This window comes from Longimycelium tulufanense, from assembly GCF_014645795.1.
Taxonomy (GTDB): Bacteria; Actinomycetota; Actinomycetes; order Mycobacteriales; family Pseudonocardiaceae; genus Longimycelium; species Longimycelium tulufanense.
Genome location: NZ_BMMK01000002.1, coordinates 144,627 through 259,969, shown reverse-complemented (window position 1 = coordinate 259,969; position 115,343 = coordinate 144,627). Strand labels below are relative to the sequence as shown.

Here is a 115,343-nt window from a genome sequence, read left to right as displayed (position 1 = left end):
TCGATCTTCGCGCGTGACTTTGCGCCCTACCTGATCAATTCGCTGACCGCCTCGGTGATGTCCACGATCTTCGTGATCATGCTGGCAACGCCGGCGGCCTACGCGCTCTCGGTCGCGAAGGTGGGGCGGTGGCGCGATGCGCTGTTCTTCTTCCTCTCCACGCGGATGATGCCGGCGGTTGCGTCGATCCTGCCGCTCTACATCCTCGCGACGAACATCGGGATGCTGGACAACATCACGATGCTTTCCCTGGTCTACACCGCGATGAACCTCCCCATCGCGGTGTGGATGATCCGCTCGTTCCTCGCCGAGTTGCCCAGGGAGGTGCTCGAGGCGGCTCGGATCGACGGTGCGTCACTGGGCACCGAGATGCGCCGCATCATCCTGCCGATGATCGCACCCGGGCTGGCCGCGACCGCGTTGATCTGCATGATCTTCGCCTGGAACGAGTTCTTCTTCGCGGTCAGCCTGACCTCGACCAGGGCCGCCACCGTACCGGTCTTCCTCGTCGGGTTCATCACCAGCGAGGGACTGTTCTGGGCCCGGCTGTCCGCCGCCTCCACGATGGCGGCGCTCCCGGTGATCCTGGCCGGCTGGGTCGCGCAGAAGTGGTTGGTCCGTGGTCTCTCCCTCGGGGCGGTGAAGTGACATGCGCGCAGTACTCATCGAGAAGCCGGGTCAGCTCTCGCTGGCCACGGTCGACGACCCGACTCCCGGTCCCCGCCAGGTAGTGGTCGCGCCCGCCGCGGTCGGCATCTGCGGAACCGACATCCACATCGTCGACGGCGAGTTCGCACCCACGCCGTACCCGATCATCCCGGGGCACGAGTTCGCCGGCACCGTGGTCGCGGTGGGAACCGGGGTGACGGATCTGGCCGAGGGGGACCGGGTCGCCGTCGACCCGTCGCTGTTCTGCGGCGAGTGCCACTTCTGCTTGATCGGGCGTGGCAACCTCTGCGAGCGGTGGAACGCGATCGGCGTGACCGGGCCAGGCGCGTCCGCCGACTACGTCGCCGCACCTGCCGCCAACTGCTACCGCGTTCCGAACGATCTCCCGCTCGAATACGCGGCGCTGATAGAGCCCCTTTCCTGTGCGGTGCACGGGTTCGACCTGCTCCCGCGGCGTCTGGGCGAGCACTACCTGATCTACGGCGCCGGAACTATGGGCCTGCTGATGGCGCAACTCGCCCGCCACGCGGGTGCGGCGAGCGTGTCCGTGGTTGACCTGAACCGATCCCGGCTCGGCACGGCCGTCAGGATCGGAGTCGATGCCGTGGCCCGCGACGCCGACGAGTTCGACCGGCCGGAGGGCTGGGAAACGGTGATCGATTGCACCGGTGCGGTCCCCGCCATCGAGGACGGTCTGCGTCGGGTACGGCGTGGCGGCACGTTCCAGGTGTTCGGTGTCGCCGCAGCCGACGCGGTCGCAGCGTTCTCGCCGTTCCGCGTCTACAACGACGAGATCACCATCGTGGGCAGCATGGCCGTACTGCACAGCTTCGGCCGGGCCGTCGACCTCATGGCCAAGGGCGTCATCGCGCCCGGCGAGATGATCAGCCACAGCTTCCCACTGGACCAGTACCTGCCAGCGGTCGACGCCTTCCGCAAGGGCACCGGACGCAAGCTGCAGGTCCGTCCCACCCACCGAGACTCGCTGACCGCCGCACGATAGGGAAAACCCGACATGGCTACCGTCACCTTCGACCAGGCATCGCGCTTCTACCCTGGTTCGGACGTTCCTGCCGTTGACCGGCTGGACCTCGATATCGGCGATGGGGAGTTCCTCGTTCTCGTTGGTCCATCCGGTTGTGGCAAGTCGACCACGCTGCGGATGCTCGCCGGTCTCGAGGACGTTGACGAGGGCGCGATCCACATCGGCGACCGAGACGTCACCAACCTTCCGCCACGCGAGCGGGACATTGCCATGGTCTTCCAGTCCTATGCGTTGTACCCGCACATGACCGTGGCCCAGAACATGGGTTTTGCGCTGGAGATGGCGAAGGTACCCAAGGAGGAGCGGTCCGCGCGGGTGCTCGAGGCCGCCCGGATACTCGACCTGGAGCCGTATCTCGACCGCAGGCCCAAAGCGCTTTCCGGTGGCCAACGGCAGCGCGTCGCCATGGGACGGGCGATCGTGCGTCAGCCAAAGGTGTTCCTGATGGACGAACCACTGTCCAATCTGGACGCCAAGCTGCGCGTGTCCACGCGCTCGCAGATCGCCGCACTGCAGAAGCGCCTTGGCGTCACCACCGTGTACGTCACCCACGACCAGGTCGAGGCCATGACCATGGGGGACCGTGTCGCGGTGCTCAAGGACGGTGTCCTACAACAGTGCGACACCCCGCTAGCCCTTTACAAGAAGCCCGCCAACAACTTCGTCGCCGGGTTCATCGGCTCTCCCTCGATGAACATCCGCGAGTTCAAGGTCGCCAACGGGCATGCGCGCATCGGGGAGCTCGACGTCCCGCTGAGTCGTGACGAGCTCGGGGTGCTCGCCCGTGAGGGCTCCGACAGCGTGCTGCTCGGGTTCCGCCCGGAGTCGGTTGACCTCGTGGGGGCCGGTGAGGGTTTCCCCGTCGTCGTCCGGCTTGTCGAGGAACTCGGCGCCGACGCCTATCTCTACGGCAGCATCGTCGGGACGGAGGATGCCGAGGCGGCCGACATCGTCACCCGCGTCGACCCGGCCCGGACGCCACGCATCGGTGAGACCGTTTACCTGCGGGTTCGTCCGGGGCAGGAGCACGCGTTCTCCCCGCAGACCGGTGAACGGCTCGGGTAGACGAGGGGACCTGCGACAGCCCCCGCTGGGGAGAGTTTCCCTCGCTCGCCGCGTACGGGAACTGACGGGAACGCTGTGGCGGACAGCAACTGGATCTCCGCAACAGTAAGGGAGTGGGGGCGGAGCCGATGCCGTGCTGTGTCCCGTCTTGTCACCAGCAGCGTGACGATGCCGCCGAACACGAGGAGAGCCCCGAGCAAGGTGTGGAAGATCGCGGGATGGAGGTCGGCGAGGAGCATGTCGAGCCCCCAGGGAGGTGAGGACGGTCAACGGCTCTCGGCGGCAAGGGATGCGGCCTGCGTGGGCTGCGGTGTGGCCCCACGAAGCTCGACTGTGCAGAGCTGCTGAATGGTTTCGCCGCCTTCGCTGGGCGGCGTGATGCGCGAGACCCGCACGAGCCACCGGCCGGGCATGTCCCGCACGAAGTCCTCGCCGATCTCGCGGGCGTACCGCTCGGCGGTGGCCTGCACGGAGGTCACACCGGCCCGCCGGCCCACGTAGAAGCCGTGATCGCAGATCGCGGCGGAGTACAAGAGCTTCCGAACACCCCGCCTGATCTCGAAGAACTCTAGTTTGTGCCAGTAGTCCCTATCTGGATCCATGGTTCTCCCCCGGAGACCTGCCGACATCTGTGATGTGCTCAAAGTGAGACAGGATCACTGTGGGTAAGATCTCATGCACCTGGGACGTCTGCAACATTCTCTAAGTGAGACAGTCTCAAGATCATGCGGTTGGGTGACGATCAGTACTGTGTCCGCATGCCACAGGGCGAACGACCATCACTGCTCCGCCGACGTCTCGCGCTTGGCTTGGCGAAGCTGCGTAGGCAAGCAGGCATGGAGATCGAGGATGTGCGCGCTGCGCTTGGCATGAGCCGGGCGAAGCTGTATCGCATCGAGAGCCCCGACAGTGCCATCACGGTCTCGATCCCGGATGTGATCGCGCTATGTCATGTCTATGGCGCATCCGCGCATGTGCAGGCCCAGCTTGTCGAGATGGCTCGACACAGGGACGGGTGGTGGACGGCCTATCAAAGTGGGCTGACGGGGTGGTTCGTTGACTACGTCATGCTTGAGGCCGAAGCATCGGAGTTCTTCGAGTTCGCAATCGATGCGGTTCCTGGGTTGCTGCAGACCGAGGACTACGCCCGAGAGGTGATCGCGGCATGGACGCCGGAAGCTGACGCCTCTGCGATCGACGCGAGGGTGGCTGCGCGCATGGAGCGTCAGCGTCGTTTGACGGACGGGCTTGCTGTGACGGCGGTCGTCGATGAGTACGCCCTGGTTCGGCCAACTGGCAGCTCGAAGCAGATGCGAGGACAACTCGAACGCCTGCTTGATCTGGCCAAACAGCCTAATGTGAAGCTGCACGTCTTGCCGACAACATCTGGTGCGCATGCGGCATTGACCAGTCCGTTCAACATGCTGCACTTTCGGAACATGCCGCCGATCGTCTATGTCGACACGCTCAGCGGCGGGTTGTACGTCGACGACGAACGAGATGTTGAGAGGTATGAGGCAGTGGCAGATCAGCTCCTGACTCGCTCGTTGAGTGCTGCGAAGTCCCGCAAGTTGATCGAGCGTTGTTTAGAGGACCTGCGCGCATGAAGACGGTCGAGTGGAGGACGTCGTCCTACACGAGTGGCGGCGGTGCCTGTGTCGAGGTGGCTTCGTTATCCGGCCTGGAGGTTGGGGTCCGCGACTCCAAAGCCCCTGCCGGCCCGGTCCTGACCTTCGGCTCGCCCGCCTGGTCCGCGTTCGTCGCCTGCGTGCAGCGCGGGGCGTTCGATCGTTGACCTTCCCCGAACAGACGAAGGCCCGGAGGAGACATCCTCCGGGCCTTCACGTCGTTACTCCTCGCTCGGTCAGTCGCGGGTGGCGCGACGAGGCTGGTAGTCGCGTCCGCGGGTGTGGTCCCGGCGGCCGGTGTGGTTGCCGTGGTCACGGCGAGGGCCGTGGCCACGTTCTCCACCCTGGCCGCGGCGACCACGGTCGCCGCGCCAGTCGCCGCGGTCGCCGTTCTCGCCGCGCCGGCCGCGGTCCCGCCAGTGACCGTGCTCGCTCTGCTCACCGCGCGGCCCGCGGTCCCGCCGCTCACCGCGGAACCCGCGGCGCGGCCCGCCGCCCTTACCGAACCGCGGCTTACCGCCGCGCCGCGGCGCCGGCTCCTCGACCACCGGCACCCCGCTGGGCTCGCGCGCACCGGTGATCCGGGTGAGCCTGTCGTCCCCGGCCGCGACACGCGTGCTGATCGCCGAGACCCCCGCCTGCCGCGTCAGCCACAGCACCTTCCGGCGCTGGTTGGGCTGCACGATCGTGACCACCGTGCCGGACTCCCCGGCCCGCGCGGTGCGGCCCGCCCGGTGCAGATAGTCCTTGGGGTCGTTCGGCGGGTCGACGTGCACGACCAGGTCGATCCCGTCGACGTGGATCCCCCGGGCCGCCACGTCGGTGGCGACCAGCACGTGGGTCCGGCCCTCCCGGAACTCGGTCAGCGTCCGGGTCCGCACCGCCTGCGTCTTCCCGCCGTGCAGCCCCCGGGCCCGTACGCCGGCCCCGCGCAGCTCCTGCGTCAACCGGTCGACCGCCACCTGGGTGCGGGCGAACAGGATCGTCCGCCCCTCACGGGCGGCGATGTGCGACACCACGACCGACTTCTCGCCCCGCCCCACCAGCAGCAGGTGGTGCTCCATGGTCTTCACGCTGGCCACGGCGGGGGACACCGAGTGCGTCACCGGGTCGGTCATGTACTGCTTCACCAGTACGTCGACGTCACCGTCGAGCGTCGCCGAGAACAGCAGCCGCTGCCCGTCCGGCGCCACCAGGTCCAGGGCCGCCCGCACGTCCGGCAGGAAGCCCAGGTCCGCCATGTGGTCGGCCTCGTCCAGCGCGGTGATCGTCACCTCGGAGAGCACGCAGGTGCCCTGCCGGGCGTGGTCGTTGAGCCGGCCCGGGGTGGCCACCAGCAGGTCGACCCCGCGCCTGAGCGCCGCCACCTGCTTGGGGAACGAGGTCCCACCCACCACCGCGCTCACGGTCAGGCCGAGCGACCGCGCCAGCGGCGCCAACGAGTCGCACACCTGCATCGCCAGCTCGCGGGTGGGCACCAGGACCAGCCCGCGCGGCCGCAACGGGCGGCTGCGTTCACCGGCCAGCCGGGTCAGCATGGGCAGGCCGAAGGCCAGGGTCTTGCCCGAGCCGGTCTGGCCCCGGCCGAGCACGTCCCGGCCGGCCAGCGCGTCCGGCAGCGTGGCCGCCTGGATGGGGAACGGGCTTTCGATACCGCGCCGCCGCAGCGCGGCGACCAGCTCCTCGGGCAACCCGAGCTCGTCGAAACCGGCGACGGGGGCCTCGGTACCCGGCTCACTCACCGCATCGGTGATCGGGGCGGCACCGTCGGCGTCGGCCTCCGGGGCCTGGGTGGCCTGCTCCGGCCGGGCGTTGCGAACCCATCGATGCCGCGGCCGGCGCGGCGCACGCTGGGACTTCGGCTGAAATGCTGTGGTCAAGTCTTCCCTCTCCGGGACGTGGCACGTCGCGGGGAGGCCCCGCGGAAAACCACGGTGCTGATCACAAGGACGAGCCCGGCGCACTCTGCGCCACGAATAGGACATGGCGGGCGCGCGGGGCGCCACCACTGTCACGGAACCCGCACACGAAGATTCCCTCCGCCGCCGGTTCCCGCTTAGCGTACACGATCGTCACTCACCGTCCGTGCGGTGGCCGGGTGTCGGCCACCACACGCCGCGAGTTGAGTGGTCGACGCCTCCGCCGATGCCCGGCACTGTCCCCACTGCGCCGCACATTCCGAAACGCCTCGTGTGCGCGGTTCTTCAGTTCAGCCCGAGCTCCGCCCGGAGCCGCCCGACGCAGGCGACGGGATCACAATCCGTCGCGGGCACGCCATGCCCGGCGAACCAGCGGCAGAGGTTGGCGACGTCCCGCGCCAGGAACTCGGGACCGCGCGGGTTGGCCACCACGTCAACCACCTGGGGCAGGTCGATCAACACCAGCTGACCGTCATGGACCAGCACGTTGTAGGGACTCAGGTCGCCGTGCGCGTAACCGTGCCTGGCGAGCACGGTCATCGCGTCCAGTGCCTGACGCCACAGCTCCCGCGCCTCGGCAGCGCTCGGCCGGAGCTGGGCCAGCCGGGGCGCCGCCGTTCCGTCCGGGCTCCCGACGAACTCCAGCAGGACCTCGGTGCCCACCCGTTGCACCGGAAAGGGAACCGGGGCACCGACCTGCCACAACCGGCTGAGCGCGGTGAACTCCGCCACCGCCCACTGCTCGGCGATGAGGTTGCGCCCGAAGCCGGTGCGGCCGGCGATCGCCCGCGCCTCCCGGGACTTCCGCATCCGCCGGCCCTCCAGGTATCCGGCGTCCCGGTGGAACAGGCGGTGGTCGCTGCCGCGGTAGCGCTTCGCCGCGAGCAGACACGACCGGCCACCGTCCGGAAGCGTTCGTTCCAGCAGGTGAACGTCAGCCTCCTTGCCGCTCTTGAGCACACCCAGCTCGATGTCCACCGCGCCCAGGTCGGTCACCAGCCACTCCGGGTAGGGGGTTGGCCCGCGTTCCCCCTCGTCCCAGGTCGACCAGCGGTCCCCGGTCGGCGGCAGCGGGCCGGCCTCGCTGACCGCGTCGGCACGGCGCAGCGCGAGCAGGTCGCGCTCCTCCTCGGTCAGCCTCCCCCTGTTTCGTGGCGCGGGCTCGTCCTCGGCGCGCCGGAGTCTGGTCCGGTGTTCCCGCGGAGCGTCCTCGTCCTCGACGAGGTGCGCGTAGCGCTCGTAGATGTCGAAAGACACGTCGGTCGTGTCGTTCTCGTGCGCGTGCACGGTGGGTTCCTCCTGGAGAGAAGCCCCACCGGCGCTGACTCAACCGGACACCGGGAAACGGCCGGTGGGGCTGGCGAACGGGACGCGGCCACGCGCCGCGACAACGTCGGACATGGCTCACCTCCGCTCTCCGCCCAGCGACCGCCGGGAACAGTGCGACAACAGTGACGATCAGGTTGCCCGCCGGCCACGCCGGCACGCAATCGATTTTCTCCCCCGAGACCTGGTGGATGAACCTTCCCGGTGGCGGCGCCCGAAGGGACTTCGGCAATCGCGGTCCGGGCTCAGCCTGTCACGACGAGGTCGAGGGCGCGGTCACCGGTTTGCTCCAACACAATTCCGGCCTTTTCGGCGATCCGCCGGATTCCATCCACAGTGGACACTTGGCCGCGGGCCGTGCCCAACACCCGGGCCAGCTTCCCCTTGTATGCCTTGTTGTGGTGGCTCACGGTCTTCCGCCGCCCAGCCCCGTCCTCGCTCACGACGCGCACCGTCACCGCGTGCGGCACCCGGGCGAGCGCGGCGTAAGCACCGGAACGCAAGTCCACCACCAGATCGTCCACCGTGGACAGCATCGGCTCCAGAACCGGGCGCCACAACTCCCGCAGCGGACCCACCGCCGGCAACACACTGGCCGCCGACAGTCGGTACGCCGGGATCTCGTCCCCGCCCCGCACCAGCCCGAACAGGGCAGATCCCACCGACAGCCGCTGCTCGGCGCGGCCCAACTCCGCCACGCTCATGCTCGGGACGTCCAGCGCGTCGTAGAGCACCCCGGTGTAGCGGCGCAGTGCCGGCATGGTCGGCGCCGTGCGGAGGGCAGCGTTGCGCCGCACCTCGGCCTCCTGTCGGGCGGACAGCCCCAGGGCGGCGAGGCTGGCCGGGACGTCGGCGGCCAGTTCCACCAGCACGTCGACCAGCTTCCGGCGGACCGGCGTCAGCTCGGGCGTCGACAGGCTGTCCAGGTCGAGCGGGTCGCCGTGGCCACCGGCGGCCTTGGTCTCGGAGGGAGGGAGCAGCACGAGCACGGCGCCCAGCCTAGGACGCGCCCGGTGGCGACCCGGCGAGGCAGGTCGGACGTCGCCGGGAACACCAGGCACGCCCGACCAACCCACGCCCGCCGGATTGTGACGCAGCACACAAGCGACATATTCACATAAAGTGTGTTAATAATATGGACATCTTCTGATAGGAATTGAGCACTTGGTGGCGGGGTCGGGGCCGCCGGGTCGATGCGCGCCCGATCAATGGTGAGCGGGAGGGCCGGAGATGACCGTCTCGAGCACGTCCGTGCCGGGCAGCGCCATGACGCCCCGCTCCGGGAAGGACGTGCGGTGACGCGAAAGGCGCGGCCCTCCGAAGCGGCTGTCGAACAACGCCGGCAGGACATCCTCGGGCTCGTCCTCGACCGCGGCGAGCTGCGCATCGCCGAGCTGGCCGAGCGGTTCGACGTCAGCCTGATGACGATGCACCGTGACCTCGACGACCTCGCCGCGCGCCACCTGCTCCGCAAGCTCCGCGGGCGGGTCGCCTCCTTCCCGCCGCTCACCGTCGAGACCGCGACACGGTTCCGGGAGGGCCTACGGCTCGCCGAGAAGTCCGCCCTCGCCGCGGCGGCGATCGGCGAGGTCGTCCCCGGCAGCACCGTTCTGGTGGACGACTCCACCACCAACTTCCCGCTGGCCGGCCAGCTCACCCGCATCGAGCGGCTCACGGTGATCACCAACTCGGTCCGCGTCGCCCAGACCGTCGCGAGCGCGCCCGAGGCGTCGGTGGTCTTCATCGGCGGGCGCTACCACGGCGAATTCGAGTCGACGTCCGGGCCGGACACCCTGCGCGCCCTCGCCAGCATCCGCCCGGACCTCGCGTTCGTGTCGGCCACGGCGATCACCCACGGCCACCTCTACCACCCGGTCCAGGACTACGCCCTGATCAAGCAGGAGATCTGCCGGTCGGCAGCCCGGAGCGTGCTGCTGGTCGACCACTCCAAGTTCGGCCGGACGGCCACCTACCCCCACGGCGACGTGGGCTCGTTCGACCTCGTCGTCACCGACGACCGCATTCCCGCCGAGGAGCTGCAGGCCATCAGGGACTTCGGCGTCGAGGTTCGCGTGGCGCCGGTGCGTCGGGAGGAAACGAACCCCTGACCCCCGGGGGTTGGCAAAGCTGCAAAGGAGCAACGATGCGGGCAGTGCTCATCGAGGAGCCTGGCAAGGTCGCGGTCACCACGGTGCCCGATCCCACCCCCGGTCCCGGCGAGGTCGTCGTCGCGGTCGCCGCGTGCGGGATCTGTGGCACCGACATCCACATCGTGGACGGGGAGTTCGCGCCGACGCCTTACCCCATCGTGCCCGGCCACGAGTTCGCCGGCGAGGTGGTCGCCGTAGGGACGGGCGTCGCCAACGTGCGCGAGAAAGACCTGGTGGCGGTCGACCCGTCCCTGTTCTGCGGCGCCTGCGAGTACTGCGCCATCGGTCGTGGCAACCTCTGCGAGAACTGGGGCGCCATCGGCGACACGCGAGACGGTGCCTGCGCGGAGTACGTGGTGGTGCCAGCCGCCAACTGCCACCGGCTCCCCGAGGGACTCGACGGGGCGCACGCAGCGCTGATCGAGCCGCTCTCCTGCGCCGTCCACGGGTTCGACCTCCTCCCACGACGCCTCGGCGAGCACTACCTGATCTACGGCGCCGGAACGATGGGCCTGCTCATGCTCCAACTCGCCCGGAACGCCGGAGCAGCCTCCGTCTCCGTGGTCGACCTCAACGAGGACCGACTGGCCGTGGCCCGCCAGCTCGGTGCCGACGCAACCGCGACCTCGGCAGGCGTGTTCGACAGGACACGGGGCTGGGAAGTGGTCATCGACTGCACCGGCGCCATCCCCGCCATCGAGGACGGTCTTTCCCGCGTCCGCCGTGGTGGCACCTTCCAACAGTTCGGGGTCGCGCCGAGCGGCGCCACGGCCCGGTTCTCGCCCGCCCGGGTCTACCAGGACGAGATCACCATCGTGGGAAGCATGGCCATCCTGGCGAGTTACGGCCGAGCCGTGGAGCTGATGGGCGGCGGAGTCGTCGACGCCGACGTCATGATCACCCACAACTACCCGCTGGAGGACTACGCTCTCGCCCTCGACGCCTTCCGGGAAGGAAGCGGCCGCAAGATCCTGGTGCGACCCGGAACGGGCCGCTGACACGGGGAGTACTGGAGTGATGCATCAGGGCGTGGGTCGGAGCGGAGAGCCGCTGGTCGCCGGTGTGGACCTGTCCACCCAGGCGACGAAGGTCGTGGTGTGCGAGGCGCGGACGGGCAAGGTGGTGCGCGACGGGCGGGCCCCGCACCCCGAGGGCACCGAGGTGCATCCCACGGCGTGGTGGCAGGCGTTCACCGAAGCCTCGGCGGGAATCGTCGACGATGTCGTCGCCATCGGGGTGGCGGGCCAGCAGCACGGCCTAGTGCCGCTGGATGAGCGGTGCGAGATCGTGCGGCCCGCCCTGCTGTGGAACGACACCCGCTCGGCTCGTGCCGCCGAGGACCTGGTTGCCGAACTCGGTGCCCAGACCTGGGCGGCCGCGGTCGGCACCGTGCCCGTCGCCAGTCTCACCGTGACGAAACTGCGGTGGATGGCCGAGCACGAACCAGCGCTGGCCGACCGCGTGTCGAGCGTGCTCCTTCCACATGACTGGCTGACCGGCATGCTCACGAGCGCGCTTGACCAGCCGGTCACCGACCGGGGCGACGCCTCGGGGACCGGCTACTGGTCGCCCGGGGACGGCAGCTACCGGAAGGACCTGCTCGCACACGCCTTCGGCCGGCGCAGCCCCCGAGTACCCGAGGTGTTGGGACCCGGCGACCCCGCCGGCGAGACCCGAACCGGGGCAGTGGTCTCGGCAGGCACCGGCGACAACATGGGCGCTGCGCTCGGACTCGATCTCGCCCCCGGCGACGTCGTCGTTTCGCTGGGTACGAGCGGCACGGTCTTCGCGCTCTCACCCACTCCGACGACCGATCCGAGCGGTACGGTCGCCGGATTCGCCGACGCGTCCGGCCGGTTCCTGCCACTGGTCTGCACGCTGAACGCGGCCCGCGTCCTCACCGCCGCCGCCACCATGCTCGGCGTCGACCTCGCCGAGTTCGACCGGCTCGCCTGCGCGGCCCCACCCGGCGCGGGCGGGCTGGTGCTCCTGCCCTACCTCGACGGCGAACGCACCCCGAACCTCCCCGACGCCGCCGGCACCCTCTCGGGCCTGCGCCGCGACACCATGACCCCGGAGAACGTCGCCCGCGCCGCGGTGGAAGGCATGTTGTGCGGCCTGGCCGCAGGGCTCGACGCCCTCCGGGACGTCGGTGTCACCGTGCGGCGCGTGCACCTCATCGGCGGGGCGGCACAGTCGAAGGCCGTCCGCACCGCCGCTCCGATCGTGTTCGGCCTGCCGGTCACGGTCCCGGCACCGGCCGAGTACGTGGCGATCGGCGCCGCACGGCAGGCTGCCTGGGCGCTTGCCGGCACGCCGGAGCCACCCGCCTGGCAGCGCGAGGACGAGGCGCGACTGGCCGAGCCGAAGGACACCGATCGCTCCGCGGGGGAGCGGATCCGGCACGAGCACCGGGCCCTCCGGCGGGCGGTGCACCGAACCTGACCAGCACCGAATGTCGGGGGACGCGGGCGTGGCCCATGGCTGCCTGATTCGCCCTATAATGATCAAGTGCGGCCGCCGGCCGTGCTTCCGCCCGCATCGCCCGTCTCCGGCCGCCGGCCGGGACAGCAGTGGGGAGTTGGATGTTGGTTGACCAGGCGCGTCGTGCGCGATCCCGGTGGTGATGGTGCCCGCCCTCACCGAGCTCGATCGCGCTGTCCGACCGCCTTGGGCCGAGGTTCCCCTCGCCGTCCGTTCCGCCGTGGAGGTGGAGCTGGCTGCGCCCGTCGCCAAGGCGTGGGGCCAGGTTGGCGGGTACACACCCGGCCTGGCGTCCCGGCTGGCCCTGGCCGACGGCCGCAAGGTGTTCGTCAAGGGGTTGCCCGCCTCGCATCCCACGGCCGGCAGCTACCGGCTGGAGGGCCAGGTCGCGCGGCGGTTACCGGAGGACGTGCCGAGCCCGCGGCTGCTGTTCACCGTCGATGACGAGTGGATCGTCCTGGTTTTCGCCGACGCCGACGGGCGCGAGCCCAACCTCCGCCCCGGCTCGCCCGACCTGGCCGCCGTGCTCGCCGCCCTGAACCGGCTGGGCCGCACGCTCACCCCGTGCCCGCTGCCGGACGTGCCGAGCGTGCTGGACGACCTCGGCCCGCTGATGCAGGGCTGGTCCCAGCTCGCCCTCGCCCCGCACGCGGACCTGGACCCGTGGGCGCTGCGGCACCTGGACTCGCTGATCGCGATCGAGACCGCGTGGCAGCCCTGGGCGGACGGCGACACCCTGCTGCACAACGACCTCCGGCCGGACAACATGATCCGCCGCGTCTCCGACGGCCGGGTCGTGGTGGTCGACTGGTCGTACCCGTGCCGGGGCCCGGCGTGGATGGACGTCGTGTCGCTGGTGCCGCAACTGGTGCTGGCCGGGCACCCGCCGGCCGACGCCGAGCGGCTGGTGTTGTCCCGGCCCGCGCTGAACCAGGTGCCGGCATGGGCGGTCACCGGTCTCGCCGCCGCGTGGGCGGGCTACTGGCAGCTGAACAGCCGGCTCCCGGAGCCACCCGGCTCCATCGGGCTGCGCGACTACCAGCGCAAGATTGCCCGGGCTACCCGGCGCTGGCTGGTCCACCGCACCCACTGGAGTTGAGGCGACAACGCGGCCTTGCCCCGGCCGGCCGGGGCGGGTGGTGGTCAAACCAGTGGGTGAGCGGCGGTACGCTGCGGGAACGGAAACGGCCCCGGAACGGGGCGCGGTCCGGAAGGTTCGCCGAATCTCGACTGTGGGAGCGCTCCACCGTGATCACGAGGATGTCGACGCTGTTCCTCCGCACCCTGCGCGAGGACCCGGCCGACGCCGAGGTCCCCAGCCACAAGCTGCTGGTCCGCGCCGGCTACGTGCGTCGGGTCGCGCCGGGCCTCTACTCGTGGCTGCCGCTGGGGTACCGGGTGCTGCGCAACGTCGAGCGCGTCGTCCGCGAGGAGATGGACGCCATCGGCGCCCAGGAGGTCCACTTCCCGGCGTTGCTGCCCAAGGAGCCCTACGAGGCCACCGGACGCTGGACCGAATACGGTGACAGCCTGTTCCGGCTCAAGGACCGCAAGCAGGCCGACTACCTGCTCGGGCCGACGCACGAGGAACTGCTCACCCTCATGGTCAAGGGGGAGTACAGCTCCTACCGGGACTACCCGGTCATCCTCTACCAGATCCAGAACAAGTACCGGGACGAGGAGCGCCCGCGCGCCGGCATCCTGCGCGGCCGCGAGTTCGTGATGAAGGACGCCTACTCCTTCGACCTCGACGACGAGGGCCTCAAGCACTCCTACGAGCTGCACCGCGACGCCTACATCCGGATCTTCGATCGGCTCGGCCTGGAGTACCACATCGTCTCGGCCATGTCCGGCGCCATGGGCGGCTCGGCGAGCGAGGAGTTCCTGGCCCCCTCGCCGGCCGGTGAGGACACCTACGTGCGGTGCCTGGAGTCGGGCTACGCCGCCAACGTCGAGGCGGTCACCACCCCGGCCCCGCCGGCCCGCGCCCGCGAGGGGCTGCCCGAGGCCCGCGTACACCACACCCCGGACACCCCCACGATCGAGACCCTGGTCGACTTCCTCAACGCCGCCGGCCTCGGCCGTACGTTCACCGCGGCGGACACGTTGAAGAACGTCATGGTCAAGACCAGGCAGCCCGGCAGCGACGAGTGGCAGTTGCTCGCCGTGGGCGTCCCCGGCGACCGCGAGGTCGACCCCAAGCGCCTCGAGGCGGCACTGGCGCCGCTGGAGGTCGCGTTGCTGGAGGAGGCGGACTTCGCCGCAAACCCCTGGCTGGTCAAGGGCTACATCGGGCCGAAGGCGCTGGCCGAGAACGGCGTGAAGTACCTGGTCGACCCCAGGATCGTGTCGGGTACCGCCTGGGTCACCGGTGCCGACAGGCTCGACCACCATGTCGTCGACCTGGTGTGCGGCCGGGACTTCACCCCCGACGGCACCGTGGAGGCGGCCGAGGTGCGCGAGGGCGACCCCTCGCCGGACGGTGCCGGCCCGCTGGTGATGGCGCGCGGCATCGAGATCGGCCACATCTTCCAGCTCGGCCGCAAGTACGCCGACGCCGCCCAGCTCGACGCCCTCGGCCCGGACGGCAAGCCGGTGCGCATCACCATGGGCTCCTACGGCATCGGCGTCTCCCGTGCGGTGGCGGCCGTCGCCGAGCAGCGCCACGACGAGTACGGCCTGGTCTGGCCCCGCGAGATCGCACCGGCCGACGTGCACGTGGTGATCGCCGGCAAGGACGAGGCGGTGCGCGAGGGTGCCGAGCGGATCTCAACCGAGCTGGACGCGGCCGGCGTCCGGGTCATCCTGGACGACCGCAACGCCTCACCCGGCGTCAAGTTCGCCGATGCCGAGCTGATCGGCGTACCCACGATCCTCGTGGTGGGACGCGGCCTAGCCAAGGGCGTCGTCGAGGTCAAGGACCGCGCCAGCGGCGAACGCACCGAGATCGCCGTCGACGCCGTGGTCAACCACCTCGCCGAACTCTGCCGTAGCTGAACGAAAGGACGCCGGGACCGCTTCGCGTAGGAGTGGTCCCGGCGCCCTTCTTGAGCAGGAACAAGAACTCCGCCGGGCCGGCGGATCCCGTCGTAAGGAATCTCCGCGGGATCTACGCCAGCACGGCGCGGACTACCGCGTTGGTGTCGGCGAGGTCGGGCAACACCGCGTGCGCACCGGCAGCACGGAGTTCCTCCACACTGCTGTGACCGCTCGCGACACCGATCGCCGTTGCCCCATGGGCGAGCGCCGCGTCCACGTCGTGCGGGGTGTCGCCGAGAACGACGACCGACTCCGGCGGGTAACCGTTGCCGTGCTTGCGCTGGGCACTGGCCACAGCGGCCGCGACCAGATCCGGCCGATGCACCGACAACGACCCATAGCCGCCGATCTCGAAGTCGATGTGCTGGTTCAGCTCGAATGCCGTGAGCTTGTAGTAGGCGAGCGCAGGCAGGTTCCCGGTCACCAGCGACTGCAGCACACCCGCCTGCTCGGCCAGGGCCGCCAACGCCGCGGCCGCGCCGGGGAGTGCGTGGCCGCCCTTGGGGAGGAGGTGCCACTGCTCGTCGGCGACGGCCGTCATCGCGGCGAACATCGCCTCGATCGTCTCGTCGGTCGCCTCCAACCCGTGCTGCTCGAGCAACTGGGTCGTGATGGCCCGTTCCGTCCGACCGGCGAACACCGGCAGGTGCACCAGCTCCACGCCGGCGACCTCGCGCAGCGCGTGCCCATACCAGTCCACGCCGATCCCCAGGGCGCTGACCAGGGTCAGGTCGATGTCCCACAGCACGAGCCGAGTCAGGTTGCGCACCGGGCCATCGTGGCACGGGATCCGCCAGCCGGGGGACCGGTGTGGTCCGGACCGCAGGGCAGACGTCGTGCGTCGTCACCCAGCGATCACTCCGGAGCCGGCATCTTCACACCGCCGTCGGTCATGGTCCAGCGATCCACCGCACGCGTGCCGAAGGACCCGGGAACCTCGACACCGCGCGGCCCGATCACCCCAAGGCTGCGCCGAACGAGGCTCTCCCTGGCGCACGCACTTCGTCGGCATGGGTGCGGGAGGGCACGATGCGGAGGTGTTGAGCGAAGCCAGGACCGACCACGCGCTCATCTCTGGTCTTGTTGGCCGTGCCCGTGACATCGCCGGTGTCGCGGGCAGGCAGTGGGACGTGCTCAACGATCGAACCGGTCTCGTGGTCCGGGTCGACGACGTCGTGGTCAAGGCACACCGGAACGGGACCGATGCCGCCATCCTGGCGGCCCGTCTCCGCATCGCGACCTACCTTGAAGCGCAACGGATCCTGCTCCAACCCGTGCGCTCCCGGGAAGGGAGGCTCCTGTTCGAGGTCGAAGACCGGCTGGTGACCATATGGCCGGCGGGCGAACCGGTGCGACCCGACGATGTCGATGCCGTGCCGTGGGAACATGCCGCGCACCTTCTCGCCCGACTGCACACCATCCCCACACGTGGTCGTGACGTCGCCGGGCCACTTCCACCGGCAGGGGCGCCGCACCGGGTGGCGCGCGGGGTCGCCGGTCTGGGCGACGGGAGCGCGTCAGCCGAGATCAGACGGGCGTTCGCCACCTTGCCCGCGTGGACCTACTCCGCTGGGGACACGCCGGCTGGGTCCGGATCGGTGGTCCATGGCGACTGGCATCTGGGGCAGCTGGTATGGCATGGCACAGCGCGGGAAACACCGGGCTGGCGGCTGATCGACGTCGACGACCTCGGCATCGGCGCGCCCGCCTGGGACCTGGCGCGCCCGGCCGCCTGGTTCGCGGCCGGACTGCTGCCACCGCGGGACTGGGGCCGCCTGCTCACCGCCTACCGGGCCGCCCGCGGTCCCGCGGTGCCCCCCGAAGGCGACCCCTGGCCAGCCCTGGACGCTCCGGCGCGGGCGTTCACGGTCCAGTCGGCGGCCGTCGCCGTGGCCCGGGCGCGGGAGGCGGGACGTCCCCTCGACGACGTGGCGATCGCCCTGGTGGACGCCTGTCGCCGGATAGCGAACGTCGCACTCCGACCATGCGGCTATGGTGATCAGTAGATATCCGACATCGAGGGTGACCGAGCGAGGGGCAAGCGTATGCAGTGTCCGAAGTGCCACAGCCTGATGCGGACCTACAACCGCAGCGGCGTACAGATCGAGCAGTGCGACAACTGTCGGGGAATCTTCCTCGACTACGGCGAGCTGGAGTCGCTGACGCAGCTCGAGGCGCAGTGGGCACAACAGGTGCCGCCCCCGCCGCCCGCCGCCCCGGGGTACCCGCCGCAGCAGCCGGCCTGGGGTTCGCATCCGCCGTACCACGGGCACCACAAGCGGCATGGCGTCTCCCGCCTCTTCTTCTCCTCCTAGGATCTCGCCCAATCGCCGCGGGCACGGAACTCCGTGCCCGCGGCGATTGGGTCTGGGTTGGTCAACCGCGCCGTCCGTCGGAGCCCCTGGCGCATCCAGGACCCGGGCACGACCGGGCTTTCGTCGCCGGGTTGCCGCCAGCCGGGGCGTCGTCGGTGCCCGCCCACAGTCGTGGCGGCCACCGCCTTCCCGGACCGGGTGATGTTCTTGACACGGACGGCCGTTGCGACGGGTCACCTCGGTTCTGTAGGTGTGGCATGGTTTCCGTCGATCGATCCAGGGACCGCAGCAAGGGATTTTCGGACAGCACCTCCGTTCTTCCGGCAAGCGGCCGTCCAGCGCCGTGCCGGTGCAATCGGTGCCCGCACCGAACCACTCCCGCGACGCCACCCGGTAGCTGGTGGACACGTCCCCCGAAGGGATGGAAAACCTGGGTGGTTCGTGGCTGTCGGGACCATGATCGACGTTGCCGGCTAATGACCGGTGGCCGGGCCGCGATTCGTTGTGCGAAAAGGAACATCGCTGACAGCGCCGTGGGAGCGCTGCCGTCCCCCACGCGACAGGTCGTGGTGGCGCGGGCGTGACGTGTGGGAGGGGGTGAGCCGGTGGTCGCGCCGAGCAGCCCGATGCCCACCTGTAACCAACCGTGCGGCGGCGATAACTTCCCTCGAACCCCGATGGTCGAGAACGCCCGGATGACGCCGATGAGCCCCGAACGAGTCGCCGTGTGGCCCGCACCCGCGGCCGCTGCCGCGCACCCCGCCGGCCGCGGACGGCTCGCCGCGGGCCCCCACCGGCACGGACACCGTGGCCCGGGGCGGCGGGACGGTGCGGGATGACGGGCCCGCTGGTGCCGTGGGTCTGGCTCGTCAACACCTACGACGAGCAGGCACACGGATACCCGATCGACGAGATCGGTGACCTCCGCCGGCCGCGCTACACCGCCGAGTGCGGCCTTCTTCTCGCGCCTTCCGCGGTCCTGCGGCCCGGGCTGCCCATTGGCGAGTGGGGTTGCCCGCTGTGTCTGGTGAAGGTGGGGATGCAGCTGCGCCCGCGGCCCCCGTGCTACGTCAATGACCTCGATCGTCCCGCGCCGACCGTGCCCCTGGACGAGTTCGCGCTGGCTAGTCTCGGGTGCGGCGAGCACGCCGGCCACCGTAACGGCCAGGCTGCAGACAGGTAATCACGCGACGGATGTCGCCGAGTGGGTCGTGCGCAGCAGTTCGGTACCGGCCAGCAGCGTTGCGGCGCCGGCAACCACGGTCACCGCCTGAGAGCCCAGGCACCCCGGAGTACCGGCACCGTGGTGTCGAACAGCTCGGCGGAGAAGGCGGTCTGCGCGCCCGTCAGCACGTCGTGGAACAGCGGGACCGACCCACCGCCAACAACACCAGCTCCGCTGCGCTCCGCGCCGTTGACTGGCGATGCTCACCCGCTCGTCACCCCGTGGTGTTCCACCGGCCACCCGCGAGAGCGGGCCCGAGCGCCCGACCACCGGTCAACGAATTCTTTCGCGTCCCAGCAACTGGAGAGTTCGCTTCTCATCGTCGGAGAAATGGGAGGGCGGACGCCTTCCCGGGTCCGCCGGACACACCCCCAGTAGGCGTGCCCGTGCGCCATCCGCGAAAGCGTCCGCCAAGCCGAAACCATCCGCCGAGCCGGCGGCGCCGAATCAGAACAGGCCGGTGGGTTTCCGGTCGTAGCTGACCAGGACGCTCTTGGTCTGCTGGTAGTGCCGCAACGTGTCCAGATGTGTCTCCCGGCCGAACCCGGACTGCTTGTAGCCACCGAACGCGGCATGCGCCGGATAGGCGTGATAGCAGTTCACCCATACCCGGCCCGCCTGAATCGCCCGCGCCATGCGGTATGCGGCGGTGCCGTCCCGGGTCCACACCCCGGCTCCCAAGCCGTACCGCGAGTCGTTGGCGATCCGCACCGCGTCGTCGACGTCGGAGAACGACGTCACCGACACCACGGGACCGAAGATCTCCTCCTGGAAAATTCGCATGTCATTGCGCCCGGCGAAGATTGTTGGCTCGACGTAGTAGCCGCCCTCGAGGCCGGGAACGCTGCGTTGTTCGCCACCGGTCAGCAGATCCGCGCCCTCACCGCGGCCGATCTCCAGGTAGGACAGGATCTTCTGCAGTTGCTCGGCGCTGGCCTGCGCGCCCACCATCGTCGCGGGATCGAGCGGATCGCCGAGCACCAAGGACCGGGTGCGTTCGAGGGCGCGGTCCAGAAACTCGTCCCAGATCGACTCGTGCACCAACGCGCGTGACGGACACGTGCACACCTCGCCCTGGTTCAGGGCGAACATGACGAATCCCTCGACCGCCTTGTCCGCGAACTCGTCGTCGTCGGCAAACACGTCGGGCAGGAAGACATTGGGACTCTTGCCACCGAGCTCCAACGTCACCGGGACCACGTTCTCCGCGGCATAGCGCATGATCTCCTGACCGGTTCCGGTCTCGCCGGTGAACGCGATCTTGGCGATCCTGGGGTGCAGCGCCAGCGGGCGGCCGGTCTCCGGACCGAGCCCGTTGACCACGTTCACCACGCCGTCCGGGAGGAGATCCGCGATCAGCTCGATGAACAACAGCACGCTCGCCGGGGTCTGCTCGGCCGGCTTGAGCACCGCACAGTTGCCGGCCGCCAGCGCCGGCGCAAGCTTCCAAGCCGCCAGCAGCAGCGGGAAGTTCCACGGGATGATCTGCGCCACCACGCCGATCGGTTCGTGGAAGTGGTAGGCGACCGTGTCGGGATCGAGCTGGCTGAGCGAGCCCTCCTGCGCCCGCAGCACGCTCGCGAAGTAACGGAAGTGGTCGACCGCCAACGGTAGGTCGGCGCTCAGCGCCTCCCGGATCGGCTTGCCGTTCTCCCAACTTTCCGCGACCGCCAACCGCTCCATGTCGGACTCCAGGCGGTCGGCGATCCGCAGCAACAGCCGGGCCCGCTCCACCGGGCTGGTCGACGACCACACCGGAAGCGCGTCGTGCGCCGCGGTCACCGCCAGCTCGACGTCGGCCAGCGACGAACGGGGCACGCGCGTGAAGACCCGGCCGTCCACCGGACTGACGTCGTCGAGGTACCGACCCTCGACCGGCGGCACCCACTTCCCGCCGACGAAGTTCTCGTACTGGGGACGGAACCGGACGGGACAGCCGGGTTGCCCCGGATGGGCGTAGACCATTGCCGTTCCTCCAAAGCCCGGGGTCGGGGCGGTGGAGGCTGTCAGCCATCCGGTTGGTGCCGGGTTGGCCACCGACCGGATGGCCGGAAACGGTTAGGCCGTCCGCGAGGGCGCCGTTCGCCCGCAGCCGCAGCTAGTACACGGTGAGCGCGCGCAACCGGGCGGCCAGCAGGGCCCGCCGGCTGTCCTCCGGACGCAGCCGGGACAACGCCGCGCGCAGCACCGTGATGTCCGCCGGATGATGGTCCGACCAGGTGAGCACGGCATCCGGATCCGGGTTGCCGGCCAACCCCTCGCGCACCGCCGCGGCCAGGTACCGCGACCAGTCCAGCAGCTCCGGCGACTCGGTCCCGGGCAGCAACTCGCCGCGGTAGTCCCCGGCGGCCGCCCGCACGTCCCCGCGCCGCACGGCCTGCAGGACCTCCAGCGCGTCACACCGCACCGGACCCAGCAGCCGGTACGGCCGGGACGCGATCCGGCCACCCAACTGACGCCGCAGGTGCGAGATCTCCGCCTTCAGCGTTCCGCGGCTGACCGGCTCGTCGCCGTAGAGATGTGCGTGCAGCTCTCCGCCGTCCAACCCGTCCGGGTAGAGCGCGAGCAACGCCACGATCTCCATCTGCCGGGGCGAGACCGCCACCCGCCGGGCGCCCATCCGCAGCTCCGGCCGGCCCAGCAGGCGTACCTCCATCACCTCTTCGAGCGCACGCAACGCGGGCGGCGGCACCGCGTTGGAGGCGAGCACGTCCCGGAACAGCCGGGCCAGCGCGTTGGTCGTGGGCAGCCCCAGCGGTTGGGCCTTGGTCCAGGCGGTCGTCAGGTCGATCACGCCCAGCCGCTCGCCGGTCAGCGGGTCGTCGATCGGCGTGGCGTAGCAGACGAAGTCCTGCACCGCGGTGTTGAAGTGCTCGCAAGACCACACCATCGATGGCGCGCCGGTGCGTTGGGCCAGCGCGATCCCGTTGGTGCCGATGCTGGCCTCGTCCCAGCGCCCGCCGGGCACGAAGTTGACCTCCTCGGCCCGCCGCCGTACGACCGGACTGCTCGCCGTCCACAGCAGGCGGGAGTGGGCGTCGGCCACCGCCACGACGACCTCACCCTGGTCGCCCACCTGGCTCAGCTCGTTCTCCAGCACCCGCACCGCATGGCCGAGCCGACCCTCGCGCCACTCCTCGTCCAGGTCGTCGGCGGGCGCGGCGTCCCGGCCCAGGACGCCCAGCTCAAGCGAACGCCGCCAGCTCTGTGCGACCTCGGGACGTAGTCCGTCCTCGTCGGTGCCCTCCGAGGACAGGAACCGTTCCCACCGCCGGGTCAGCGCTTGCCGCTGCGTTCGCATGCTGCTCGGTGCCATGGCACTCCGTCACCACATCCCCATGGGTTCGGGGCACGTCCGGCGGGCGGCGCCCGAAGCCGGGACGCCGGTGCGCCAGCCGCACCCAAGGGTTCGAGGTCACCGAGGGTATTGGGTCGGACACGGCGCAGGGAAGTCGAGGTTGGTACGGAGCCTTGGCGTGTCCCCCGCATCCACCCGGCCGGGTGGGTCTTCCAACGCCCGGCTTAACCCCGCAGGAAACTCAGCCGCACGGTGCGCACGGCATTGTCGATGTTGGTGTCCACCAGGCACACGGACTGCCAGGTACCCAGGGCCATCCGGCCGCCGAGCACCGGAACGGAGGCGTAGGGCGGCAGGAACGCCGGAAGCACGTGGTCCCGGCCGTGCCCGGGTGAGCCGTGCCGGTGCCGCCACCGGCCGTCCCGGGGGAGCAGATCACCCAACGCGGTGAGCAGGTCGTCGTCGCTGCCGGCGCCGGTCTCGATGATGGCGAGGCCGGCGGTGGCGTGCGGGACCCACGCGTGCAGCAGTCCGTCGGCGTCCCCGACGCCGGCGAGGAACCGCTCGCACTCCGCCGTCAGGTCGTAGACGACCTCGACCGATCCGGTCCGGATCTCGATGATCTCGGTCAGCACCCGTCCACGGTACGTCTCACGGTCCGTCCCCCGCAGGGCTCCGGGTCACCCGGCAAGAGGGTGAACATCTCTCACTTCCGTGGTCGCCCATTCGAGGGGAATCCGGGTGGTCGGGGAAACCGCGCGCGCCCCGCGACGCGATCGGGTTAGCGTCACCGCCGTGCGGCACGCCTTCGGAGAGTCCTTCGACCTCGAACCCGGTTACCTCAACACCGCCGCCATGGGTGTCCCGCCCCGACGGGCGGCCGCGGTCATGGCGGAGGAGGTGACCCGCTGGGCCCGGGGGCGGTGCCAGCCGACGGACTACGACCGGGACGTGGCGACCGCCAGGGCCGCGTTCGGCCGGCTGGTCGGGGTCGGGGCCGACCGGGTCGTGCTCGGTGCCTCCGTTTCCCAGCTCGTCGGCCTGATCGCGGCCAACCTCCCGGTCGGTGCCCGCGTGCTCGTCGCACGGAACGACTTCCCGAGCGTGCGCTTCCCGTTCCTGGCCCGGCGCCCGGACGTCATCGTCGACGAGGTGGAACTGGACCACGTGCCCGACGAGGTGGCCGGGCACGACCTGGTCGCGGTCAGCGTCGTCCAGTTCGGCGACGGTCGGATCGTTGACCTCGAGGCGCTCCGCTCCGCGGCGGAGGCATCCGGTGCGCGGGTGTTGCTGGACGCGACGCAGGCACTCGGCTGGCTGCCGCTCCGACTCGACTGGGCGGACCACGTGGTGGGTGCGGGATACAAGTGGTTGCTCGCCCCGCGCGGCCCGGCCTGGCTGACGGTCCATCCCGACCGCTGGGCGGAGTTGGTGCCATACGCCGCGAACTGGTACGCGGCCGAGGACCCCTGGCAGGGCGTGACGGGTGGGTCGCTCCAGCTGGCCGGGGACGCGCGGCGGTTCGACCTCTCCCCGGTCTGGATGGCCCACCGGGGCGCGGCCATGACCCTGCCCTGGCTCGCCGGCCTGGACCTCTCGGCAGTGCACCGGCACTGCGTCGGGCTCGCCAACGGTTTCCGGGCCGCGCTCGACCTGCCCCCGGCGGACTCCGCGATCACCACCCTGGATCGTCCGGACGCGGCAGAGCGGCTGGCGGCGCACGGGGTGGTCGCCAGCGTCCGCAACGGCCGGACCCGGCTGGCCTTCCACCTCTACAACACCGAGGAGGACGTCGCGCTCGCGTTGGCCGCCCTACGACGGTGACCAGCGGCTCGACTGGATCAGGGCCCGGAGCGGCCGGTCGGCGCGGCACCGGTTGTTTTCACGCCATTACGTGACAGGACCACCACCCTTTACGGTGGGATCCCGTGTCGGACCCCGAGCACCACGTGGAACAGCCAGCCGAATGCACGACGGAGCTACCGAAGTTCCCACCCCGACCGACGGACACCGCGCAGATGCCGGTGCTGTTGATCCGGGAGGAGCCGCCGGTACCCGTGTCGCCCGAACCCGTACCGGAGATGCTGGAGAAGGACCGCCTGCTCCGGCTGGGGACCCGCGTCGTCGGGCTGATCGCGGCAGTGGCGCTTTGCGGAACCGCGTGGGCCCTGCTCACGCGGGGCAATACCGAGGAGGGCACACCGGTTCCCGCGCCGGGCGCGGAGGCGCAGGGCAGGTACCAGTTCACCGAGCACCACATCCAGCGCACCCCGCACTGCGAGGCCCACGCCTACGACGACACCAAGGTGTTCCTGTCCAGGCACCGGTGCGAGGAGGTGGTGCAGCAATTGCTGACCACCCATACCGCCGACGGAAGCCGAGTCGTCGTGGCGGTTTCTGTGGTACGCATGCCCACCGCCAGCGATGCGGAAGCCCTGAAGAAGCTCACGGATACCGACGGCACGGGCAATGTCAACGACCTGTTGCGTGAGGGCAGACGGGTGCCCAGCGGGCCGTCCAGCCTGATCGATGCCGGCTACGCCGCAGCCCTGGACGGCCGTGCGGTGGTCATCGCCGAGGCCGACTTCTTCGACCCCGAGCGCAGCGACGACACGCTTCTTCGCGAGATTGCCGTGGACGCGCTTCGCGCCGGACACCCGTACACGAGTTGACCGGCACAGCGTGATGGACCGCAGCGGCGACAGGTGCGCCGGCGTGAAAGGGGCACTCGCGGTCCGGCATCCCGGTCGCGTTATGCCGCTCACGACACGCTGATTCCAAGGTGGGACCGCGGGCCCCAGCGAGCCGCGGACGTGACGACGGAGTCTCCGGTCACGTGTTTCGCCGGCCCCACCGGAGCGGCTGGCCCGCGGGCGTGTCAGCCGCTCTGGCCAGGGAACGCCACAGTGTGTGGCACCTGCCCGGAAACCACCCGCCACCGGGTCGCGAGAACCGCGGCCGAGGTGAGCGCTTCCACGGCAAACCGGCGCAGGTCCGGGTCGTCGCTGTGCTCCAGCACCGCACGCCAGGCCGCCGCCGCATCCGACTCCGCGATGACCAGCAGGGCCGCGGCCGAGGCGGCGTCGGTGACCGGCTTCGGGACCCGGTAGGCCGGTTGTGGCGGCACCGGCGTGGCCCCGGAGTCCCGCAGCATCTGCTCGGTGGAGTTCCGGACGGAGCGGTGCGCGTCCATACCCTCGCCGACCAGGCCCTTCCCGTTCGACACGAAGGCGCTGGCGACGCCGTAGCTCCACTCCGCGGCGTGCTCCACGGCGAGCGCGCGCTGCACCGCCTCGACGGCGTCGGCGTTCACCCGGGCGTTCGACGGCTCCGGCGTGGTCGAACTCCTCACGCCAGCACCTCCCGCAGGCTTGCGCAGCTCGCCGCCACCGAGCCCACCAGGCCCGCGCGGTACCGCGGTACCGCCACCACCACGTCCTTCGCCTCCTTCTCGGCCGCCCGCAACGCCTCCACCAAGCCCGTCTCGGCCGCCGTCGGGCTGGCCGGCGCGCCGGGTGCGGCGCTGGCCGTCCCGGACGGTGCCGGCGCGCCCTCCGGCTGGACGCGCCGCACCTCCCGCTCCAGCGCCTCGGCGTGGGCGGTGCGGTCGGCGGCGACCACCCCGGCGGCCGCGGCGAGGTCCGGGTGGGTGTTGGCGACGGCCCGCGCCAGGTCGGCGTCGGCCCGCGCCCTGGTGGCCAACGCCACCAGCGGGTCGGGTCCGGCCGACTCCGACGCTGACGTGCACGCCGCCGCCAGCGGGGCCGCGGCAGCGAGCCCCGCGGTCAGCGCGAGGAACCGTCGTCGGGACAGTGGACCGGGCCGGGAGGCTTCCAACGTCACGTTGCGTCATCCTGCCAGGCGATCGGACCGGGCCACGCGGACGACGCGTGATCGCCGCTGCCCGGGACGGCCTAGTGACGCGCTACGCTGGGCGACCGCGACCGGCGACGTGCAGCACCGGCCGCCCGTCGTCGTGGGACCGCTCCGCCGGGCCCGCGGCGAGTGCCCACTGCACACAGCACAACAGGGAGTGGCAACGTGTCCAGCCCGCCGCGCGGACAACGACCGCGCGCCGCGCGAGATCAGCTCACCGCGCAGCTCGAACCGGTCGTAGCCGAGGCCGTGGCGGCCCTCGGGTTCGACCTTGAGCTACTCGACGTCGCCACGGCCGGTCGGCGCCGGGTGGTGCGGGTGGTGGTCGACTCCGACGACGGCGTCGGCCTCGACGAGATCGCCGCGGCCAGCCGCGCGGTCTCCGCGGCGCTGGACGCCCGCGACGACGTGCTGGCCGGGCCCTACACCCTGGAGGTCACCTCGCCCGGGGTGGACCGCCCGCTCACCCGCCCCCGGCACTGGCGGCGGGCCCGGCTGCGGCTCGTCCGGGCGCGCCTGGCCGACGGCGGTGAGCTGCTCGGCCGGGTCGGTGACACCGATGCCGACGGGGTGACGTTGCTCGTCGACGGGCAACTGCGCCGCCTCGAGTACGAGGATGTGGCCAAGGCGGTGGTCGAGGTCGAGTTCCGGCAGCCGCCCGCGGCCGAGCTGGCGTTGTTGGAGCATGGAGGTGCCGGCGGCTCGACCGAGCCGGACGGGACGACGGGGGACGAGGAGGAGTCGAGGTGAACGTCGACATCGCGGCGCTCCGTGCGATCGAGCGGGACAAGGACATCCCCTTCGAGACCGTCCTGGAGGCGATCGAGACCGCGCTGCTGACCGCCTACAAGCACACCGAGGGCCACCAGCCGCATGCGCGGGTGGAGATCGACCGCAAGACCGGTGTGGTCCGGGTGCTGGCCCAGGAGCTGGGCCCGGACGGCACGGTGGAGCGGGAGTGGGACGACACCCCGGAGGGCTTCGGCCGCATCGCCGCCACCACCGCGCGGCAGGTCATCCTGCAGCGGCTGCGCGACGCCGAGCATGAGCGGACCTTCGGCGAGTTCTCCGCCAAGGAGGGCGAGATCCTCGCCGGCGTGGTGCAGCGCGACGCCCGGGCCAACTCCCGGGGCATGGTCGTGGTGCAGGTCGGGGACACCGAAGGGGTCATCCCGCCGGCCGAGCAGGTGCCGGGGGAGAGCTACGAGCACGGTGCCCGGCTCAAGTGCTACGTGGTCGGGGTGTCGCGCACGGTGCGCGGCCCGCAGATCACGCTGTCGCGCACCCACCCCAACCTGGTGCGCAAGCTGTTCGCGCTGGAGGTCCCGGAGATCGCCGACGGCACCGTGGAGATCCCCGCGGTGGCCCGGGAGGCCGGCCACCGGTCGAAGATCGCGGTGCGGTCCACGGTCCCCGGGGTCAACGCCAAGGGCGCGTGCATCGGCCCGATGGGCGCCCGGGTGCGCAACGTCATGAGTGAGCTGCGCGGCGAGAAGATCGATATCATCGACTACTCGGACGATCCGGCCACGTTTGTCGGGAATGCGCTGTCCCCGGCGAAGGTTGTGTCCGTCCGGGTGCTGGACGAGCGGGCCAAGACCGCCCGGGTGGTGGTCCCCGACTTCCAGCTCTCGCTGGCGATCGGCAAGGAGGGACAGAACGCCCGCCTGGCCGCCCGCCTGACCGGCTGGCGGATCGACATCCGCAGCGACGCCGACCCCAACGTTCCGGGTGCGGGCGCGGCGCCGACGGGTGCCCCGACCGCCGGTTCGGTCGAGTGAACGTCAAGCGCTAGACTCGGAGTGGTTCGCGCCTGGGAGCTCAATCCATGCACACCGGTCCGGTACGGACGTGCGTCGGTTGCCGCCTCCGGGCGGGAGCCGCTGAGCTGCTGCGCGTGGTGGTCGTGGACGGGGCACTCGTTCCCGACCCGAGGCGCCGGCTGCCGGGACGGGGGGCGTGGTTGCACCCCGACCCGGACTGCCTGCGCCTCGCCGAGCGGCGCCGGGCGTTCCCGCGCGCATTGCGCGTGTCGGGTCCGCTGGACGTCACCTCGGTCCGCGTCCATCTCGAGCAGCACGCTCGACCCCAGACCGGTACGGGAGCGCCCCGTGCCGGCACGGCAGAACAGGAAGCAGGTCGACCCGTCATGAGCCAGCCGTGAAGCTGAAGCCATGAACGCGCTTCGACGGTAGGTGCGAGGTCGAGCGGGACTAGCCGCCCGGCCTCCCCAGATGAGGAGAGCAGTGGCAGGCAAGGCCCGCGTGCACGAGCTCGCGAAGGAGCTCGGAGTCACCAGCAAGGAAGTTCTCAACAAGCTCAAGGAGCTGGGCGAGTTCGTCAAGTCCGCGTCCTCCACGGTGGAGGCGCCGGTCGCTCGCCGGCTCCGGGACGCGTTCCCCAAGGCCGGCGAGGCCGCCAAGGCCAAGGGCGAGGGTCGGCCGCGCCCGGCCGCGCCCAAGCCGGGCCCGAAGCCGGCGCCCGCGGCCAAGGCCGAGCCGGGCGTCGCACCGGCCAAGCCCGCGCCGGCGGCCGGTGGCCCGGCGGCGGTGCCGGGCGCCGTGCCGGGGCCCAAGCCCGGCCCGAAGCCGGGACCCAAGCCCGCACCGGCGGCGCCGCCCGCTGCGGAGAAGCCCGCTGCGGCCGCCGCCGAGCAGCCGGCGGCCCCGGCACCGCAGCAGCCGGCCAAGACGCCCAAGCCGGCCAAGCCGGCCGCGGCCAAGCCCGCGTCCAAACCGGGACCGCAGGCCCCCAAGCCGGGTCCGGGCGTGGTCCCGCCGCGCCCGCAGGCGCCCAAGCCGGGCCCGCGCGCGCCGCGCCCCGGCAACAACCCGTTCGGCGTCGGTGCCGGCGCACCGAGCCCGCGGCCGAGCGGGCCGCGGCCCGGCCCGCAGGGCGGGCGCCCCGGTGCGCCCGGCGGTGGTGGCGGTCGTCCGGGTGAGGGCCGGCCGGGTCCCGGTGGCCCGCGCCCTGGTCCCGGTGGACAGCGGCCCGGTCCCGGTGGGCAGCGGCCCAGCCCGGGCAACATGCCCCCGCGCCCGAACCCCGGCATGATGCCGTCCCGGCCGGCCCGTCCGGCCGGCGGAGGCGGCCCGGGTGGTCGCGGCGGCCGACCGGGCGGCGGTGGCCGTCCCGGCGGCGGTGGCGGCGGCTTCCGGGGTGGACCCGGTGGCGGCGGTGGCGGCGGTTTCCGCGGCGGTGGCGGACCCGGCGGCGGGTTCCGGCCCGGTGGCGGTGCTCCCGCCGGCGGTGGCGGTGGGTTCCGCGGCCGTGGTGGCCCGGGTGGTCGCGGCGGTGCCGCGGGTGCCTTCGGTCGCCCGGGTGGCCCGGCGCGTCGTGGCCGCAAGTCCAAGCGGCAGAAGCGGCAGGAGTTCGACAACATGCAGGCGCCGTCGATCGGCGGCGTGCGCCTGCCCAAGGGCAACGGCGAGACGATCCGGCTGCCCCGGGGTGCCTCGCTGACCGACTTCGCCGAGAAGATCAACGCCAACCCGGCCTCGCTGGTGCAGGCGTTGTTCCACCTCGGCGAGATGGTCACCGCCACCCAGTCGGTCTCCGACACCGTGCTGGAGCTGCTGGGCCAGGAGATGAACTACCAGGTCCAGGTGGTCAGCCCGGAGGATGAGGACCGCGAGCTGCTGGAGTCGTTCGACATCAGCTACGGCGAGAACGAGGGTGACGAGGGCGACCTGCGGCCGCGGCCCCCGGTGGTCACCGTCATGGGCCACGTCGACCACGGCAAGACCCGGTTGCTGGACACGATCCGGAAGGCGAACGTGCGCGAGCGCGAGGCCGGCGGGATCACCCAGCACATCGGCGCCTACCAGGTCGGCACCGAGCTGGACGGCGACGAGCGGCTGATCACCTTCATCGACACCCCGGGCCACGAGGCGTTCACCGCCATGCGTGCCCGTGGTGCGAAGTCGACCGACATCGCGGTGCTGGTCGTCGCGGCCGACGATGGCGTGATGCCGCAGACGGTCGAGGCGATCAACCACTCCCAGGCGGCCGACGTGCCGATCGTGGTCGCGGTGAACAAGATCGACGTCGAGGGTGCCAACCCGGCCAAGATCCGGCAGCAGCTGACCGAGTACGGCCTGGTCGCCGAGGAGTACGGCGGCGACACCATGTTCGTCGACATCTCCGCCAAACAGGGCACCAACATCGATGGCCTGCTGGAGGCGATCCTGCTCACCGCGGACGCCGCGCTCGACCTGCGGGCCAACCCGAACATGGCGGCCCAGGGCGTGGCGATCGAGGCACACCTGGACCGTGGTCGGGGCCCGGTGGCGACCGTGCTGGTGCAGCGCGGCACGCTGCGGGTCGGCGACTCCATCGTCGCCGGCGACGCCTACGGCCGGGTGCGGCGGATGCTCGACGAGCACGGCAAGGACGTCACGGAGGCGACGCCGGCGCGTCCGGTGCAGGTGATCGGCTTCACCTCGGTGCCGGGTGCCGGTGACAACTTCCTGGTCGTCGAGGAGGACCGGGTCGCCCGGCAGATCGCCGAGCGGCGGCAGGCCCGCGAGCGCGCGGCGGAGAACGCGCGGCGGGCGGCCCGCAAGCGGATCAGCCTGGAGGACCTGGACACCGCGCTCAAGCAGACCAGCGAGCTCAACCTGATCATCAAGGGTGACAACTCGGGTACCGTCGAGGCCCTCGAGGACGCCCTGATGAAGCTCGAGGTAGGCGACGAGGTCGCGCTGCGGGTCATCCACCGCGGCGTCGGTGGCATCACCGAGGGCGACGTCAACCTGGCGACCGCCTCGGACGCCGTCGTGCTGGGCTTCAACGTCCGGGCCGAGGGCAAGGCCACCGAGCTGGCCAACCGCGAGGGCGTGGAGATCCGTTTCTACACCGTCATCTACCAGGCGATCGAGGAGATCGAGAAGGCCCTCAAGGGCATGCTCAAGCCGGAGTACGAGGAGGTCGAGCTGGGCCGCGCCGAGGTGCGCGAGGTCTTCAAGTCCTCCAAGTTCGGCACGATCGCCGGCTGTCTGGTGAAGTCCGGTGAGATCAGGCGGAACGCCAAGGCCCGGCTGCTGCGGGACAACGTGGTGATCTCCGAGAACCTGCCGATCTCCTCGCTGCGGCGGTTCAAGGACGACGTGGTCGAGGTCCGCGAGGGTTTCGAGTGCGGTCTCACGCTCGGTTCGTACAACGACATCAAGGTCGATGACGTGATCGAGACCTACGAGATGCGCGAGAAGCCGCGCGGCTGACAATGGAGGTTTCGGGGCGGGCCCGCACGGGCCCGCCCCGAAGCGTCCTTCGAGGGGGTTCCCGGGCGCCCCGCGCGAGCCCGGACACGACGTGTACGTGGGTGTGGTGGAGCTGGACGTGCTGCTCGGTGACGTCCACTCGTTGAAGCAGAAGCGCTCGGTGGTGCGACCGGTGGTCGCCGAGCTGCGGCGCCGGTTCGAGGTGGCGGTGGCCGAGGCCGGTCACCAGCACCTGCACCGGCGCGCGCTGATCGGGGTGGCCGTGGTGGCCGCCGACGCGGGGCACGCGCGCAGGGTGCTGGACGCCTGCGAGCGGCTGGTGGCCGGCCGCCCGGAGCTGGAGTTGCTCTCGGCGCGCCACCGCATGATGGGACCCGAGGACGACTGAGTGGGGTGCCCGCCGCGCCCGGTGCGGGCACCCGCAGGACCTGAGAGAGGGAGGAGCGCCGTGGCCGACCCGGCCCGCGCCCGCAGACTGGCCAAACGGATCGCGCAGATCGTCGCCTCCGGCCTGGAGCACGAGGTCAAGGACCCGCGCCTGGCCATGGTGACGATCACCGACGCCAAGGTGACGGCGGACCTGCGGGACGCCACCGTCTACTACACCGTGCTCGGCGACGAGGCCGACCGGGCCGCGTCCCGCGCCGCCCTGGAGAGCGCCAAGGGGGTGTTGCGCTCGATGGTGGGGCAGCAGACCGGGGTGCGGTTCACCCCGACCCTGGCGTTCGTGGCCGACACCGTGCCCGACGACGCCCGGCGCATCGATGAGCTGCTCGCCCGGGCCAGGGAGGCTGACGCCGAGGTGGCCCGGCTGGCCGCCGGCGCCGCCCCGGCCGGGGACTCCGACCCGTACCGCGCGCCGCGCGAGGACGAGGACGCCGAGTGACGACAGGGGACACCGCGTGAGCCGATCCGCCCCGGTCGGGGTGCGTTCCACCCGAACGGGTAGACCGGCATCGCATCGGTGGGTGAAGCTTGATGGAGGTGCGGGTCGCCGCAGGGGCGCCGCGTGGGCACGGAGGTGAGCGAGCTGGGCGGTAACGCCAGTGGCGCGCGGACGGTGGACACCGGTGCGCCAGCGGCCGACCTGGGCGCGGCGGCCCGGCTGCTCGCCGGCGCCCCCGACGTGACGTTGCTGGCGCACGTCAACCCCGACGCGGACGCGTTGGGTAGTGCGCTGGCGGTGGGGCTGGCCCTACACCGGCGGGGTGCGGTGGTCCGGGTGTCGTTCGGCGAGCCCGAGGAGGTCCCGGAGTCGTTGCGCGACCTGGACACCGCCGGCCTGCTGGTGCCGCCGGAGAAGGTGCCCGCGGCGCCGCCGCTGCTGGTGGTGATGGACACCGGGAGCCTGCAGCGGCTGGGCCAGCTCGGCGACCGGGTGGCGGCCACCATCGCCGCCGGTGGGCAGGTGCTGGTGGTGGACCACCACACGTCCAACACCCGGTTCGGCACGCACCACCTGATCGACGAGCACGCCGAGGCCACCGCGGTGCTGGCGGCCCAGCTGATCGACGCGTTGCGCGCGCCGCTGGACGAGCCGGTGGCCCGGTGCCTGTATGCCGGACTGGTGACCGACACCCGGTCCTTCCGCAACGCGAGCCCGAGCACTCACCTGCTCGCGGCGCGGCTGCTGTCGGCCGGGGTCGACGCCGAGGCCACCACGCGGCCACTGCTGGACACCCACCCGTTCGCCTGGTTGTCGATGCTGTCGAAGGTGCTCGGCGGTGCCCGGCTGGAGCCGGAGGCGGCGCAGGGACTCGGCCTGGTGCACGCGGTGGTGCGGTTGTCCGACGCCGACGGGATGCGCAGCGAGGAGGTCGACAGCGTCATCGACGTCGTGCGTACGACCGCGGAGGCCGAGGTCACCGCGGTGCTGAAGGAGACCGCGCCGGACACCTGGTCGGTCTCGCTGCGTGCGGCCAGCCGCATTGACGTGGGTAAGGCCGCCGCCGCGCTCGGGGGCGGCGGACACCGCCTCGCCTCGGGGTTCATCGCCACCGGCCGGGCCGAGGACGTCCTCACCGCCCTACGGGCCGCCCTCGACAAAGCTCCCGTCCTGTAACCCTTCCGAATCGTCGACATCGCTGGACTGGTGCGTGGCGTACGCGGTGAGCGTGCGCCCGTGATCTCCCAGCAGGGACAGGACGCCCAGGGCGTGCCGCCCTCGGGTCTTACCGTCTGGCGCATACCACCCGGCCCCTCGGGGGCCGGGTCTTTTCAGTCGTCTCCCAGCCTGTCGTTCGCCATCGCGCGTATCCGGTCCGGATCTCGGAGCGGCACCGCCCATGGCGGGCGGGGCGACCGCTGCAGCTGTCGACAGGGATGTTGGTCACACCCTGGGCGGCTGGGCGTGGCTTCCTCGGGTGCGGGCGTTAGGAAAACCCGGTGGAGGGCGTGCCCTACTGGGGGAGGAAGGCGTGACGGTTCAGGCCGAGCGCGTGTCGGCGAGGTCGGTGCTGGCGCTTGCCGTACCCGCGCTGGGCGTGCTCGCGGCCGAGCCGCTCTACGTGCTCGTCGACACCGCCGTGGTCGGGCACCTCGGGGCCATACCGCTGGCCGGCCTGGCACTGGGCGGCGTCCTGCTCTCCCAGGTGTCCACCCAGCTCACGTTCCTCTCCTACGGCACCACCGCGCGGGCCGCCCGGCTGCACGGCGTGGGTCGGCGATCGGAGGCGGTGGCCGAGGGCGTGCAGGCCACCTGGCTGGCGCTGGTGGTCGGCGTGCTGCTGCTCGGCGTCGGCCAGCTGGTGGCCGGCCCGGTGGCGCGTGCCCTGGCCGGTCCGGGCGAGGTGGCCGACGCGGCGGTGAGCTGGCTCCGCGTCGCCCTGTTCGGCACGCCGTTCATCCTCGTCACGATGGCAGGCAACGGCTGGATGCGGGGCGTCCAGGACACCGTCCGGCCCCTGCGGTACGTGTTGTTCGGCAACGGTCTGTCGGCGGGGTTGGCCCCGGTGCTCGTGCACGTGTCGGGCTGGGGGCTGGTCGGCTCGGCCGTGGCGAACGTGGTGGCCCAGGTGGCCAGCGCCGGGCTGTTCCTGCGGGCGCTGGTCGTGGAACGGGTACCGCTGCGCCCGGTGCCGGCCCGGATGCGCGCCCAGCTCGGCCTGGGTCGCGACCTGGTGCTGCGGAGCCTGGCGTTCCAGGCGTGCTTCCTGTCCGCGGCCTCGGCCGCGGCCCGGACCTCGGCCGAGGCCGCCGCAGCCCACCAGGTCGTCCTGCAGCTCTGGGTCTTCCTGTCGCTCGTGCTGGACTCGCTGGCGATCGCGGCGCAGTCGCTGGTGGGGTCGGCGCTGGGCGCGGCGGACCGGCGGCGCGCCCGCGCGCTCGCCTGGCAGGTCACCCGGTACGGGTTCGGTTTCGGGGCGCTGTTGGCCGTGCTGTTCGCCGTCCTGGCCGATCCGCTGCCCCGGCTGTTCACCCCGGACGCCGCCGTGCTGGCGGAGATCCCGGCGGCATGGTGGTTCTTCGTGGTGCTGCAGCCGATCGCCGGCGTGGTGTTCGCGCTCGACGGGGTGTTGATCGGCGCGGGCGACGCCGCGTTCCTGCGCAACACCACGATTCTCAGCGCGGTGCTGGGCTTCCTGCCGTTGATCTGGCTGGCGATGGCCTTCGGGTGGGGGCTGGCGGGAGTCTGGACCGGGCTGGCCGCGTTCATGGTGCTGCGGTTGGTGGCCGTGCTGGCCCGGACCCGGTCCGGCCGGTGGGCCGTCACGGGAGCTGTCCGCTCCTGATCACGTGCCTATCACGAAGTGATCACACCCGGGACTATCCATAATGGACGATCACGTTTTCCGGGGTACCCGTCGGGTGACGAATCAGCCTGGCCTGATCACGTTGTGTGGCAGGACACGGACCCAATGCGCTAACGCATCGGTAAATTCGTTCGATGAGCGGACTGGGCGCTGATCCGGCGCGCTCGCTTTCCCTTCCGCATCTGCATATTCGCAATAGCCCGTACGTCCTCGCACGCCCTCGACAAGCCCCGAAGGAGAACTGTGCCCGTCGAGCGCGCCACTCGACAGGCGTGGTTGATCTGGACCACCGCCGTCGTCATCTACTTCGCCGCGATCTTCCATCGCGCGTCCCTGGGTGTCGCCAGCCTGGAGGCTGGCGAGCGCTTCGGGGTCGGTCCCGCCGCCCTGAGCACGTTCACCGTGCTGCAGGTCGGCGTGTACGCGGTCATGCAGGTCCCGACCGGCCTGCTGGTCGACCGGTTCGGCCCGCGCCGCGTGCTCACCGCCGCTGCCGTCCTGCTCGGGCTGGGGCAGGCCCTGTTCGCCGTTGCCGACTCCTACCCGCTGGGACTGGCCGCCCGGGCGGTGCTCGGCCTTGGTGACGCGCTGACCTGGGTCAGCGTGCTGCGACTCGTCGCCGCGCACTTCCCGGCCCGCCGTTACGCCCTGGTCGTGTCGCTGTCCGGTGCCTTGGGCGCGGCCGGCAACCTCGCCGCCACGCTCCCGCTCACCGTCCTGCTGGACAGCGCCGGCTGGACCGTCACCTTCCTCGTCGCCGGCCTGGCCACCGCCGCGTACTCGGCCCGCGCGGCGTGGCGGCTGCGGGACGTGCCGGCAGGCATGCCCGCGCCCACGCCGGAACCGATCTATCCGCGCGAGGTCGTCGCCCGCGTGGCGGTTTCCTGGCGGACGCCCGGCACCCGGCTCGGGTTCTGGGTGCACTTCTCCACCGGCGTGCTGCCGTCCACGCTCGGCCTGCTCTGGGGCTTTCCCTACCTGGTGGAGGCGCAGGGGCTCAGCCCGGAGTCCGCCAGCGCCGTGCTGACGTTGCTGGTGTTCGGCGGCTTGTTCGGCGGACCGGTGATCGGTGCGTTCACCGCCCGCCGGCCGGAGCTACGGATGCCGGTGGCCACCGGGTTCCTCACCGCCGCGGGCCTGGCCTGGCTGGCAATGCTGGCCTGGCCCGGCCAGCTGCCGGCGGAGCTGCTGACGGTCGTCTTCCTCCTGCTGTCGCTGGGCGGGCCGATCTCGGCCATCGGGTTCGCGCTGGCCCGCGACTACAACCCGTTCCGCCGCGTGGGCACGGCGACCGGCGTGGTGAACGTGGGCGGCTTCGTCGCCACCACGATCTCGGCGCTGGCGGTCGGGCTGCTGCTGGACCTCGCCGAGCCGCTCGGCCCCGGCACCGCCTACCGCGTCGCGTTGCTCGCGGTGGCCGCGGTACTCGGGCTGGGTGCGTGGCGGACGCTGGTGTGGTGGCGCCGGGCGCGGGCCGTCGTGTTCGCCGCCCAGGCACGGGGCGAGGAGGTTCCGGTTCAGCTCCGGCCGCGGCGCTGGGACGTACTCCCCGCCACGCCCGCCCTGGCCCCCGCCTGATCGGAGCCACCGGGTCCACCGGCGGGGCCGGACAGCGGTCGCCAGCGGGCGAGCGCTCTCCCGGCCAGGCACACGATGTCCAGCGCCGGTCCCCGCGGACCTGTTCCGTGTGGCCCACCATCGCGTTGGCTGCCCGTGATGCTTCCGGGTCCTGGCACGGCTTCCGCCGAAGCCGTGCCAGGACCGCAGCGAAAGACTTGCGCAAGGGCGTACTTTCGCTTGGTCGCTACCGCAAGGCCAGCGGCGGGAGCTCCGGTGCACCCGGTGCCGGTGGCGGGTGGGAGGGAAGCCGACCTTCGAGGGACCCCCTTGTTTCCGCCGCCGCGCCGTCCATGGAAGATGGTCCGCCGTGTCCGCAGTCGCCAACAGTGCCAACAGACAGCCCGAAACCCGTCCCCAAGTCCCACCGGGCCTGGTCGTGGTCGACAAGCCGGCGGGGATGACCTCGCACGACGTCGTCGCCCGCGTGCGCAAGATCCTCGGCACCCGCAAGGTGGGCCACGCCGGCACCCTGGACCCGATGGCGACCGGCGTGCTGGTGCTGGGCGTGGAGCGGGCCACCAAGCTGCTGGGCCACCTCGCCCTGGACAGCAAGGCGTACCTGGCCACGATCCGGCTCGGCGCCGCCACCACGACCGACGACGCCGAGGGCGAGGTGCTCAGCGAGGCCAACGCCGCCAACGTCACCGAGGCGCAGGTCCGGCGCGGTATGGCCAAGCTCACCGGTGACATCGACCAGGTGCCCAGCGCGGTCAGCGCGGTGAAGATCGCCGGCGAGCGGGCCTACGAGCTGGTGCGCGCCGGCAAGAAGGTGGACCTGCCCGCGCGACCGGTCACCGTGGACCGGTTCGACCTGCTCGCCATGCGTCACGAGGGCGGCCACACCGACCTCGACGTGATGGTCGAGTGCTCCTCGGGCACCTACGTCCGGGCCCTGGCCCGCGACCTGGGCGCCGACCTGTACGTGGGCGGCCACCTGATGGCGTTGCGTCGGACCCGGGTCGGCCCGTTCGGGCTGGCCGTGGCGCGCGGCCTGGAGAAGCTGGAGAGCGACCCGGGCCTAAGCCTGGGGCTGGACGACGCGGTCGCGGCCGCGTTCCCGCGCCGGGACGTCGACGCCGCCGACGCCGTGGCGGTCGCCCACGGCCAACGCCTACCCGCCACCGGCATCTTCGGCACCTACGGTGTGTTCGCCCCCAACGGCCGGGTGGTCGCCCTGGTGAACGAACAGGGGGGCGCGGCGCGCCCGCTCGTGGTGCTCACTCCCGCGAGCTGAGCGCCCGGCCGTGCCGCAGGTCGGGTGGAGGGTCCGGCCGGCCACTCCACCCGACCGGGTGGTACCGCCGGCAATAGCCTGATCCGGGGACATTTAGGCTTTCCAGACGTGGAGCGTTGGCGTGGTCTGGAAAGCCTGCCCGGCGGGTGGGGCCGGTGTGTGGTGACCATCGGGGTGTTCGACGGCGTGCACCGCGGACACCAGCAGCTCATCGGTCGGGCGGTCCGGCTGGCGCACGAGCGCGGCCTGCCCTGCGTGGTGATGACCTTCGACCCGCACCCGTCCGAGGTGGTGCGCCCGGGTAGCCACCCGGCGCAGCTGACCACGCTGCGGCGTCGCGCGGAGCTGGTGGAGGAGCTCGGCGTCGACGTGTTCTGCGTGCTGCCGTTCACCCTCGAGCTGTCCCGGGTGCCCGCCGACGAGTTCGTGCACGAGATCCTCGTCGAGCAGCTGCACGCGGCCGCCGTCGTGGTGGGGGAGAACTTCGCCTTCGGCTACAAGGCCGCCGGCAACGTGGACCTGCTCCGCCGGCTCGGCCAGCGGTTCGGCTTCACCGTGGAGGGCGCCACCCTGATCAGCGAGCGCACCGCGACCGGAGAGATCACCTTCTCCTCCACCTACATCCGGTCCTGCATCGACGCCGGCGACGTGGCCGCCGCCGCGGAGGCCCTGGGCCGGCCGCACCGGCTCGAGGGCATCGTCGTGCGTGGTGACAGCCGCGGCCGGGAGCTCGGCTTCCCCACCGCCAACCTGTCCACGCCGCGTTTCGCGGCGGTACCGGCCGACGGCATCTACGCCTGCCGCTTCCTGCACGCCGACGCCGACGGGGTCACCCGCTCGCTGCAGGCCGCGGTGTCGGTGGGGACCAACCCGACCTTCTCCGGTCGGGAGCGGCGCGTCGAGGCCTACGTCCTCGACATCGACGAGGACTTCTACGGCGAGCGGGTCGCGTTGGACTTCGTGGCCCGCATCCGGGAGATGCAGCGGTTCGACAGCCCCGCCGAGCTCGTCGAGGAGATGCACCGCGACGTCGAGCACACCCGCGAGCTGCTGGCCGCCGACGCCGAGGGGAAGTGAGCCGGGGGCTCGACGCAGCGCCGCGAGGCGAGTGCAGATGCGAACCGTGCCCGGGTTCCGCCCCGAACGGTGACGGGGACCTGGCAGTATGCCTGCGCTGGGCCGTGAGGGAAACGTGGGAGACGCATACGTGGAGGAGCACAAGACCGTTCAGCGCAACCTCGCGCTGCAGCGCGAGTGGTACGGCGAGCCCCTGGGGGACCGCGTACGCCGGCTCGTCGTCGCGTTCGACGTGTCGCAGGCCCAGCTGGCCGAGGTGCTCGGCATCAGCGCGCCGATGCTGAGCCAGGTGATGAGTGGTCGCCGCGCCAAGATCGGCAACCCCGCCGTGCTGGCCAGGATGGTCATGCTGGAGCGCCGGGTGCTGACCCCGGACGTGGCCGCCGGGGACAAGGAGGCGTTGCGGCGGGCCCTGGAGGAGGTCCGCAACTCGCGGCCGAAGGTGGGCCGGGAGACACTCCCGGTCGACGAGGGCAACCACGACGACGCCGCGTTGGCCACGCTGCGCCGGCACGCCCGCCACGACGAGCTGCTGGCCGCGGCCGACCTGCTGTCGGCGCGGTTCCCGAGACTGTCGAGGTTCCTGCGCCGGGCCGCCCGGGACGAGTAACGGGCAGCGCCGAAGGCCGAAGCGGATTGGGTAGGGAGCGGGGTGCGGCTGTTCACCGCCCTGTGGCCGCCGGAGGACGCGGTGCGCGACCTCACGGCACGGCTGCGTGCGGCGCTGGCCCAGCCACCGGCGGGGCTGCGCTGGGTCCCGGTGGAGAAGTGGCACCTCACCCTGTGCTTCCACGGCGAGTGCGACGACGCCGAGCGGGACAGGCGCGCCGACCGGCTGCGCCGCCGCGGACCCAAGGTCCTCGGACCGACCCTCCGGTTCACCGGCAGCGGTGTCTTCCGGGGCGTGCTGTGGGTGGGCGTGGAGCCGCGGGAGGAGGCGGACGTCGCGGCGTTGCGGCAGCTCGCCAAGGTCGCCGGTACCGACCCCGGGCGGTACCGTCCGCACCTCACGGTGGCGCGCTGGTCCCGGGGGCGGCCCGACACCACGGCCATCCGCGAGCTGCTGGCCGACTACACCGGCCCGTGGTGGGTCGCCGACGAGGTGCTCCTGGTGCGCAGTGAGCTCCATGGTGCGCAGGGCTCGACTTACAGCCGGCTCGAACGAGTACCGCTGCAACGCGAGTCGCCGTAGATCGATGAGGGAGATCACGATCCACAAGTCGGGTACCGGCGCGATCGGGCCCGCGTCGAGCGCGCTCCGGCACGATCTGCGATCTCGGGCCATGGCTGGCGGCACCTCCCGCCGTCTCGCGCGATGCCGCGCTGGGAACCGGCGGAGATCCTGGCTCGCGGCCGAGGCTGCGATGCCGCGGGCTTCCCGAGAAATCCCAACGGAAGCGCCCGCCACCGGACGCGGCCGACGACTCGAGCGGCGGGAAGCGTGACCGCCCGACAATTGTTGCGGCGCACGCCGTTGGCGGTCGACTGTTCCGGCACCGGCTAGGCGCGGGATGGCCGGCGTCACAGGGCGTGTCGGGTACCGGCCGGGCCGCGGCGCGGCCCGGCCGATTCCGGGGTGGGTGACCTGGGGCAACCAGTGCGCCGGCAGGTGGGGGACGGCCTGCTACCCTCGGTTGTTGGGTCCGGCTGCAGTCCGTGGCGGCCGTGACCGACTCACCCGGCGGTGACCACCCCCGTTGGGCCGCACGGCACCAAGTAGAGCAAGGAGACCACACCAGTGGCTTTGTCCACCGAACAGAAGAAGACCATCCTCGGCGAGTACGGCCTCAAGGATGGCGACACCGGCTCGCCGGAGGCCCAGGTCGCGTTGCTGACCAAGCGGATCAGCGACCTGACCGAGCACCTGAAGGTGCACAAGCACGACCACCACTCCCGTCGTGGCCTGCTGCTGATGGTCGGCCGCCGGCGCCGGCTGCTGAACTACCTGCAGAAGGTGGACATCGAGCGCTACCGGTCGCTGATCCAGCGGCTCGGACTGCGCCGCTGACGGATGCCGAGGGGGAGCGACCACGGGTCGCTCCCCCTTGATCCTAACTGAACCAGGGCTGCACCCACCACGCGTACGGGGGACCTGTTCGCCGGTCCTCGGTAGTGGTTCCCGAGGGGCCGCGTCGGCTCCCGGGGACTTCGATCGAAGACCGGCCTCGTCCGGACCGTGAACCCGCGCGCCTGCGGTGCACGGCCCGTAGGACGAGGAGAGAACATGACCGAAAACCAGGTCCACGAGACCACCGCCACGATCGACAACGGGCGGTTCGGGACCCGCACCATCCGCTTCGAGACGGGCCGGTTGGCCCGGCAGGCCGCCGGCAGCGTCGTTGCCTACCTCGACGACGAGACCATGCTGCTGTCGGCCACCACCGCGTCCCGGCAGCCCAAGGAGTTTCTGGACTTCTTCCCGCTCACCGTCGACGTCGAGGAGCGGATGTACGCGATCGGCCGGATCCCCGGCTCCTTCTTCCGCCGGGAGGGCCGGCCGTCCACCGACGCCATCCTGACCTGCCGGCTGATCGACCGTCCGCTGCGCCCGTCCTTCGTGGAGGGCCTGCGTAACGAGGTCCAGGTCGTGATCACGGTGCAGAGCCTGCACCCGCAGGACCTCTACGACGTGGTGGCGATCAACGCCGCCTCCGCCTCCACCCAGCTGGCCGGCCTGCCGTTCTCCGGCCCGATCGGCGGCGTGCGGATGGCGTTGATCGAGGGCCAGTGGGTCGCCTTCCCCACTCACGAGCAGCTGGAGACGGCCGTGTTCGACATGGTCGTCGCCGGCCGGGTGGTCGGTAACGACGTGGCGATCATGATGGTCGAGGCCGAGGCCACCGAGCAGACCGGCGACCTGGTCGCCGCCGGTGCGCAGGCGCCCACCGAGGAGGTGGTCGCCGGTGGGCTGGAGGCCGCCAAGCCGTTCATCCGGGTGCTGTGCGAGGCCCAGCAGCAGCTGGCCGACGCCGCCGGCAAGGACACCGCCGAGTTCCCGTTGTTCCCGGCCTACCAGCCGGACGCCTACGAGGCGGTGTCCAACGCGGTCAGCAACGAGCTGGCCGAGGCGCTGGCCATCGCCGGCAAGCAGGAGCGCGAGAGCCGTATCGACGAGGTCAAGCAGTCCTGCCTGGAACGGGTGATCGCCGACGAGGAGTCGCCGTTCGCCGGCCGGGAGAAGGAGGTCGGCGCGGCCTTCCGCGCGCTGACCAAGAAGCTGGTCCGCCAGCGCATCCTGCGCGACAAGATCCGCATCGACGGCCGCGGCGTCACCGACATCCGCAGCCTGGCCGCGGAGGTCGCGGTCGTGCCGCGGGCGCACGGCTCGGCGCTGTTCGAGCGGGGTGAGACCCAGATCCTGGGTGTGACCACGCTGAACATGCTCCGCATGGAGCAGTCGCTGGACACGCTCTCGCCGGAGACGACCAAGCGCTACATGCACCACTACAACTTCCCGCCGTTCTCCACCGGTGAGACCGGCCGCGTGGGCTCGCCCAAGCGGCGGGAGATCGGGCACGGCGCGCTCGCCGAGCGGGCCCTGGTCCCGGTGCTGCCCAAGCGCGAGGAGTTCCCCTACGCCCTCCGGCAGGTGTCCGAGGCGCTGGGCTCCAACGGGTCCACCTCGATGGGCTCGGTGTGCGCCTCGACCATGTCGCTGCTCAACGCCGGTGTGCCGCTGAAGGCCCCGGTGGCCGGTATCGCCATGGGCCTGGTGTCCGACGAGGTCGACGGCGAGACCCGCTACGTGGCGCTCACCGACATCCTCGGTGCCGAGGACGCCTTCGGCGACATGGACTTCAAGGTCGCCGGCACCAAGGAGTTCGTCACCGCGCTGCAGCTGGACACCAAGCTCGACGGCATCCCCTCCGACGTGCTGGCCCAGGCGCTCGGCCAGGCCCGGGACGCCCGGCTGACCATCCTCGAGGTGATGGCCGAGGCCATCGACCGGCCGGACGAGATGAGCCCGTACGCGCCGCGGGTCACCACCGTCACCATCCCGGTGGACAAGATCGGCGAGGTCATCGGCCCGAAGGGCAAGATGATCAACTCGATCACCGAGGAGACCGGCGCGGACATTTCGATCGAGGACGACGGCACCATCTACGTCGGCGCCGCGGACGGCCCGTCCGCCCAGGCGGCCGTCGACAAGATCAACGCCATCGCCAACCCGCAGCTGCCCAAGGTGGGCGAGCGCTTCCTGGGCACCGTGGTCAAGACCGCGGCCTTCGGCGCGTTCGTCTCGCTGCTGCCGGGCAAGGACGGCCTGGTGCACATCTCCAAGCTGGGCAACGGCAAGCGGATCAACAAGGTCGAGGACGTGGTCAAGGTCGGTGACAAGCTCCGGGTGGAGATCGCCGACATCGACAACCGCGGCAAGATCAGCCTGATCCTGGTTCCGGAGGAGACCCCGGAGTCGAAGTGACCCACAGCGGTAACGCGGCCGCGGGCGCCCCGGGCGCCCGCGGCCGCTCACATCGAGCGAGTCAGGGTGGGCGGACGCTGCGCCCCCGGCCCGGCCACCTGCAGCGCCCCGGCAGCACCAGGGTGTTGGAGCGCAACACCAACGGCACCGCGGTGCGGCGCAGCGTGCTGCCCGGCGGGCTGCGCGTGATTACCGAGGAGCTGTCCGGCGTGCGGTCGGCCTCGGTCGGCATCTGGGTCGGGGTCGGCTCGCGCGACGAGGTGCCAAGGGTCGCCGGCGCCGCGCACTATTTGGAACACCTGCTGTTCAAGGGCACCGGGCGGCGCAGCGCGACGCAGATCGCCGAGGAGGTGGACGCCGTCGGCGGCGAGCTGAACGCGTTCACCGCCAAGGAGCACACCTGCTACTACGCGCACGTGCTCGACAGCGATCTCCCGCTGGCCGTCGACCTGCTCTGCGACGTCGTGTTCGAGGCGCTGTGCACGCCGAACGACGTGGAGACCGAACGCAGCGTGGTGCTCGAGGAGATCGCCATGCGCGACGACGACCCCGAGGACCTGCTGCACGACGCGTTCTGCGCGGCCCTGCTCGGCGACCACCCGTTGGGGCGCTCGGTGCTGGGCAGCGAGAACTCCATCACCGGGATGAGCCGGAACGCGCTGTACGGCTTCTACCGGCGCCGCTACGCACTGCCGCGCATGGTGTTCGCGGTGGCGGGCAACGTCGAGCACGGCCAGGTGCTCCGGCTGGTGCGCCGGGCCCTGGGCGACCGGCTGGCCGGTGACCAGGCGCCGGTGGCGCCGCGACAGGGCCGGGCCCGGATCAGCGGTGGCCGGCGACTGGGGCTGCACCCCGACGACACCGAGCAGGCGCACGTCATGCTCGGCATGCGGGCGCTGGACCGGCACGACGAGCGGCGCTTCGCGCTGGGCGTGCTCAACGCCGCGCTGGGCGGCGGAATGAGCTCGCGGCTGTTCCAGGAGGTGCGGGAGCGGCGCGGGCTGGCGTACTCGGTCTACTCCTCGGTGGCCTCCTACGCCGACACCGGGAGCCTGAGCGTGTACGCCGGCTGCCAGCCGGAGCGGCTGGGCGAGGTCGCCGGCGTGGTGCGGGCCGTGCTGGCCGACGTGGCCGCCGGCGGCATGTCCGAGGCCGAGGTGGCCCGCGGCAAGGGGCAGATGCGCGGCGCGCTCGTGCTCGGCCTGGAGGACACCGGCTCCCGGATGAGCCGCATCGGCAAGGGTGAGCTGAACCACGCCGACCACCTCACCGTCGAGCAGCTGCTGGAGCGGATCGACGCGGTCACGCCCGAGCAGGTCGCGGCGCTGGCGCGGGAGCTGCTCCGGCGCCCGGTCAGTGCCGCCGTCGTCGGCCCGTACGCTCAACCGGGAGAGCTGCCCGCCGAGGTGCACGAGCTGACGGCCGCCAAGCCCTGAGCAGTTCGGCCGGTGTGGGCCAGTGGGGTCGCGACACCGGCGCGACCCGTCACCAGCGCCGCGATTGGAGTTCGAGCATGAGCCAGCCCGCCGCCCGTCCCGCCGACGAGCCGATCCGGGTCGGCGTGATCGGTGCCCGGGGCCGGATGGGGTCCGAGGTCTGCCGCGCCGTGGACGCCGCCCCGGACATGGACCTGGTCGCCATGGCCAGCTCCGGGGACTGGTTGTTCAACATCGCCGACGCCGGCGCCGAGGTGGTCGTCGACTTCACCCATCCCGACGTGGTCATGGACAACGTCCGGTTCTGTGTGGACCAGGGAATCCACTGCGTGGTGGGCACCAGCGGCTTCGACGCCGAGCGCCTGGCGACGGTGCGGTCGTGGCTGGAGCACAAGCCGCAACTGGGCGTGCTGGTCGCGCCGAACTTCGCGATCGGCGCGGTGCTGTCGATGAAGTTCGCCGAGATGGCGGCCCGGTTCTACGAGTCGGTCGAGATCATCGAGCTGCACCACGCACGCAAGGCGGACGCTCCCTCGGGCACCGCGGCGCGGACCGCCGAGCTGGTCGCCCAGGCGCGCGCCGAGGCCAAGATGGAACCGTGCCCGGACGCCACGACCCACCAGGCGCCGGGGGCGCGCGGGGCGGAGCTGGACGGGGTGCGGGTGCACTCGGTGCGGTTGTCCGGCCTGGTTGCGCACCAGGAGGTGTTGTTCGGCACCGAGGGTGAGACGCTCACCCTCCGGCACGACTCGCTGGACCGGAAGTCGTTCATGCCGGGCGTGCTGTTGGGCGTGCGCGAGCTGCTCACCCACCCGGGCCTGACCGTCGGGCTCGAGGCGTTCCTGGGGCTCGACAGGCCATGAACGCGACCCGCCGGCTGCTCTCGCCCCGCAACGTGGCGTTGCTGCTCGTCGCGGTGCTGGTGGTCTACTTCCTGCTGACCGCCCGGCGCGCGGTCGTGTTGCTGGGCACGGGCACGCCGGTGGGTATCGCCCTCGGGTTGACCGTGCTGGTGCTGCCGCTGATCGGCGTGTGGATCGTGGTGGCGAACGTGCGTTTCGGCATGCGTACCGAGCGGTTGGCGCGGCAGCTCGCCACGGAGGGTGGGATGCCGGACACCTCGGGCCTGCCGCGGCTGCCGTCGGGACGGGTGAATCGGGACGCGGCCGACGCCTGGTTCGCCGAGCGGCGGGCCGAGGTGGAGGCCGAGCCGGGGGACTGGCGACGCTGGTACCGGCTGGCCATGGCCTACGACCTGGCCGGGGACCGGGGCCGCGCGCGGGAGGCGATGCGGAAGGCGCTGGAGCTTGCCGAACCCGACCTGTCCTGATCCTGTCGATGATCATCGACACAGCCGGTTCGTGATCGTTGTCACTGTCCGGCCCGCCCGGGTTCGGCAGGGTGTTCGGTGTCGATCTCGCCGGGTACTCGGCGCGTGACCCACGCCGGTACTCCCGATCCGAGGGGAAACGCCTTGCGACGCATGACAAGGTTCGCCGCCCTGGCCGCTACCGTGGTGGGCCTCATCCTTCCCGGCGTTGGCTCGGTCGCCTCCGCCGCCGAGCAGGACGCCCGCACGCAGTACGTCGCCACCATCCGCGTTGCGGACCAGGAGAACTACCGGGTTCGGTTGGTGGAGAAGGACGACATCGAGAACGCCTTCCGGCTGCTGCGCGGTGACAGGGACGCGCCACGCATCCCGAACGGCAAGATCGTGCGCGGATCGGCCGACGTCAACATCGGCTACAGCTGGCACATCGACCCGAAGGACTTCGCCTGGGCCGATTTCGCGATGGAGATATGCGACGGTCTTCCCTCGCACGTCGAGGACGGGACCCTCACCAGCGACCGCTACTGCCCTTGGAGCGCGAAGGTTCTTTCGGTGGCTCCGCTTCCCTGACGGCAACGTGACGCGCGGTGGCCGCTGTTGACCTCGACCTTGGTCGAGGTTTGATGATGGGTTCATGCGTGTTGACCTGCGGCCATTGCTGGCCGGACTGGAAGTGCTGGAGGGTACCGGCCCGGAGTTCGAGGGTTTTCTCGCCAACCACGGCCCGATGGCCTGTGAAGCGCTGGTGACCTTGGGCGTCGGTGATCAAGCGCCGGGGTGGGCCGCCCGCTACCGGCCGCGGTTGGACGGTGCGGCGGTGCCGCGGTTCCGGCTCGATCCCGAGGATTACCGCAGCGCGTTGGGGCGGATGGATCTGCTGGGTGACTGGATCGCACTGCTGCGCCGGGAGGTCGCCGAGCGCCCCTGGCCGACGGTGCTCACCCGGTGGTGGCCGCGGTTGCTGCCCGGCCTGGCCGCCGCGGGCATGCACGGGGTGATCCGCACCGCGCACGCGGTCCGTGCCCTGGCCGTCGCTGCCGAGCCCCACCCCCTACTGGTGGACGAACTCGCCCAGGGGTTGGCTTACTGGGCGGCCCGCTACCAGCGACTTCCCGGCAATCCCACGCTCACCGGGACAGTCCCGTTGCCGGCTGCGCTCACCGGACTACCTCGCCTGAAGTCCGCCACCCCCTCGCCGGGCCCCGGCATCACCGGCCGGCTGGTCGCCCTCGATCGGCTCACCGGGTTCGCTGCCGCACTGGACCGCTACCGACCCGCGACACCGCCGAGCCTGGTCACCGATCCCGACGTCGCCTGTCAGGCCACGCTGGACGAGCTGATCAGCGCCGCCGCGCGGGTGCTCATCGCCCGCCCCGACGCCCCCGTCGCCTTCTGCCACGCCATCACCGCGCCGGCCGCGATCCGACTGGTGTTGCCGCATCTTGACTCGACACAGCGCGTCCCGTCGGTGGCCGCCGCATGGCAGGTCCTGGGCGCGGTGGTGGCGGCCTTTGCGCCCAGCCCTGGTGACGACGGACTGGACTGGCACTCCGACCGACCGGCGCCGCAGCGTGGCGTACTGCTCGAGCGGGTCCAGGACTCCGGGGATGAGCACGTCATCAAGTTGACCGAAGCCACCCTGCGCGAACACGCCCGCACCGGTGATGACGTGCTGCTGCACGCCGCGACGGTCTTCGCCGACCGGATGGCCACCCTCACCGACCGGATGACGTGAACCCGGGCGTGCCCTTCTCGACCACGAACGCCTTGATCTGGTTGTCTTCCTCGTCTCGTGCCCAGACGACAACGAGGTCGGCGAAGGTGGCGTTGCCGATCCAGTGTCCTGGGGCGGGATCGAGCGTGCCAGCCCGCCATGACAACAGTTTCGGCCTCGCCCGTGCCCGGCCCGGGACAAGATCCTGAGTGATCTTCTACGTGAGCGGGCCGTGGGCGAAGGCTCCTTCGATGGTGGTCAGGTCGTGGGCGGGTAGGACGGTGATGTCGCCGGGTAGCCGGTGTAGCCGGAGGACCGTGTTGTAGGCGGTGTCCGGGTCGGTGTCGACGATTCGGGAGAGGACGACCGGCCGCTGGCGGGCGTGGCTGATCTGGGTGGTGTGCCAGACGGCGTCACCGGCCAGTAGTACGCGGCGCCCGGAGTGCAGGGTGAGCAGCACGCCGGCGTGGCCGGGGGTGTGTCCGGGTAGGTCACAGAGGAGGACGGTGCCGTCGTCGAACAGGTCGTGGCTGGCACGGAAGGTGAGTGCTGGTGGGCCGTCCAGCGGCACTGGCTGGAACCGGACATCTTTCAGGGTGGAGGGCAGTACGCACGGTCGGAACGTTCCGGTGTCGCGGGCGTAGTGAAGTTCTGCTTCGGAAAGCTTGACGGGAGTGCCGGGTAGCTCGGCCAGTCCGGACAGGTGGTCCCAGTGCACGTGGGTGAGCAGGACGAATTGCAGTTCGGCGGGGTCGAACCCGGTGTCGCGGATGGCGTTGGCAAGGCCGACACGGGGTGGGCTTCCGGTGAGGATGGGGCGGAGTAGGGGATGCATGTCGGTCAGGTGACGGGTGCGGACGTCGGCGCAGACGCCCGCGTCGACCAGGAACGGGCCGCTGGGGTGCTCGACGAGGAAGGCGCCGACGGTCAGGCGGGTCCGTAGCGGCCGTAAGGTGCCTTCGGCGACGCCCGCGGTGGGCGCGGCCCAGGCGTTCTGGGTGATCGCGTGGACGCGGACGCCTCCCGTTGCCGGCGGCGAGGCGACGGAGGTGATCGCGGCCAGTTCGGCCGCGCTGGGTTGGCGCGGCCGGAACGATCCGGTCACGGTCGCCGGGAGCGCGGCGGCGAAGGTGCGGGCAATCTGCGTGGTTTCCGCGCTCATGGCTGCTCCGTAGCATCGGCGGTGAGGTGGTCCTGCAGCCATGTCTGGCAGCGGTCCAACCATTCGTTGTAGTGGCCCATGGCGCAGTGATCGTCGTCGGGGTAGAGCCGCAGGATCGCCGCGGGCGCCTGCTGGGCGAGCTCGACCGAGTCGTGGGTGCTGACGAGGGTGTCGTGGTCGCCGTTGATGACCAGCAGCGGGATGGTGATGCGCTCATACAAGCCACGCAACGACAGGGTGCGCAGCTTGCGGGCGAGGCTGAGAAGGTTGGTGGCGCCGGTGGTGGTGTGCAACGCCTGGACGATGATCTCGGGGATCCCGACCGATCCGGCGGGTTGGAAGGTGCGGTGGGTAGGGGCGCCGCAGGCGACGGCACACCGCAACCGAGGGTTTGTGGCGGCCATGCGGGCCGACCAGTACCCGCCGAAGCTGACCCCAACCATGCCGATCCGCTCGGCGTCGACACGGGGATGGCCGGCGAGGTGCTCGATCACCTGGTGGTAAATCCGCTCGGAGGTGGCGGACATTGGCCGCCGGTAGGCATACGTGCCGGGCCTTTCCATGGCGACGATGCCCATGCCGGTGTCACGGTACTTGAGCAGCGGGATGAGAAGTTCCTGCGCGGTTCCCTCCAGCCCGTTGGTCGCCAGCACGACCGGGCATTGCCGTGTGCCGGCCGGGAACGCCGCGTAGCCCTGGACGATGTCGCCGTCGACTGGAACAGCGATTCGTTCGATGCTCCCGCTCAGCCCCGGGGTGAGAGATGCGGCGAGCAGGCCGAACAGCCGTCGCGAGGTGGTGTAGGCGCGCATCCGGGCTGGCGAGCCACCGGGAAAGGCGCTGACCTGGAAGTAGGTGATCGCCTTGACCAGTGCGTCCACCGCCTTCGCGGTGGCGGCCAGCCTCTCGGTGGCGGCCCTCCCTCCGTCGGCCTTCTCTCGGGCGATCCGCTCGATGGCGTCCGTGGTGGCCTGTGGCCCGTGGTCGGCGAGGATCGGGGAGGCCGGGGCGAGCAACGCGCCCAGTGCGGTGACCGTGGCCTGGTCGTCGGCGTCGAGCAGGCCACGCACGGTGGGTGCGGACGGATCCGCCAGTTCCCGCAGTGCCCGGTCAGCGGCGGCCACCTGGGTGGCAGCGATCTCGTCCCAGTAGGCGCACCACCGGTCGTCGGTGAAGGACCGGGCCTGGGCGAGCTGGCCTGCGAACAGGTCGGGGTCGATGCCACCCATGTTCGCGTACCGCAGGACGAACAGGGCCGGCAGGAAGAAGCCCGCCCCCAGGCGGCGCGCGGCGAACTCGGTCGTCTTGGTGAGCATGCAGCCGCTGAGGAACAACCGCCGCGCCAACGTCATCGATCCGGTGGTCATCGGGTCACCCCCTCGGGGCCGGTGCGAGGTCGCTCCGTCGCTGCCATCGCGTGCCCGGTGGTGTGGTCGGCGTTCCCACACGCTGATGCAGAGTGCCGAGGCCGTCGAAGGTGATCGTGATCTGGTCGTTGGGGCGGAGCCACTCGTCGCGGTCGAGGCCGCAGCAGTCCGGGATGGTCCCCATCCCGATCACCGTGCCCGCCGCGAGGCTGCGCCGGGACGCGATGGCCACCACGGCGTCGATTGGGTGCATCGCGTAGTCAGCCGTCGTCCCCACCCACGTACCGCGGTCGCTGATCCCGACGGTGACATCCAGCGCGAGCGGGTCGGCGACATCGTCCGGCGTGACCAGGTAAGGCCCCAATCCGTTGCTGTCGTCGAAGTCCTTCGACGACGCCGGTCCGGTGAAGAACATCTCCGGCAGTTGCACATCGCGCGCTGACGCATCGTTGAAGATCAGGTAACCCGCCAGCCGCTCGACCGCCTGCGCTCGGGTCGCCCCGCACGGCACCGCCCCCGTGACCACCGCCAGCTCGGGCTCGATGTCCAGGTACGCCGTGTACGCAGGCCAGCCGATCGTGTCGTGGTCGCCGATCATCGCGTTGTGGTTGCCCTTGTAGTAGCGGACCCCGCGTGGCCGACGCCCCAACACCGGCTTCGCCACCCACCCGGCGACCCGCCCGACGCCGGAGGGCAACGACCGGCGCAGCAACGTCGCCGTCGAGTTGGCCACGTGCCGAGGCGTCAACGTGCAGTCCAGCAACGCGGCCGGTCGCGGCACCGGCGGCAACAAGCGGACCGACTCCACCCTCCGGCCGTCTGCCTCCACCACACCGGCGAGCAGCTGGTGCGCCTCTTCCAGGCTCGCGGGCAGGCCCCGCAGGTAAGCATCAACACTCGCGAGTCGCGGCGGGACCGCGCCAGTGCGCGCGCGAGCCGCGTCGGCGAAATCCACGACCACATCGCCGACGACCGCGCCGAAACCGACCGGACCGGCCCCCCTCTCGAAAGTCACCAGCCGCACACGTGCCAACTCCTTCGCCAAGCCGTCACCAGGCTTGTTGAATCCGTGTATAATAAGCACCCAGTATACAGTTGAACTGATGTCAAACAAGGCCTTTCGGCGGATGGACGTCTCCGCCCGCCGTCACCAGCTCCTCGAGGTCGGCTGCGAACTGTTCGCCAGCCAGCCCTACGACGAAGTGTGGATCGACCACGTCGCCGCTCGCGCCGGCGTCTCCCGTGGCCTGCTCTACCACTACTTCGGCAGCAAACGCGACTTCCTGCGCGCCATCGTCGAACACGAAGCAGCTGCCCTGCTCGCCGCAACCGAACCCGACCCCGACCTACCACCGCCCGAGCAACTCCGTGCCGCCCTCGACGGCTACCTCGACTATGTCGCCAACCACCCCCACGGCTACCGCGCCATCTACCGCGGCACCGCCAGCACGGACGCCCAGGTACGTACCATCATCGACAACAACCTTCGCCAACAGGAACAACGGCTGCTCACGGCACTCACCTACGGCGAGAGCCCTTCTGAACGGCTCCGCCTCGCCATCCACGGCTGGATCGCCTTCGTCGTCGCCACCTGCCTGGACTGGCTCGACAACCCCACCCTCGACGCCACGGCTATCCGTGACCTCTGCGCAGATGCACTCACCGGCATCCTCACCACCGGCAACCACCTTTTCCGAGCACGCTGAACACCAACACGACCGCGTTCACCAGAACAACGCTGTTGGCCAGATTCCATCGAAGAGTGGCATTTCTGCCACTCGTTTCGGGGCGGTCCCCAGCGAGTATGACCTGCACGGAGGGCCCGTTTGCGGTAGCACGAGCACGGCGAGGACCGGGCGCGCCGGCGGTCGGTGCCCGCACGCGGGGCCGGGTGCCGTGAGGGGCGCGAATTCAGCTCTACACACCAGATTCCTGGTGACGGAGGTACGAGCCAATGAGCGCAGTTCCTCAGAACGGTGCTACGGGCCTGACGGAGGGCGACGAACGTGAACGGTGCGACGCAGTGATCAGGCGAAGAGGTCGAGGCAGAGCGCGGGAGCCGCGGCGAGAGCGGCGAATCGTGCGAAACGACCAACGAATCCGGTGACCACGAACGTGCTCGCGGGAACGTGGGCGATACCCGCCATGATGGAGGTGGCCGCGAAGGGCGGCAGACTCGCCACCGCGCTGATCAACAAAACTACGGCGGTCAGCAGGGGCCGACGGTGGCATTCCTCGCGGAAGCGTTCCAGCCGCGCGCTCCATCGTCCCGGAGACCGGGACTTTCGGCGCAGTATCGCGGGTAACCGGAGATGGCCCCGGCCGGCGTAGAAGTACAGCAGCTTGCCGCCGATCTGGCCGACGGCGATCACCAGGCCGAGCAGCCACCACGGCAGCCCCGGCTCCTTGAGCACAACCCCGAGTAGGAACAGCTCCATGCTGATGACCGGGAGCAGCGCGGACGCCACCGCCACCCCGAATGTGCCCAGGGTGAGCCACACCCACAGCGACACCGGCGTGCCCCCTCATCGGTTGGGTTGCCCGCGCCGAGGCTAGCAGGACACGGTGTCGTGGAGGTGTGCACCAGGTTCACTACCGGAACTTCTGGCGACGCATAGCCGTGCCATCGAGACAGATGCGTTGGCTCGGACTGAGCAGGCGGGGGCGTGTGCCGGTCATTGTGCTGTTGAGGACACTGTCTCTCCGACAAACTCGGTACAGATCTTTTGAAAGGCAACGCGGACAGTAACGTCACTGCCACTGGGCGACCCGAGCTGCGAATTCGTTCGTTCATGGTCTGGTATTCCGGTTCACGCCTACCGAGCCGAGCTGGTGCGGTCCGAGGCCGCCGATCATCGTCCGCTCAACACAGCGTTAACTCGAGATCGCCACTCAACCGGCGCTCGCGTATGAGCCGACCACCGGCGTCCAGGGTGCGCACCGTTCCGTCGGGCTCCCAGCGCACCGAGTGGTAGAAGGCCAGCGACGCATCGTCCGCTTCCGGAACCCAGGTCACGCCACGCGTCGCTCCCTCGAAGCGGAACGACGCCACGGCGGTGGCCAGCAGACGCCCGCCGTGCCCCCGCCGCCCCCAGCGCGGTTCCACGAGCAGGGCGCTGACCAGGATCGTGGTGTCGGCATCCGCGGGCACCGCTCCCTCGGCGTCCGCCAGCTCGGCCGCCGGCGCCGGGCCGGCCGCACAGAAGCCGACCAGCCGGTCACCCTCGGTGGCCACGAACACGCGGGCCGGCCCCTCGCGCACGGCCCGCAGCCACTCCCGCTCGGTCTCGCCGGAGTCCATCGCGGCAAGGACCTCGGCCGGCAACACCTCGGCATAGGCGGTCCGCCACGTGACGAGCTGGATCCGGGTGATCTCGGGTACGTCCGCGGGCTCGGCGCGACGCACGGCGGCGATGGCCATGCTCACAACCTAGTCCGCCCGAGGTAGCCCCGAACCGGCCCCCGGCGACCACCACCGGACGACGAAAGGTCGGCGGATGACAAGGGAGAGGGTCCGGCGCGGGTTCCTGCTTGGTGGCCAGCCATCATGACGCGATCTCAACACCGTTGGAACAGAAGGCCGTCACCAAGCCCGAGGTGATCGCACGATTCCGGGACGGTGCGGAAGGTAAGTCCCGCAGCGAGGTGTTGGAGCCGGAACACCTGGCGAGCCTACGGTTCTGACGACAACCGGCGGTGCGCCGGCCCGTCCTGGGGGAGGAGGCCGGGCGGGCCGACGCACGCCCGCGGGCTTTCCTTACACGCCCGCGTGACTCCGGATCCAGTCGCGGAACAACGCGACATTGGTGTAGCCGGCCCAGCCGCTACCGGCGGGACGGTGCCCGACCGCGCACACACCGGCCTGAACGACTTCGCCGGAGGCGTTGCGCACAACGGCGGGCCCGCCGGAGTCGCCGCCAGCCACGCTTCCGTTGGTCCGCGTGCAGATCACGCGCGGGTTGGCCGAAACGTCCGTGCACGACACCTTGGTGATGTTCCCCCGGGCGTACTTGAGCAGCTGCGGCAACGGGCCGCTCCAGTCCGCCTTCTCCGAGCCCCAGCCGTACAACGTCACGGCTTGGCCGTCACGCAGGTCGGCACGGTTGGCGAGCTTGGAGTAGGTGGTGTTGACGTTACGGTCGAGCTGTAGCAGCGCGATGTCCGCGGTCGGCCAGTCGTAGCGGGGGTGCCGGATGACGCGAGACACGTTGGCTACCTGACCACCGCTGCTGCGATTCAGCGACCCGACACGCACCGAGTAGCCGCTGCCACCTCCCACGCAGTGGGCCGCGGTGAGCACCCACCGCGGGGCGATAATCGTGCTGGTACAGGTGAATCTGCCGTTGCGGTGGAGTGCGGAGATCCATGGCAAGTTTTCGTTGACGGTGCCACCGCCGACGATGAACGGGTCGGCTTCGGTTCGCTCACTCGCTGTCGCGGGGGTCGCCAGTACCCCGCCCACGGCCACGAAGAGCCCGATGAGCAGGACTGCAAAACGGGAAAACAGGGATGCCATCCCTCGCATGGGCATGCTCCTACGGACGGGAGCGAACGCGCTAGCAGGGGTAGCAGGGGGCGCGCCGCTCCACCGGAGAACCGGCGCGAACAGGGTGCGGTGACATCCGCCACATTCGGCAGGGTCAAACGATGTGGTCCGAACGGACCCAATCCCTGTCATTCGCCGAGGTAAGGAACCCACAACCCACCCGCGAAAAGACACCTTCTCGCCCGGAGATCCCTGTGCCCCAACAAGACTTCACGCGGGGCCGTTGATATGTAGGCAACCGCCGTCTTCTACCGCTCGTGCTCCATAGGCGACGTTCGACGGCCAACTCGCGATCCACATAGGGCAGCGATTGGTGGGATTTTCCGCAGGGTGAACGCGGTAGCCGCGCTTGTCGTGCCGGAACTGTCGGATCCTGCTGGCAACATCTCACAACTGTGCAGACGCTGAGTCCCGCGGTTGCCCGCCGGATCGCCCTGACCGCGCAGGGTTTCGCCGATCCCCGCCCCTCCGGTGTCCCGACCCGGCGGCATCTCCACCGCGTGCTCGCCCGGACCAAGCTCCTCCAACTCGATTCCGTCAACGTTGCGGTGCGGGCGCACTACGCTCCCGTTTTCAGCCGACTCGGCGCGTACCCGCCGGAACTGCTCGACGAGGCGGCATGGACGCAGAACGGCCGCCGGCCCCGACTGTTGGTGGAGTACTGGGCACACGAGGCAAGCCTGCTTCCCGCCGAGGACTGGTCACTGCTGCGGTGGCGGATGCGGGAGTACGCCACCCGGAACTGGCCGCGGGTCCAGGCCGTTCTGCGCCGCTCGCCCACGCTCACCGACGATGTGCTGACGGCGGTCAAGGACCTGGGGCCTCTCGGTGCCGGAGCGCTCGAGCGGGCGCTGGGCGCGCGACCCAAGCAGGGCCCGGGAACCTGGTGGAACCGCTCCGACACCAAGACCGTGTGCGAGTTCCTCTTCGCCGTCGGCGAGCTGACCACCGGCACGCGCCAGGGCTTCCAGCGGCTGTACGACCTGCCGGAACGGGTCCTGCCACCGCCCGTGCTCGCGGCGAAGGAACCCGACCCCGCGGAGGCGGCGCGGGAACTGGTGTCCCGCTCGGCCGAGGCACTGGGTATCGCCACGGAAACCGACCTTCGCGACTACTACCGGCTGGGTGTGACCCAATGCCGACAGGCGGTGGCCGATCTTGTGGACGCGGGCGTCCTGGAGCCGGTCGAGGTGCGGGGCTGGCGTCACCTCGCCTACCGGCATGCCCAGGCGCGGGTGCCGCGTCGCGTGACCGCCCGGGCCCTACTGTGCCCGTTCGACCCGTTGATCTGGGAGCGAAGCCGCACCGAGCGGCTGTTCGACTTCCACTACCGCATCGAGATCTACGTGCCGGCGGAGAAGCGGGTACACGGCTACTACGTGTTCCCGTTCCTGCTGGACGAAAAGCTGGTGGCACGGGTGGACCTGAAGGCGGACCGGGCTGCCGGCGTGCTGCGGGTACCCGGCGCGTTCGCCGAGCCGGACGTGGACTTCGGGCGCGTCACCGCCGAGCTGGGTGCGGAGTTGCGCACGATGGCGGAGTGGCTCGGCCTGGATGGTGTCGTGGTGGGAGAACGGGGCGACCTGTCCGAATCGCTTCGTGCTGTTCTACGCAATGCCTGACAAGCCGGCTCGCCGCTGGACTCGTCGTCACCGGCCGAGCTGCCTGGTGGTGGGTGGCGTTTTCCGCGCATAGCCAATGAAACGGGCTTCGACCGGCCAGCGTAGACCCATGAAAACCTGGTTCGCCCCGCCGAAAATAGCGGGGCGAACCAGGAAAGCGCCTGGTTCCACCGGATCGAACCGTGCGGATCGCTCAGGCAGCGGCGCCGGTCACCAGGGCGTTGCCCGCGCCGGTGTGGGCGCGAAGCCGCACCGGGACGGTCTCACCGGCCGGCGGCGTGTCCTGCACATCCAGCTGGCTCTGCGCCTCGCCGGCCCCGGAGGAGACGTCCACCTCGGCGGGAATTCCCTCCCGGATTCCCACGCGGATCTCGCCGGAACCCGTCTGCAACTCGATCCGGCCGGCCGCGATATCGGCAACCTTGAGATCGCCGGTTCCGGTACGCACCGACAGGTCCGCGGTCACCTCACCCACCCACACGTCACCGCTGGCGGTGTTGAGCGTGGCGGAGGCACCGACCGTGGAGACCGCCAGGTCGCCGGTTCCGGTGCGGGCGCGCAGGTTGCCCAGCACCGCGCCGAGCCGGATGTCCCCGGTGTCGGTGTAGACCGAGGTCCGATCTTCGACACGGTCCACCGAAACATCACCGGTACCGGTGTTGACGTCGAGCCGGTTGGCATTGCCGGTAATGGTCACGTCCGCCGCCTTGCTGTTCACCGTCACCCGCGAGCCAGCCGGCGCGTGGACCGTGACCGCCAGCGGCACCATCTTCAGCGGCAGCGAGGTGGGGGCGCGCACCACGAGCCGCTGCCCGACCTGCTCCACCCGGGTCTGCCGCACCGCCTCGCCGGCCGCGTCCTCCTGCTGCCCGCCACCCCCACCGAACTGGCTCGTCACCCAGGTCACCAGCCCGGAGATGCCGGTCGCGAACGGCCCGGCCGCCTCCGGCGCGTGCCGCACGCTCACGTGCACGCCGTCCTCGGCCCCGGCATCCAGGCGCACTTCGACCAGGCCGGCACCGACCTGCACGTCCAGCTCCGCCGGCCCGGTCAGCGGAAAGTGCTGCTGCCGCACCACCTCGGGCTCCGGCGTGGGCCCGTTCCCCGTCTCAGTGGACATCGTTGATTTCCTCTCGGCCCCGTCAGCCTCGAACCCAGCCGCGCACCCGCGAGCCACCGCGCCCGTCGTGGTCGTCACCACGCCCGCGCCTGGTGCCACTCAATGCCCCCTGTACGGCTTGGGAGACCCATGCGTTCAACGAGACCCCCTGCGCCGCCGCCGCCCGCTCGGCCTTCGCCTTGATCTCGTCCAGCAGCCGGAGGGTGATCCGGCTGATGTCGCCGCCCTCCGGCATGGGGGGAGGAGTGGGCTCCTCGTCCTCGACACCGGCGGTGGGGGTGACTACGACGCGCAGGTCCCGACCATCCAGTCGGACCTCCACCACGCGATCGTCCAGGGCGGCGGTGACCTCGGCGGCGAGGTCGGACAACGCGTTCATCAACGCCAGCCGGGCGGCCGGCTCCAAACCTGCGGAGAGCAGCCCGGCGGCGCGCTGCACCTCGCGGTCACCGTTCGCCGCGGCGGCACCGAGCGCATCCTGGAGCTGCTCGACATACGGATCGAGTCGCATGACATCAGAGTGACGTCAAGGATGACGTCAGTCAAGCGGAGAGCGACATCTTCAGGGCATCATCAGTGATGTCACCTAGGGCGACTGGCCGTACCGGGTGCCTGCTTTGCGTCCGGGAAGGCGCTTACGCTGCTGGTGTTCGGGGAGTCGAGATGCCGGTCCGCTCGTCGCGGCGCCGGGTGGGGAGAAAGGGGACGGTCACCGTGGTCGAGACGGTGTCGCCGAAGGTGCAGCTCATCGCCAAGACGGAGTTCTTCCCGCCCGCGGATGTCCCGTGGTCCACCGACGCCGATGGTGGTGAGGCCCTCGCCGAGTTCGCCGGCCGGGCCTGCTACCAGTCCTGGCGCAAGCCGAACCCGGCGACCGCCACCAACGCCGGTTACCTCCGGCACATCCTCGAGGTCGGCCACCTCTCGGTGCTCGAGCACGGCTCGGTGACCTTCTACATCACCGGCGTGTCCCGCTCGCTCACCCACGAGCTGATCCGGCACCGCCACTTCTCCTACTCGCAGCTCTCCCAGCGGTACGTGCCCGAGCGCAAGGCCGCGATGGTCGAGCCGGAGGTCATCGCCTCCGACCCCGAACTGCACGCCAAGTTCCTGGCCGCCACCGAGGCCGCCCAGGACGCGTACAACGAGCTGCTGGTCGGGCTGGAGAAGCGGTTCGCCGACGAGCCGAACGCCACCCTGCGACGCAAGCAGGCGCGCCAGGCGGCACGCACCGTGCTCCCCAACGCCACCGAGACGCGCGTCGTCGTCACCGGCAACTACCGCGCATGGCGGCACTTCATCGCCATGCGCGCGACCGAGGCGGCCGACGTCGAGATCCGTGCCCTCGCCATCGAGTGCCTTCGCCAGCTGCAGAAGGCGGCGCCCAACGCGTTCGCCGACTTCGAGATCTCCACGCTGTCCGACGGAACCGAGATCGCGTCCAGCCCACTGGTCACCGAAGGCTGAGTGCGGCGCCCCGCGGCCCCGGGCCAGTAGCCCTACCTACGCCGTAACGGGTTTCCGCGCACAGTGGAAGTCCCTTCGAGCGCGGTAACTTCCCGTACGTGGGGGATACGACCGAGACAGGTTTTCGGGACGACAGTGCGGAATCAGGCGGCCGCGTAAGGAAACTGTAGGCACAACCCGGTGTTGCGTGGCGGCATCGTCGGCGTCGTCGTGTTCGTGGCCTTGGCAGTCTTCTGGACGTTCATCCAGCGATGCTCGCTCCCCGGCTACGGCTGCGTCGTGTACGCGATGCTGGGATGGTTCCTCAGCCCGATCGTGGCGTTTCTTTCCGGCTGGATCGCTGCCGCGGTCGTGGGTCAGCGACGCGCGTGGCTGCTGGCGCTCCTGGGCTCGACAGGGCTCATCGGTGCCTCCTACGGCATCGGGTGGATCACCAGACAGATGCGGAAGCTGTGGGAGCCGCTCCCAGCCGCCAGTCTCCCCATCGAGCCATACCTGGTGATCGCCGCCATCGCCGCTGTCGTCGCATACGGCACCGTGGCAATGCTTTTGCGGCCCGGAACCCCTCGCTGGGCATGGTTGATCTTCGTCGTGGCTGTTGCCCCGGGCGTGCTCCAGACGCACCTCGGGGCACTTGTCCACGGGCTGCTGAGCCTCTTCCGCTGATCCACTTTGGACCCCGAAACCGGATAAGCAAGGATTCGGGTAACAGGGTCTCGGCGCGTCAATCAGCGCAGCTGACAGGATCACCGGCTCGGCCCACGCGATGGCGCCCGGGGTATCGGCGACGGAAGGCGGAACATGGGTCTGACGCTGGATCTTCTACCCGAGCGCTACGTCATCGCCAGGTTCGCGCCGGACGAGGCCCTTCCCGAAGGCGTGTGGCAGGCGGGCGGGCTGGTGTCGGTGACCCGCGCCCCGGGCGAGCTCTCCGTGGTCTGCCCGGAGACGGTGACGCTGGAGGGTGCCCGGGTGGAGCAGGGCTGGCGCGCCCTGGCCGTGCGGGGACCGCTCGACTTCGCGCTCACCGGCATCATGGCCGACCTCTCCGGCGCACTGGCCGACGCCGGCATCTCGCTGTTCGCGATCTCCACCTACGACACCGACTACGTCCTGGTGAGGGAGCAGGACCTCGACGGCGCCGTGCGTGCCCTGCGCGGTGCCGGCCCCTCCGTCGAGGGCATCTGACCAGGTCAGGGACTGTCGTCGGCAAATCCTCGGGCGGACGCTGCTGCGCCGGGGCGGACACGAGGACGGGTCCGGGTGGCCGTCGCCCGGGGTGGACGTTCGGCCGATCCGGCGGTGCGCCTGGCTTTCCCGACCAGGGCTACTAGGGTCGCACCATGAGCGTGGCCCGTACGGAACGTCGTCAGCTCGCCGACCTCTTCGACGAGGTCGGGCCGGACGCGCCCACGTTGTGCACCCCCTGGCACACCCGGGACCTCGCCGTGCACCTCCTGGTCCGGGAGCGGCGGCCCGACGCCGTGTCCGGGTACTTCGTCAACGCGTTCGCCGGTTACACCCACCTCGTCGAGCGCCGCTATCAGCGCTGGCCGTGGCCGAAGCTGGTGGACACGATCCGCAACGGCCCGCCCCGCTGGTCGGTGTTCGGGCTCGAGGCGGCGGACCGGGCAGGCAACGCCGCCGAGTTCTTCGTGCACCACGAGGACGTCCGGCGGGCCCAGGAGGGCTGGCGCCCCCGCCCCGCCGACCCGGATCGGGACGGCGAGCTGTGGTCGGTGCTCACCCGGTTCGCCCGGGTGCTGCTCCGCAAGGTCCCGGTGGGTGTTGTCCTGCGCCGGCCGGACGGCGCCGAGATCACCGGCCGGCGCGGTCCCGACACGGTGACCCTGGTCGGCCAGCCCGGTGAGCTGCTGCTCTACGCCTACGGCCGGGAAGCCGCCGAGGTCGACTTCGAGGGTGACCAGGTCAGTATCGCCCGGGTGCGGGCGGCCCGGCGCGGCATCTGAGCGGGCCGCGGGAAACCGTGGCTGACCCGTGCCGACCAGCTGAAACGGGCGCCCGGGTCGATCAGGTACGGGTCGGGATCACCCGGCAAGGCCGCTGCCGCAGTCACCCGTTGGTGTGATGGAAAGGGATCGCGTTGCACCGGCACCGAAGCGACGCGCGCCCGCAACACCCCAGGCCGTGGCAGGAGTTCACCCAGTTCGCGGTAGCGTCATGAGCATGACCGGATGTCCGACCGCCTCTCCCGGCCGCCCGTTCGGCCGGCTCCTCACCGCCATGGTCACCCCGTTCGACGCCGATGGCGCCGTCGACCTCGATCGGGCCCAGGAGCTTGCCGCGCATCTGGTGGAGATGGGCAACGACGGGTTGGTCGTCAACGGCACCACCGGCGAGGCACCTACCACCACGGACGCCGAGAAGGCCGACCTGGTGCGGGCCGTCGTCCAGGCGGTCGGCGACCGCGCCACCGTCGTCTCCGGGGCCGGCAGCTACGACACCGCCCACAGCGTCCACCTGGCACGGGCGGTGCGCGACGCGGGCGCCCACGGCGCCCTGCTGGTCACCCCGTACTACTCGCGCCCCCCGCAGTCCGGGCTGCTGGCGCACTTCACCGCCGTGGCCGACGCGGTCGACGTGCCGGTCATGCTCTACGACATCCCGTCGCGCTCGGTCGTGCCGATCGAGGTCGACACCCTGCGGCGGCTCGCCGAGCACCCGCGCATCGTCGCCGTCAAGGACGCCAAGGGTGACCTGCTGTCCGGCAGCGAGGTCATGGCCAGCGCCGGCCTCGCCTACTACTCCGGTGACGACGCGCTCAACCTGCCCTGGTGGTCGGTGGGCGGGGTCGGCTGCGTGAGCGTCCTCGGCCACGTCTACGCCGACCGGATGCGCCGCATGCTGGACGCGTTCGAGGCCGGCGACGTGGCCACCGCCCGCGAGATCCACGCCGGGCTGGTACCGGCATACCGCAGCTTCGGCCGGTTGGGCGGCGTGCTGTTCAGCAAGGTGGCGCTCCGGTTGCGTGGCATCGACGTCGGCGAGCCGCGGCTGCCGCTGCCTCCCGCCACCCCCACCCAGGTCGCCGACCTCGCCGAGACGCTGCGTGCCACCGGCCTGACGCTGTCGGGCACCCCGGACGCGCGGACGGAGCGGTCGGAGCGGCAGGAGCGGACGGAGGTGGCCGGCCGGTGAGCTCCAGCGTGCCGCTGCCGATCAACCCGCCACCACCGCTGCCCGAGGGTGGCCTGCGCGTGGTGGCGCTCGGCGGGATCGGGGAGATCGGTCGCAACATGACCGTCTTCGAGCACGCGGGCAAGCTGCTGGTCGTCGACTGCGGCGTGTTCTTCCCGGAGGACGACGCGCCCGGCGTGGACCTGATCCTGCCGGACTTCCGCGCCATCGAGGACCGGCTGGACGACATCGAGGCGCTGGTCCTCACGCACGGCCACGAGGACCACATCGGGGCGGTCCCGTTCCTGCTCAAGCTGCGCCCCGACCTGCCGGTGATCGGGTCCCGGTTCACCCTCGCCCTGGTCGCCGCCAAGTGCCGCGAGCACCGGCAGAGCCCGGTGCTGGTCGAGGTGGCCGAGGGCCGCCGCACTCAGCACGGACCCTTCGAGTGCGAGTTCTTCGCGGTCAACCACTCGATCCCCGACGCGCTGGCGGTGGGCATCCGCACCGCGGCCGGCCTGGTGCTGCACACCGGCGACATCAAACTCGACCAACTCCCGCTGGACGGCCGGCGCACCGACCTGGCCGGCTTCTCCCGGCTCGGCGACGAGGGCGTCGACCTGCTGCTGGTGGACTCGACCAACGCCGAGGTGCCCGGGGTCGTCCCGCTGGAGCGGGACATCGGACCGGTGCTGGACCGCGTCATCGGCAAGGCCCAACAGCGCGTGATCGTGGCCTGCTTCGCCAGCCACGTGCACCGGGTCCAGCAGGTCCTCGACGTGGCCGTGGCGCACGGCCGCAGGGTGGCCTTCGTGGGCCGCTCCATGGTGCGCAACATGGGGATCGCCGCGGAGCTGGGCCTGCTGACCGTCCCGGACGGGCTGCTGGTCGACATCGACGAGGCGTTGGCCCTGCCCGACCACGGCGTGGTCTTCGTGTCGACCGGGTCGCAGGGCGAGCCGCTCTCGGCGCTGTCCCGGATGGCCCGCGGCGAGCACCGGCAGATCCGGATCCGCTCCGACGACCTGGTGGTGCTGGCAAGCTCGCTCATCCCCGGCAACGAGACCGCGGTGTACGGGGTGGTCAACGGGCTGTCCCGGCTGGGTGCCCACGTGGTGCACCAGGGCAACGCCAAGGTGCACGTGTCCGGGCACGCCTCGGCCGGTGAACTGCTGTTCCTCTACAACGCGGTACGGCCGAGCAACGTGATGCCGGTACACGGCGAGTGGCGGCACATACGGGCCAACGCCGATCTGGCGACGGCCACCGGTGTGCCGGAGGAGCGCGTGGTGCTCGCCGAGGACGGCGTGGTGGTCGACCTGGTCGACGGGCTGGCCAGCATCAGCGGACGGGTCGAGGTCGGCCACGTCTACGTCGACGGGTTGTCCGTGGGCGATGTCGGTGAGTCGACGTTGTCCGACCGGCTCATTCTCGGTGAGGGCGGGTTCATCGCGATCACGGTGGTGGTGGAGTCGACCACCGGGCGGGCGGTGGCGCCGCCGACCGTCTCCGGGCGCGGCTTCTCTGACGACCCGAAGGCGCTGGACGACGTGGTGCCGCTGGTGGAGATGGAGCTGTCGCGCACCGAGGCGGAGGGCATCTCCGACACCCACCGCATCGCGCAGGCCGTGCGTCGCGTGGTGGGCCGGTGGGTGGCCGAGACCTACCGGCGCCGGCCCATGATCGTGCCCACCGTCCTTCCCGTGGGCGGGCCCTGACCACCAGCCCCTGATCACCGGGGAACACTGTCGTCACCGGTGATCAGGGGCTGCCAGGGCTTGGTCAGGGCTTCCAGGGGCTGGAGCCGTCGGTCGGGCGCGTGGGGTCGTGGAAGCGCGGCAGGTTCGGCTCGTCCCGGCGCAGCGGGGCCAGGTCGGCGGTGATGGCCCGCATGATCCGGTCGCGGGCACGGATGGCGTCGCCGGGACGATCGGCGGACAGGTCGGCAAGGTCGACCGGCGCCCCGAAGTGCACCCGGAAGGTCGGGCGGTTGCGTACCGCGCGCAGCCACGACTTGACCAGCGGCTTGATGTCCGACCAGCCGTGCACCGAGGGCGTGCCCCAGTAGACGGCCTCGTGCGCGCCCCACTGGCTCACCGGCACCACGGGTGCGTGGGCGGCCAGCGCCATCCGCGCGACGCCGCTCTTGCCGCGTTCCGGCCACAGCCCGGGATCACGGCTGATCCGACCCTCCGGGTAGAGCACCACGGGCGCGCCGTCCTGCAGGGCGGTGACCGCGTGCCGGAAGGCTTCGATCACGTGTCCCTTGCCGCGGTCGACGCGGACGTGTCCGGAGCGTCGTAGCACGCCCCCGACGATCGGGGTGTCGAACAGGCCCGCGGTGGCCATGAAGCGGGGTGCGACACCGATCCGGCGGCAGGCGGCGATCAACACGAACACGTCGAAGACGCCGATGTGGTTGGCGGCGAGCAGGAGCGGGCGTTCCCGCAGGTCTTCCGGGATGCCGCCGGTGACCTCCAGCCGACCGGTGGTGGCGACGAAGGCCCGGTCCAGCAGCATCAGTGCCCGCCACAGGACCGGGACGCGGCCCCGGCGGTCCGACTTGCGGCGTGTCGGCTCGTTCGGCAGCGAAGGTAGAGCAACCATGACGATTGCAGCATTGCACGTCGAGCCGCCGCGTGGGGGCCCGGCCAGAACTTCGCGCCCACTGAACCGCTGTGCAGATCGTGACGGTTGGGATGGAAGGGGCTGGCGCGACTACCGTGTGGGGTATGGGCAGCCGGACGACGTCGACGAAGGGTCGAAGCACGTCACGGGCCCGCGGCGGGAGCAAGCCGCGGGCAGGTTCCGCCAGCTCCTCAGCCAAGTCCGGAGCCCGGTCGCGGTCAACGGCGCGCCGCCGCACCGGCGGTTCGGCCAAGGGCACGGCGGGCAAGAGGCGGCCCGCGCGTGGCGGTGGGCCGACGGTCGGCCAGACCGTCGCCAAGGGCTGGAGCCTGCTCGCGCGGGGCGTGGGTTCGGCCGCCCGGGCGATCGGGCGCACCAAGGAGATCGAGCCGGCGCACCGGCGGGACGGGATCGCCCTGGGACTGATCGTCCTGTCGATCATCACCGCCGCCGGTGTGTGGTGGCGTGCGGGCGGGCCCGTCGGTGCCTGGATCGAACGGGCGGTGCGCAGCGGCGTCGGTGCGGTGTCGATGGCCGTGCCGATCGCGCTTCTGGTTGCCGGCGTGCTGTTGATGCGTACCGAGCCGCGGCCGGACTTGCGGCCTCGGCGCGTGACCGGGTCGCTACTCATGGTTCTGCCGGTGCTCGGGATGTTCCACCTGATTTCCGGCATGCCGCAGGACAACCTGCACCGGATGTACGCCGGCGGGATGCTGGGTTACCTGGCCGGTGATCCGGTTGCACGGGGCTTGTCGCGGTGGGTCGCGGTCCCGGTGCTGGTCTTGGTTGGCGTGTACGGGTTCTTGCTGATCACCGGTACGCGGGTGCGGGAGATCCCGGAACGGCTGCGGCAGCTGACCCAGGGTGGGGACGAGGGTTCCCGGACCGAGGCCGACGAGCGTGATCGGGACGGCGAGAGCGGCGTGCGGTTGCGCCGGCCGTCCCGCCGGCGGCAGGCGTCCATGGCCGAGAACGCCGAGGATTCGCAGCTCAGCCTGGACGACGTTGCCGCAGGGCCGGAACCGGAGCCGGCGGCGCCGCGGAAGCCGGTCAAACCGGGACAGGTCAAGGCGAACGCGCCCGCCGAGAAGCCGGCGACGAAGATGACCCTGACCCGGGTGGTCGAGGGTGACTACCAGTTGCCGCCGGTGACGTTGCTGGAGGAGGGCGAGCCCCCGCGGGCGCGCAGCCGCGCGAACGACGCGATGATCGAGGCCATCACCGGGGTGTTGGAGCAGTTCTCCATCGACGCCCAGGTCACCGGCTTCACCCGGGGGCCGACGGTGACCCGGTACGAGGTCGAGCTGGGGCCCGGCGTCAAGGTCGAGAAGATCACCGCGCTGACCAAGAACATCGCGTACGCGGTCGCGACCGACAACGTCCGGCTTCTCGCACCGATCCCGGGGAAGTCGGCGGTGGGCATCGAGGTGCCCAACACCGACCGCGAAGTGGTGCGGTTGGCAGACGTGCTCAAGTCGGCGCACGCTGTGCAGGACGGCCACCCGCTGGTCATCGGGCTGGGCAAGGACATCGAGGGGCACTTCGTCACGGCGAACCTGGCGAAGATGCCGCACCTGCTCGTCGCCGGTTCGACCGGGTCCGGCAAGTCGAGTTTCGTCAACTCGATGCTGGTGTCGTTGCTGGCGCGGGCGACGCCGGACGAGGTCCGGATGATCCTCATCGACCCGAAGATGGTCGAACTGACGCCGTACGAGGGGATTCCACACCTGATCACGCCCATCATCACCCAGCCGAAGAAGGCGGCCGCCGCGCTGGCCTGGCTGGTGGAGGAGATGGAGCAGCGGTACCAGGACATGCAGGCCAGCCGGGTGCGGCACATCGACGACTACAACCGGAAGGTGAAGTCGGGGGAGATCACCGCGCCGCCCGGGAGCGAGCGGGAGTACCGGCCGTACCCGTACATCCTGGCGATCGTTGACGAGCTGGCGGACCTGATGATGACCGCGCCGCGGGACGTGGAGGACGCGGTCGTGCGGATCACGCAGAAGGCGCGGGCGGCCGGGATCCACCTGGTGCTGGCGACGCAGCGGCCCTCGGTGGACGTGGTGACCGGGCTGATCAAGACGAACGTGCCGTCGCGGCTGGCGTTCGCGACGTCGTCGCTGACGGACTCGCGGGTGATCCTGGACCAGCCGGGTGCCGAGAAGCTGATCGGCATGGGCGACGGGCTGTATCTGCCGATGGGGGCGGGGAAGCCGGTGCGGGTGCAGGGTGCTTTCGTGACGGACGAGGAGATCGGCAAGGTCGTCTCGTTCACGAAGGAGCAGGCCGAGCCGGAGTACACCGAGGGCGTCACGGCGGCGAAGCCGGGGGAGAAGAAGGACATCGACCCCGACATCGGGGATGACCTGGAGCTGTTGATCCAGGCGGCGGAGCTGGTTGTCAGTAGCCAGTTCGGGTCGACGTCGATGCTGCAGCGGAAGCTGCGGGTCGGCTTCGCCAAGGCGGGTCGGCTGATGGACCTGTTGGAGACGCGGGGGGTCGTTGGGCCGTCGGAGGGCTCGAAGGCCCGCGAGGTCCTGGTGAAGCCGGACGAGCTGGACGGGCTGTTGCTGATGATCCGCGGCGGCAGCCCCGCCGAGGAGTGAGCCGCTGCGCCCGCCGACGGGCACGGCGGTCAGCGCGGATCGAGCCGACCCGCCTTGATGCTCCCGAGCAAAGCGGTGAAGGCTGCTTGCCCGAAGACCAGGACGGGACCGTTGGGGTCCTTCGAGTCCCGCACGGCGGTACACCGGCTGGCGGAAGCCACCTCCACGCAGGCGTTCTCCTGCCCACTGTAGCTGCTCTTCCGCCATGTCCGGTGATCGATCATCTGCCCTCGTGTTCCCTGACCGCGGCCCGGATGAGATCCGCGGTCTCGGCCTGGGTGAGCGCGAACTGTCGGACCTCTTCGAAGGTGGACGCGAACTTCCTTACTTCCGCCTCATCTTCTACCCAGACACCGCCACCCGGGTACTCCACGTAGGTGACGGGAAGCTCACTTGGGTCAGGGAAGCGCAGGAGCGTGAAGCCGCCGGACATCGTCCCGTAGGCACCGATGCCGAACGGAACCACCTGAAGCGTGATGTTTGTCCGTTCAATGAGGGTCAGGAGCCGTTGCAACTGGCCGAACATCACCGCCGGCCCACCGACGACGCGGCGGATGGCACTCTCATCCATCAGGACGTGCGTTCGGAGGGGGTTCGGTCCCTGTAGAACCTGTTGCCGCCTGAGCCGTGCCCGCACGGCACGCTCAACATCGACCTCGGTACCTCGGAATCCGCTTGGCGCACGGTTGATTGCCCGTGCGTAGTCCGCTGTCTGCAGGAGGCCATCAATGACGAGAGGAGCGATCGTCCTGCTCTCACTGGCTTCTGCCTCGGCACGAAGAAGGGCTCGGAGCTGGTTTGGTGAGCGTCCGGTCGCCGTGGTGCGCCTTCCGTCCTGCTTCGCGTTCTCCCACAGCGTCAGCGCTTCGGCCCGCTCATCATCGGTCGCCCCGTAGTAGCGGACCAGTTCCAACAGTTCGGTGCGGGCGCACAGTGTTTGTCCGTTCTCCAGCCGCGTGATGGTTGGTCGGGAACAGCCAAGGAGCCCCGCCGCGTCCTCGGCGGAACGTCCCGATCGTTCGCGTAGCTCGCGAACGAACCTTCCGACCTTCAGCTTCCGACGCGTCTGCGTGGTTGGCATGGTGCGACCCTAGCCAGCGTTGACCTTCGATCGCGATCACTGATTCGTGTAATAGATCAGTGTACGTGCACCATTTACCGTCCTCCTCGTCGACGGCTCGGGAGTCGCGTCATACCAGAACCAAATTCACGTCTCAGTCAGGTCCGACTGAGACCGGGTTTCGTCTTGCCTTGGGAAAGAGGGGGAACTGCTTTGCCGCACGACGCCAGACCAACCGGATGCCTGCTGCGCCGAATCCTCAACTGTGAGGAGCCGTGCGCCTGCACCGACGACAGCACCGACATCCTCATCGACCCTGCCCATATCCCGCCCGTCGGCGAGGACACCGATCCGCACCCGCTGCTCACCTTCATCACCCCGCGCGCGGCCGAGGCCCTGGCGAACATGTGCGACCTGCACCCGGAGCACCTCCGCTCCGACGCCGCCGACCTCCTCGTTGGGGCCTACCTTTCGCACCTCATCCTGCTGGGTAACACCATCCATGAAGCCGTTGCCAGACAAGACACCGCCCGCACCACCTACGGCGGCTACGAGGTCCACGTCCGAATCAAGCCCCGGCCGCTGTAGATCACCGGGAGTGAACTCGAGCACTCGTGTTGACGTGCGGCGGTGGGCAGGTCGTTCCGGCCACGGCCGCACGTCGTGTCACACCAGGTCGTGGGATGGATGTCCATCCATAGGTACACTACGAATTGCGTTCACCCAGGACTGGGTACCGGTCCTCGATCTCGCTTAACTGATCGATGATCTCGGGCAGGTCGGTCTGGTCGAGATCGCCGATGAAGAAGTGGAGCTTGTTTTTTCGTCTGTACTGTCAGTTGCCCACCGATTTATTTTCACATGTCCTGACCCGTCCAGTTCTACACCAATGTGGAGCACCACTCCTCCATTGAGTCCAGAACGGCGGTCCCAGACAAGGATTGATACACACGTCCTCCAGACCACTGCGAAAGCTGCGCAGCTCCTCCGCGCGAAGCGCCGGGTGCAGGTCTGCCGCGAATCCTCCGACACTGATGACGATGGAAGTCAGCAACCAGTTCCCGTCCCAGAAGTCTGTCGCACCTTCGTGCATCTCGGCGAGTTCGGCTTCCGCCTTCCGTCGTTCCTCGTCGCGGCGTCGGGCTTCCTCTTCGGCGCGTTGCTTGGTGGCGACGGTGTCGAGGGCGTCCTTCCATGCCTTGTCGGCTGCCTCGGCGTCCTTGCCTGCTGCTTCGGCGGAGGCCCGAGCTTCCGCGGCGGCCGCGTACGCGTCATTCGCCGAGGCACGGGCGGCGATGGCCGAGGACTGTGCCTGTGCGGCGGAGTACTCGGCCTCACGGGCGGCGCGGTGGGCGGTTGCCTCGGCTTCGCGGGCTGCCTTTGCCGACTGCGCGGCGTCCGCGGCCGACTGCTCGGCTCGTCGTGCGGACTTCACGATCCAACCCGGTCTGCCAGGTTGAGGGTCACCAGCCGGTGTCACGGACTCGCCAGACACCAGAAGCTCCACGAGGCCGCCGGCGGACTTGCAATCGTCCGGATCGTTAGGTGAGCTGCGCCAGGCGTGATGGAGGTTCCTAAACTCACCCAAGGGGGCGGGTACAGCAACTAATCGCTGCACCCGCCCCACGCCATCTGCCCGCTTTGCTAGGGATTAGCGAAACTCGGGCGGGATCAAAGCAAGTTGACTCCTAGCATCCCAATCATGAGGTCGGTATTTTGGATCATGCCATGGACACCCCGAGTCGATCCATGCACACCGGAACGCCCTGATCGATGCTAGGGTGTCATCTTCATCGCCGAACTGTACGCCACAGCAAAGACATATTTCAAAGCTTCCATACCTTCCATCCTCGCCCCAAGGCATAAAATTGCCATGCCGATACCCGCAGACGCGGCATCGATACTTGGTTTCATCTGTCATTTTGGTGGGCTTGCCGATCCTTGTTTGTCGAAGTATCTCCAGGCCGATTCATCGCTTCGTTTAATCTTATAAAAAGTGACCGGAGTGCCATCTCTTTCTGAGATTGAAAAGGTCTTGGTGCTTGGTTGATAGGATACCACTTGTCCGGACTCGCGGTATCGGAAGTGAGTGCCGGACGGTGGGTTATGGACGAAGTTGTGTGCCCTATCAACGTACTGTCGCGCATTCTTTAAATCTGGGAAATCTCCCTTGTGCTTTTTGAAGTGATTGTAGGCATTCCTTGCAGGGTTACCGGGTGGACCGTGTGACCAGATATGAGCGGGTTTGCCTGCGGCTCGTTGTGCTTTGAGGAAGGCTAGAACAGCGTCTCCGCCTTTGGCGGCGTATTTGCCGGCTTTGGCGGCGTCGCCGACGAGGGGGATCATGCCTGCGGCGGAGATGCCTGCGTTGACGTAGTCGCCTTCGGCTCCGTACCAGGCGGCGTTGATGCCGTCTGCGGGTTCGCCGATGAGTGGGATCAGGCCGATACCGTCGAGGGCCGTGTGGCCGAGGTCGGACCAACTGAAGCCGTTGTCTTCGGTGGTTTCGTCCTGGAGGGCGCGCTCCATCTCGGCGAGTTCGGCTTCCGCCTTCCGTCGTTCCTCGTCGCGGCGTCGGGCTTCCTCTTCGGCGCGTTGCTTGGTGGCGACGGTGTCGAGGGCGTCCTTCCATGCCTTGTCGGCTGCCTCGGCGTCCTTGCCTGCTGCTTCGGCGGAGGCCCGAGCTTCCGCGGCGGCCGCGTACGCGTCATTCGCCGAGGCACGGGCGGCGATGGCCGAGGACTGTGCCTGTGCGGCGGAGTACTCGGCCTCACGGGCGGCGCGGTGGGCGGTTGCCTCGGCTTCGCGGGCTGCCTTTGCCGACTGCGCGGCGTCCGCGGCCGACTGCTCGGCTCGTCGTGCGGACTTGCGGGCGTCGTCGGCGTAGCCCTTTGCCTTGTCCCCCGACTCCTTTGCCTGCTGTGCGTATCCCTCGGCCTCGGCCGCAGCCTTCCGGGCGATGGCCGCGGTTCGTCCGGCCTCGGCGGCGTTCTCCTGGGCCCGCGCGGCGATGCCGGCGGCCTCCGCGATGACTCGCCGGACCTCGGCTACATGCGTTGCGGTGAGCTGATCCTTGCGTTGCGCCTTGAACTGCCCAACTCGGATGAATGCCCGTAACAACTGTGGGGGGCCCTCAAGAGCGATCCTCGCCGCTGCCTTGACCTCGGGACCTCCGCTCTCCACCAGCTGTACCGCACGTACACGGTCGTCGTGGGCCCGGGCGATGAACTGCTCAGCGTTGAGGAACTCACGAAGCCGATCGATCGAGCCAGCATTCAGCGCGGCCTTACCAGCTTCCTTCACCCCACGACCACCGGCCTCCATGAGCTGCACCACGCGAACGCGGTAGTCGTGGAACGCCGCCTCATGCTGGCCCGTGCGGAGGAACTCACTGATCTGTTGCTCGTCGCCCGTGAGTGCCTTTTCTGCGGCTTCCCGAACCGCGGCCGAGTCAGCCTCGTCGGCGAGTCGTTCGACTCTCTCCCGCTCGTCCTGCTTCGCGGCAGAGCGCCACCCCGAGCGGAGGTACTGAACCACTGCGTCGTCGGAGCCGGCGAGCGCCATCTCCGCGGCGGCACGACTCCAGGGCCCGCGGGTCTTCATGGCCAGCAGGGCTATGCGCCGACCATTCTTGACGACCAGGTTCCGGTCCGTGTCCGGTTTTGCTGCTTCGTCGGCGAGACGGGCAGCCTCCTGATCGAGCTGCTCGGCCTCCTCGGCTGCCCGCCTGGCCTCGAACCGCTGTTGATCGACAGTGGCCTTCAGGTCCTTGGCCTGCTCGATGCCGGTTGCGGTTCGGGTCCTCAGCTCCTCGGCCTCGGCCTTGCGGGCCAGCTCCTCGACCCGACGCGCCTGTTCAACAGCGGCACTGGCCGCGTCAGCAGCGGTCTTCGCCGCCTTGGCGTGTTCCGTGGCCTCCCTGGCCGCGTTCGCGGCCTCCCCGGCATGCTTGGCTGCTTCGTCGGCGGCCTGCGCGGCCGCTTCCGCGTGCTGGGCGGCAGAATTCGCCGCGTTACGCGCCTCGTACGCGGCTTGCGCGGCCTCGCGCGCCAATGCTTCAGCGGCATTCGCCGCCCGGGTCGCTTCACGGGCATGCCGCCGCGCCGTGGCCGCGGCCTGACGGGCGGTCGCGGCGTGCGCGCCAGCCTGGTCCGCGTACCCGCCGGCTTCGTCGGCCGCGTTCGCCGCGGCATCCGCATTCGCGCCCGCGTTAGCGGCGGCACGAGCCGCGTCACCCGCCGCAGCGGCCGCGTTCCCAGCCTTGTCCGCGGCGTCGGCCGCCAGCCGCGCCCCGCGTGCGGCATCGCGCGCACCCTCTGCAGCCTTGCGCGCATCAGCTGCCTGTCCAGCATCCGATGCGGCAGCCGTGGCCGCATGGCGTGCACGCGTCGCAGCCTGCGCCGCACCCACCGCCGCCGCGGCGGCCTGCGCCGCGGCGGCGGCGGCTACCCGCGCTGCCGAGTTCGCCGCCTGCGCCGCGTTGATGGCGACCTGGGCGGCCTGAGCCGCACGGCGTGCGGCGTCGGCGGCACGGCCAGCCGCGTTTCCCGCCTGTGTGGCATCGTTCTTCGCGGCAGCGGTCTCCGCAGCAGCCTTCGCGGCGGCCTCCTTGGCCAGGCGCGCGGCGTTCACCGCGCGGTCGGAAGCCTCCTTCGCGGCCTCGGTCGCCTGCGCGGCGCGCATGCCCGCTTCGCGGGCTTGCTCGGCCAACTGGCCGACGGTGGTCCGTTCCTGGTCACGCGCCCGGACAATGTGCTGTCCGACGCGCAGGAACTCGCGAACGTCCTCGATGGATCCGTTCAGGGCGAGTTTCGCGGCCTCTTTGGTGGCTGGACCGCCCTTGCTCATGATCTGCACAACCTTGACGCGGTCGTCATGGTCGCGAGCGACGTACTGGCCCTCGTTGAGGAACTTGCGGACGTCCTGGATCGAGCCGTTCAGCGCGGCCTTGCCAGCCTCCCGAACGCCTCGGTCACCGGCACTGATGATCTGCGTGACCCTGACCCGCTGGTCGTGTTCCAGCGGCGTTTGCCACCCGCTCTTGAGGAAGTTGCGCAGGTCCTCCCGGGAACCGGCGAGCGCCTTCTTGGCGGCCTCCCGCACGCCCCGGCCACCCAGGGTGAAGATCTGCACAGCCGAGATCCGCTCGTCGTGGAACTCGGCGATGTCCTTCTCGCTGTCCAGGAACCGACGTACGTCCTCGTCGGTGCCCAGCAGGGCAGCTTCCGCAGCTGCCTTGACCGCCGGTCCGCCGGACTTCCACAGCTGCACGATCCGACCACGGTCGGTGTCCGGAATCGGATTGACGATCTCGTCGTCACTTGCGACCTCTGTCGCGACGGCAGGCTCGGTCCCGAGTATGGATATAACGAGAACAAGCGCTAACACGCGGAGGAACAGCGCGAGCACGTTACGTTCGTGCCCAAGCCATCTTCTTTGCAAGGTAGGCCCCTCTATCCAGCTTGTGAGCTGGCAAATCGTGGAGCACCATCGGCCCCACGTCGCCGAACACAGGAATAACACGTCGATGCGACCGAAACCTAGTGGACCCCCCATCGGTCGTCGTGCCACCCATCTGCTAAGGCATAAGTAGGTGTGCGACTACCTCCAAACGTCGGATCAAGGTTATGGTGTGCATCACATTTTGTTCGTCCGCGTGTGGCGTGGTAAGTTCACGTCGCTTTTACCGGGCTTTTTGCCCTCGTGGCGGCCTCATCTGTTGATGTCGCTAGTACCGTACTGGGAAGGTTCTTGAAGTGCCTCTTCGCGTGCGCAGACTGATGATCGCGAGTGCGCTCAGCATCACGGCGCTCACCGCTGGTGCGACGGCTGTTGCCGTGGCAGCAGCCGGGTCGCCGTCCGCCAAGGAAGATGATCAACCTCCGGCTGTGGAAGACTACGGATACCCAGGGGCGGCCGCAATCCTCAAGGAGAAGGGCATCACCCTGCACAAGGGTGACGGTCATATCCTGTTGACCAAGTGTGACGACGTCGACAAGCAGATCACCGTGCTGACCCGTCACAACAAGGAGGGGCAGTACTGCTTCCGGGTCACCGGTTCCACCGGTTACCTGACCCTGGAGATTCCCGAGACCTTCGCAATTCAGGCCGAGGAACACCCGGTGCGCGCCACGCTCACGGCCAATGGAAAGACTGAGACTCTCGATGTGGACAGGCACCGACTCGAGGGCGTTGGGGAAGGTCTCGTGAGTAGCCCTACCATCCTGATCGAGCTGCGGGTTGGTAGCTGAATATTTCATTGCAGCGGGAATGACGTCAACAATCCCTGACTCAGGGGTGTTCGCTGTCGAAATCGGCAGCGGATCGGCGCATTGCTGCGTGTAGGACCTTCCGGAAAATACCAGGGGAGTCTTGTCGTGTCTGGGAGACGTGTGAGGGCGGGCCTGGTGGGTCTGCTGACGGCGGTGTCGGCTGTGGTGTCCGGGGTGCCGGCTCTGGCGGTGAGCGCTGGTAGCGCGGTCAAGGCCGGGGAGCTTCCATTCGTCGCGAAGGTGGATGTCGACGGGCGGTCGTGTAGTGGGGTGTTGGTTGATCCGGAGTGGGTGGCCACGGCGGGTCCATGCTTCCCGTCCGGTGGGGTAGGGAAGGCGACGGCGACGGTGGGGCGGTCGGATCTGCGGGGCCAGGATGGCCAGCGGGTGACGGTCGTGGACACCGTGCGGCGTGCGGATCGTGCGGTGGTGTTGGCCCGGTTGGCGCGTCCGGTGTTGGGGGTGCCGCCGGTTCCGGTGTCGACGGTGGCGCCGAGGTCGGGTGAGGTGCTGCGGGCCGCGGGGTTTGGGCGTACTGCGGAGGAGTGGGTGCCGAACCAGGCGCACGTGGCGTCGTTCAGGGTGGAGGAGGTCACCGGCACGCGGGTGGACGTCGTCGGAGCGGAGGCCACGGCGGCGATCTGTAAGGGTGATGCGGGTGGTCCGCTGTTGCGGGAGGCCGGTGGGCGTGTCGAGCTGGTGGGCCTGAACCACACCTCGTGGCAGAAGGGGTGTCTGGGTGAGACCGAGACCCGGGATGGGGCGCGTGGGGTCCGCCTGGACACCATCGCCGGGTGGGTTGGTGAGCAGATTCCGCGGGTGACCATCCGTAACAGCAACGGGTTGTGTTGGGATATCGGTTCCAACAATCCGGACACGCCGGTGATCATGATCCGGTGTCAGTTCGGCAACGGCAGTCAGTACTGGTGGACGTTGCACGCCGATGGCACGATCCGCAACACCAATGGGCTGTGTGCCCAGGCCACTCCCCAGAACACGGTGGTGACGCAGAAGTGTCGGCCGGGCCAGGCTGCCCAGCGGTGGACGTGGGCGGCCGACGGGTCGCTGCGCAATGCTGCGCAGGAGCTGTGTGCCGACATCGTGTCGAACAACCCGGGTACGCCGGTGATCGCGGTGCGGTGTGCCTTCGGGAACCCCAGCCAGCGGTGGTCAGCGCTGAGTGACACGATGATCCGCAACTCCAACGGGTTGTGTATGGATCTCAACACCAACAACCGGGGGGAGATCGTGCTGACGATGAACTGTCAGCCGACCAACCCGAGTCAGCGGTGGGCGTTCGGGGCGGACAGGACCATTCGGAACTTCAACGGGCTGTGCATGGACCTGTCCTCCAACGCCGAGGACACCGCCGTGCAGATGGTCACTTGTCAGCCGACCAACCCCAGCCAGCACTGGGAACTGACTCCGGACAAGACCATCCGCAACCACAACGGGCTGTGCATGGACATCTCCTCCAACACACCCCGCACCACCGTGATCATGATCCGCTGCCAACCCACCAACCCCAGCCAACACTGGACCCAACAACGCTGAACCAGCGCAGGTGTGCCGGTAGCAGGAACTGACACCCGCCCGTGCGCCGCGCGACGACCGCGTGGCGCACGGGCGTTCCTGGATGGGGTGGGGCGGCTCAGCGGGGGAGCTGGAGGTGGTTGACGAAGATCTTGAGGCTGGTGCGGATCATCCTGAGCTTGTCGCGTAGGCGTTCCAGCGCGATGCCGAAGGTCTCGCCTCGTTGGGTGTCCTGAGCCTGCTGACGAACCTTCGCCCTGTCGAGGATCTCCGCCGTGCTCTGACCGGAGCCGCCGAACTGGCGGACGGCGAAGTAGTAGACATCCGCCACGCGACGGCACGTCCGGCTCTCCCCGCAGGTGCTGTGCATGTCGGCACGGAACCGGTCGTCGATCTTCTTCCGACTCGTCTCGTCGAAGCGGATCTGCACCTTGTAGTTGCGATAACCGAAGTCGTGCCGGTGGCAGGAAGACTGGAACTGGAAGCCGAAGGGTGTGTCCGGGGCCTTGGAACAACCATCGGAGGACCAGTCGATCTGCTTGGCGTGGGGCCGCTGCCCGCGCAGCTCGCCGAACTGCGGCAGCGTCCGCTGGAACAAATAGTCGTCGGTCACCAGCCGAAGCTGGGCCGGGCTCAGCAGGTCGGCATGGGCGGTGTCCGAGCCGAGGAACAGGCCGGCGCATGCGGTCATAACAGCGCCCGCGGTGAGCGCGCCGCGCCGGGCCGTCCGGGTGGTCGCGAAGGCAGGGCTGGCGGCCACGGGGAATCTCCCTTCGAACGGCGGATGTCGCCACCGCTATTCGAACGCGCCCCGCGCGACGCCGAACACCTTCCGATGTCGCAACTGTGGGTGAAAAAGTGGTGACTATCTGGTCACGGAGTGTGGTCCGGGCAGTTCGAGCAGCATTCGCGTGTTGCCCAGCGTGTTGGGCTTCGCGTAGGGCAGGTCCAGGAACTCCGCGACACCCTCGTCCGCCGACCGGAGCATCTCCTCGTACATCTCCGGAGTCACCGGGGGCCCCGAGATCTCCACGAACCCGTGCCGCGCGAAGAACTCGGTCTCGAAGGTCAACACGAACAACCGGCTCAACCCGAGCTCGTTCGCGACCGCGATCAACTGCCGCACCAGGGCATGCCCGGCCCCGCGCCCCCGCGCTGTCGGGTCCACGGCCACGGTCCGGACCTCGCCCAGGTCCTCCCACAACACGTGCAGCGCGCCGCAGCCGACGATCGAGGCGCCCTCCGCCTCGGCCACCCAGAACTCCTGGACGTCCTCGTACAGTGTGATCAGCTGTTTCCGGAGAAGGACCTTTCCGGCGTAGTGGTCCACCAGGGCCTTGATCGCACGGACGTCGCTGGCCCGGGCCCTCCGCACGACGAACCCTGGTTCACCTGACACGCCCGCCGAGACTAGTCGGTCCCCGCGCCCGCCCGGGCGCCCGCGCGGTCCATCCGCCACGCCTCCCGGCGAAGCTGAGTCCGTCCAGCACGCGGGCTACGCTACGGACGTGTCGACCCCCGCCGATTCCCGTCGTGTCGCCCTGGTCACTCTCGGCTGCTCCCGTAACGAGGTGGACTCCGAGGAACTCGCGGGCAGGCTGACCGCGGACGGCTGGGAGCTGGTGGACCCGGACGGCCCGGCCGACGTCGTGCTCGTCAACACCTGCGGCTTCGTCGAGTCCGCCAAGCAGGACTCCGTGGACACCCTGCTGGCCGCCGCCGACACCGGCGCCAAGGTGGTCGCGGTCGGCTGCATGGCCGAACGTTACGGCGCCGAGCTGGCCGAGCACCTTCCGGAAGCCGACGCCGTCCTCGGCTTCGACCACTATCCGACGCTGGGGGAGCGGCTGACCGACGTGGTCGCCGGCCGCCGCGTCGAGTCGCACCAGCCCGTCGACCGCCGCACCCTCCTGCCGATCACGCCGGTACAGCGCCCAACCGCCGCCGAGCAGGTCTCGCTGCCCGGCCACGCATGGCTGCCCGGCGCCAGGCCACTGCGCCGCCGCCTGGACGACTCCCCGCTGGCCCCGCTCAAGCTGGCCTCCGGCTGCGACCGCCGCTGCTCGTTCTGCGCCATCCCGTCGTTCCGCGGTGCCTTCGTCTCCCGGCCGGCCGAGGAGATCCTCGGTGAAGCCGCCTGGCTGGCCGAACAGGGCGTGCGGGAACTGTTCCTGGTCAGCGAGAACTCCACCTCCTACGGCAAGGACCTCGGCGACATGCGGGCCCTGGAACGGCTGCTTCCGCAGCTGGCCGCGGTCGGCGGCATCGACCGCGTCCGCGTTTCCTACCTGCAGCCGGCCGAGACCCGGCCCGGGCTGGTGCGGGCGATCGCCACCACGCCCGGTGTGGTGCCGTACTTCGACCTGTCCTTCCAGCACGCCAGCGAGCCCGTGCTGCGCCGGATGCGCCGGTTCGGCTCCACCGAGTCCTTCCTGGCTCTCCTCGAGCAGGTCCGCCAGCTGGCGCCCCGTGCCGGGGTGCGCAGCAACGTCATCGTCGGCTTCCCCGGCGAGACCGAGGAGGACGTCGCCGAGCTGGAGCGCTTCCTGGCCGCGGCCAAGCTCGATGCGGTCGGCGTGTTCGGCTACTCCGACGAGGACGGCACCGAGGCCGCCGGGTTCGACGGCAAGCACGATCCCGACACCGTCGCCGAGCGCGTCGCCCGGATCTCCGCACTGGTCGACGAGGTCACCGCCCGGCGCGCCGAGGAGCGCGTCGGCGAGGAGGTCGAGGTCCTCGTCGGGCAGGCCGCCGACGAGGACGACGACTGTTCGGGCTGGGCCGAGCACCAGGCGCCGGAAGTGGACGGCGAGTGCGTGTTCGCCGACGGCGCCGGGATCGCGGTGGGCGACCTGGTCCGCGCGCGGGTGGTCGCCGCCGAGGGCGTCGACCTGGTGGTCGAGCCGGTGGAGGTGCTGCCCAGAACGCGGGTGGGGGCCGAGGCGTGAGCGAGTCGGCGGCCCGCGGCTCCGGCCACCCCGTGGGTGGCCGGTCGGCGGTCCGGCGGCCGGCGCCGCTGCTCAACATCGCCAACGTGCTCACCCTGACCCGGCTCCTGCTGGTGCCGGTGTTCCTGCTGACCCTCTTCGCCGAGGGCGGGCACGACCCGGTGTGGCGGCTGATCGCCTCCGGCGTGTTCGCGCTGGCCGCGATCACCGACCGGTTCGACGGCGACCTGGCCCGCCGGCACGGCCTGATCACGGACTTCGGCAAGGTCGCCGACCCCATCGCGGACAAGGCACTGACCGGCTCGGCCCTGGTCGGCCTCAGCCTGCTCGGTGACCTGCCGTGGTGGGTGACCCTGGTGATCGCCGTCCGGGAGATCGGCGTGACCCTGCTCCGGTTCTGGGTGATCCGCTACGGCGTGATCCCGGCCAGCCGGGGCGGCAAGGCCAAGACACTGGCCCAGGTGGTCGCCATCGGGCTGTACGTCCTTCCACTGCCCTCCGTCCTGATGCCGGTGGCGGTCACGGCGATGGGCGTCGCCGTCGTGCTCACGGCGGTGACCGGCATCGACTACGTGGTGCAGGCCGTGCGGCTACGGGCCCGCGGGCGGCAGGCGCGAACCGGGGCCTGATGAGCGGAACGTCGTCGCTCGGGCCGTTGCCCGACATGGTCGGTCTGTCGGACGAGGAGCTGGTGCACCTCGTCGGGCTGCTCCGCGACCGGGGCGAGACCGTGGCCACCGCCGAGTCGTTGACCGCCGGGCTGGTCTGCGCGGTGCTGACCGCCGTGCCCGGTGCGTCTGCCGTCGTGCGCGGCGGAATGGTCGTTTACGCCACCGACCTGAAGGCACGGCTGGCCGGCGTGGACCCCGAACTGCTCGCCGAACGTGGGGCCGTTGACCGGGACGTGGCCGCACAACTCGCCGCCGGAGCCCGCGACCGGTGCGGCGCGAGCTGGGGCCTGGGTTTGACCGGCGTCGCCGGGCCGGACGGGCAGGACGGCGTGGCACCCGGAACCGTCCACATCGGTATTGCCGGGCCGAACGGGACGAGCGTCCGCACGGTGACCCTCGGCGGCAATCGGCAGGCCGTCCGCGCCGGCGCCGTCCGGGTGGCCCTACGCGCACTGTCCGATGTGGTGTTCACCACCACCGATCGTGGCGACTGAGGGTGTGACACCGACCATCGGGTGATCACAGGTACGGCGGGAACGATGGTGCGGCGCGGGGCGTTGGGAAGGGCGTGCGCCCAACCCCCTCGCCGCTCCTGCGAGCAAGTGAAGATCGTTCGCCCTTGGCGGACGTCTCGGCGATCTCGCTGTGCGTGCCAGGCCTGCTCGGTAACGTGGGCGGTGCGGGCGTCAGCCCGGACGCCCGGCCGAGAGGAGGCGCGCGATGACCGTGTTGTTGCGCGAGGCGATCGGTGAGCGGCTGCGCCGCACCCGAACCGCCCAACGTCGCACCCTGCGGGAGGTCTCGCGTGCCGCCCGCGTCAGCCTGGGTTACCTGTCCGAGGTGGAACGGGGTCGCAAGGAGGCGTCCAGCGAGCTACTCGCCGCGATCTGCACCGCCCTGGAGCTGCCGCTCTCGGAGCTCCTGGGCGATGTCGCCTCGGACATCCGCCGCGGCGAGCCGGCCGTCCCGGCGGTGCCCGCGGCCCCGGTGGAGACCCCCGAGCCCGTCGCCCCGAGCGCCGGGGAGCGGGCGGACGAGCTGGTGCCCAGCCTGGTCGGCGAGTTCTCCGACCTGCGCCTGCAGCCCGCGCTCAGCCACCCGCTGCCGGCCCCGATCAACACCAAGATCAGCGGCAAGGTGGTTGTGGCCGCCTGACGCTCGCCGGGTGTGGCCCGGGCGGGTCGGTGCTGGTCCTGCGCGTGATCGAGCCCGCCGAAAGGTGGGTCGCTCCCGCGTACCCACCCGGCTGCCCCGGCCGCACCTCGTCGGGGCGGCCGGGGATCGTTCCCGCTCAGTCGGGTTGCTCGGCGTTGGTGGGTAGCGGCCCCGTTCGGGCTCAGGGTTTGCTCGCCAGTGGTCGTGCCAGGCCGCGGCCGGACCCAGTGCCGGTGGCCGACCTGGACAGGGCAAACGGAGTCGGTCGGGCGATCGTGTCGGCGGAGCCAGCAGGTGGTGCGAGGCACCGGTCCCGGCGCGGGCGATGCCTCGGCGGGCCCTGGCTGTTCCGGGCCGGCGCGCTGGTCGCTGGTGCCAAGGGGTGGCGTCCGGGCGCCGTCCGCGGCGCCGGGCAGCGGTCTGGTCGAGGCCGAGGGACCGGCCGAGCCCGCTGTCCGGGATCATGGGACGTCGGTCGCGGCCGGTCCAGCCGCCACAACGGCGGCCCGGGGCATCCTGGCTGCCCCTGAGCAGGGTTCAGGGTCGGCCCGGAGATCTCTTAGGGTCGCTGGAACCGGTTCGGCCGACCTGACACGATGGAACCAAGAACCGGATCCGGGTCGCTGTCCGGTCGGTACCCTCGCGCGGACCGGGCAGGGTATGGGGAGAAGGCAGGCGGAGGAGATGGCCAACCCGTTCGTGAAGTTCTGGAAGTACCTGATGGCGGCGTTCTCGTCCAAGATCGACGAGCACGCCGATCCGAAGGTGCAGATCCAGCAGGCCATCGAGGAGGCGCAGCGGCAGCACCAGGCGCTCTCCCAGCAGGCCGCCGCCGTCATCGGCAACCAGCGCCAGCTGGAGATGAAGCTCAACCGGCAGCTGGGCGAGATCGAGAAGCTGCAGGCATCGGCCCGCCAGGCGCTGGTGATGGCCGAGCAGGCCGCCGGCCAGGGCGACACCGTCAAGGCCCAGCAGTACGAGCAGAGCGCGCAGGCGTTCGCCAGTCAGCTCGTCACCGCCGAGCAGGGCGTCGAGGACCTCAAGGTGCTGCACGACCAGGCGTTGACCGCCGCCGAGCAGGCCAAGCAGGCCGTGGAGCGCAACGCCATGGTGCTGCAGCAGAAGCTCGCCGAGCGGACCAAGCTGCTCAGCCAGCTCGAGCAGGCCAAGATGCAGGAGCAGGTGTCGTCCTCGCTGCGGCAGATGACCGAGCTGGCCGCGCCCAGCAACACGCCCTCGCTGGAGGACGTGCGGGAGAAGATCGAGCGCCGCTACAGCACCGCGATCGGCCAGGCCGAGCTGGCGCAGGACTCGGTGCAGGGCCGGATGCTGGAGGTCCAGCAGGCCACCGTCGACATGGCCGGCGCCAGCCGGCTCGAGCAGATCCGGGCCTCGCTGCACGGCGGGTCGCTGACCTCCGGACAGACCGCGGCCGGCCAGGTGACCGGTGGCCAGCAGGCCGCCCCGCAACCCGCCCAGCCGCAGCAGCGGCAGGAGGATCAGCAGTCCCAGCCCGGCCAGGCCTGACCGGTACCGGCGGCCGGCCATGGGGGCGCGTCACGATCGCTGGCAGGAACGCTGGGAGCGGCACCGGTACCGCCTCGAGCAGGTCGAGCGGTACGCCCGTCAGTGGCAACGCCGCCACCAGCGCGATCTCGCGCGGACCGAAGCGCGGCGGGATCGGCACGTCCGGCGGCGGTCGCAGGGGGAGCGGCTGGCGCGCCAGGCCGCGGAGATGGCACCGGTTGCCGGCGAGATCGGTCAGGCGGTCCTGACCGGGTTGCGCGGCAGGATCGCCGCGCGGAAGGACCCCCGCGCGCGGGCCCTGCGGAAGCGCCGCAGGGCCCGGCGCGCCCTGCGTTTTCGCGGCTGGACCGCGGGCATCGGCGGTGGTGCCACGGGCGCCATGGCGATCCTGCAGGCGCCGCCGGAGGTGATCGTCGGCGGTGGCGGCTTCACCGCGTTGTTCACCGCGCTGGCGGTCAGTGCCGGCCTGCGGCTGCGGAAGCTGAACCGCTCCCCGTTGCCGGAGCCGACGGCGGTGCCGCCCGAGCTCCCGCCGGTCGGCTCGGCCGCCCGGGAGCCGATGGAGCGACTGGCCGGTGCCGAGCAGAGCCTGAACGAGCTGCTGCGGCAGCTGCGGGCACCGGGAAGCGCCGGCGTGGCGGCGGTGCCCACGGAGTCGGTGTCCGACACCGAGGCGTCGGCGCGTGCGGCCGCCGATGCCCTCCGTGCCGTGGCTGCCCGGCTGCGGGCCGTGGAGCTGGCGCGGGACGCGGCGCCGAGCGGGGAGCGGGAACCGCTGTCGGCGGATGTGCGGAAGCTGCGGGCGCGGCTGGACGACGGGGTCGACGACTACGGCCGGCTGGTGGCCGCGGCCGGGCGTGCGGTGGCCGCGAGTGCGGACGGTGCCGATCAGGCACCCCGTTCGGTGCTTGCCGACGCCACGGACCGGCTGGCCGGGCTGGCGGTCGCCCTGCGCGAGCTAAACGGTGGTTTTCTTGGCTCCGATCGGGCGGACACCGGCTGAGAGGACCCCGAGACCCCTTGCCGCCCGTCACGGAGAGTGCTTATTTTTCCTCCTTATGTCCGCTTTGTCGGTACTATTTCACTCTTTCGAGCGGCTACCCGGTAGTTTTCTGGTGTCGGCCGAACCGCGCCGTTGATGATCCCCCGGGCGGACGAGAGCCCGCGAGGTGACGGGTGGAGCGAAGCCCGAAGCCGAGCAATCCAACAGAGCGACGGGTGGAGCGAGCATCGCAACGGGGCGACAAGTCGCGTAGCGAAGCCCGGAGCCGAGCAATCCAACACGGGAGGGCCGTGTGGCGCTGTGGACCCTGCACGGTGACGGTCGACGGGTCACCGACGGCGCCGTGGTGGCTCCCAACGAGCGGTTAAGTTGGCCGCTGACCCTTGGCTTCGGTGTGCAACACGTCGTCGCCATGTTCGGCGGCGTCCTGCTGGTGCCGATCACCACCGGCTTTCCGGTCACCACGACCCTGCTCTTCTCCGGCCTGGGCACCCTGCTGTTCCTGCTGGTCACCCGCAACCGGGTGCCCGCCTACCTGGGTTCCTCCTTCGCCTTCATCGCCCCACTGGCCGCCGCCAAGTCCGCCGGGGCCGGCCCCGCCGAGCAGCTCGGCGGCGTGCTGGTCGCCGGGCTGGTGCTCACCGCGGTCGGCGTGGCCGTCAAGGCACTCGGCGTGCGGTTGCTGGAATCCGTGATGCCGCCGGTGGTCACCGGGGGCGTGGTCGTGCTCATCGGGTTGAACCTCGCGCCCGCCGCCACCCACTCCTTCGCGGCGCAGCCGGCGATCGCGATGGTCACGCTGGCGGTGATCTTGCTGACCGCGGTGCTGGGCCGTGGCCTGGTCGCCCGGGTCTCGGTGTTGGTGGGTGTGGGTGTCGGCTGGGTCGCGGCCTGGCTGTCCGGCGGGCTGGACCCGGGCCGGTTGACCAGCCTGCGGGAGGCACCCTGGTTCGGCCTGCCCGAGTTCACCTCACCGCAGGTCCGGCCCGATGTCGTGTTGCTCGTGCTACCCGTCGTGGTCGTACTGGTCGCCGAGAACATCGGGCACGTCAAGGCGGTGGCCGCGGTGACCGGGCGCAACCTGGACGGCAGCGCCGGCGACGCGTTGATCGGCGACGGCCTGGCCACGTCGATGGCCGGGCTCGGTGGTGGCTCCGGCACCACCACCTATGCCGAGAACATCGGCGTGATGGCCGCGACACGGATCTACTCGACCGCGGCCTACGTCGTCGCCGCGCTCGCGGCGGTCGCACTGTCGTTCTCCCCGAAGTTCAACGCGCTGGTGTTCACCGTGCCCAACGGGGTGCTCGGTGGCGCAACCCTGGTGCTGTACGGCTTGATCGGTCTGGTCGGGGTACGGATCTGGATGGACAACGCGGTCGACCTCACGCACCCGGTCAACCTGATGGTGGTCGCGGCGGCTCTGGTGGCCGGCATCGGGAATCTGACCCTGGACATCGGTGGTGTCCAGTTGGGCGGGATTGCCTGGGGCTCGATCGGGATCGTGTTGCTCCATCCGATCCTGCGCCGGCTGTACGCACGCAGCCACTCCCAGAGCCGGACGAAGGCCGAAGGCGTTCGCCGTCCGGTGTAAGGGGGGCGTACGAAAGTCCTCGGCCGACCGGGACTGATCCGCTCAACATCGGGCTGGCACCCAACCAAGGAGCACTTGGCCGGCCTGGCCGACAAGAGCGGCTGTTGTTGTAAGGAAATTGCGGACACTCGGAACGGCGCCTGCGCACAGCTCTCGCCTTGTGGCGCTTTCGGGAACGCGTTGGGAAACGTCCGAACGCCGCGGCATCAGTCGCGACTGACAGGGTCGGCGTGCTGTACCACGGCCGGGGCCCACGATCGACCGGTCACACCTGGCCCGACCGGGACTTCCCAACACAGTCCGAGAAACCCGAGGTCTGGAAATCGACGGCGAATCATGTCCTGTGGCAATGCTTTCCGCCCCGTGCCAGCCTCGCCCGGATCACGGGTACGGACCGGACTGGCAACGCGGGCAGTAGTAGGTCACCCGAGCTCGAGTACCGCCGCCCTGCGGTGCACTACGCACGACTTCCCCACAGCGCCGGCAGGGCCGGCCCACCCGCTCGTACACCCAATGCTGGGCGTCGCGACCCAGCTCCCCGGTCGTGGACTGCTCGGGCCGGGCGGCGTTGCGCAGCAACAGCTTGCGACTCCACCGGATTGCCGCCCGAACGTCCACATCGGATACCGGTGTCCACGGGGAGATGCCCAGCAGGAAGCAGACCTCCGTCTTGTAGAGGTTGCCCAGCCCGGCCACGGCGGTCTGGTCCAGCAACGCGACCCCGACCTCCCGGTCCGGGACCCGGGTGAGCCGGCGTACCGCCTCGTCCTCCTGCGCCCGGCCCCAGACCGGGTCGAGCAGGTCCGGGCCGAGGTGGCCGACCAGCCGGTGCTCCTCGCTGGTGGGCACCAGCGCCATGTCGTGCAGGCGGAAACCCACCGCCACCCGGTGCTCGGTGGCCAGCACGGCCCGCACCTGGTGGACGGGCCCACGCCACCGCTCGCCCGGTCGGTACAGGTGCCACGACCCGTCCATCCGGAAGTGGGTGTGCAGGGTGGTGCCGTCGTCGAACCGGATCAGTAGGTGCTTGCCGACCGACCGGACGGACAGCACCCTACGGCCCGCGAGGTCCACCGTGGACAGTCGTGGGTGGCGGAGCTCGCCGCGGACCAGCCGCTGCCGCGTGAGCGCGGCGTGCAGCCGCCGTCCGGCGAGGTAGACGGTGTCGCCCTCCGGCACGGCTCAAGTGTGTCGTGTCGGGGCAACGATTCGGCGGAGCACGTCACCTCCCGTGATCGGCGGCCGTTCGGACACCGCCCATGGTGCGGGACGGGACCGTCGGTACCGCCAACCGGGGGAGGGGATGGGTCATGTGCTCCCCCCAGCCGGGTAGCCGCGGGCGTCGGCGTACTCCTGCTCCTCCGGGGTGGGCCGGCGCCGCCGGCTCGCCCGGAGCACCCGAGCGAGCAGTAGGTTGAACCCGAGCGCGACCTCACGGGCGCCGGGCGTGCCCCACTGGTGGATCGGCATGCACGCGCCCTGCGCCTGCTGCACCGCGAGCCGGTCGGGCAACGCCACCGGCATCACCAGCGGGCCGAAGATCTCCCGCAGCTCGTTGATCCGGAACTGGTGCTCGTGCGAGCGCGGGCGGACCCGGTTGACCACCACGCCCAACGGCTGCAGCTCCGGGTTGTGCCGCTCCCGCTCGTTCTGCACCGCCTCGAACGCGCGCTGCACGCCCGCCACCGCGTAGAGGGTCGGCTCAGTCACCAGCATGGCCCGGTCCGCCGCGACCAGTGCGGAGCGGGTCAGCTGGCCCAGCGACGGCGGACAGTCCAGCAGCACCAGCTGGTAGGGCAGCTCGCCGTCGGCGGCCCACTCGTTGACCTTCTGCAGGACCTTGCCCAGCCGGCTCAACCGGCTCAGACCCGGGTCGGGGTCGTTGTGCGACTCGGCGTCCTCCGATCCCCGCAGCACGTCCACACCCTCGCCCCAGCCGCTCGGCGCGATCGCCGAGGCCAGCACCGACCGCCGCGGGTCGTCCAGCACGTCGGCCAGCGTCGCCCCGCTGTCCTCGGGCTCCAGCGTGGTTGTGGCGTTGCACTGCGGGTCGAGGTCGACGACCAGGGTGCGGACGCCCCGCCGTAGTGCCGCGGAGGCGAGCCCCAGCACCACGGTCGTCTTGCCCACACCGCCCTTCAGGCTCAGTACGGCCACCGTATGCACGGGCAGCAGCCTAAACGGAGATCCGGGGCAGTGGGGTTCGCCCATCGGCGAGCCGCGCACCCGCGGTGAGGCCACGGTGGGCGGCCGGGGCAGCTCGAATAGGCTCTCCGGCCATGCGGACCGACGCGGTGCACCGGGTGCTCCATGCCGAGTTCGAGGCCGCCCGCGAGCGCCGCGCCGGCGAGCCGCCGCAGGTGCTCGACGTGGGCGGCGGCAGCGGGGTGTGGGCGGTGCCGCTGGCCGCGGCCGGCTGCGCGGTGACCGTGGTCGACGCCAGCCCGAACGCCCTGGCCACGCTGCGGCTGCGGGCCGAGGAGGCCGGGGTGGCCGACCGCGTGCGCGCCGTGCAGGGCGATGCGGACGCCCTGGCCGAGCTGGTGCCGGACGGCGGCGCCGACCTGGTGCTGGGGCACGGCCTGCTGGAGGTGGTCGACGACGCGGCGGCCGCCGTGACGGCGCTGGCCGCCGCGGCCCGGCCCGGGGGCGCGGTGTCGGTGCTCGTCGCCAACCGCTACGCGGCGTTCCTCGCCCGGGTGATGGCCGGCCGGCTCACCGAGGCCCGGCGACTGCTCGACGACCCGAACGGGCGGCTCGGCGGCACCGACCCCGTGCTGCGGCGCTTCGACTGCGCGAGCCTGCGGGCCCTGTTGACCGAGGCACACCTGGACGTCGAGGTGCTGCAGGGGTACGGCGTGATCACCGACCTGGTGCCGGGCTCGGCGTCGGAAACCCCCAGCGCCGCGGACTTCTTGGCCGAGCTGGAGCTGACCGCGGCCACCCGCCCGCCGCTGCGCGACATCGCCACGCGGCTGCACGCCCTCGCCCGCCGCCGCTGACACCCGCCAGGACGTGCACTACACCCGACCTCGCCTCATACCCCGGAAACTCCGGCTCGACCGCACTGCACCGTCAGGCGCGCTGATCACGCGCGGTGCGGTGTGGGGCGACGTGGCGCGGCGTGGCCCGGGGTCGTCGGGGGTGAGCCGTAGACTTCCGGCAGGTCGAACGCGTGTTCGAAGATTGTCGGGGGTGTGCGGTGGGACGCAGCGGTGACCTGCCCCGGGAATTGGGGCGAGCGCGCCGGGATGGCACGCCCGACGACACGGGCTGCGTCCTCCTGCATGTCGACATGGACGCCTTCTACGCGTCCGTGGAGGTGCGGGAGCGCCCCGAGCTGCGCGGTAAGCCGGTCGTGGTCGGCGGGGCGGGCCCGCGCGGCGTGGTGTCCTCGGCCAACTACGAGGCCCGCCGCTACGGCGTCCGCTCCGCCATGCCCGGCACCCGGGCCCGCCGGCTGTGCCCGCACGCGGTGTTCCTGGCCCCGAACTTCCGGCGCTACCAGGAGGTCTCCCGGGGCGTCATGGCGATCTTCAAAGACGTCACCCCGCTGGTCGAGCCGCTGAGCCTGGACGAGGCGTTCCTGGACGTCTCCGGTGCGCTCCGTCGCCTGGGTACCACGCCGGCCGGCATCGGCGAGCTCCTCCGCGCCCGGGTCGCCGCCGCGCACGGCATCACCTGCTCGGTCGGGGTGGCCGCCACCAAGTTCGTGGCCAAGCTCGCCTCCGGTATGGCAAAGCCGGACGGCATGCTCGTCGTCCCCGCCGCCGAGATCATCGACTTCCTCCACCCCCTCCCGGTCTCCGCGCTGTGGGGCGTGGGCGCGCGCACCGCCGAGCAGCTCGAGCGGATCGGGCTGCGCACGGTCGCCGACATTGCGGCCGCCCCGCTGCCGCGGCTGCGCCGCACTCTCGGCGTCGCCATGGCCGAGCATTTGCACGCCCTCGCCCAGGGCCGGGACGAACGCACGGTGGTGCCCGACGCCGAGGAGAAGTCGGTCGGCACGGAGGAGACCTTCGACACGGATCTTCACGACCGCGCGCAGCTGCACCGGGAGCTGCTCCGGCTCAGCGAGCGGACGGCGGCCAGCCTCCGCGGGCGGGGCCTGCGCGGCCGCACCGTCTCGATCAAGGTTCGGTTCGGCGACTTCCGGACGATCACCCGGTCGCGCACACTTGCCGTCGCCACGGATGTGACGCATGAGGTGTACGAGACGGCCCGCCAGCTATTCGACACGGTCCCGCCCGAGCCCGTCCGGCTGCTCGGCGTGCGGATGGAGCAGCTGGTCGTGACCGCCCGGGCGGCCGAACAGCTCAGCTTCGACACCCCGGACCGCGGGTGGCGGGAGGCGGACCGGGCGGCGGACGCGGCTCGGTCCCGGTTCGGGTCGGCGGCCGTGGCGCCCGCCTCGTTGCTGCCCCGAGCGGGTGGGAGTCCCGATTCACGTGGAACGTGAGGGTGGGACCGGCTAGTCGCGAGGTTGCGCGGATCGTATCCTCGGGGGTGACGCCCCCAAGGCGGGGTGCCCGCCGGGTCCGGCGGCAACCGTGATCACCCGGCGCCCGTGAAGCTGTGCCGGAGGAGGAGCCATGCCACTCTCCGAGCACGAGCAGCGACTGCTCGAGCAGATCGAGCGCGCGCTCTACGCCGAGGACCCGAAGTTCGCATCCACCGTGCGCGGCGCCAAGCTGCGCCGACCTTCCCGACGTCGGCGCCTGCAGGGTGCCGCGTTGTTCGTGCTCGGTCTGGTGCTGCTGGTGGTCGGGATGGTCGTGCCGGTACAGCCGGCCGGTATCCCGGTGATCAGCGTGCTGGGCTTCCTGGTGATGTTCGGTGGCGCCGTGCTCACCCTGGCCACCCTGGGCAAGGGCGACCCGGGCGCGGACAACCCCGCCGACACCGATGACGAGGTCAAGGGACAGGGGCGCCGCCGGAGCTCGTTCGCGCAACGCATGGAGGAGCGTTTCCGGCGTCGCTTCGACGGCGAGTAGACGCTCGCGAGTGGGCGAGGTGTGTTCGCGGAAAGTGCGAACCCACCTCGCTCGTTGTTTTGCGGGGGTGCAACCCCCGCACCCCGCCCGGGGCACGCCCCCGGACCCCCGCGGTGGTTGCGTTGGCATGGTTCGCATGCAGAAGCGTTGGGCCCGCTGATTGTTGTGGGCGCGCTGCCTGCGGCCGCTGCTGATCACTGCCAGCCAGTGGCCCCGTCCGGCCACCCGCCGTCCACAACGTGATCTTCATCTCCACACGATGCCGTCCCGGCGCCGAAGCGCCCTGAACTACGGTGTCGAGCCATGCCTGACTCACCTGCCTCACTCGGTCCGCATCGCCTCGCACTGGGGTTGGCGGCGTTGGGTCGGCCCGCCTACATCAACCTGGGCCGTGAGGTGCTGCCCGCCGATCGCACGGTAACGGCGATGCGGGCGGCCAGCTGGGCGATCCTGGACGCCGCCCACGCAGCGGGCATTCGCTGGGTGGACGTGGCGCGTTCCTACGGCCTGGCCGAGGAGTTCCTGGCCGGCTGGCTAGACGACCGGGGGCACGAGGACGTGGTCGTGTCCAGCAAGTGGGGCTACGCGTATGTCGGTGAGTGGCGGATGGACGCGGCGGTGCACGAGGCGAAGGAGCACTCCCTGGCCCGGTTCCGCACGCAGCTCGCGGAGAGCCGGAAGTTGCTGGGCGACCGGATCACGCTGTACCAGGTGCATTCTCTGACCGCCGACAGTCCGCTGTTCGACGACGAGGCACTCCTCGAGGCGCTGGCCGAGCTGTCCGCAAGCGGTGCTCGGGTTGGTTTCTCGACATCCGGACCACGGCAGGCCGAAACTGTGCGACGGGCCTTGCAGCTGCGCGTGGGCGGCCAACAGGTGTTCACCGCCGTACAGTCGACCTGGAACCCGCTGGAGTCCTCGGTGGCCCCGGCCCTGGCCGAGGCACACGACGCGGGCGCGCACGTCCTGGTGAAGGAGCCGCTGGCCAACGGGAGGCTCGCGGTCGACCCACCGACAGCAGTGGCGGAAATCGCGCAGCGGCACGGAATCGGGTCCGACGCGGTGGCCCTGGCCGCCGCGCTGGCGCAGCCCTGGGCGGACAGCGTGCTCCTCGGGCCGGCCAGTACCGGGCAGTTGCGCACCAACCTCGCCGCTGTCGACGTCCGACTGACCGTCGAGGATCTCGAGGCCCTGGGAGCCCTGGCCACCGACCCCGAACGGTACTGGGCGGAGCGCGGGGCCCTGCCCTGGATTTAGCGGAACGCCCGGAGTTTCGTGGACCTCCGCTCGCGCTGTGCCGCGCGGCAGGTCCGAGGCCAGCCCGCCCGATCAGCCCACGGTCAGCTGTCGACACGCTCCCGGCGATCGGCCGTCGACGGGTGCAGCACGGAGCGAGGGAACAACCGGGCGCGCAACGCGAGCGGTGCGTTACGGCGCAGGCTGGCCCGAACCTCGTCGACCGCGGGACGCAACTCGGGCCCGGCTTCCTGGCCGCCGTACCACTCCCGCTCGATCGAGCTCACCACGGTTCGTAGCGACTGCCTGCCCGCCGCGTCCAGATCATGTGCCCGGGCCAACTTCCGCGCGGCCGCGCGAAGCGTGTCGGCGGCGTCGGTTTCCTCACCCCGGTCCCACGACTCGGCAAGGAGCTCCTGCCACGCGGCATCGGCCGCACCCGGCCCACCCGCGGCGATCGCCACCAGCCGGTCCTGACGCCACGCGTCGCGCACGAGCGCGGGCAGCGCGCCCAGCCCGGAAGCGATCAGCAGCAGCACCAGCAGAACCCACACGAAGGTGGGTGGCCACCACGCTGTTGGCGCGAGCGCCACGAACAACGCCGCCACGAGGAGGACACCGCCGATTGACCATCTGGTCGGGGTTTCCACCGACAAGTCCCGTACCGGAGTCCGGACCTGCCACGCGGTCCGCCCGGCTCCCCACCGGGAATGCCTGGCCAGCAGGAAGGGCAGGAGCAGGACCGCGATGCCGAGCGCGCCCAGGACTGCGGCCAGCGAGAACCGGGCCGAGGTGGACGGAGCCGAGTGCGCCGTACCGGCGGGCCCCTGTGCCACCGGCCCGTCCGGATTCCGGCTCGTGCTCGCCGGCGGCGCGGCGCTCTCGCCCGCGCTCGGCACCGGTCGTTCGGTCTCCGGCGTCGGGGTCGCGCCCGCACTCGGTCCGGTGTTCTCCGACGCCTCATGGCTTTGCCTGGTCTGCCGGCCGTCCGACAGCGGGGTGGGGTCGAACGTTGTCCAGCCGTAGTCGGGGAAGTACACCTCCACCCAGGCGTGCGCGTCCTGCGTGGTGATCAGCCGGTACGACCCCTGATCGGTGCCGGAGGTGAACCCGACCGCCACCCGGGTCGGCACCCCGACCGCACGCAGCAGCACGGCCATCGCCGAAGCGTACTGCTCGCAGTACCCCGTCCTGCCGTTGAAGAGGAAGTCCGTCAACGCATCCCCGCCCGCGCCCTCCGTGCGCAGGCTGTACCGGAAACCCCGGGCGGGATCGTGGAAGAACCGCCGCACCGCGGAGGCGCGGTCGAAGTCGGTGCTCATCCCGTCGGTGAGCTGGTGTGCCAGGTCCAGCACGCGGGGACTCACCGGTGGTAGCTCGGTGTAGGCGGGGTCGACCTCGGTCGCACCGGGTGGGGCGGACCGGAGCTGGTCGGCCCGCGCCGAAGGCAGCAGGGCCCGCTCGACGTACCGATCCGGCCGTTCCTGGCGTTGCGCGGAGAAGACCGCGCCCATCCCCTGGTCGTACCGCCACGAACCGGGCAACCGGCGCAGCCCCAACGGAATCCCGTACACCGGCAGCCACACGTCCTGGTACGCCAGCGGCTCGATCTCGACATCCACCTGGCGGCCCGGCGGCTGCTCCCGCACCGGCAGTGGGCCCCGCGCCGGCACCCCCTCGGCCACACCGCCCAGCTCCCAACCCTTGCCGGCGTTGAAGCGACTCAACGTCATCGCGCGCAGGTACTGGCGCTCGGTCATGTTCCGGACCCGGAACAGCTCGACCACCTTGCTCCGATCCAACTGGCCCCGCAGCGAGGTGAACGGCTGCAGCCCGATGGCGGTCGAGCCGGTGTTGACGGTGCCACCGATCGGCAGTCGTCCCGCGCTGCCCACGAAAGTGGCGGACGACCCCAGCACCAGGGCGGCGACCACGGCCAGGCTGCCCACGGCGGCCGCCGCGGGGACGGCGGTGGAGCGGCCGACCCGGGCGGGTGGCAAGCCGAGCACGCCGCGCCAACGGCGGTGCCGATGCTGCCCGTCGACCAGCAACAACAACGCGAACCCGAGCGCGCCCGCGGCGAACGACCACCACGGCAGCAAGCGGTCGGCCAACGAGGCCGGCACCGCGAAGACGCAGAGCAACACCAGGCCGGAGGCCGCCGGGGCCTCGGCAGCCACCACCAGGGTGTCGACCACCACCGCGACCAGTCCGAGTGCGACGGTGACCAGGCAGACCATCGGCGTCGTGGCGGTGACCGGCGGCACCCCGGTACGCACCTGCTCCACCGACTTGCCGAGCACCTCGAGGAGATCGCCCAACGCCGCCGGCCCCGGCACCACACCGAGAATCCCGGTGTTGGTGAACGACAGGGTCAACAGACACAGCAGTGCCGCCATCTGGCCCAGCGCTACCACGAAGGTGGGGACGTTCACGGCGCGGAGCCCGATCCCGGCGCCCACCACCACGGCCACAGCGAGGAACACCGGGGCCAGCCAGGAGAACCCGGTGAGCACGCCGGACAGCGACGTCGCCGCGGCCACCACCGCGAGCCCGGCGACCATCGGCTCCACCGGGAGCGACGCCGGGCGGTCTGCGGTGGACGGTGCGCTCATGCCCAGCCCCTGAAGAACCCGGCCGTCATCGCCGGGGCGGGGACCGCACCCGGCTGGCAGAGCTCGTTCCACACCGCGGCCATCGGCGTGTCCGGCCGAGCCAGCGCCACCCGCCAGCCGGCGGCACGCAGCAGCCGGGCCGCGTCGCCCGGGTCGGGCGCACTCTCCTCGGACCCGGTGGCCCATGCACCGACCTCGAGCAGCACCGCGAGACTCCGTGCGCCCCGCGGGCGGTACCGGATCAGCTCGCCGACCGCGGCCGGAGTGGTGGCACCCAGCACCGCGACCATCTCGTGGCCATGCCCCGGGTCGGCACCACAGGCCAGATCACGGTGATGCGAGGCACCCAGTGCGGCCAACGCGTCCAGCACCACGTGGTCGGCGTGCGCGGCCTGGGCCGACGTCCCGGCCAGCACGACACCGTCCTCGGTGACCAGCCGGACGGCGTGGCCGTGCCGCTGCAGGTGCACGCAGACGCTCGCGGCCAGCGCCACCGCCCACTCCAGGCTGGAGGTGGGGCCGCTCCCGCGGTGCGCCGCGCTCCTGCGGTCCAACAGCACGGTCGTGCCGCCGCGCCACGGCCGCTCCTCGACCCGCACCATCAGCTCGTCGCGTCGCGCCGTCGACCGCCAGTGCACCTTCCGGATGTCATCGCCCTGGCGGTACGGGCGCACCACGGCGTCGTCCTCGCCCTGCCCAGCGCGCATCAACAGCGAGCCGTCCTCCCCGGCCCCCAACCCGGAACCGGTGGGCATCCCGGACAACGCCGCCACCCGCGGAACCACCACGAGCCGGTTGTGCCCGGCCAGCTCCCGTTCGAACTCGGCCAGCCCGAACGGGTCGGTGACCCGCGCCATGAGCGGGCCCACCCGGTGCACGCCGCGGATCACCGGCCGCAGCGGGTAGCGCAGCATCATGGCCTGGTTGCGCGGGAGCCGTTCGACCACGAACCGTGGCCGCCCGCCCAGCGCGTAGGGCACCCCGTCCTCGAGCAGCAGGCCGCCCGCGGGTAACCGACCCCGGCTGCGCAGCTCCAGCTCCGCCTCCGCGCCATCGCCGACCGGCACGCGCTCGGGCAGCAGCCGGCGTACCGCCAGCAACCGCACCTGGGAGCGGGCCGCCAGCACGGCGGCCAGCATCGGCAACGCGACCAGGAAGACCGCGACGCGCAGTAGGTCCCGCTCGTCGAGCACCACCGCGCACAGCGCCGCGGCAATCCCCGCCGCGAGCAGGCAGCGCCCGCGGGTCGACAGGCCGGACAGGGCGCGCCGCACCTCAGGCCCTCGCCCGGTCCCGGCCCGGCCCGGGCTCGCTACCGTGCGGCACCGGCACCCGGTGCAGCAGGCCGCGCACCAGGTCGGCCGCGGTCCGCCGGGCGGCCTGCGCCTCCGGGGTGAGCACCAGCCGGTGTGCCAGCACCGGGATCGCCACCGCCTGCACGTCGTCGGGCACCACGAAGTTCCGGCCGGCCAGTGCCGCGTGCGCCCGCGCGGCCTGCACCAGGTGCAGGGTCGCCCGCGGCGAGGCACCCAGCCGCAGCTCCGGCAACCGGCGGGTGGCCGCCACCAGCTCCACCGCGTAGCGGCGGACCTCCACCGACATCAGCACCCGCCGCACCGCGGCGACCAGCGCGCGCACCTGTCCCGCATCCGACACCGGGCCGAGCTCGGCCAGCGGGTCCCGGCCGGCGTGCTCGTCGACCATGGCCAGCTCCGCCTGTGGGTCCGGGTAGCCGATCGACACCCGGGCGGTGAACCGGTCCCGCTGCGCCTCCGGCAGGGCGTAGGTGCCCTCCATCTCCACCGGGTTCTGGGTGGCGATCACCATGAACGGGGCGTGCAGTAGATGCGTGCGGCCGTCCACGGTGACCTGCCGCTCCTCCATGCACTCCAGCAGGGCCGACTGCGTCTTCGGCGACGCCCGGTTGATCTCGTCGCCCACCACGATGTTCGCGAACACCGGCCCGGGCCGGAACTCGAACTCGTCAGCGTGCCGGTTGTAGATGGACACCCCGGTGATGTCGCTGGGCAGCAGGTCCGGGGTGAACTGGATCCGGCTGACCGAGCAGTCGATGGACCGGGCCAGCGCCTTGGCCAGGGACGTCTTGCCCACCCCCGGCACGTCCTCGACCAGCAGGTGCCCCTCGGCCAGCAACGTCACCAGCGCGATGCGCACGACGTCGGGCTTGCCGACCAGCACCCGCTCCACGTTGCCGGCGATCCGGCCGACGGCGGCGTGCAGCTCGGCCAGCTCGACCTCGCCCCGGGCCGGCGCGGGAGTCCCGGCCGGGGGTAGGCCGTTGCCGCTCGGGGGTGCGGCGGGGTGGATCCCTGGGGTCACACGTCCTCCTGTGCGTCGCGCACCCGCCCGGCCCTCGGCCGCCGCGGATCGGCGGCCCGTCGGCCGGGGGCGCCGCTGGCCGGGCGATCGCGGATGTTGTTCGGGGCGTGCCAGCAGTGTGTCAAACGGCGGCCGCGGCCGGGGCGGTTCACCGGCAATCGCCCGGCCCCGGCCCGCCCCCACCTTCCCCCACCGAAGCGTGCCCGGGCCAGGCGACCCCGTCCGTCCCCGGGCCGTTCGGGTTCGTCACGGTCACCCGTTCGGCAGATGTCGGGCAGCACGAACGGGTGTCGGGGTTGCCCCGTACGCGGCGCGGGCCAGCGCCGGTCGGAGCCGCCCCGACGTGCCACCTCCCGGCCCCCCACGCCGCCCCACATCGCTCTGACCAGGGAAAACTTCTGTCCGATCGGGTCGTCGGCGGGGGCGTTCCGCGTTGACTGTGGGGAAAAGTGGGGTACTGTGGCGACGGGTGGGGCGAAACGGGGGCCCCGCCGCCGAACAGGTTCGGGAGGGGGCCTGGCTCGGTGGGAGGTGGGAGCCGTGTTCCTCGGTACCCACAACCCGAAACTCGACGACAAGGGTCGGCTGACCCTGCCGGCCAAGTTCCGGGACGCGCTCGCGGGGGGGCTGATGGTCACCAAAGGCCAGGACCACTGCCTGTTCGTGTTCCCGCGCGCCGAGTTCGAGCAGATGGCGCGCAAGGTCGCCGAGGCTCCCTTCACCAACGAGGCGGTCCGTGCCTACCAGCGGTACCTGTTCGCCGGCACCGACGAGCAACGCCCGGACGGACAGGGCCGCATCACGATCGCACCCGAGCTGCGGCGCTATGCCGGGCTCAACAAGGAGTGCGTGGTGATCGGCGCGATCAACCGGCTGGAGATCTGGGACGCCACCGCGTGGGAGCGCTACCTCGCCGAGCACGAGGAGAGCTACGCGCAGGCGCGGGAGGAGGTGCTGCCCGGGATCTTCTAGCCAGGCTCGGCGCGCGGCGACGCCCGCGTCCCGGGCCCGGGTGTCGTCCGGCCTCGGTCCGCTCGATCGCAGGCCGCGTCCCTTGGGTCTCGCTGCGGTGCAGCAGGCGCCCCGGTGACCGCACCGGAAGCCTGGGCTTGCCGCAGGAGCACCGTGAGGCGCAGTGGGCGCCGGGCCCCCAGCAGGGGCCCAACGGACACGGCCGCTCGGCCCTGGCGCACCTTCCCCGGTGCCAGGTTCGACGAGCGGGCGGAGGCCCGACGGCATCCGGCCACCGATCGCGACCGCCGCGCGCCAGGGCGAGACGCGGATGCGCCGCGGTGTGGCGGAGAACGGAAGGTCGCCAGAAGCGAAGCAGACCCGCCGACCGGCATGCCGTGCGGCCCGCCCCGACCACGGCGGCGGGCCGCCGTAGTTGCGGCGGTGCGAGATGGGGGCCGGCGGGCCCGGCGGAGCGAAGGCGCCGCGGACGGAGGAAGGTCTGGACACCGGCGAGGCAGGAACTGGGGAGGAGACGATGACGACGGGGCGCGCGCCACGGCACGTGCCGGTCCTGCTGGACCGGGTGCTGGCGCTGCTCGACCCCGCGCTGGCCGACCGCCCGGCCGTCGCCGTCGACTGCACCCTCGGCCTGGGTGGGCACTCCGAGGCACTGCTGGAGCGGTATCCGCACCTGACCCTGGTCGGGCTGGACCGGGACCCGCGTGCGCTGGAACTCGCCGGCGAGCGGCTCGTCCGGTTCGGCGAGCGGACCCGGCTGGTGCACGCGGTCTACGACCAGGTCCCGCGTGCGCTCGACGAGCTGGGCATCGACGAGGTGCACGGGGTGCTGTTCGACCTCGGGGTGTCGTCGATGCAGCTGGACGAGGCGGACCGCGGCTTCGCCTACGCCCAGGACGCCCCACTGGACATGCGGATGGACCCCGAGCGCGGGATGACCGCCGCCGACGTGCTCAACACCTACTCGGTGGCCGACCTGACGCGCATTCTGCGGGAGTACGGGGAAGAACGGTTTGCTTCCCGGATCGCGGCCGCGATCGCGCGGGAGCGGCAACGCGAACCCTTCGACACCAGCGCGCGGTTGGTGCAGCTGCTGTACGACACGATCCCCGCGGCCGCACGGCGTACCGGCGGGCATCCGGCAAAGCGCACCTTCCAGGCATTGCGGATCGAGGTCAACGGCGAGCTGGAAGTGTTGCGGCGGGCGGTACCCGCCGCGTTGGACGCGCTCGCGGTCGGGGGGCGGATCGTCGTGCTGTCTTACCACTCGCTGGAGGACCGCATCGTGAAGCGGGCGTTGGCCGAGCGGGCCACCTCGCGCACGCCACCGGGACTGCCGGTGGAGCTGCCCGGCCACGAGCCGGAAGTGCGCCTGCTGGTCCGTGGTTCGGAGCCGGCCAGCGAGGAGGAGATCGTCGCCAACCCGCGGGCGGCCTCCGTACGCCTCCGCGCCGCCGAGCGGACCCGGGACCCCCGGAGGAAACCATGAGCCGGACTGGTTTTTTCCTCGGTTCGTGGTTGCCGACCTGGCCGGGGTGTCCCGGATCGGTTCGAGTGGAGACCACGAACCAGACCGATGGCTTCGTCATGCCCGGACGCGGGTTGCGCGCGCGGGCCCGGATTCCCGGGGGCGGCCGGGGTTTCCGTCCCCGTGACTGGTCCTCGTCAACCGACGTCTGGCCCCCGAGCCCGAAACTTCTCCGCTTTCCCCTGACAACGAGGGAAGGTCCGGGCCGTCGATCCCGTTTTCCGGCTCATCGTCGTCGGGCGGCTGCCATGGCCATGCACCGGAGGGCGACATGACGGCCCCGGCACGTGTTCCGGACCCCGCGCCACCCTCGCGGGGCGGCGGGGGAGGGCAGCGGACCGCGGAGCGCACCGAGCGACGGGGGAACGCCACCCGTCGCTCCACCGCCGCCGAGCGCGCCTACGCCCGTCGCGCACAGTTCCGGCGCCGCTGGCTCCGGGTCGTCCCGCACCGCGGAGTCGACGGCGTGCCGCGCGCACCGTTCGTGTTGCTGGTGATGGGCCTGCTCGCGGTGGGCCTGCTCGCCTCGCTGTGGTTGTCCACCGCCGCCGGCGCGAACTCCTACAAGCTGGAGGAGATCCAGACCGGGGTCCGCGACCTGGGTGAGCGTGCCGAGCAGCTGCGCCGGGAGGTCGCCCAGCTCGAGTCGCCGTCCGAGATCGCCCGCCGGGCCAAGGAACGGGGCATGGTGCCGGCCCCGGACCCGGCCCACATCGTGGTGCGGCCGGACGGCTCCATCGAGGTGGTCGGCACGCCGAAGCCCGCCGCCCCGCCGCCACCCCCGCCCGCACCGCAGCCACCGCCCGCAGACCGGCCCCCGGCCGGCCCACCCGCGGAGCAGCCCGGTGCCGCACAGCCACCGCAGGAACAGCCGGGCCAGCCGGCGCAACCGCCGGCCGAGGGGCCGCAGCAGGAGCCCCCGCCCGCTCAGGACGGGCCACAGCAGCCACCGGGAGACGGGTGATGAGCCGCGCGAGCCGGCCGGTGCCCCGGCGCCGCCCCGTCCGTGGGGTACGCACCCGCCGCGCCGAGTCGAGCCAGCTGGGCGACCACCGTAACCGGCTGGTGGTCGGCCGGGCGTTGCTGGTGCTCACCCTGGTGCTCGCCGGCCTGAAGCTGGTGCAGGTGCAGGCGTTGGACGCCTCGGAACTGACGAAGATGGCCGAGAAGCAGCGGCTGACCTCGAAGACGATCCCGGCCCGCCGCGGGGCCATCATCGACCGCGAGGGCCGGCCGCTGGCGATCAGCATGGAGGTCAAGTCGCTCGCGGCGCGGCCGCAGGCGCTGGCCAAGGAGTGGAACAAGCCGGAGATCGTCGAGCAGTACGGCATCGACGCCGAGGGGTACACCGCGAAGATCGCCAAGTTCATGCACGAGGAACTGGGCGACTCCTACCCCGAGGAGGAGCTGCTGAAGAAGCTGCGCCGCGACGTCCCCTTCGTCTACCTGGCCGACAACGTGCCGCCGGACAAGGCCCGCAAGATCACCAAGCGGTTCCCGGCGATCAACGCCGAGGACCGGGAGCTGCGCCAGTACCCGGCCGGTGACGTCGCGGGCAACATCCTCGGGTTCGCCAACTGGCGGATGAACTCGCAGAAGACCGAGGGCCTGTTCGGCCTGGAGAACTACGAGGACACCGTCCTGGCCGGCAAGCAGGGGCGCCGGATCGTGGAGACGGCCGAGGGCAACAACGAGCTGGTCATCCCCGACACCGAGCGCGACGTCCTGCCGGCCACACCGGGCTCCAGCCTCGAGCTGACGATCGACTCCGACGTGCAGTTCAAGGTCCAGCAGCTGCTGTCGGACCACGTCCGGCGCGCCAAGGCCCGCAGCGGCAACGCGGTCGTGCTCGACGCGCACACCGGCGAGGTGTACGCGCTGGCCAACGACAAGACGCTCGACCCGAGCAAGCCGTTGAACCGGCTGGACTCCAACGACCCGCGGCTGCGGAACCCGGCGGTGACCGACCCGTTCGAGCCCGGTTCGGTGAACAAGATCATCACTGCCGCGGCCGCGATCGAGGACGGCCTGGTCAAGCCGGACACCGTGGTGGAGGTCCCCGGCAGCATCCAGGTGTCCGACCGGACGATCCGGGACGCCTGGAGCCACGGCACCGAACAGATGACCTTCACCGGGGTGCTGGCCCGTTCCTCCAACGTGGGCACCATCAAGACGGCCCAGCAGGTGGGGGAGGAACGCTTCGTGCAGCTGCTGCAGCGGTTCGGGATCGGCCAGCTGACCAAGGTCGGCCTGCCCGGGGAGAGCGCCGGCCAGGTGCCACCGCGCTCGCAGTGGTCGGGCAGCACCTTCGGCAACCTGCCCATCGGGCAGGGGCTCTCCATGACCGTGCTGCAGATGGCGGGCATGTACCAGGCGATCGCCAACGACGGTGTGCGGGTGCCACCACGCATCCTGCGGGCCGTCACCGGCCCGGACGGCAAGCGCCAGCCCGAACCCCGGCCCGAGGGGGTGCGGGTGGTCAGCCCGGACACCGCCAGGACGGTGCGGGGCATGCTGCGGGCCGTGGTGCAGGACAGCCCCGACCCGCTGCAGCGCGGCACCTCACCGAAGGCGGCCCTGGAGGGCTACCAGATCGCGGGCAAGACGGGCACCGCGCTGCAGGTCGACCCCAGGTGCCGGTGCTATGTCAACGACAAGCAGTGGATCACCTTCGCCGGCATCCTGCCGGCCGACAACCCGCGGTTCGTGGTGGGCTTGATGATCGACCGGCCGGAGCCGGGCAACCCGGTGGGGGTGAACGCGGGCCCGCTGTTCCGGGAGATCGCCTCCTACCTTGTGCAGCGTTACCAGATCCCGACCTCGCCGGACGCCGCACCCGTCCAGCAGCTCACCCTCCGCTGATCCGTCTTCCCCGATCGGGCAACGATGCCCCGAACGGGGTAAACAACAGGTCCGGCGGCCAAAGTGGTCCGTGCCACGTCGCCGCGCGCCCGGCTGCCGGAAAAGTCGGCACGGACCTGCAGCGACGAGCGCTGCCGAGAGGAGGTGAAAGGCACCGGTGCGGTCGGTCACGCGGCGTGCGCCGGTAGCCTTCCGCGACGTGCCCGGAGTTCAACCTGGCAAGGCCACCCCTGCCCCGCCCCGCCCTTCCCGCACCGAACCGACCGCGGTTGCCGAACTGGCCCGTCTGGTCGACGCCACGGTGGCGGCCGAGCCCACCGTCCCCGGGGCCGGCGTCACCGGCGTGACCCTACGTGCACAGCACGTCCAGCCCGGAGACCTGTTCGCCGCGTTGCCCGGAACCCGCGCGCACGGCGCGGACTTCGCCGAGCCCGCGCTGGCCGCCGGCGCCGCCGCGGTGCTGACGGACCCCGCCGGTGCCGTTCGCCCGGCGCTGCGCGACGCGCGGGTGCCGTTGCTGGTGCACCCCGATCCGCGTGCCGTTCTCGGAACCCTCTCCGCCCGGGTCTACGGCGACCCGTCGCAGAAGCTCGCGGTGCTTGGAGTGACCGGTACCTCCGGCAAGACCACCACCACCTACCTGCTGGACGGTGCGTTGCGCGCCGGCGGCCACCCGACGGGGGTGGTGGGCACCGTCGAGACCCGGGTCGCCGGCCAACGGCTGGAAAGCGCCTTCACCACGCCGGAAGCACCGGACCTGCAGGCGTTGCTCGCCGTGATGGTGGAACGCGGCGTGACCCACGTGGCGATGGAGGTGTCCAGCCACGCCCTGGCGTTGGGGCGGGTGGCCGGGACCCATTTCGCGGTCGGCGCGTTCACCAACCTGTCCCAGGACCACCTGGACTTCCACGCCGACCTCGAGGACTACTTCGCGGCCAAGGCGCGGTTGTTCGACGGCCGTGCCGAGCGGGAAATCGTGTGTGTGGACACCGAATGGGGCCGCCGGCTGGTCCGGCCGCACACCATCACGGTGTCCACTGTGGATGATGTTCCGGGCGCGACCTGGTGGGCCACCGAGCTGGTGGCCGAGCCCACCGGCGCGCAGTCGTTCACCGCGCTCGGCCCGGACGGGGTCCGGGTGCGGGTGCGGGTCCGCCTGCCGGGAACCTTCAACGTTGCCAACGGATTGCTCGCACTGGCCTGCGCGCACGCGGTCGGTGTCGACCCACACGCCGCGGCGGCCGGACTGTCCGAGGTGGACGTTCCGGGCCGGATGGAGCGGGTGGACCGCGGCCAGGATTTCACCGCGGTGGTGGACTACTCGCACAAGCCCGCCGCGGTGGGCGCGGTGCTGGATGCCGTCCGGGCCCAGCTGAAGCAGGCCGGCTCGGCGGGCCGTGTGATCATGGTGTTGGGTTGTGGCGGCGACCGCGACGCGGCCAAGCGCCCGGTGATGGGGCGCGTTGCGGCCGCCGGTGCGGACCTGCTCGTGGTCACCGACGACAATCCACGCGGCGAGGACCCGGCGGCGATCCGCGCCGCCATGCTCGCCGGCGCGGCCGAGCTGCCCGCGGAGGCCCGCGGTGCGGTCCGGGAGGTCGCTGACCGGCGGGAAGCCATCGTGACGGCCGTGCGGCGGGCACGGCCCGGAGACGTGGTCGTCGTTGCCGGTAAGGGGCACGAGACCGGTCAGGAGGTCGCAGGAGTGGTGCATCCGTTCTCCGACCGCGAGGTGCTCGCGGCGGCCATCGACGCGCGGCTGTCCGGGAGGGATGCGTGATCGAGCTGACCCTCGCCGAGATCGCCGCGGCGGTCGGTGGGCGACTGCACCGGGCCGACGGCACCGAGCGGGTCACCGGCACCGTCGAGTTCGACTCGCGCAAGGTGACCCGCGGCGGGCTGTTCGTGGCCGTGCCGGGCACCCGGGTGGACGGCCACGAGTTCGCCGCCAAGGCGGTGGCCGACGGCGCGACCGCCGTGCTGGCCGCCCGCGAGGTCGACGCGCCCGCGGTGCTGGTGCCGCGTGCCGCGGCGCCCGCGGCCAGCCGGTCCTACGTGCTGGCCGGGGATACCGACGGCTCCGGCCAGGCCGTGCTCGCCGCGCTGGCCAAGCTGGCCCGGTACGTGGTGGACCGGCTGCCCGAGCTGGCCGTCGTCGGCGTCACCGGCTCCTCCGGCAAGACCTCCACCAAGGACCTGATCGCGCAGCTGCTGGAGCGGTTGGGGCCCACCGTCGCCCCGCCCGGCTCGTTCAACACCGAGCTGGGCCACCCGTGGACGGCGCTGCGCGCCGGCACCACCACCCGGCACCTGGTGCTCGAGCTCTCCGCGCGCGGCGTCGGGCACATCGCGGCCCTGTGCGAGGTCGCGCCCCCACGCATCGGTGTCGTGCTCAACGTCGGCTCGGCCCACCTCGGCGAGTTCGGCTCCCGGGAGGCGATCGCGGCGGCCAAGGGCGAGCTGGTCGAGGCGCTGCCGGCCGAGGGCGGGGTCGCGATCCTCAACACCGACGACCCGCTGGTGTCCGCGATGGCCGACCGCACCGCCGCCCGCGTGGTGCGTTTCGGTCAGTCCCCCGAGGCCGACGTGCGGGCCCGGGACGTGGTCCTGGACGAGCGCGGCCGGCCTGGGTTCGAGCTGGTCACCCCGGCCGGAAGCGGGCACGTCCAGCTCGACCTGCACGGCGAGCACCAGGTGAGCAACGCGCTGGCCGCCGCCGCGGTCGCCCTGGAGCTGGGTGCCACGGTCGAGCAGGTGGCTGCGTGGCTCGGCGCGGCCCAGCCGGCCTCGCGCTGGCGCATGGAGGTCACCGAGCGCCCGGACGGCGTGGTGGTGGTCAACGATGCCTACAACGCCAACCCGGAGTCGATGCGGGCCGCGTTGAAGACGCTGGTGGCCATGGCACGCGGCACCGGTGGCCGGAGCTGGGCGGTACTCGGTGAGATGGCCGAGCTCGGCGCGGACGCGCTGCGGGCGCACGACGAGATCGGCCGGCTCGCGGTCCGGTTGGACGTCAACCGGCTGGTCGTGGTCGGTGAGCCGGCGCGCCCGATGCACCAGGGCGCGCACCTGGAAGGGTCGTGGGGAGAGGAGTCGGTTCTGGTGCCCGACGTCGATGCGGCCGTCGCGTTGCTGCGCGCCGAGCTGCGACCGGGTGACGTCGTCCTGGTGAAGGCCTCGCGCGCCGCCGGGCTGGAGCGGGTGGCGCGGGCCCTGCTGGGTGCGGCCGAGGAGGACGCCCGAGCATGAAGTCCATCCTCATCGCGGCGGCGGTCGCCCTCGTGGTGTCCATCCTGCTCACCCCCTACCTGATCAAGGTGTTCGGTCGGCAGGGCTTCGGCCAGGAGATCCGGGAGGAGGGTCCGCAGGGGCACCAGAGCAAGCGCGGCACCCCCACCATGGGCGGCGTCGCGATCGTCCTCGCCATGTGGGCCGGCTACGCCGTCTCGCACCTCACCGTCGGCAAGTCCGGGCCCACCGCCTCCGGCCTGCTGGTGTTGCTGCTGGCCAGTTCACTGGGCCTGGTCGGCTTCGTCGATGACTTCATCAAGATCCGCAAGCAACGCAACCTGGGCCTGAACAAGACCGCCAAGATGGTCGGCCAGTTCATGGCCGCGATCGTGTTCGCGATCCTGGTGCTGCAGTTCCCCGACGAGCGCGGCATCAAGCCGGCCTCGGTGCACCTGTCGTTCGTGCGCGACATCGCCGTCGTCTCCTTCGGCGCCGTCGGCTTCGTCGTCTTCTGCTACCTGGCGGTCAGTGCCTGGTCGAACGCGGTGAACTTCACCGACGGCCTGGACGGCCTGGCCGCCGGGTCCTCGGCCATGGTGCTGGCCAGCTACGTGCTCGTGGCGTTCTGGCAGTTCCGCTACGACTGCGCGGACCCGCAGACCTTCGGTGCCGGCTGTTACAACGTGCGTGACCCGCTCGACCTGGCCGTGGTCGCGGCCGCCGCGATGGCCGGCTGCATCGGCTTCCTGTGGTGGAACGCCCCGCCGGCCAAGATCTTCATGGGGGACACCGGCTCGCTGGCGCTGGGTGGCCTGGTCGCCGGACTGTCCATGACGACCCGCACCGAGCTGCTGATGATCGTGCTCGGCGGCATCTTCGTGGTCGAGGCGTTGTCGGTGGTACTGCAGATCGCGGTCTTCCGCACCACCAGGCGCCGGCTGTTCCGGATGGCGCCCTTCCACCACCATTTCGAGTTGGCCGGCTGGGCCGAAACCACCGTGATCATCCGGTTCTGGCTGCTCGCCGGCATCTGCTGCCTGCTCGGCCTCGGCCTGTTCTACAGCGAGTGGGCCTCCGCGGCGGGGGTGCTCGGCGGTGGCTGATCCGCGCGGGGCCGGGCACCCGGCCGAGTCGGGGTTCGCCGGGCTCGAGGTCCTCGTGGCCGGGGCCGGCGTGTCCGGCCGCTCGGCCGCCGAGGCGTTGCTCGCCGCGGGCGCGAAGGTCACCGTCACCGACGCCGCCGAGGAGCGGCTGGCGGCGCTGGCCTCGGTGCAGGCCGAGGGCGCACGCCTGGTGACCGGGCTGGCCGAGCCGCCACCCGGCACCCGGCTGGTGGTGACCAGCCCGGGGTGGCGGCCGGGCACGCCGCTACTGGCCGCCGCCACGGCCGCCGGCACCGAGGTGGTCGGCGAGGTGGAGCTGGCGTGGCGGCTGGACCGGGCCCGCCCCGACGGCGGTGCGACCTGGCTGGCGGTCACCGGCACCAACGGCAAGACCACCACGGTCGGGATGCTGGAGTCGATCCTGCGCGCGGCTGGGCTGGATGCGGTGGCCTGCGGCAACGTCGGCCTGCCGGTGGTGGACGCGGTGCGGGCCGGGCACCGGGTGCTGGCGGTGGAGCTGTCCAGCTTCCAGCTGCACTGGTCGCCCTCGGTGCGGCCGCTGGCCGGCGCCGTGCTCAACGTGGCCGAGGACCACCTGGACTGGCACGGCTCCATGGCGGCCTACGCGCAGGCCAAGGCCCGCATCCTCACCGGCGAGGTCGCGGTGGCCGGGGTCGACGACACCAACGCCGCCGCACTGCTGGCCGAGGCACCCGCCCAGCGCCGGATCGGGGCGACGCTCGCCGAGCCCGGCCCGGACCAGCTCGGCCTGGTCGGCGACGAGCTCGTCGACCGCGCCTTCGCCGACGGCGAGGTGCTCGCCGCGGTCGGCGACGTCCGGCCCGGCGGCCCGCCCGGCCTGACCGACGCCCTGGTCGCCGCGGCGCTGGCCCGCACCTACGGCGTGCCGGCGCAGGCGGTGCGCAACGGCCTGCGCTCCTTCCAACCGGCCGCACACCGGGCGGCGCTGGTCGCCGAGTCGGGCGGGGTGCGCTACGTCGACGACTCCAAGGCCACCAACCCGCACGCGGCGTTGGCCTCGCTGACCACCCACCCGCGCGTGGTCTGGGTGGCCGGCGGGCAGCTGAAGGGCGCCTCGGTGGATGACCTGGTCGCCACGGTCGCGCCCCGGCTCGCCGGGGTGGTGCTCCTCGGTGTCGACCGCGCCCGGTTCGCCGAGGCCCTGGCGCGACACGCGCCCGGGGTCCCCGTGCACGAGGTCACGGCGGGTGACGATGGGGCCATGCGGGAGGCGGTGCGGACGGCCCGAGCCATGGCTCGTCCGGGTGATGTAGTGATGCTGGCGCCGGCGGCGGCGTCGCTCGACATGTTCCCGGACTACGCCCATCGTGGGCGTGCGTTCGCCGAGGCGGTACAGGCGGTGATCGCCGAGGGTGGCGCCCCCGGCGGGACGGGACGGTGATCCGCGTGGCGCGCCGCGGCGCGGGGCAACGGCCCGCCCGGACCGGTGGGGTCGCCGGCGCGCGCGCCGCGCTCACCGCCTGGCTGGCCCGGCCGCTGACGTCGTTCCACCTGGTCCTGGCGGTGTTCGGCCTGCTCACCGTGCTGGGCCTGGTGATGGTGCTGTCCGCGTCGAGCATCGAGTCCTACTCCAACGACCGGTCCAGCTACAGCGTCTTCAAGCGTCAGCTCATCTACTGCGCGCTGGGCCTGGTCCTGTTCTGGGTGGCCCTGCGCGTCCCGCCACGGGTGATCCGCGCACTGTCCCCGGTGGGCCTGATGGCCGGGGTGCTCGGGCTCCTCCTGGTGCTCACCCCGCTCGGGCAGGAGGTCTACGGGACCCGCAGCTGGTTCGTGTTCGGCCCGTTCTCGTTCCAGCCCGTGGAGTTCGCCAAGCTCGCGCTCGTGCTGTGGGGCGCCCACGTGCTGGTGGTCAAGCGCGCGTTACTGCAGCAGTACCGGCACGTGCTGGTCCCGCTGATGCCGGTGTCGATGGTGATGTTCGGGCTGATCATGCTCCAGCCCGACCTCGGTGGCACGATCGCGCTCGCCGTGGTACCGCTCGCCCTGCTGTGGTTCGTCGGCGCGCCGCTGCGGCTGTTCGGGGTGCTCTCGCTAGGCGCGGTGACCGGCGCGTTGATCCTCGGTCTCACCCAGCAGTACCGGCTGGACCGCATCACCAGCTTCCTCAACCCCGAGACCGACCCGCTGGGGCGCAACTACCAGTTCCGGCAGGCGCTCTACGCGCTCGGCGAGGGCGGGCTGTTCGGCAAGGGGCTGGGGCGGGCCAGCTCGAAGTGGGACTACCTGCCCAAGGTGCACAACGACTTCATCTTCGCGGTGATCGGAGAGGAACTGGGCTTCGTCGGCTGCCTGGTGGTGCTCGGGCTGTTCGCCACCCTCGCCTACGTGGGCCTGCGCATCGCCGCCCGCAACACCGACCCGTGGATCCGCCTGGTCGCCGCCACCTGCACGGTCTGGCTGGTGACGCAGGCCGCGCTGAACATCGGCTACGTGGTCGGCCTGCTGCCGGTGACCGGCCTGACCCTCCCGCTGATCTCCTCCGGCGGCACGTCGCTGGTCGTCACCATGACGGTCTTCGGCATCCTGGCGAACTTCGCGCGGCACGAGCCGGAGGCCATCTCGGCGCTGCGTGCCCAGGGGCAGGGCAGACTGGGACGCTGGCTGAAGCTGCCCATGCCGCATCCGTACCGTCCGCCCGCCCGGCGCCGTCCGGCGCGCCCCTCGGCGCCGCCGCGGCGGTCCGGCCGGCCCGCCGGTGGGGTGGGGCGCGGGGCGGCCGTGCACCAGCTCGACAACCGGCGGCGCGCCCGCAAGGGTGCGCCGCACGAACACCACCGGAGGTAGTCGTGGGCGACAATCCGCTCTTCTTCGCTCACGGGTACCGACCGGGTGCGGGTGTCCCGCAACAGCACAGACGTGGCGCAGCACAAGGAGGACAGCGGTAGTGAGTGGGCAGAACGGGACCGCCCCGACGCCGGGCGGCGAGCACGCCGTGACCGGCGGCGGTCCCTGCGTCGTGGTGGCCGGCGGTGGCACCGCGGGGCACATCGAGCCGGCGCTGGCGTTGGCCGACGCGGTGCGCCGGCTGCGGCCGGACGCGCGGGTGGTCGCGCTGGGCACCGAGCGGGGCCTGGAAACCCGCCTCGTACCGGACCGGGGCTACCCGCTGGAGCTGATCCCCCCGGTGCCGATGCCGCGCAAGCCCAGCCCCGAGCTGCTGCGCCTGCCGCTGAGGGTGCGCGCGGCCGTCCGGCAGACCCGCGCGGTGCTGGACCGGGTGGGGGCCGGCGTGGTGGTCGGCTTCGGTGGCTACGTGGCTTTGCCCGCCTACCTGGCCGCGCGGGGCCGGGTCCCGATCGTGGTGCACGAGGCCAACGCCCGGGCCGGCCTGGCCAACAAGGTGGGCGCCCGGTTCGCCGAGCGCGTGCTGGCCGCGGTGCCGGGCAGTGGGCTGCCGGACGCCGAGGTGCTGGGCATCCCGCTGCGGCACGCCATCACCTCGCTGGACCGTGCCGCGCTGCGCGCGCAGGCGCGGGAGCACTTCGGCCTGCACCCGACCGCGCCGACGCTGCTGGTGTTCGGCGGCTCGCAGGGCGCACGCACCCTCAACACCGCGGTCTCCGGCGCGGCGGGGGCGCTGGCGCAGGCCGGGATCGGGGTACTGCACGCCTTCGGGCCGAGGAACAGCCTGGCCGTGCAGCACACGCCGAACGCGCCCGCCTACGTCCCCGTGCCGTACCTGGAGCGGATGGACCTCGCGCTGGCCGCGGCCGACGCGGTGCTGTGCCGTTCGGGTGCGATGACCGTCGCCGAGGTCTCGGCGGTCGGGCTGCCCGCGGTGTTCGTGCCGCTGCCGCACGGCAACGGCGAGCAGGCGCTCAACGCCCAGCCGATCGTGGACGCCGGTGGCGCGATGCTGGTGCCGGACGCGGAGCTGACCACGCAGAAGGTGATTGACCTGGTGATCCCGCTGCTGCAGGACCAGGGTCGGTTGGTGACCATGGCCGCGGCCGCGGGCAGCTCCGGACACCGGGACGCCGCCGACCACCTGGCCAAGATCGTGCTGGAGGTGGCGGCGCGATGACCTCGACCGCACCGCCGGCCGGTGCGCTGCCCGAGGTGCTGTCCCGGGTCCACCTGGTGGGCATCGGCGGCGCCGGGATGAGCGGGATCGCCCGCATCCTGCTGGCCCGCGGCGCCGCGGTGTCCGGCTCCGACGCCAAGGAGTCGCGCACCGTGCTGGCGTTGCGAGCGCAAGGGGCCCGGATCGGGATCGGGCATGCCGCCGAGCACCTGGACGCCTGGCCCGAGGGGCCGACCGCGGTGGTCGTCTCCACCGCGATCAAGCCGGACAACCCGGAGCTGGTGGCCGCCGGCGAGCGGGGGGTGACCGTGTTGCGTCGCGCCGAGGCGCTCGCCGCGCTGATGGCCGGGCACCGGGTGGCGTGCGTGGCCGGAACCCACGGCAAGACCTCGACCACCTCGATGCTCACCGTGGCGTTGCAGCGGTGCCGGCTCGACCCGTCGTTCGCCATCGGCGGTGACCTCAACGAGTCGGGGGCGAACGCGCACCACGGGCTCGGTGGCGTGTTCGTCGCCGAGGCGGACGAGAGTGATGGCTCGTTCCTGGTGTTCTCGCCGACCGTCGCCGTGGTGACCAACGTCGAGGCCGACCACCTGGACCACCACGGTTCGGTCGAGGCGTACACCGACGTGTTCGACGAGTTCGTGCGGCGCATCGAGCCGGGCGGGGTGCTCGTTGCGTGCGCTGACGACGCCGGCGCGGCCTCGCTCGCCGATCGCGCCGAGGCGGCCGGGGTACGGGTGCGGCGGTACGGGCGGCACGCGAGCGGCCCGGGTGCGGCGCGCGTGCTGGAATACCGCTCGGACGGCACGGACGAGCTGACCGGCGGCAGCGGCGGCGCGGCCGGCGGCGTGGTCGTCGTCGAGCTGGTGCCGGGCGACGGCGAGCGGGCCGAGCAGCTCGAGGTCACGGTCGCGGTGCCTGGCGAGCACATGGCGTTCAACGCACTGGCCGCGTTGCTGGCCGGGCTGGAGCTCGGTGCGCCCCGGGACTGCCTGCTGTCCGGGCTGGCCGCGTTCGGCGGGGTGCGCCGTCGGTTCGAGTTCAAGGGCGTGGCCGACGGGGTGCGGGTCTACGACGACTACGCGCACCACCCCACCGAGGTGGCGGCACAGCTGCGCGCCGCTCGCCCGGTGGCCGCCGCGGGCCGGATCATCGTGGTCTTCCAACCGCACCTGTACTCGCGGACCAAGGCGTTCGCCACGGAGTTCGGCGAGGCGCTGGGATTGGCGGACGACGTCGTGGTGCTCGACGTGTACGGCGCGCGGGAGGAACCGGAGCCGGGGGTGACCGGGCAGCTGGTCGCCGACGCCGTGCCCGTGTCCACCGGGGTGCGCTTCGAGCCGTCCTTCGCGCGGGTGCCGGGCCGGGTGGCCGAGCTGGCTCGCCCCGGGGACCTGGTGATCACGATGGGCGCGGGCGACGTGACGATGCTTGGTCCGGAGCTGCTGGCCGAGCTGGACCGGCGGTCCGGGGAGGACCCGCGATGACGACCGGGCCGCGTGGCCGCGGGGGCGGGCGCAACGCCGGCCCCGGACGGGCGCGCGGCGCCGGTGCAAACCGGCGGCCCCGGGCCCGCCGGCCGGTCCGCTGGTCCAGGCGGCTGGTGTTTCTGCGCAGGTGGCTGATGGTGATCGTGCCGTTACTCCTGTTGAGCTTCGGGGCGGTCGCCTACTTCACCCCGTTGTTCGGTGTGCGGACGGTGGAGGTCACCGGGGTGCAGGCGTTGTCGGCGGACCAGGTGCGCGAGAAGGCGGCGATCGAGCCGGGGACCCCGCTGCTGCGGCTGGACACCGACGAGGTCGTGGCGCGGGTGCGGACGCTGCTGCGCGCGGCCTCGGTCGAAATCGAGCGGTCCTGGCCGAACACGCTCGTGCTGCGGGTGACCGAGCGGACGCCGGCGGCGCTGCTGAAGTCGTCGGAGGGGCCGATGCTGGTGGACGCCTCCGGCCTGCCGTACGCCTCCGCCCCGGCGGAGGTGGCCGGGTTGCCGGAGCTGGTCGTGCAGCGCGCCGCGCCGGACGACCCGGCGACCACGGCAGCGATGCGGGCGTTGACGTCGCTGCCGGAGAAGATCCGGCAGGAGGTCGTGGCGGTGACCGCGAAGAGCCCGAACGACGTGCGGCTCGGCCTCACCGCCGGGCGCGAGGTCCGCTGGGGCGACGGGGAGGACGTGAAGCGGAAGGCCGCCGTGCTCGCGGCCCTGATGTCCCAACCCGGCACGGTGTACGACGTGTCCGCCCCGGAACTCCCCACCATCGCCTGACGAGCACTTCTCGCAAGCGCCTGCGGGTGGAAGGTCGCTGACATCCTCGCGGTTCGCCTGCGGGCCGTTGGTAATTGCCGGAGACTGTGGGACCTGCGGTTGGGCGGGTCTACCGAACGCTCACGAGCGCGGGCGGCACGGTGCCAACGGGCATCACCGCGGCACCGGGGTGCGACGACCAGCGCCAAGAGCGGTGGACGGTCCAAAGAGGACTCGCTGGCTGTTTGCCCCCGCCGGTACGGCAAAGCCCGTGGTGGCGGTCAGGCGGCGGTGTCCGGTGCGGGCGCCATCGTTCGAGCGGGTGTCGAGTTCACTTTCAGTGACCGATTTTCGGGCTTGCGCCACCCAGGACGGGGGTCGGAATCCCGCTCTGGAGAAGGCTTTGCCGACCCCGCTGATCGACTACGCTACGCACTGCGCAGGCGGCCGCGGGAACACCGAGGGGCCTGACCTCGATCATGAGGGGCCCTTCCGTGGCGGTACCGTGTCGGTGCGCCGGGTGCTCGCGTTCGAAGGTCGGGCAGACCGCGCGACACGCGGCGCGCCCGGCCACGTGCGCCGGTTCGCACCCCCGGTTTCCGGGGTGTGAGCGGTGGCGCACAGTGTCGAACACCTGGGCCGACACGCGGCGTGGTTGCTGGACCGGGAACCACGCGGTGCTTACCGTCCGGACCGGAGCTAGGGAGTTGACATAACTCTGAGCCTGAGGTCGAGGGTTGGGTGTGCCGTCAACCGGGCCCTCCCCACCAGCGCAGCACCAGAGCGACAGCCACGATCAGGAAGGCGGATCCGATGACGCCCCCGCACAACTACCTCGCGGTGATCAAGGTCGTCGGCATCGGTGGCGGCGGCGTCAACGCCGTGAACCGCATGATCGAGGTCGGGCTCAAGGGCGTGGAGTTCATCGCGGTGAACACCGACGCCCAGGCGCTGCTGATGTCCGACGCGGACGTCAAGCTGGACATTGGCCGGGAGCTGACCCGGGGCCTGGGCGCCGGCGCCAACCCCGAGGTCGGCCGTAAGGCCGCCGAGGACCACAAGGAGGAGATCGAGGAGGTCCTCAAGGGCGCCGACATGGTCTTCGTGACCGCCGGCGAGGGCGGCGGCACCGGGACCGGCGGCGCGCCCGTGGTCGCCTCGGTCGCCCGCAAACTCGGTGCGCTCACCATCGGCGTGGTCACCCGGCCGTTCTCCTTCGAGGGCCGGCGCCGCGCCAACCAGGCCGAAGAGGGGATAAAGGCACTCCGCAACGAGTGCGACACCCTCATCGTCATCCCCAACGACCGGCTGCTGCAGCTGGGCGACATCGGGGTGAGCCTGATGGACGCCTTCCGCTCCGCCGACGAGGTGCTGCTCTCCGGTGTCCAGGGCATCACCGACCTGATCACCACCCCCGGCCTGATCAACCTCGACTTCGCCGACGTCAAGAGCGTCATGTCCGGCGCGGGCAGCGCGCTGATGGGAATCGGCTCCGCGCGCGGGGAAGGTCGCGCGGTACAGGCCGCGCAGAAGGCGATCAACTCGCCGCTGCTGGAGGCCTCGATGGAGGGGGCGCACGGCGTGCTGCTGTCCATCGCGGGTGGGTCGGACCTGGGCCTGTTCGAGATCAACGAGGCGGCCTCGCTGGTGCAGGAGGCGGCACACCCCGAGGCCAACATCATCTTCGGTACGGTGATCGACGACTCGCTCGGCGACGAGGTGCGGGTGACCGTGATCGCCGCCGGATTCGACAGTGGCACACCGACACACAAGAAGCTCGATCCCGCGCCGGTGGGCCGGGCCGTCCCACCGGGCGCACCACCGGGCCAGCCCGGCGGCGGTGAGGGGGACCAGCAACCGGACCATCCGCGGGAGGGCAGCGAGTCGCACACCGGGTCCGGGGTGCCGGCGGCCAGCAGCGGCACCATCGGCCATGCCTCCCCGGCCATGCATCCGAACAACCCGACGCCCCCGGTGACCCCGTCGCCCAGCGCAACGCCGCCCGTGCAGCCACCGGGAGGTTCGGTCGTCGGCGGCCTGCCGACCCGTCCGAACCGGGTGCCCAGCAACGGCCTGGCGAGCCGGTCGGTACCGGTCGGCGACGACGACCCGGACGACGAGGTGGACGTCCCACCCTTCATGCGGCGCTGAGTCCCGCCCACGACGTGCTCGCACGCCGTTGGTGAAGTACCGATCGTGGCCGCGGAGCAGGTTTGCCCTGGGTGTGGCCCAGCCCGTGCCGACCCACAGGAGTCCACGTCAGTTCGCCAACAAGGTCTACTGGACTGCTGATGCGGGGCACTGCGATCGGTTCCCGCGAACTCCAGCATTGTGAAGCATCGGTAGCCGTTACGCGGGAACCTGTCGCGTTGGTGCGAGGTACCCGCACCCGGTGGGCAACCGCAAGCTCTGCCACCCGTAGAACGGCGTAATCATCGTTCCCGGTTGTCTCCAGAACAATGCCGGCGTGTCGACCCGCTGGTCCGGGCCCGGTACGCCGGTCAGCGCTGTCTGGGTAGGGTCTCGAGCTGAAGGCAGCCTCGAGGTGGAGTCGGGAGAACTCGGTGCGCATTCGTCGCGTGGTGACCACGCGTGAGGGCGGTGTTTCCAAGCCGCCGTACGACTCGTTCAACCTCGGCGACCACGTGGGCGACGACCCGGCGGCGGTGGCGGCCAACCGGCGCCGGCTCGCCGAGGGCGTCGGGCTGTCCCTGGACCAGCTGGTGTGGATGGAGCAGGTGCACGGGCGCACCGTGACCGTGGTCGACGGCCCGCTGCCCGCCCCGGCCGAGGCGACCGACGCCCTGGTCACCGCCAAGGCCCGGCTCGGCCTGGTCGCGCTGGTGGCCGACTGCGTCCCCCTCCTGCTGGCCGAACCC

General features: G+C 71.1%; 104 protein-coding genes (2 of these 104 cut by a window edge). 73 read left to right on the top strand and 31 right to left on the bottom strand.

Features of this window, described 5'->3' with window-relative positions; genetic code table 11:
- The 3 genes in view from IEY55_RS03465 to IEY55_RS03455 are tightly spaced (at most 12 nt apart) and all read left to right on the top strand, a layout consistent with a single transcriptional unit that may run on beyond the window.
- Nucleotides 1-648, top strand: the 3' portion of a protein-coding gene (locus IEY55_RS03465) for a carbohydrate ABC transporter permease (protein WP_373289961.1). It extends 219 nt beyond the left edge of the window; 648 of the gene's 867 nt are visible here — the last part of the coding sequence; its start codon lies beyond the left edge, outside the window; its stop codon occupies nt 646-648.
- Nucleotide 649: 1 nt separating this feature from the next.
- Nucleotides 650-1,672 (top strand): zinc-dependent alcohol dehydrogenase family protein, encoded by a 1,023-nt coding sequence (locus tag IEY55_RS03460; protein ID WP_189053767.1) that lies wholly within the window; start codon nt 650-652, stop codon nt 1,670-1,672.
- Nucleotides 1,673-1,684: 12 nt separating this feature from the next.
- Nucleotides 1,685-2,779, top strand: coding sequence for an ABC transporter ATP-binding protein (locus IEY55_RS03455; protein WP_189053765.1), 1,095 nt, complete (start codon nt 1,685-1,687; stop codon nt 2,777-2,779).
- 266 nt (nt 2,780-3,045) lie between these two features.
- Here IEY55_RS03455 and IEY55_RS03450 read toward each other — a convergent pair whose 3' ends face one another.
- On the bottom strand, nt 3,046-3,381 hold the full coding sequence (locus IEY55_RS03450) for a hypothetical protein (protein ID WP_189053763.1): 336 nt from the start codon (nt 3,379-3,381) through the stop codon (nt 3,046-3,048).
- A gap of 123 nt (nt 3,382-3,504) precedes the next feature.
- Here IEY55_RS03450 and IEY55_RS03445 point away from each other — a divergent pair, with 123 nt between their 5' ends.
- Nucleotides 3,505-4,386, top strand: coding sequence for a helix-turn-helix domain-containing protein (locus tag IEY55_RS03445; protein ID WP_308424713.1), 882 nt, complete (start codon nt 3,505-3,507; stop codon nt 4,384-4,386).
- On the top strand, nt 4,383-4,574 hold the full coding sequence (locus tag IEY55_RS03440) for a DUF397 domain-containing protein (protein ID WP_189053759.1): 192 nt from the start codon (nt 4,383-4,385) through the stop codon (nt 4,572-4,574). The genes IEY55_RS03445 and IEY55_RS03440 overlap by 4 nt, the downstream gene beginning before the upstream one ends.
- 69 nt (nt 4,575-4,643) lie before the next feature.
- On the opposite strand, the gene IEY55_RS03435 is transcribed toward IEY55_RS03440, so the two are convergent.
- The 3 genes from IEY55_RS03435 to yaaA all read right to left on the bottom strand — a co-directional run bounded on the left by IEY55_RS03435 (nt 4,644) and on the right by yaaA (nt 8,641).
- On the bottom strand, nt 4,644-6,287 hold the full coding sequence (locus IEY55_RS03435) for a DEAD/DEAH box helicase (protein ID WP_373289955.1): 1,644 nt from the start codon (nt 6,285-6,287) through the stop codon (nt 4,644-4,646).
- Between the two features lie 324 nt (nt 6,288-6,611).
- Entirely contained in the window at nt 6,612-7,571 is a 960-nt protein-coding gene (locus IEY55_RS03430) for a serine protein kinase RIO (RefSeq protein WP_189054268.1), read from the bottom strand.
- Nucleotides 7,572-7,897: 326 nt separating this feature from the next.
- The gene (yaaA, locus tag IEY55_RS03425) at nt 7,898-8,641 is read right to left on the bottom strand and encodes a peroxide stress protein YaaA (protein ID WP_189053757.1); all 744 of its coding nucleotides are present in this window, start codon (nt 8,639-8,641) and stop codon (nt 7,898-7,900) included.
- 306 nt (nt 8,642-8,947) lie between these two features.
- On the opposite strand from yaaA, the gene IEY55_RS03420 reads away from it, so the two are divergent.
- The 5 genes from IEY55_RS03420 to IEY55_RS03400 all read left to right on the top strand — a co-directional run bounded on the left by IEY55_RS03420 (nt 8,948) and on the right by IEY55_RS03400 (nt 15,283).
- Nucleotides 8,948-9,760, top strand: coding sequence for a DeoR/GlpR family DNA-binding transcription regulator (locus IEY55_RS03420; protein ID WP_229685948.1), 813 nt, complete (start codon nt 8,948-8,950; stop codon nt 9,758-9,760).
- Between the two features lie 35 nt (nt 9,761-9,795).
- Nucleotides 9,796-10,800: a zinc-dependent alcohol dehydrogenase family protein gene (locus IEY55_RS03415; RefSeq protein ID WP_189053753.1), complete on the top strand. Its 1,005-nt coding sequence runs from the start codon at nt 9,796-9,798 to the stop codon at nt 10,798-10,800.
- 19 nt (nt 10,801-10,819) lie between these two features.
- Nucleotides 10,820-12,247, top strand: coding sequence for a xylulokinase (gene xylB, locus IEY55_RS03410; protein WP_189053750.1), 1,428 nt, complete (start codon nt 10,820-10,822; stop codon nt 12,245-12,247).
- A gap of 181 nt (nt 12,248-12,428) precedes the next feature.
- Entirely contained in the window at nt 12,429-13,385 is a 957-nt protein-coding gene (locus tag IEY55_RS03405; RefSeq protein WP_189054266.1) for a phosphotransferase family protein, read from the top strand.
- Nucleotides 13,386-13,534: 149 nt separating this feature from the next.
- Nucleotides 13,535-15,283 carry a proline--tRNA ligase gene (locus tag IEY55_RS03400; protein ID WP_189053748.1) on the top strand — a complete coding sequence of 583 codons (1,749 nt, stop codon included), beginning with the start codon at nt 13,535-13,537 and terminating at the stop codon, nt 15,281-15,283.
- A gap of 112 nt (nt 15,284-15,395) precedes the next feature.
- Here the strand turns inward: IEY55_RS03400 and IEY55_RS03395 are convergent, their stop codons facing one another.
- A complete protein-coding gene (locus IEY55_RS03395) occupies nt 15,396-16,094 on the bottom strand; it encodes an HAD family hydrolase (protein WP_308424711.1) in 699 nt (232 codons plus the stop codon).
- Nucleotides 16,095-16,362: 268 nt separating this feature from the next.
- Between IEY55_RS03395 and IEY55_RS03390 the strand changes: the two genes are divergently transcribed.
- The 3 genes from IEY55_RS03390 to IEY55_RS03380 all read left to right on the top strand — a co-directional run bounded on the left by IEY55_RS03390 (nt 16,363) and on the right by IEY55_RS03380 (nt 18,823).
- Nucleotides 16,363-17,331, top strand: a complete 969-nt coding sequence (locus tag IEY55_RS03390; protein WP_229685947.1) for a phosphotransferase — start codon at nt 16,363-16,365, stop codon at nt 17,329-17,331.
- 39 nt (nt 17,332-17,370) lie between these two features.
- Complete coding sequence (locus tag IEY55_RS03385; protein WP_189053744.1) at nt 17,371-17,640, top strand: TFIIB-type zinc ribbon-containing protein; 270 nt, start codon at nt 17,371-17,373, stop codon at nt 17,638-17,640.
- Nucleotides 17,641-18,475: 835 nt separating this feature from the next.
- The gene (locus IEY55_RS03380) at nt 18,476-18,823 is read left to right on the top strand and encodes a hypothetical protein (RefSeq protein WP_189053742.1); all 348 of its coding nucleotides are present in this window, start codon (nt 18,476-18,478) and stop codon (nt 18,821-18,823) included.
- Between the two features lie 489 nt (nt 18,824-19,312).
- On the opposite strand, the gene IEY55_RS03375 is transcribed toward IEY55_RS03380, so the two are convergent.
- From IEY55_RS03375 to IEY55_RS03365, 3 genes are all read right to left on the bottom strand, one after another.
- Nucleotides 19,313-20,830 carry an aldehyde dehydrogenase family protein gene (locus IEY55_RS03375; RefSeq protein WP_189053740.1) on the bottom strand — a complete coding sequence of 506 codons (1,518 nt, stop codon included), beginning with the start codon at nt 20,828-20,830 and terminating at the stop codon, nt 19,313-19,315.
- 133 nt (nt 20,831-20,963) lie between these two features.
- Nucleotides 20,964-22,181: a transcriptional regulator gene (locus IEY55_RS03370; protein ID WP_189053738.1), complete on the bottom strand. Its 1,218-nt coding sequence runs from the start codon at nt 22,179-22,181 to the stop codon at nt 20,964-20,966.
- Nucleotides 22,182-22,387: 206 nt separating this feature from the next.
- Entirely contained in the window at nt 22,388-22,798 is a 411-nt protein-coding gene (locus IEY55_RS03365) for a YjbQ family protein (RefSeq protein WP_189053736.1), read from the bottom strand.
- 160 nt (nt 22,799-22,958) lie between these two features.
- Here IEY55_RS03365 and IEY55_RS03360 point away from each other — a divergent pair, with 160 nt between their 5' ends.
- Together IEY55_RS03360 and IEY55_RS03355 are read left to right on the top strand one after the other, a co-directional pair.
- Nucleotides 22,959-23,987, top strand: coding sequence for an aminotransferase class V-fold PLP-dependent enzyme (locus IEY55_RS03360; RefSeq protein ID WP_189053734.1), 1,029 nt, complete (start codon nt 22,959-22,961; stop codon nt 23,985-23,987).
- A gap of 104 nt (nt 23,988-24,091) precedes the next feature.
- Complete coding sequence (locus IEY55_RS03355; RefSeq protein ID WP_189053732.1) at nt 24,092-24,835, top strand: hypothetical protein; 744 nt, start codon at nt 24,092-24,094, stop codon at nt 24,833-24,835.
- A gap of 206 nt (nt 24,836-25,041) precedes the next feature.
- Here IEY55_RS03355 and IEY55_RS03350 read toward each other — a convergent pair whose 3' ends face one another.
- The gene (locus IEY55_RS03350; protein WP_229685945.1) at nt 25,042-25,515 is read right to left on the bottom strand and encodes a ferritin-like domain-containing protein; all 474 of its coding nucleotides are present in this window, start codon (nt 25,513-25,515) and stop codon (nt 25,042-25,044) included.
- Nucleotides 25,512-26,006: a hypothetical protein gene (locus tag IEY55_RS03345; protein WP_229685943.1), complete on the bottom strand. Its 495-nt coding sequence runs from the start codon at nt 26,004-26,006 to the stop codon at nt 25,512-25,514. Before IEY55_RS03345 ends, IEY55_RS03350 begins: the two co-directional genes overlap by 4 nt.
- 198 nt (nt 26,007-26,204) lie before the next feature.
- Here IEY55_RS03345 and rimP point away from each other — a divergent pair, with 198 nt between their 5' ends.
- From rimP to IEY55_RS03245, 20 genes are all read left to right on the top strand, one after another.
- Nucleotides 26,205-26,789 carry a ribosome maturation factor RimP gene (gene rimP, locus IEY55_RS03340; protein WP_189053730.1) on the top strand — a complete coding sequence of 195 codons (585 nt, stop codon included), beginning with the start codon at nt 26,205-26,207 and terminating at the stop codon, nt 26,787-26,789.
- A complete protein-coding gene (gene nusA / locus IEY55_RS03335; RefSeq protein WP_189053728.1) occupies nt 26,786-27,820 on the top strand; it encodes a transcription termination factor NusA in 1,035 nt (344 codons plus the stop codon). Before rimP ends, nusA begins: the two co-directional genes overlap by 4 nt.
- A 47-nt stretch (nt 27,821-27,867) precedes the next feature.
- A complete protein-coding gene (locus IEY55_RS03330) occupies nt 27,868-28,203 on the top strand; it encodes a YlxR family protein (RefSeq protein WP_189053726.1) in 336 nt (111 codons plus the stop codon).
- A gap of 82 nt (nt 28,204-28,285) precedes the next feature.
- On the top strand, nt 28,286-31,261 hold the full coding sequence (gene infB, locus IEY55_RS03325) for a translation initiation factor IF-2 (RefSeq protein ID WP_189053725.1): 2,976 nt from the start codon (nt 28,286-28,288) through the stop codon (nt 31,259-31,261).
- Between the two features lie 91 nt (nt 31,262-31,352).
- A complete protein-coding gene (locus tag IEY55_RS03320; protein WP_189053723.1) occupies nt 31,353-31,649 on the top strand; it encodes a DUF503 domain-containing protein in 297 nt (98 codons plus the stop codon).
- Between the two features lie 60 nt (nt 31,650-31,709).
- Nucleotides 31,710-32,147: a 30S ribosome-binding factor RbfA gene (gene rbfA / locus IEY55_RS03315; RefSeq protein WP_189053721.1), complete on the top strand. Its 438-nt coding sequence runs from the start codon at nt 31,710-31,712 to the stop codon at nt 32,145-32,147.
- 201 nt (nt 32,148-32,348) lie between these two features.
- Complete coding sequence (locus IEY55_RS03310; RefSeq protein WP_189054258.1) at nt 32,349-33,323, top strand: DHH family phosphoesterase; 975 nt, start codon at nt 32,349-32,351, stop codon at nt 33,321-33,323.
- Nucleotides 33,324-33,678: 355 nt separating this feature from the next.
- Entirely contained in the window at nt 33,679-34,992 is a 1,314-nt protein-coding gene (locus tag IEY55_RS03305) for an MATE family efflux transporter (protein WP_229685941.1), read from the top strand.
- Between the two features lie 264 nt (nt 34,993-35,256).
- Nucleotides 35,257-36,591: an MFS transporter gene (locus IEY55_RS03300; RefSeq protein ID WP_189053717.1), complete on the top strand. Its 1,335-nt coding sequence runs from the start codon at nt 35,257-35,259 to the stop codon at nt 36,589-36,591.
- Between the two features lie 349 nt (nt 36,592-36,940).
- Nucleotides 36,941-37,867: a tRNA pseudouridine(55) synthase TruB gene (truB, locus tag IEY55_RS03295; protein WP_189053715.1), complete on the top strand. Its 927-nt coding sequence runs from the start codon at nt 36,941-36,943 to the stop codon at nt 37,865-37,867.
- Between the two features lie 108 nt (nt 37,868-37,975).
- Nucleotides 37,976-38,944, top strand: a complete 969-nt coding sequence (locus IEY55_RS03290) for a bifunctional riboflavin kinase/FAD synthetase (protein WP_189053713.1) — start codon at nt 37,976-37,978, stop codon at nt 38,942-38,944.
- 130 nt (nt 38,945-39,074) lie between these two features.
- Nucleotides 39,075-39,554 (top strand): helix-turn-helix domain-containing protein, encoded by a 480-nt coding sequence (locus IEY55_RS03285; RefSeq protein ID WP_189054256.1) that lies wholly within the window; start codon nt 39,075-39,077, stop codon nt 39,552-39,554.
- A 42-nt stretch (nt 39,555-39,596) separates the two neighbouring features.
- The gene (thpR, locus tag IEY55_RS03280; RefSeq protein ID WP_189053711.1) at nt 39,597-40,136 is read left to right on the top strand and encodes an RNA 2',3'-cyclic phosphodiesterase; all 540 of its coding nucleotides are present in this window, start codon (nt 39,597-39,599) and stop codon (nt 40,134-40,136) included.
- Between the two features lie 546 nt (nt 40,137-40,682).
- The gene (gene rpsO / locus IEY55_RS03275; protein WP_189053709.1) at nt 40,683-40,952 is read left to right on the top strand and encodes a 30S ribosomal protein S15; all 270 of its coding nucleotides are present in this window, start codon (nt 40,683-40,685) and stop codon (nt 40,950-40,952) included.
- Nucleotides 40,953-41,168: 216 nt separating this feature from the next.
- Entirely contained in the window at nt 41,169-43,367 is a 2,199-nt protein-coding gene (locus tag IEY55_RS03270) for a polyribonucleotide nucleotidyltransferase (RefSeq protein ID WP_189053707.1), read from the top strand.
- A 77-nt stretch (nt 43,368-43,444) separates the two neighbouring features.
- A complete protein-coding gene (locus tag IEY55_RS03265) occupies nt 43,445-44,803 on the top strand; it encodes a M16 family metallopeptidase (protein WP_229686039.1) in 1,359 nt (452 codons plus the stop codon).
- Between the two features lie 77 nt (nt 44,804-44,880).
- Nucleotides 44,881-45,666 (top strand): 4-hydroxy-tetrahydrodipicolinate reductase, encoded by a 786-nt coding sequence (gene dapB / locus IEY55_RS03260; protein WP_189053705.1) that lies wholly within the window; start codon nt 44,881-44,883, stop codon nt 45,664-45,666.
- A complete protein-coding gene (locus IEY55_RS03255; protein ID WP_189053703.1) occupies nt 45,663-46,133 on the top strand; it encodes a tetratricopeptide repeat protein in 471 nt (156 codons plus the stop codon). The genes dapB and IEY55_RS03255 overlap by 4 nt, the downstream gene beginning before the upstream one ends.
- Before the next feature lie 153 nt (nt 46,134-46,286).
- Nucleotides 46,287-46,703 carry a BP74-related protein gene (locus IEY55_RS03250; RefSeq protein WP_189053701.1) on the top strand — a complete coding sequence of 139 codons (417 nt, stop codon included), beginning with the start codon at nt 46,287-46,289 and terminating at the stop codon, nt 46,701-46,703.
- A gap of 64 nt (nt 46,704-46,767) precedes the next feature.
- On the top strand, nt 46,768-47,868 hold the full coding sequence (locus tag IEY55_RS03245; RefSeq protein ID WP_189053699.1) for a questin oxidase family protein: 1,101 nt from the start codon (nt 46,768-46,770) through the stop codon (nt 47,866-47,868).
- Here the strand turns inward: IEY55_RS03245 and IEY55_RS03240 are convergent.
- The 4 genes from IEY55_RS03240 to IEY55_RS03225 are packed head-to-tail and all read right to left on the bottom strand — an operon-like array spanning nt 47,849 to nt 51,400.
- Nucleotides 47,849-48,013 (bottom strand): hypothetical protein, encoded by a 165-nt coding sequence (locus IEY55_RS03240; protein ID WP_189054341.1) that lies wholly within the window; start codon nt 48,011-48,013, stop codon nt 47,849-47,851. The genes IEY55_RS03245 and IEY55_RS03240 overlap by 20 nt on opposite strands.
- Before the next feature lie 51 nt (nt 48,014-48,064).
- A complete protein-coding gene (locus tag IEY55_RS03235) occupies nt 48,065-49,009 on the bottom strand; it encodes an MBL fold metallo-hydrolase (RefSeq protein WP_189053697.1) in 945 nt (314 codons plus the stop codon).
- Nucleotides 49,006-50,376, bottom strand: coding sequence for an alpha/beta hydrolase family protein (locus IEY55_RS03230; protein ID WP_229685939.1), 1,371 nt, complete (start codon nt 50,374-50,376; stop codon nt 49,006-49,008). The genes IEY55_RS03235 and IEY55_RS03230 overlap by 4 nt, the downstream gene beginning before the upstream one ends.
- Nucleotides 50,377-50,380: 4 nt before the next feature.
- Entirely contained in the window at nt 50,381-51,400 is a 1,020-nt protein-coding gene (locus IEY55_RS03225; RefSeq protein ID WP_189053695.1) for a fumarylacetoacetate hydrolase family protein, read from the bottom strand.
- A gap of 79 nt (nt 51,401-51,479) precedes the next feature.
- On the opposite strand from IEY55_RS03225, the gene IEY55_RS03220 reads away from it, so the two are divergent.
- A complete protein-coding gene (locus tag IEY55_RS03220) occupies nt 51,480-52,082 on the top strand; it encodes a TetR/AcrR family transcriptional regulator (RefSeq protein WP_189053693.1) in 603 nt (200 codons plus the stop codon).
- Nucleotides 52,083-52,403: 321 nt separating this feature from the next.
- Here the strand turns inward: IEY55_RS03220 and IEY55_RS03215 are convergent, their stop codons facing one another.
- Nucleotides 52,404-52,889, bottom strand: a complete 486-nt coding sequence (locus IEY55_RS03215) for a VTT domain-containing protein (protein ID WP_308424709.1) — start codon at nt 52,887-52,889, stop codon at nt 52,404-52,406.
- Nucleotides 52,890-53,239: 350 nt separating this feature from the next.
- On the bottom strand, nt 53,240-53,797 hold the full coding sequence (locus IEY55_RS03210; RefSeq protein ID WP_189053691.1) for a GNAT family N-acetyltransferase: 558 nt from the start codon (nt 53,795-53,797) through the stop codon (nt 53,240-53,242).
- Between the two features lie 113 nt (nt 53,798-53,910).
- Here IEY55_RS03210 and IEY55_RS03205 point away from each other — a divergent pair, with 113 nt between their 5' ends.
- Nucleotides 53,911-54,060 carry a hypothetical protein gene (locus IEY55_RS03205; RefSeq protein WP_189053689.1) on the top strand — a complete coding sequence of 50 codons (150 nt, stop codon included), beginning with the start codon at nt 53,911-53,913 and terminating at the stop codon, nt 54,058-54,060.
- Nucleotides 54,061-54,133: 73 nt separating this feature from the next.
- On the opposite strand, the gene IEY55_RS03200 is transcribed toward IEY55_RS03205, so the two are convergent.
- Nucleotides 54,134-54,901 (bottom strand): S1 family peptidase, encoded by a 768-nt coding sequence (locus tag IEY55_RS03200; protein ID WP_229685937.1) that lies wholly within the window; start codon nt 54,899-54,901, stop codon nt 54,134-54,136.
- A gap of 416 nt (nt 54,902-55,317) precedes the next feature.
- Here IEY55_RS03200 and IEY55_RS03195 point away from each other — a divergent pair, with 416 nt between their 5' ends.
- Nucleotides 55,318-56,544: a winged helix-turn-helix domain-containing protein gene (locus IEY55_RS03195; protein ID WP_189053687.1), complete on the top strand. Its 1,227-nt coding sequence runs from the start codon at nt 55,318-55,320 to the stop codon at nt 56,542-56,544.
- A gap of 193 nt (nt 56,545-56,737) precedes the next feature.
- Here IEY55_RS03195 and IEY55_RS03190 read toward each other — a convergent pair whose 3' ends face one another.
- The gene (locus IEY55_RS03190) at nt 56,738-57,664 is read right to left on the bottom strand and encodes a DUF4097 family beta strand repeat-containing protein (protein ID WP_189053685.1); all 927 of its coding nucleotides are present in this window, start codon (nt 57,662-57,664) and stop codon (nt 56,738-56,740) included.
- 22 nt (nt 57,665-57,686) lie between these two features.
- Nucleotides 57,687-58,175, bottom strand: coding sequence for a toxin-antitoxin system HicB family antitoxin (locus IEY55_RS03185; RefSeq protein WP_189053683.1), 489 nt, complete (start codon nt 58,173-58,175; stop codon nt 57,687-57,689).
- A gap of 203 nt (nt 58,176-58,378) precedes the next feature.
- Between IEY55_RS03185 and thyX the strand changes: the two genes are divergently transcribed.
- The 6 genes from thyX (at nt 58,379) to IEY55_RS03155 (ending at nt 63,987) form a co-directional block, all read left to right on the top strand.
- A complete protein-coding gene (thyX, locus tag IEY55_RS03180; protein WP_189054246.1) occupies nt 58,379-59,131 on the top strand; it encodes an FAD-dependent thymidylate synthase in 753 nt (250 codons plus the stop codon).
- Nucleotides 59,132-59,311: 180 nt separating this feature from the next.
- Nucleotides 59,312-59,797: a hypothetical protein gene (locus tag IEY55_RS03175; protein WP_189053681.1), complete on the top strand. Its 486-nt coding sequence runs from the start codon at nt 59,312-59,314 to the stop codon at nt 59,795-59,797.
- A 135-nt stretch (nt 59,798-59,932) separates the two neighbouring features.
- Nucleotides 59,933-60,319, top strand: a complete 387-nt coding sequence (locus IEY55_RS03170) for an ACT domain-containing protein (RefSeq protein ID WP_189053679.1) — start codon at nt 59,933-59,935, stop codon at nt 60,317-60,319.
- Between the two features lie 155 nt (nt 60,320-60,474).
- Nucleotides 60,475-61,101 carry a TIGR03085 family metal-binding protein gene (locus tag IEY55_RS03165; protein ID WP_189053677.1) on the top strand — a complete coding sequence of 209 codons (627 nt, stop codon included), beginning with the start codon at nt 60,475-60,477 and terminating at the stop codon, nt 61,099-61,101.
- A 217-nt stretch (nt 61,102-61,318) separates the two neighbouring features.
- Nucleotides 61,319-62,290, top strand: coding sequence for a 4-hydroxy-tetrahydrodipicolinate synthase (gene dapA / locus IEY55_RS03160; RefSeq protein ID WP_189053675.1), 972 nt, complete (start codon nt 61,319-61,321; stop codon nt 62,288-62,290).
- Nucleotides 62,287-63,987, top strand: a complete 1,701-nt coding sequence (locus IEY55_RS03155) for a ribonuclease J (protein WP_308424708.1) — start codon at nt 62,287-62,289, stop codon at nt 63,985-63,987. The genes dapA and IEY55_RS03155 overlap by 4 nt, the downstream gene beginning before the upstream one ends.
- Before the next feature lie 64 nt (nt 63,988-64,051).
- Here IEY55_RS03155 and IEY55_RS03150 read toward each other — a convergent pair whose 3' ends face one another.
- Complete coding sequence (locus tag IEY55_RS03150) at nt 64,052-64,876, bottom strand: lysophospholipid acyltransferase family protein (RefSeq protein WP_189053673.1); 825 nt, start codon at nt 64,874-64,876, stop codon at nt 64,052-64,054.
- Between the two features lie 125 nt (nt 64,877-65,001).
- On the opposite strand from IEY55_RS03150, the gene IEY55_RS03145 reads away from it, so the two are divergent.
- A complete protein-coding gene (locus IEY55_RS03145) occupies nt 65,002-67,506 on the top strand; it encodes an FtsK/SpoIIIE family DNA translocase (protein WP_189053671.1) in 2,505 nt (834 codons plus the stop codon).
- A gap of 29 nt (nt 67,507-67,535) precedes the next feature.
- Here IEY55_RS03145 and IEY55_RS03140 read toward each other — a convergent pair whose 3' ends face one another.
- Together IEY55_RS03140 and IEY55_RS03135 are read right to left on the bottom strand one after the other, a co-directional pair.
- A complete protein-coding gene (locus IEY55_RS03140) occupies nt 67,536-67,730 on the bottom strand; it encodes a DUF397 domain-containing protein (protein ID WP_189053669.1) in 195 nt (64 codons plus the stop codon).
- Entirely contained in the window at nt 67,727-68,587 is an 861-nt protein-coding gene (locus IEY55_RS03135; RefSeq protein ID WP_189053667.1) for a helix-turn-helix domain-containing protein, read from the bottom strand. Before IEY55_RS03135 ends, IEY55_RS03140 begins: the two co-directional genes overlap by 4 nt.
- A gap of 192 nt (nt 68,588-68,779) precedes the next feature.
- Here IEY55_RS03135 and IEY55_RS03130 point away from each other — a divergent pair, with 192 nt between their 5' ends.
- Complete coding sequence (locus IEY55_RS03130) at nt 68,780-69,154, top strand: hypothetical protein (protein ID WP_189053665.1); 375 nt, start codon at nt 68,780-68,782, stop codon at nt 69,152-69,154.
- Nucleotides 69,155-69,401: 247 nt separating this feature from the next.
- On the opposite strand, the gene IEY55_RS03125 is transcribed toward IEY55_RS03130, so the two are convergent.
- Nucleotides 69,402-70,001, bottom strand: a complete 600-nt coding sequence (locus tag IEY55_RS03125) for a hypothetical protein (protein ID WP_189053663.1) — start codon at nt 69,999-70,001, stop codon at nt 69,402-69,404.
- Nucleotides 70,002-70,483: 482 nt separating this feature from the next.
- Complete coding sequence (locus IEY55_RS03120) at nt 70,484-73,975, bottom strand: hypothetical protein (protein WP_189053661.1); 3,492 nt, start codon at nt 73,973-73,975, stop codon at nt 70,484-70,486.
- A 347-nt stretch (nt 73,976-74,322) separates the two neighbouring features.
- On the opposite strand from IEY55_RS03120, the gene IEY55_RS03115 reads away from it, so the two are divergent.
- Entirely contained in the window at nt 74,323-74,817 is a 495-nt protein-coding gene (locus IEY55_RS03115; RefSeq protein ID WP_229685933.1) for a hypothetical protein, read from the top strand.
- A gap of 126 nt (nt 74,818-74,943) precedes the next feature.
- Complete coding sequence (locus tag IEY55_RS03110) at nt 74,944-76,392, top strand: ricin-type beta-trefoil lectin domain protein (RefSeq protein ID WP_189053659.1); 1,449 nt, start codon at nt 74,944-74,946, stop codon at nt 76,390-76,392.
- Nucleotides 76,393-76,489: 97 nt separating this feature from the next.
- Here IEY55_RS03110 and IEY55_RS03105 read toward each other — a convergent pair whose 3' ends face one another.
- Together IEY55_RS03105 and IEY55_RS03100 are read right to left on the bottom strand one after the other, a co-directional pair.
- Nucleotides 76,490-77,131: a phospholipase gene (locus tag IEY55_RS03105; protein ID WP_229685931.1), complete on the bottom strand. Its 642-nt coding sequence runs from the start codon at nt 77,129-77,131 to the stop codon at nt 76,490-76,492.
- Nucleotides 77,132-77,236: 105 nt separating this feature from the next.
- Nucleotides 77,237-77,770, bottom strand: a complete 534-nt coding sequence (locus tag IEY55_RS03100; RefSeq protein WP_189053657.1) for an amino-acid N-acetyltransferase — start codon at nt 77,768-77,770, stop codon at nt 77,237-77,239.
- A 109-nt stretch (nt 77,771-77,879) separates the two neighbouring features.
- Between IEY55_RS03100 and rimO the strand changes: the two genes are divergently transcribed.
- From rimO to IEY55_RS03065, 7 genes are all read left to right on the top strand, one after another.
- Nucleotides 77,880-79,319 (top strand): 30S ribosomal protein S12 methylthiotransferase RimO, encoded by a 1,440-nt coding sequence (rimO, locus tag IEY55_RS03095; RefSeq protein WP_189053655.1) that lies wholly within the window; start codon nt 77,880-77,882, stop codon nt 79,317-79,319.
- Nucleotides 79,316-79,948: a CDP-diacylglycerol--glycerol-3-phosphate 3-phosphatidyltransferase gene (gene pgsA, locus IEY55_RS03090; protein WP_189053653.1), complete on the top strand. Its 633-nt coding sequence runs from the start codon at nt 79,316-79,318 to the stop codon at nt 79,946-79,948. Before rimO ends, pgsA begins: the two co-directional genes overlap by 4 nt.
- Nucleotides 79,949-79,983: 35 nt before the next feature.
- Complete coding sequence (locus tag IEY55_RS03085) at nt 79,984-80,484, top strand: CinA family protein (protein WP_189054238.1); 501 nt, start codon at nt 79,984-79,986, stop codon at nt 80,482-80,484.
- Between the two features lie 226 nt (nt 80,485-80,710).
- Nucleotides 80,711-81,145 carry a helix-turn-helix domain-containing protein gene (locus IEY55_RS03080; RefSeq protein ID WP_189053651.1) on the top strand — a complete coding sequence of 145 codons (435 nt, stop codon included), beginning with the start codon at nt 80,711-80,713 and terminating at the stop codon, nt 81,143-81,145.
- Nucleotides 81,146-81,829: 684 nt separating this feature from the next.
- On the top strand, nt 81,830-82,672 hold the full coding sequence (locus tag IEY55_RS03075) for a PspA/IM30 family protein (protein WP_189053649.1): 843 nt from the start codon (nt 81,830-81,832) through the stop codon (nt 82,670-82,672).
- A gap of 19 nt (nt 82,673-82,691) precedes the next feature.
- The gene (gene pspM, locus IEY55_RS03070; RefSeq protein WP_189053647.1) at nt 82,692-83,675 is read left to right on the top strand and encodes a phage shock envelope stress response protein PspM; all 984 of its coding nucleotides are present in this window, start codon (nt 82,692-82,694) and stop codon (nt 83,673-83,675) included.
- Between the two features lie 292 nt (nt 83,676-83,967).
- Nucleotides 83,968-85,269 carry a uracil-xanthine permease family protein gene (locus IEY55_RS03065; RefSeq protein WP_189053645.1) on the top strand — a complete coding sequence of 434 codons (1,302 nt, stop codon included), beginning with the start codon at nt 83,968-83,970 and terminating at the stop codon, nt 85,267-85,269.
- Between the two features lie 381 nt (nt 85,270-85,650).
- On the opposite strand, the gene IEY55_RS03060 is transcribed toward IEY55_RS03065, so the two are convergent.
- Nucleotides 85,651-86,448 carry a DNA-formamidopyrimidine glycosylase family protein gene (locus tag IEY55_RS03060; RefSeq protein WP_189053643.1) on the bottom strand — a complete coding sequence of 266 codons (798 nt, stop codon included), beginning with the start codon at nt 86,446-86,448 and terminating at the stop codon, nt 85,651-85,653.
- Nucleotides 86,449-86,577: 129 nt separating this feature from the next.
- Nucleotides 86,578-87,435, bottom strand: coding sequence for a ParA family protein (locus IEY55_RS03055; RefSeq protein WP_229685929.1), 858 nt, complete (start codon nt 87,433-87,435; stop codon nt 86,578-86,580).
- Nucleotides 87,436-87,548: 113 nt separating this feature from the next.
- On the opposite strand from IEY55_RS03055, the gene IEY55_RS03050 reads away from it, so the two are divergent.
- The 4 genes from IEY55_RS03050 to IEY55_RS03035 all read left to right on the top strand — a co-directional run bounded on the left by IEY55_RS03050 (nt 87,549) and on the right by IEY55_RS03035 (nt 91,520).
- Nucleotides 87,549-88,271 (top strand): class I SAM-dependent methyltransferase, encoded by a 723-nt coding sequence (locus IEY55_RS03050; RefSeq protein WP_189053639.1) that lies wholly within the window; start codon nt 87,549-87,551, stop codon nt 88,269-88,271.
- Nucleotides 88,272-88,471: 200 nt separating this feature from the next.
- Nucleotides 88,472-89,728 (top strand): DNA polymerase IV, encoded by a 1,257-nt coding sequence (locus IEY55_RS03045; protein WP_229685927.1) that lies wholly within the window; start codon nt 88,472-88,474, stop codon nt 89,726-89,728.
- Between the two features lie 133 nt (nt 89,729-89,861).
- Nucleotides 89,862-90,263, top strand: a complete 402-nt coding sequence (locus IEY55_RS03040; protein ID WP_189053637.1) for an SCO2097 family morphological protein — start codon at nt 89,862-89,864, stop codon at nt 90,261-90,263.
- Nucleotides 90,264-90,566: 303 nt separating this feature from the next.
- On the top strand, nt 90,567-91,520 hold the full coding sequence (locus IEY55_RS03035; RefSeq protein ID WP_189053635.1) for an aldo/keto reductase: 954 nt from the start codon (nt 90,567-90,569) through the stop codon (nt 91,518-91,520).
- 83 nt (nt 91,521-91,603) lie between these two features.
- Here the strand turns inward: IEY55_RS03035 and IEY55_RS03030 are convergent, their stop codons facing one another.
- The 3 genes from IEY55_RS03030 to IEY55_RS03020 are packed head-to-tail and all read right to left on the bottom strand — an operon-like array spanning nt 91,604 to nt 96,454.
- Nucleotides 91,604-94,114 carry a transglutaminaseTgpA domain-containing protein gene (locus tag IEY55_RS03030; protein WP_189053634.1) on the bottom strand — a complete coding sequence of 837 codons (2,511 nt, stop codon included), beginning with the start codon at nt 94,112-94,114 and terminating at the stop codon, nt 91,604-91,606.
- Nucleotides 94,111-95,388: a DUF58 domain-containing protein gene (locus IEY55_RS03025; protein WP_189053632.1), complete on the bottom strand. Its 1,278-nt coding sequence runs from the start codon at nt 95,386-95,388 to the stop codon at nt 94,111-94,113. Before IEY55_RS03025 ends, IEY55_RS03030 begins: the two co-directional genes overlap by 4 nt.
- A 1-nt stretch (nt 95,389) precedes the next feature.
- The gene (locus IEY55_RS03020) at nt 95,390-96,454 is read right to left on the bottom strand and encodes an AAA family ATPase (RefSeq protein WP_189053630.1); all 1,065 of its coding nucleotides are present in this window, start codon (nt 96,452-96,454) and stop codon (nt 95,390-95,392) included.
- 540 nt (nt 96,455-96,994) lie between these two features.
- Between IEY55_RS03020 and mraZ the strand changes: the two genes are divergently transcribed.
- From mraZ to pgeF, 14 genes are all read left to right on the top strand, one after another.
- On the top strand, nt 96,995-97,426 hold the full coding sequence (gene mraZ, locus IEY55_RS03015; RefSeq protein WP_189053628.1) for a division/cell wall cluster transcriptional repressor MraZ: 432 nt from the start codon (nt 96,995-96,997) through the stop codon (nt 97,424-97,426).
- A gap of 517 nt (nt 97,427-97,943) precedes the next feature.
- Complete coding sequence (gene rsmH / locus IEY55_RS03010; RefSeq protein WP_189053626.1) at nt 97,944-98,915, top strand: 16S rRNA (cytosine(1402)-N(4))-methyltransferase RsmH; 972 nt, start codon at nt 97,944-97,946, stop codon at nt 98,913-98,915.
- Between the two features lie 310 nt (nt 98,916-99,225).
- Nucleotides 99,226-99,918 carry a cell division protein FtsL gene (gene ftsL / locus IEY55_RS03005; protein WP_189053624.1) on the top strand — a complete coding sequence of 231 codons (693 nt, stop codon included), beginning with the start codon at nt 99,226-99,228 and terminating at the stop codon, nt 99,916-99,918.
- Nucleotides 99,918-101,816 carry a peptidoglycan D,D-transpeptidase FtsI family protein gene (locus IEY55_RS03000; RefSeq protein ID WP_189053622.1) on the top strand — a complete coding sequence of 633 codons (1,899 nt, stop codon included), beginning with the start codon at nt 99,918-99,920 and terminating at the stop codon, nt 101,814-101,816. Before ftsL ends, IEY55_RS03000 begins: the two co-directional genes overlap by 1 nt.
- 199 nt (nt 101,817-102,015) lie before the next feature.
- The gene (locus IEY55_RS02995) at nt 102,016-103,596 is read left to right on the top strand and encodes a UDP-N-acetylmuramoyl-L-alanyl-D-glutamate--2,6-diaminopimelate ligase (protein WP_189053620.1); all 1,581 of its coding nucleotides are present in this window, start codon (nt 102,016-102,018) and stop codon (nt 103,594-103,596) included.
- Nucleotides 103,593-105,065, top strand: coding sequence for a UDP-N-acetylmuramoyl-tripeptide--D-alanyl-D-alanine ligase (locus IEY55_RS02990; RefSeq protein WP_189053619.1), 1,473 nt, complete (start codon nt 103,593-103,595; stop codon nt 105,063-105,065). The genes IEY55_RS02995 and IEY55_RS02990 overlap by 4 nt, the downstream gene beginning before the upstream one ends.
- Nucleotides 105,062-106,150, top strand: coding sequence for a phospho-N-acetylmuramoyl-pentapeptide-transferase (gene mraY, locus IEY55_RS02985; protein WP_189053617.1), 1,089 nt, complete (start codon nt 105,062-105,064; stop codon nt 106,148-106,150). Before IEY55_RS02990 ends, mraY begins: the two co-directional genes overlap by 4 nt.
- On the top strand, nt 106,143-107,573 hold the full coding sequence (gene murD, locus IEY55_RS02980; RefSeq protein WP_189053616.1) for a UDP-N-acetylmuramoyl-L-alanine--D-glutamate ligase: 1,431 nt from the start codon (nt 106,143-106,145) through the stop codon (nt 107,571-107,573). The genes mraY and murD overlap by 8 nt, the downstream gene beginning before the upstream one ends.
- Complete coding sequence (gene ftsW / locus IEY55_RS02975) at nt 107,573-108,979, top strand: putative lipid II flippase FtsW (protein WP_373289960.1); 1,407 nt, start codon at nt 107,573-107,575, stop codon at nt 108,977-108,979. Before murD ends, ftsW begins: the two co-directional genes overlap by 1 nt.
- A 148-nt stretch (nt 108,980-109,127) precedes the next feature.
- Nucleotides 109,128-110,219: an undecaprenyldiphospho-muramoylpentapeptide beta-N-acetylglucosaminyltransferase gene (gene murG, locus IEY55_RS02970; RefSeq protein WP_189054232.1), complete on the top strand. Its 1,092-nt coding sequence runs from the start codon at nt 109,128-109,130 to the stop codon at nt 110,217-110,219.
- Nucleotides 110,216-111,709, top strand: a complete 1,494-nt coding sequence (gene murC, locus IEY55_RS02965; protein ID WP_189053614.1) for a UDP-N-acetylmuramate--L-alanine ligase — start codon at nt 110,216-110,218, stop codon at nt 111,707-111,709. Before murG ends, murC begins: the two co-directional genes overlap by 4 nt.
- Nucleotides 111,706-112,485: a cell division protein FtsQ/DivIB gene (locus tag IEY55_RS02960; protein WP_189053612.1), complete on the top strand. Its 780-nt coding sequence runs from the start codon at nt 111,706-111,708 to the stop codon at nt 112,483-112,485. The genes murC and IEY55_RS02960 overlap by 4 nt, the downstream gene beginning before the upstream one ends.
- 792 nt (nt 112,486-113,277) lie before the next feature.
- Nucleotides 113,278-114,615, top strand: coding sequence for a cell division protein FtsZ (ftsZ, locus tag IEY55_RS02955; protein WP_189053610.1), 1,338 nt, complete (start codon nt 113,278-113,280; stop codon nt 114,613-114,615).
- Between the two features lie 413 nt (nt 114,616-115,028).
- Nucleotides 115,029-115,343, top strand: the 5' portion of a protein-coding gene (gene pgeF, locus IEY55_RS02950; protein ID WP_189053608.1) for a peptidoglycan editing factor PgeF. It continues 408 nt past the right edge of the window; the window shows 315 of its 723 coding nt (coding positions 1-315); the start codon lies at nt 115,029-115,031; the stop codon falls past the right edge of the window.

Coding starts and splice junctions, on each gene's coding strand:
- IEY55_RS03460 (WP_189053767.1), top strand. CDS start 650: ATGCGCGCAGTACTCATCGAGAAGCCGGGTCAGCTCTCGCTGGCCACG.
- IEY55_RS03455 (WP_189053765.1), top strand. CDS start 1,685: ATGGCTACCGTCACCTTCGACCAGGCATCGCGCTTCTACCCTGGTTCG.
- IEY55_RS03450 (WP_189053763.1), bottom strand. CDS start 3,381: ATGGATCCAGATAGGGACTACTGGCACAAACTAGAGTTCTTCGAGATC.
- IEY55_RS03445 (WP_308424713.1), top strand. CDS start 3,505: ATGCGGTTGGGTGACGATCAGTACTGTGTCCGCATGCCACAGGGCGAA.
- IEY55_RS03440 (WP_189053759.1), top strand. CDS start 4,383: ATGAAGACGGTCGAGTGGAGGACGTCGTCCTACACGAGTGGCGGCGGT.
- IEY55_RS03415 (WP_189053753.1), top strand. CDS start 9,796: ATGCGGGCAGTGCTCATCGAGGAGCCTGGCAAGGTCGCGGTCACCACG.
- xylB (WP_189053750.1), top strand. CDS start 10,820: ATGCATCAGGGCGTGGGTCGGAGCGGAGAGCCGCTGGTCGCCGGTGTG.
- IEY55_RS03405 (WP_189054266.1), top strand. CDS start 12,429: ATGGTGCCCGCCCTCACCGAGCTCGATCGCGCTGTCCGACCGCCTTGG.
- IEY55_RS03385 (WP_189053744.1), top strand. CDS start 17,371: ATGCAGTGTCCGAAGTGCCACAGCCTGATGCGGACCTACAACCGCAGC.
- IEY55_RS03380 (WP_189053742.1), top strand. CDS start 18,476: ATGACGGGCCCGCTGGTGCCGTGGGTCTGGCTCGTCAACACCTACGAC.
- IEY55_RS03375 (WP_189053740.1), bottom strand. CDS start 20,830: ATGGTCTACGCCCATCCGGGGCAACCCGGCTGTCCCGTCCGGTTCCGT.
- IEY55_RS03370 (WP_189053738.1), bottom strand. CDS start 22,181: ATGGCACCGAGCAGCATGCGAACGCAGCGGCAAGCGCTGACCCGGCGG.
- IEY55_RS03330 (WP_189053726.1), top strand. CDS start 27,868: ATGCACACCGGTCCGGTACGGACGTGCGTCGGTTGCCGCCTCCGGGCG.
- IEY55_RS03270 (WP_189053707.1), top strand. CDS start 41,169: ATGACCGAAAACCAGGTCCACGAGACCACCGCCACGATCGACAACGGG.
- dapB (WP_189053705.1), top strand. CDS start 44,881: ATGAGCCAGCCCGCCGCCCGTCCCGCCGACGAGCCGATCCGGGTCGGC.
- IEY55_RS03255 (WP_189053703.1), top strand. CDS start 45,663: ATGAACGCGACCCGCCGGCTGCTCTCGCCCCGCAACGTGGCGTTGCTG.
- IEY55_RS03250 (WP_189053701.1), top strand. CDS start 46,287: ATGACAAGGTTCGCCGCCCTGGCCGCTACCGTGGTGGGCCTCATCCTT.
- IEY55_RS03245 (WP_189053699.1), top strand. CDS start 46,768: ATGCGTGTTGACCTGCGGCCATTGCTGGCCGGACTGGAAGTGCTGGAG.
- IEY55_RS03235 (WP_189053697.1), bottom strand. CDS start 49,009: ATGAGCGCGGAAACCACGCAGATTGCCCGCACCTTCGCCGCCGCGCTC.
- IEY55_RS03230 (WP_229685939.1), bottom strand. CDS start 50,376: ATGACCACCGGATCGATGACGTTGGCGCGGCGGTTGTTCCTCAGCGGC.
- IEY55_RS03220 (WP_189053693.1), top strand. CDS start 51,480: ATGTCAAACAAGGCCTTTCGGCGGATGGACGTCTCCGCCCGCCGTCAC.
- IEY55_RS03210 (WP_189053691.1), bottom strand. CDS start 53,797: ATGGCCATCGCCGCCGTGCGTCGCGCCGAGCCCGCGGACGTACCCGAG.
- IEY55_RS03200 (WP_229685937.1), bottom strand. CDS start 54,901: ATGCGAGGGATGGCATCCCTGTTTTCCCGTTTTGCAGTCCTGCTCATC.
- IEY55_RS03190 (WP_189053685.1), bottom strand. CDS start 57,664: ATGTCCACTGAGACGGGGAACGGGCCCACGCCGGAGCCCGAGGTGGTG.
- IEY55_RS03185 (WP_189053683.1), bottom strand. CDS start 58,175: ATGCGACTCGATCCGTATGTCGAGCAGCTCCAGGATGCGCTCGGTGCC.
- IEY55_RS03170 (WP_189053679.1), top strand. CDS start 59,933: ATGGGTCTGACGCTGGATCTTCTACCCGAGCGCTACGTCATCGCCAGG.
- IEY55_RS03165 (WP_189053677.1), top strand. CDS start 60,475: ATGAGCGTGGCCCGTACGGAACGTCGTCAGCTCGCCGACCTCTTCGAC.
- dapA (WP_189053675.1), top strand. CDS start 61,319: ATGACCGGATGTCCGACCGCCTCTCCCGGCCGCCCGTTCGGCCGGCTC.
- IEY55_RS03150 (WP_189053673.1), bottom strand. CDS start 64,876: ATGGTTGCTCTACCTTCGCTGCCGAACGAGCCGACACGCCGCAAGTCG.
- IEY55_RS03145 (WP_189053671.1), top strand. CDS start 65,002: ATGGGCAGCCGGACGACGTCGACGAAGGGTCGAAGCACGTCACGGGCC.
- IEY55_RS03140 (WP_189053669.1), bottom strand. CDS start 67,730: ATGATCGATCACCGGACATGGCGGAAGAGCAGCTACAGTGGGCAGGAG.
- IEY55_RS03135 (WP_189053667.1), bottom strand. CDS start 68,587: ATGCCAACCACGCAGACGCGTCGGAAGCTGAAGGTCGGAAGGTTCGTT.
- IEY55_RS03085 (WP_189054238.1), top strand. CDS start 79,984: ATGGTCGGTCTGTCGGACGAGGAGCTGGTGCACCTCGTCGGGCTGCTC.
- IEY55_RS03080 (WP_189053651.1), top strand. CDS start 80,711: ATGACCGTGTTGTTGCGCGAGGCGATCGGTGAGCGGCTGCGCCGCACC.
- IEY55_RS03075 (WP_189053649.1), top strand. CDS start 81,830: ATGGCCAACCCGTTCGTGAAGTTCTGGAAGTACCTGATGGCGGCGTTC.
- pspM (WP_189053647.1), top strand. CDS start 82,692: ATGGGGGCGCGTCACGATCGCTGGCAGGAACGCTGGGAGCGGCACCGG.
- IEY55_RS03050 (WP_189053639.1), top strand. CDS start 87,549: ATGCGGACCGACGCGGTGCACCGGGTGCTCCATGCCGAGTTCGAGGCC.
- IEY55_RS03040 (WP_189053637.1), top strand. CDS start 89,862: ATGCCACTCTCCGAGCACGAGCAGCGACTGCTCGAGCAGATCGAGCGC.
- IEY55_RS03035 (WP_189053635.1), top strand. CDS start 90,567: ATGCCTGACTCACCTGCCTCACTCGGTCCGCATCGCCTCGCACTGGGG.
- IEY55_RS03030 (WP_189053634.1), bottom strand. CDS start 94,114: ATGAGCGCACCGTCCACCGCAGACCGCCCGGCGTCGCTCCCGGTGGAG.
- rsmH (WP_189053626.1), top strand. CDS start 97,944: ATGACGACGGGGCGCGCGCCACGGCACGTGCCGGTCCTGCTGGACCGG.
- ftsL (WP_189053624.1), top strand. CDS start 99,226: ATGACGGCCCCGGCACGTGTTCCGGACCCCGCGCCACCCTCGCGGGGC.
- IEY55_RS03000 (WP_189053622.1), top strand. CDS start 99,918: ATGAGCCGCGCGAGCCGGCCGGTGCCCCGGCGCCGCCCCGTCCGTGGG.
- mraY (WP_189053617.1), top strand. CDS start 105,062: ATGAAGTCCATCCTCATCGCGGCGGCGGTCGCCCTCGTGGTGTCCATC.
- murC (WP_189053614.1), top strand. CDS start 110,216: ATGACCTCGACCGCACCGCCGGCCGGTGCGCTGCCCGAGGTGCTGTCC.
- IEY55_RS02960 (WP_189053612.1), top strand. CDS start 111,706: ATGACGACCGGGCCGCGTGGCCGCGGGGGCGGGCGCAACGCCGGCCCC.
- ftsZ (WP_189053610.1), top strand. CDS start 113,278: ATGACGCCCCCGCACAACTACCTCGCGGTGATCAAGGTCGTCGGCATC.